This window comes from Streptomyces sp. NPDC096311 (assembly GCF_044763085.1).
Taxonomy (GTDB): domain Bacteria; phylum Actinomycetota; class Actinomycetes; order Streptomycetales; family Streptomycetaceae; genus Streptomyces.
Map to the genome: position 1 here is coordinate 1 of NZ_JBIWFN010000018.1, position 114,076 is coordinate 114,076.

A 114,076-nucleotide genomic window follows, 5' to 3' on the forward strand; every position below is an offset into this window, starting at 1 on the left:
CCGGACAGATCAACGCAAGGACAGTCCAGCAGGACGTCAGTCAGTGATCGGGTCACGGCCACCGGAGACCCGCGTATCACTATGACTGTCAGTGGCGGTCAGGAACTTCTTGAACTCGACCGCCCGATGGCAGCGGTGGGGTTCACCGATGAGTGTCCTCGCCCGATGCGGATTCCAGGGTCGCGAGGATGACGCCTTCGACCTGGTCGAGCAGGATCGAGGGTGGGCGACCTGACCGGTTCGCGGTTCGTCGTCCAGGCCGTCCAGACGATCGGCTACAAGACGGGCCCGCCAACGGTCCACCATCGACTGGTCTACACCCAGATCGGCTGCAACTCGCTCGTGCGTCACGCCCTCGGCGCACGGCAGCACCATCTTCGCCCGCAGCGCGAGGTACTCGGCGGTCTTCGCCCTCCTCGACCGGCACGCCAACTGGCCCGCTCGCCCTCGGTCAGGGCCGGCTCGGACTTCGGCCGGCCGATGGGGCCCTCGTCCTCAGGGCCCTGCCAGCCGCTCAGCAGCGAACTTCCCGCGCCACTTGCGGGACCGTGGTCACGTCGGCGCCAACAGCGCACGCGGCACCCGCATGCGACATCCCGTCAGCGCACGTCAGGATGATCCGGGCCCGCTCAGCCGTGCGCCGGTCCGGCAGCCCTGCCTGGCGCACAAGTTCGACCCGCTCGTCGTCGGACGGAACGATCTCCACAGCAGCAGGGCCTCGTGCGCCATGAGAGGGCCGCACAGCAGCGCCCAGAAGCGATCAGGGCCAGCCATCGCCCTGCTGTGACGGGCTCCGGTGCGAGCCGGCGTCGCCCGGGGTGGGGGGCTGGTTCCAGGAGCGTAGCTTGTCGGGATTGAGGACAACCCAGACCTGTGCGACACGGTGGTCGGCGATATCGAGGCTGATGACGGCGGCGACCTGCTCGTCGTAGCGGGTGATGAGGCCGGTGCGGCCGTTTATGGAGTGGGTGGTCAGGGTGGTGCGGGGGTGGCGGGCCAGGAGCGTCAGCAGGCTGTGGGCCACCTGACGGCTGCCGTGTACGGGCCTGCTCAGTGCGCGGACCTTGCCGCCGCCGTCGAAGAACGCCGTGGCGTCCGGACACAGCAGCGACTCGAGCAATGCGGCATCCTCGTTCACGCAGGCCTGGCGGACGGCTAGGGCGAGGAGATCGTGCTCGTCCGGTGGGGTGGCGCGTGAGCGTTGCCTCCGAAGACTGTGGAGGGCCCGGTCGGCGAGCTCGACGCAGTCAGATTCTGGGCGTCCCACGATGTCGACCACCGTATCGGAGGCTATCCCGAAGACGTCATTGAGCACGAACGCCCCCCGCTCGGCGGGCGACAGAGAGTCCAGCGCGTGCAGCAGAACCCGGCTGACCTCCTCCGCCAGGCTCGCCTGCGCCCCCTCGACGTCCCCCGTCTTCGTACGGTGCTCCCCTCTCTGGTCCTTCTGGCCGGTCGCACCCCGGTGGGGGCGAGCGAGCAGGCCCAGACAGATCCGGCCCGCGGTCTTCGCGAGCCAGTATCGGGGAGCTGTGATCCGCTCGCGCTCCGCGTCGGGAAGCCCGTACCACCGACGGTAGGTCTCGCCGACGACACTCTCCGCCTCACGGGAGCTGCCCAGCATCCAGCGGGTGACTTCCAGCAGGTGCTGACGCTCATCAAGCAACTCCGCGACCGGCACCGCGTCAGCATCGTCCATACAGCATCCTCCCTCTCACAAGGCGCAGCACAACACGGGCGCACACGATAATCCCTTCACCCTTCAGAGGGCGTCAGAGATTTCTGCGTGCCGATGGCAAAGTGCCACCATGCAGCCCATGCAGGCAGCCCATGTGCCCGGCAAAGGGACTCCAACAGTCGATGACGAAGTCCTCGCACACGGCGCACCTCCTTCATTCCTGGACTCAATCCTTTGACCGGGTATGCACGCGTCTTGTGACATCAACTGTCCCGCACGCTCCCACATACTGACCGACGCGCACGGCACCCTGCCAGTAGCCTGAAACCAAGCAACTCGACTCGGGACAGTCCGCCGGGCTCCACGAAACGCGGGGCATCTCAGACCACGGTCCCGGCGTGATCGATCACCGCCAATGGCATACCGACACGGGCGGTCAGCTCCCTGCGTTCCAGCCCAGATGAAGAACTGCTACGTCGTCCGCCAGGCCCCCGAAGGGTGCCGCCCTGGACACAGCACCGTGGACCAAGGCGTCGATGAACTCCTGCCCCGGCAGGTGTCCGTGCTGCATCGCCAGCCGCAACAGGCCTTCCTCGCCAAGTCGTGTGGAGGGGCCAGTCCTCCCTTCGAACAGTCCATCGGTGAAGAGAACCACGCTGTCACGCGGGGAAAGCGAGACATCGGTCTGAGTCCAATCCTCGCATCCCGGAAGCAGGCCCAGGGCAATTCCGGCCCGAGGCTCGACCCAACGGATTTTCCCGTCGCTGCGTAGCAGAAACCCCGGGTGCCCTGCGCTCACCACGTTCAAAGACAATCCTCCCGGAGGGAAAACGAGCGACACAACAGTGCTGTAGGCATCGTCGTCCACTCTCTCATCGATCAAAATCTTCTCCAGGATACGCAGTTGCTCGAACTGGGTTTTGCCGCAGAGAAGGGCAGTCCGCCAAGCCACGCGCAGGTGAACCGCTAGAGCAGCCTCAGCCGCTCCATGCCCGGAGACATCCCCCAAGATCACGTGTACGGTCGAATCCTCGGTTTGCACAATGTCGTAGAAGTCACCACACAACAGCGCGTGAGCTTGCCCTGGAATGTAACGCGAAGCGGCCGAGAAATTGTCTTCACTCAGCGCCGGCGCAGGAAGCAGGCCCCGTTGCAGGGATGCATTTTCCTGGGCGATCAGCGCGTTGAAATCTATCGCAGATCTGAGTGTCTCCAGGTGTTCTCGCCACACGGTATGCCGGGACGCGGGGGCGAATCTAACAGTTGCAGCTGTATAAGGCATTAGCACGGTCCCCACCTTCGATTCATGTGTGTTGTCACCTCTCAACATCAGACAGGAGAGGAACTGGATCTGTGACAAGAGAAGAGCAGGCAGGAGTCCTTCAGGTCGTCCTGTCATGCCTGTTCGGGGGCATGTCAGGTGTGTGGACGCCATGAAGTGAACCGCCTACGGGCGACGTCGGACGGCGGCGGGCAGAACTTTCAGCAGTTCGTGAACCAGTTCACGTGGGATCCGATGCCGCCGAACGACCGCACGGCTCGGCCAGGGAAATTCCTTGATTTGTGCCGCGTGGACATAACAGGTGAAGCGGCCCTCCGGTCCGTTCTGGTGCAGACAGAATTTGTGCGGTACCGGTACTTCCGGGCGAAGAAGGCCCAGGAGGATCTCATCAAGGCGTCCGGCATCCCGCACTCCATCGTCCGCCCGACGCCAGGATCCAGCCCGTGGTCTCCGACGACGTAGCCACGGCCGTGGGCCGTACCTCGGTCGGCGCTCCGGTCAACGGCGTGGTGGAGGCCGGAGGCCCCGAGACATTCCAGCTGGAGGAGTTCATCGACAAGGAGTTCGCCGCCACGAACGATCCCCCGCAAGGTCGTCACGGACCCGCAGGCGCGCTACTGGGGTGCGGAGCTGCAGGGGGACACCCTCCTGCCGGATCCGGACGCGCACCACGGCGGGGTCAAGTTCGCCAACTGGCTCGCGCGGCAGCAGTAGGTCTTGAAGGGGCCCCGTCGGACGGACGGGGACCACTTCCCTATAAGGCGAAGAAACTGGTCCGTCGTGTTTCACGGAGTGCACTCGAAGGCCTCAGTGCGTGTGCTCGCCGGCTATTTCCTTGTATTCCTGTGCGGTCGGCTTGGTGATCTGTGTGTCTTCGCCGTAGAAGCCACGGCTGAGCCTGACACGAAGGCGCCGAGCGCGGCGGGTGCCCGCACCGGAGGCGTTGTCGTCGGGGCCAGGGTCGATCGGCCTGTATTGCTCATGCTGGGTCAGAAGGTGGAGTTTCTCCTGGCTGAGTGGCTCATGCACCTCGACGAACTCACCGTGCGGCAAACGCTTGATGACGCCGGTCTCACGGCCGTGCAACGTCTGGTCGCGGTCTCTGCGCTGCAGGCCGAGGGCACACCTTTTCGTCACGACGTAGGCCGTGAAGGGCACGACGAAGAGGCCGACACGGACCGCCCAGGTCACGGATTCGACGGAGACATGGAAGCGGGTGGCGATGATGTCGTTCGCCGCACCGATCACCGCGACCAGATAGAAACTGATCCAGGCGACACCGAGTGCCGTGCGCACGGGGCGGTTGCGCGGTCTGTCGAGAAGGTGCTGCTCTCGGTCGTCGCCGGTCACCCAGGACTCGATGAACGGGTAGGCGCCCAGGGCGAGGAAGAGGCCAACACCCGCCGTCAGGGGAATCAGGTTGTCCAGAGCCAGCGTGTGGCCCCAGAAGGTGATTTCCCAGCCGGGCATGACCCGCAGCAGCCCGTCCGCCACGCCCATGTACCAGTCGGGCTGGGATCCGGCCGACACCTGGTCGGCACGGTGGGGGCCGTACAGCCAGATGGGATTGATCTGCGCGATCGCGGCGACGACGAAGATGACACCGGATACCAGGAAGAAGAATCCAGCGGATTTCACGGCCCGTACCTTCAGCGGCAGGCCCACGACGTTCTTGTTGCTGCGCCCGGACCCCGGATACTGCGTGTGCTTGTGGCGGATCATCAGGATCAGGTGGGCGGTGAGCAGTGCTACCAGGAGGGCCGGGATGATCAGGACGTGGATCGTGTTGAAGCGCGCCACCAGATCGCCCCCGGGGAACTCGCCTCCGAACAGGAACATCGAGAGGTAGGTTCCGACGATCGGGACGGAAAGGATCGTTCCGTTGACGACCGCTAGCCCGGTCCCGGAGAGAAGGTCGTCCGGAAGGTCGTAACCCGTCAGCCCTCCGAACATTCCGAGAATCAGCAGCAGGAATCCGAACAGCCAGTTCAGTTCGCGGGGCTTACGGAAGGCGCCGGTGAAGAAGACGCGCATCATATGGGCGAGTACGGCGCCGACGAAGACCAGCGCCGCCCAGTGATGGGCCTGTCGGATCAGCAGCCCACCGCGGACGTCGAAGGAGATGTGCAGCGTCGAATCGAACGCCTCCGACACCATCTGGCCCTTCAGCGGCGCGTAACTGCCGTTGTAGCGCACTTCGTTCATGGACGGGTGAAAATACAATGTCAAATACACGCCCGTGACGATGAGGACGATGAAGCTGTAGAGGCAGATCTCTCCCAGCAGGAACGACCAGTGGTCGATAAAGGCGGCCCTCTGCGCTTTCGCCCTGATCCGGCCGAAGCCACCGAGGCGTCCGTCGACCCAGTCCGCTACCTTCTCCCCCCTGCCTCCTTGCCGCACTTCGTTTTCCTCGCTCCGGTCACCCATGCCGCTACCACCCATATTCCTCGATCGCCTCAAAGGGCTGATTTCTGACTTCGTGGAATCCGTGCTTCTCGGTCTCGTCGTGAACTCCTTCGGCGACGAGCGGAGATTGAAGTGCGGCGCATTGTGCCGCCGCCTGTCGGTGGCGGATGAGAGACAGGCACGCCTCGGGTCAGCAGGCTCATCGGCTGCTTCCACCCATAGGACCGGGCATGAGGCGTGGATGTGACACCGTCACGCCACCGTTGTGACGTGCTGCTTTGTCCGGCGGGCCTCGTTCTGCCTCAGCGCACGGCGTTCGATCTCGGTCGTACCGCCCGAGACTCCTTCCACCTGCCCCATCCGCAGGGCCCAGTCGAAGCACTGCCGCACGACAGCGCACCGGCCGCAGACGGCCTTGGTTTCGTCGATCTGTGTGAGCGCCGGACCGCCTTGGCTTATGGGGAAGAAAAGATCAGGGTCTACCCGTGAACAAGCCGCCCATTCAAGCCAATGCATCGCGTAGTTGCCTCGTCGTTCTGCAGGCACGGAACGGCAGACCTCCAGGGTCCGTCATTCGGCAGGAGGCCCCGGAATCCGAGCACGGTCTTCCTCACCCCTGCGAAGAGGTGCTGGGGGCCACGACTGAGACCGGTCGCTCGGAGTATTTGTGACACGCAGCCGAGTTCTGCGTGGGTTTGAAAGAGGTCCCCATGTTGCTCTGCGGGCTGGGGCGAGCCCTTCGTATGGTTCACCCACCCGGGAGTGCCGGATGTGGTTGAAAAAGCTCTGCCGCTTGTGGCTCTCAGTGATTGGCCGCCCGGCCCCCCACGACGACTCGGCTACCAATGAGGATTCGCGCATGATCGCTTCGTAGGGAATCGACAGCGAGGTCGTCCATGGGAGGCACCAGCAGCACACCGCACGGAGGCGCCACATGAGTGCGATCTGGTCAGGCACGACGCAGGCAAGACCCCTCACCACTGCGTCGCGATCGACGACAGCGGCCGGCGGCTGCTCTCGCGGCGCGTCGCCCACGACGAACCTGTACTGGTCGCCCACGACGAACCTGTACTGCTCGAGCTCCTCGCGGATGTCCTGGCTCTTGACGATGAGATGACCCGGGGCATCGATCTGGCCGACGGCGGAGCCGCCCTGGCCATCGCGATCCTCCTCAATAACGACCAGCCGGTCGGCGCCGCGGTTGCCGGGTGGGTGGTGCGGGTCTTCCCCATATCCAGGACCGGGCACGGGCGTTGAGCTGTGATGCTGCCAGGTGGGCGGCTTGCTCGATTTCGGATGGTCCGGCGAAGGACCGGCCGGCGAGGGCGGCCCTGCGGAAGATGCGCCACCTGCCTTCCTGGAGATTGAGCCAGCAGGCGCCGACGGGGATGAAGACGTGCCGACTTCTGGGATGGTCCTCAAGCCAGGTCCGGGTGGACAGGCTGTTGTGCGAGGACGGGTTGCCGGTGACGACGTAGATGTCCCCAGCGGGATGGGCTGTCTCGAGCTTCTGAAGAAACTGCTGGTAGAAGGCGCTATTGCGCGAGGAGGCGGTCACGGTGACCTCGTGTCCGTCCCACACCCGCAGCACGCCGCAGACACAGGTCTTCTCCGGCCCGCGACCGTATTCGACCTCGGATGTGATGTGGTGGCCGTCCGGCGACCGGCCCGGCGCCGGCGGAAACGTGCGGGGGATCACCGGCCAGATGGACCAGACGGGCCAGGACGGTGTGACACGGCTGCGGCAATGGAGCGCTGGAGCCAATCCCGTCACAGAAGTTGGGGGCACCCGGTCTTCACTGAAGGCAGCGGTGTGGGCCACGAAGGCACATGAACGCTGTCGTCGCCCAGCGCGATGTTGGCTGAGGTGCAGGTGTGACTCGACATCTACAGAGAGGACCTGGCCGTGCTCGTTGTCCCGGATCCGAAGGTCGTCAGAAGGCTGCTGACCCGGTACGCGTCCCTGCAGATCTCGCTCGCCGAAAGAGAGGGGCGGGAAAGGGCACGCGAGCTTGAGGACGTGAGTTACACGCTGTGCATCACGATGGGAACCCAGAACGTGCACCAGGCCATAGCGGCCGCGGACACGCTGCTCGTGGCTCGGGCCAGGCGGGGCAGAGTCCAGGAGCCGGAGCCGGACGGCGAGGACGGTTTGCCGATGCTCGTCTGAGGCCTTGCCAGGACGGCAACGCCTCGTCGGCGAGGATGAGCCGGCCGACGATCCCATCTGGCTGCGCTGTGCTCTTGGACGGACCCCGCGCTCCCCATAGAGGTCCGTGATCGCCTGTCCCCTCCCCCCACCCGGTCAGGGCACCCATTTCGCTCGTGATAGTCTCATTCACTACCATCTCGAACGCGACTATCATCGAGCACCAATCCTCTCTTAGGAGAAGGCCCATGGCCACGCTGCTGCACATCGACTCGTCCGTGTTCCCCGGCGAGGCGTCCTCGTCCCGTCCCGTCACAGCCGCCTTCCGCAGGACATGGGAGGCGGAGCACCCGGAGGGCACCGTCATCTACCGCGACCTCGCCGCCGACCCTGTCCCGCACATCACCGCCGCCGCCTGGTCCGCCGGATACACCGCCCCCGCCGAGCGCACCCCGCAGCAGTCCGCCGCGTTCGCCGCGCGTGTGAAGCTCATCGAGGAGCTGGAGCGGGCGGACGCCGTCCTGATCGGCGCTCCCATGTACAACTTCTCGATCCCCTCGACCCTCAAGACGTGGCTGGACAGCGTGCTCCTGCTCGGCCGCACCGCCGGCGAGACCCCCTCCGCCCAGGGCACCCCGACCGTCGTCGTCGCCAGCCGCGGCGGCTCCTACGCACCCGGCACCCCACGCGAGGGCTACGACTTCGTGCAGAACTACCTGGAGGCCGTCCTCAAAAACACCCTCGGCCTGGACCTCCACTTCATCGTCCCGGAACTCACCATGGCCCCCCGCAACCCGGCCATGTCCGAACTGGTCCCCCTCTACGAGACCTCCCGCAAGCGCGCCTTGGAGGACGCGGCTGCCAAGGCCAAGGAACTCGCGGAACTCCTCGCCGCGTAGAACACCCCGCGATGACACCGTGTGACGCCTCGACACAGGACGTCACACGGTGTCCGTGTCGCCTGCGCCCTGACCGAGACGATGGCGCTCTGCCCCTGAAGGACCATGGGTGGCCCGACTCCGGGGTGGTCCAGGTGTTCGGCCTGTCGGCGGCGCGCACCTCGGGACGACGGCGACGAGGCCCCGGCCGCAGCCGGGCCGGTGTGGCAACGGCGGCCGCAGCCCTCAAGGCCGGCTTCGCCGTGAAAGTCCTACGGCGCGGAACCCGTCCACGCCTCGGGCAACCGCCGCGCGGGCGCGCTTACGCCTCACCCTCCGCGGGATGGGCGAACCGGGTCAGCAGCCCCGTCAACTGCTCGGGCTCGCCGGGTCCCAGCTCGGCAATCAGGCGCTCGGCCAGCGGCTCCGCCGCCACATGCGCCGCGTCGAAAAGCTCGACGCCCTGAGGCGTGATCTCCACCGCCCGTACCCGCCGGTCCCCTGGAACCGTCTTGCGTACGGCCAGCCCCATGCGTTCCAGATCGTCCACGACGCGCATGATTCCCGCCTTGTCCGACCCCGTCTCCGCCGCCAGGTCGCGCTGCACCGTGGGCCCGCGGTCGACCAGCACGATCAGCACCGCGAAATGCCGCAACTCGATGCCGAGCGGGCGGAGCGCCTCCGTCATCACCGCGGCCGCACGCCAGTGCGCCCGCCGCAGCAGCAGACCGAGAGCGAAAGGCGAGCTGTCCCCGGGACGGTCGGTCGCACGCGAGGCGGCGGTGGGCTGAGGAGCGTCGGCAATCACAGCTCCAGGTTACCAGCTACTCATTCATCCGATACGGTATCGTTTGAAACAAAACACGCTATGACCGCCTCTGCTGCGCCCCCACAAGCCGGTGCGGGATCGCACCGGAGTGCTGGACGCTCGTCGTGACGACCCCACCTGCGCCGGGCCCGGGTCAGCGACGAGGGCGGCCGGGGACTGTTCCTCGTTGCCGAACTCGCTCAGCGCTGGGGCACCCACTACACCTCGGCGGGCAAGACCATCTGGGCCGAACAAGCCCTGGGTCGATCGCCGCGGACGGCGCCCTCTTTCTGACAGGTCGATGGTTCCCGGTGTTCTACCCCGTGATGTCCGGGTTGCCGTCCGCGGGTTCGCTTCACGGCCCAGCGCTTCGCCGGCGGGGCCGGTGTCACAGATCGGGTGGCGGCCCGGTCGTACTTGCGCAACCAATCCCAGCCGGCTGCCGTGGTCAGAAAGGCGGAGGGTCTACTTGTCGCAAGGACGAATTTCATCGAGCCGCCCGCCCGGGGTTCCCCCGTCGACCGGCTTGCGCTCCCTTCCCCGTCCCGTGGCCGTGGTGGTGGGCGCCGGTGGCGTACTCGGAGCGGCGCATGTCGGTATCGGGTACGCGCTGGAGCAGCGCGGATTCGTCCCGGACATGATCATCGGAACGTCGGTGGGCGCTCTCAACGGAGCCATCGCGGCCGCCCACCCCGACAGCGCCGCGCCGTGGCTGGACCACGTGTGGACCCAGTTGCATCGCCGTGAGGTCTATCCGCTCGGCCACCGCCTGTTCTCACGAACCAGCGTCTTCACCGACCGAGGGCTGCGCCGGCTGATCGCCCGGGCCGGACTGCCGTCGCGCATCGAGCAGTTGTCGGTCCCGTTCACCGCCGTGGCCATGGACCTGGTCACCGGCAGTGCGGTGCTGCTCGACCACGGAGACCTGGAGTCCGCGCTGCTGGCCAGTGCAGCCATTCCCGGGATGCTGCCCCCGGTCGACCGGGGAGGGCGGGTGCTCGTCGATGGTGGGGTGATCGCCTACGTCCCGGTGCTGGCGGCCCTGCAGGCCGGGGCGGCGAGCGTGGTGGTGCTGTCGACCGGGCCGGAAAGCGCACCGTTGCGCCCCGTCACCCCACGCCGACGTGCCAGTGCCATCGCCGCCAGGGCCGGGACCCTGCTGTTGCACCATCAGATCGAACGTGACCTGCACGAGGTGTCCAAACGCATCCCGACCGTCGTGCTGCCGACCGGCATCGAGACCTGGCCCGCACCGTGGGACTTCCGCCAGGCCCAGCGCCTGATCAGCACCGCGTCCCGCACGGCGGGGCGCTTTCTCGACGGGCTGGACGTCAACGGTCCGGGCCTGTATCGGGTCGACGGCCCTTCGCTGCCATCCGCCAGTCCTGGCGCGGCGTCCACTTCTTCCACATCAGGGGTTGACCAGTGAGTACCATCGCCTTCCTCAACATCGGCATGCACGGACACATCAACCCGACGCTGCCGGTGGTGGCCGAGCTTGTCCGGCGCGGCCACTCGGTGACCTACCACACCCCACCCGCGTTCCGTGGGGAGATCGAGGCCACCGGCGCGACTGTGTACCCCTACCCCGGGGGCGACCAGCCGCTCCCCGACCCACCGACGCCGGCCACGTTCATAGAGACGCTCGGGCTGGGCACCGTCCGCCTGCTACCCGCTGTACTCAGCGATCTGCGCCGCGTCCGACCCGACTTGATCGTCCACGACAGCGACTGCTTGTGGGGCGCAATCGCCGCTCGCGAACTCAAGGTGCCTGCGGCTTCGTCGTTCACCACGTTCGCCTACAACCGGCATGTACCCAGCATCACCCGCGGCTCGTGGAACCTCTTGACCTCGGCGATGGCCCGGCCTCGCGGCCTCGCGGCCTACCTTCGGGCTCGCTGGAGTCTGCGGCGCCGCTTCGACACGCGCGGGTTGCCACTGGTCGACCTGCTGAACATCCGCCAGCCGCTCAATCTGGTCTACACCTCGCGGTCGTTCCAGCCGGCGGCCGAAGAGTTCGACCGGTCCTACCGGTTCGTCGGCCCAAGCGTGGGGGCCCGCCCCGTGGACCCGTCGTTTCCGGCCGAACAGCTGCAGGATCCAGTCCTGTACGCCTCGCTGGGCACGGTGTTCAACGCCGGCCCGCAGCTGCTCCGCACCTTCGCCACCGCGCTCGCCCCGCTGGGCGGGACCGTGATCATCGCCACCGGGCAGACCGATCCCTCCGCGCTGGAGCCGTTGCCGGCCAATGTGCTCGCCCGTCGCTTCGTGCCACAACCGGAGGTACTGGCCCGCGCGGCGCTGTTCGTCACCCATGGCGGGATGAACAGCGTCAGCGAGGCCCTGTACGCCGGGGTTCCGCTGCTGGTGGTCCCGCAGGGCGCTGACCAGCCGATGGTGGCCCGGCAAGTCGCCGAACGCGGCGCCGGCCTGTCGATCCGTCCCCAGGACGTCACCGAGGCCTCCGTACGTGCCCTCGCCCGGCGCCTTCTGGACGACCCCTCGTTCCGAGCAGCCGCAGCGACTCTGAAAGCCGCCGAGGTCGAGGCAGGGGGATACCGGCGGGCCGCCGACGAACTTGAGCGATACCTGGATGTCAACGGCTCGGCCGGCCGCCCGGCTCCCGCCGATCCCGCACAGCGAGGCTGACCGATGTCACCTGTCGTCGTCCTGCTGCTGTGGTTCGCCGGGCTGTCGGAGGCCGCTGGGCGCATCCTGCCCATGGCGGCGCGCCGATCCGGCATGTCGCGGACTTCTGTGTTCGGGCTGCTGGTGGCCGGCGGCTTGGCGGAGGGTGCCGTGTTCGCGCTGTGGCCGCTGACCGCGGAGACCTTGGCCGAGCTGGTGCAGTCCCCTCCACCGCAAGGCAGCGCGTTGGTGTGGACGCCCGGCCTGGTCGCCCCGCTGGTGTTCGCTGCCGTCCTCGCGTTCCCGTTGCTCGGGCCGCTGTTCCACCTGCTGCTCTTTGTCGGGGTCGGTGCCGGTCTGGCCGGCCCACTCGCCACGGCGACCGGGCTGGGCTGGTGGTCCGCGGCCGGTTGTGTGGCCGTCGCTGGGGTGAGCCTCGGGGCTGCTGTGGAGGCTGTTCGGCGCCTGGTCGTGAGGATCAGTGCGCCCAGGGCTCAGGAGTCGATCGCATGAACGTTTTCGTGCTCTGGGTCTGCTTGCTCGGGCCGGTTCTGCTCGTCGAAGGTCTGCTGGCCCGCTATGAGGTCCTGGCCTACAGCGCCGGCTGGCAGGGCCATGCCATCGACCTCCCGGAGGATGTGCCCTACGCCCGGGGCGCGGCCCCTGACAGTCCCCCGGATGCCTACCTGGTCTACCTGGACGGCATCGGGAAGCGCCGCTTCCGGGACACTCGCGACGGCGGCCAGCTGGTCAAGGCCGTGCTCGCCGGAGCGCCGGAGCTGCGGGTACTGGGTCAGGTGCAGCCCTACTCGCCACTGGCAGAACCGCTTGCTGATCGGCCGGTGTGGTCGCGGGTGGGCCGCCGCGTCGGTCTGCTGCTGTTCCTGCACAATGTCATGCAGACCTTCGTCGCCGCCGACCACCGGTACCGTCCTCTGTACGACCGGGCAGTCGGCTCCCAGATCACCGCTCAACTCCGGCTCGCCGGCTACCAGCCCAACAGCGGGATCCCCGTGGTGCTGCTCAGCTACAGCGGCGGCGCCCAGGTCGCCGCCGGCGCGGTCGGCGCATTGCACGCCCAGCTGCGCTCCCCGCTCCTGTTGATCATGCTCGGCGGATTCCACAACGGTGCCAACGACCTCACCCATGCCGAGCACGTGCATCGCCTCACCAGCGCGTACGACCGGATCGAGCGGGTCGGCACCTGGATATTCCCTCAACGCTGGCGGCTGTTCCGCCATAGCCAATGGAATCGGGCCCTTCGAGCCGGGAAGATCACCGTGCATCGGCTCGACCCGGCCACCCACGTCGGGCCGCGCAGCTACATCAGCCCAGAGGCGCGTCTGCCCGATGGCCGCAGCTACCTGGACCGCACCACCGACACGGTGATCGCCATCATCCGTGCCCGCCACGGCGCGACCGCGGCGACAGATGTCGACGACCGGTCGCCCTGACGACCCTCCGCGGAAAGCGCCCATCGTCAGCCGTGCTTCGTGTCGGAGCAGGTGCGCCTCTCCTCTGGGCACGACCCGCAGCCGGGGCTGTACGACGATGACATGGTCGCTACGACCCACATCACACAGGCCTTGGTGTCACAAGTTGCCGGGCTGTCCGGTCAGTAGTGCGTACCAGCAATTCTGCTAGGAGGACCAATGGACGCACGCCTCAACTACTACGGCAATCCCGTCGCGGGCAAGGTGCTGAAGCATCTCCTGTCGACCAGCAAGGTGCTGTCGGACTCGACGCTGCCGGCCACCATTCAGTACCTGGTGGAGGTCCGCGCCAGCCAGATCAACGGCTGCGGCTTCTGCACCGACATGCACACCAAGGAGGCCGCCAACGCCGGGGAGACCCAGGTGCGGCTCAACCTGATCGCCGCCTGGCGGGAGGCGACGGTCTTCACTGAGGCCGAGCGCGCCGCGCTGGAGCTGGCCGAGCAGGGCACCCGCGTCGCGGACGCGGCCGGTGGTGTCACCGACGAGGCCTGGGCGAACGCCGCCAAGCACTTCGATGAGGACCAGCTCGTCGCGCTGACGACCCTCATTGCCATCATCAACGCCTACAACCGCATCAACATCATCACCCAGCAGCCGGCCGGCAGCTACAAGGTCGGCATGTTCGGCTGAGCCGGGGTCCGGCCCAGCCGACGCGGACGGTCCTTCTCCGCGTCACCACTGCCTTCGACGGGAAGACGACTTCGGGCGCCGGCCGATTGCGCTCAACCACGCGGTCGGCCGGCCGTGTTCTCCCCGGAGGCTGCCGTCGAAGTCGGGTGCGGGCCACCCTTGGTCGGCAGGGCCCCGTATACCAGTCCCGTCTTTGGGCTCACTCATGGTTCGGCGTGACCGCATATTCGCCCTCCACAGTGATGCCGTCAAGGTCAGCAACGTGACAACGTTTGGCCGCGATTGCCACTGTGCGCTGCGCACTCTATGCAGCAGCTAGCCGAATTATGGAGACCGCCGGCAGGGGTCAGGGTGATGCGGGGACTCGCTCTGTGTAGGGCAAGAGGCGCTGCGGCGTGTCACAGATGCGGGCCGCCCTTTGTCTTCACTGTAAAAACAAGTTGTTGTGAGCCCGGAATTTCCGACGCCAGTTCGTCCGTTCCGGGCAGGTCTACGGAGGTGTAGCACAATGCACGAAATGCACTCAAAGGACGGCTTCGGACCCAAGATGCTGGCGGACATCAAGCCGCCTTTCATTCCCGAGGGCGCTTCGGGAATGACTGTCCTTGTCGAGTGGGCTCCCGGTGACCCTGGGACTCCCCCGCACCGCCACTCGGGGCCGTGTTTCGGCTACGTGATCGAGGGAGCTGTCCGGTGGGAACTCGAGGGTGAGCCGGAGCACGTGATCAAGGCCGGTGAGACGTTCTGGGAGCCCGGCGGTGATGTGATCCACTATCAGAACGGCAACGCCTCTTCGGACGTGCCGGCCAAGTACATCGTGTTCATGATGTGCGCGCCGGACCAGCCGATGCTCACACTGGTCGACGACGAGGAACTGGAGAAGCGGGCCCACCTGCGCGCCCCGCGGCCCACCGACTGACCTGCCGGCTGCGCACGGGCCGGTTCCTGACGGAGCCCGTTCGCTCCGTGGGAGGACGCGGTGAGGCATGAGCGCCACTGATGTCGTGTCCTGCATGCTGACAGCACTGTTCGCGGCCGCAGCCGTCCGCGCACTGCAGGGTGCCCTCGCGTCACGGAGTCTTGGACGGCGCAGCCGAGTCGGCCATCTCCTGCACACCGCCATGGCCCTGGTCATGGCGGTGATGCTGTGGAACTGCGGCCCCAGGCTGCCGGTGCTGCCGTAGACGGCCTTCTTTGCAGCCGCTGCTCCGTGGTTTCCGCTGACTGTTGCCGGCAGACGACCGCACCTCGGCAACTCCGCGGACTGTCCGCCTGTGAGGGCGCGAGCTCGTCAGGAGAGCCAGTCGGTGTAGTGGGTGGGGGCGAGGTGAGCATCCTTGTCGGTGAGGACATCGCCCTTGACGACGGCGAACATGCCGGCGGTGGGGTCGGTGACGACGGTGCGGTTGTCGCCCTTGTGGGACAGTGTGATCCGGCCCAGTTCGTCCAGGGTGAAGATGTCGGGGCCGGCGATGTTGCGGATGCCGTTGAGCGGGGCGCCCGCGGCGACCTCAGCCACCGCGGCGGCCACGTCCTTGGCGGCGATGGGCTGAATGGGCGTGGCGGGCAGCCGGACGGTGTCGGCGTCGGAGGTCCAGGACATAGTGGCGTCCATGAACTCCATGAACTGTGTGGCCCGCACGATCGAGTAGGGGACCGGCCCGGCGGCGAGGATCTTCTCCTGGAGCACCTTGGCGCGGTAGTAGTCCATCTCCGGCACCTGGTCCACGCCGACGATCGAGAGAATGACGAAGTGGCCGACGCCGCCCTTGCCGGCCGCGGCCACAAGGTTGTCCATCGAGGTCTGGAAGAAGGCGAGCGAGGCTTCGTCGAAGGTCGGAGAGTTCGTCAGGTTGACAACGACGTCGGCTCCCGCCACGGCCTCGTCCACTCCCTGGCCGCCGATGATGTCGACGCCGGTGGACTTCGAGTGCGGTACCGCCTCGTGCCCGGCGGTGTTCAGGTTCTTGACGACCTGCGACCCAATCATTCCCGTACCGCCGATGACTGCGAACTTCATGACATGTCCTTTCGCCAGCAGTACACACAAAGTGAGACATAAGCCACTATATGTGTGCGGCATGGGTTTGGCCCGGACACATCCTGCTCGACTCCCAGGGTCGGGTTCGTGTACTCGGTCCAGGGCAAGGGTGGCTACCATGCTCACGCGCGAACCCGCCCCGATCGCCGTGGTCGCAGCGGTCGACGGCCGCGGCCGGGCGTTCACCTGCGCGGAGATCCACCCGCGCGGCCCCCTGGCCACCCCCTGCCGAGTCGTGCGCCGCACCGCGCCCGATCGCCCGCGCGATGCCCAGGGCGGACACGACCTGGCGAGAGTCGCTCTCCGCCGCTTCGATCGCCGACCTGGCCTAGGCCCTGCTTTGAAAATGGCTCGATCCCCTTACCTCGCGTCGTAATGATCTAGGTATGGGGCGAGGGGATCTTCCTGACGAGCAGTGGTCGATGGCAGACGGTCTACGGTCCCTATCGCCGCCGGCAACGTGACGGGCACCTGGTCCGTCCTGCTGACCGGGCCGCAAGCCCGGGCGGATGCGGCCGGGCTGATCACCTGGGAGGTCAACGTCGACTCCACAATCCGCCGGGCCCATCAACGCGCCGCAGGCGCTCGCCGCGACGGTCAGGCCCAGAAGGATGACGCCATCCTCTACGTCGACCGCACCGGCATTCCCTGGCGCTACCTGCCACATGACTTTGCGCCGCGGGAGACAGCCTACGGCTACTTCGCCGCCTGGCAGAAAGAGGGCATCTTCGAGTAACTCAACAGCCTTCTGCGGCGCCCGGTGCGGAAGTCCGAAGGCCGCGACGACGAAACCCACCCCCACCGCTCCGAAGCCATAATCCACGTCGCGACGATCAACCTCACAAGTCGACGCCTCACCCGCGAATCCACCCCGAACTGGCGCGACACCTGAACCTCGAACCAAACAACCCCACCAGGACAAAACGCTCTTTAACGAGCGGCGAACCAGGTGACAAGTAACCCGTCACTAGCCTTTGGATCGAAGGGGGCGCATATTCGCCTCGCCGACGAGCAGTTGGAGTCGTTCCGCGTCGGGGCTGCCTTCGGCGGCGGTGCAGACCAGGAGCGCGGGGCCGGGGTTGCCCGGTATCGGGTAGGCGTCCCAGTCCAGGTTCAGTTCGCCGACCTGGGGGTGGTTGAGGTGCATGTGGCCGCGGGTCGGTTCCTCGACGTCGTGGAGGGCCCAAAGCGCCGCGAACTCGTCGCTGCGGACCGCGAGTTCACCCACCAGCTCGACCGCGCGCGGGTGACCCGGATCGGCGGCGACCTGCGTCCGCAGCATCCCGATCAGCTCCGCGACGGTGGCCGCCCGGTTCGGGCACGTCCGGTCGGCCTCGGGGTGCAGGAACAGCGCCAGCAGGTTCCGCTCCCCCTGCGGCTGCCGGGTGAACTCCCCGAGCAGGGCGCCGCCGAGCGGGTTCCAGGCCAGCACGTCCAGGAAGCGGCCGACGACCAGGGCGGGCGAGGTCATGGTGCGCAGCAGTCGTAGCGTGGTGTCCGGTACCTCCTCCGGCTCGTACGAACGCGGCAGTCGGGCCGGGACGCGTGTGGCGGCGGCGAGGCTGTGCAGGTGGCGGGTCTCCTCGGCGGAGAAGTTGAGGGCGCGTGCGAGGGCGTCCAGAACCTGTTCGGAGGGCCGGACGTCGCGTCCCTGCTCCATGCGTTGGTAGTAGTCCGAGCTCACCCCGGCCAGCAGCGCCAGTTCCTCCCGCCGCAGCCCGGCGACGCGCCGCCGCGGGCCAGGCTCCAGGCCGACGTCCTGTGGCCGCAGCCGAGTTCGGCGGGTGCGCAGGAAGTCGGCTAGTTCGCGTCGCGGATCGTCGCTCATGGCTCGGGAGGAGTCGGTCACGGCGCCAGTATGCCGCCGGCGCGTCCCGCGAGGGTGGGTCTGCCAGACCCAGGAATAGGAGAACGACCGAGATGCCGCGTGAAGGGTCCAGCATCGGACACACCACAGCCGGTCACGGAAGGACAGCGACATGAAGGCCGTTCAGCTCACGAGTTTCGGTACGGCGGACGTTCTGCGGATCAATGACGTGGATCGTCCCGCTCCCGGTGCGGGCGAGGTACTGGTGTCGGTCGAGGCGTCCAGTGTGAACGGACACGACGTGATCGTCCGCTCGGGCGAATTGAAGATGGTGTCGGGACGCCGCTTCCCTATCGGTGTGGGACTGGACTTCGCGGGCACCGTCGCCGCGACCGGCGCCGGTGTCGAGGCCTACCGGACCGGGGACCGCGTGTGGGGCCTGGTGCACCCCCGGCAGAAGCACGCCGTCGCCGGGGCGGCCGAGTACGTCGTGGTCGCCGCGGACCGTATCTCGCACGCCCCGGCGGACCTCTCGTCGGTCGAGGCGGCAGCCCTGGTGGTCGCGGGTTCCACGGCGCTGATCGCACTGCGCGACAGCGTGCGCCTCACCGGCGGGGAACGGGTCCTGGTGCGAGGCGCGGCCGGTGGAGTCGGCACGGCCGCCGTGCAGTTGGCGCACGCCATGGGCGGGCACGTCACCGCGCTGGCCCGTGACCGGCACGCCGATCTCCTCACCGCCCTCGGCGCCGACGAGGTTCTGGACTACGGCTCCACCACCTCGGACCAGATCGGACCGTTCGACGTCATCGTCGACACCGTCGGCACCGAACTGCACTGCTACCGAAGCCGGTTGGCCAAGGGCGGCCGGATGGTCACCGTCGGACTGTCCCCGTCGGCCCTGGCCGCGATCGCCGCGTCCAGCGTGCACGGTTCCCGCCGCATCCGTACCTTCAGCGCCAACCCCGAAACCCCCGTGCTGCGCGATGTGGCCGACCGGGTCACGTCAGGTGCGCTGCGCCCGGTGATCGACGGCGTGTACCCGCTCGCGGACATCGCCGCGGCGCATGAGGCGTTCGAGCGCGGCGGCGTCGTGGGCAAGCACGTGATGACGGTGCCGCGCAGCTCCGTCTGACGGAGTCCGGTCAGTGAGGCGTGGTGCGCAGGTCGATGCCGCGGTCATGGGCGTCCGCGGTCACGATCCGGGTCGCCAGCCGTGACAGCCGCTTCCGGTCGGTCTGGGGTTCCCGGCAGTTCTCGCCGAAAGAGCAACGCCATGGGCTGAGCGGCAGGTCAGCGTGCGGGTTCCATCGCAGCTGCGCGTTCGTCGTCTTCGCGCAGCATGCGCATGACGGTGGCGGGTGACGGGTGACGGCTCTTCTTCGCACCCTTGGTGATGACGAGCCGGGCAGCGATGTCGCACAGGCTCATCTCCTGCTCGCGCAGGTGAAGGGCCATGGAGAGCATGGCCTCGTCGGCGACGCCGGCGACGCCGATGGTCTTGCCGCGCTTGCGGGCGGACTCGTGATCTTCGAGGGTGCGGTCGCGGATGTACTCGCGTTCCATGCCCGACATGGCCGCCAGCACGGTGAAGACGATGCCGGAGGGGTCGTGCGAGCCCTGGAGTTCTCCGGTGAGGAACTCCAGCCCGACATCGCCCACCTTGAGGCCCCAGCGGCCTCGCGCAACTACTCAAGGCCCGCCGGGCTGAAGTCGGTGGCCAGCACGGTAAAGCCCTCGCGGGCGAGGTACAGCGCATCACGGCCATGGCCGGCACCCAGCTCAAGCACCTCGTGGGCACCGGCGGACCGGAAGACGGCGGCAGCATGGACGGCCGGCTCGGACGGCTCCTCGCCGTACATGCCGGGATTCTCGCCGTAGGTCTGCTGCCAGTGCTCACGCTGGACCTCGGCCAGTTCGTGCTCGCACTCCGACATGCTGAAGCCCTTCCCACCGCCCGGCCAGCAGGGACCGGCCACTGCGAGGCCGGCCTAGATCCACACCGTGTCGCCGCCGAGCCCGGTCCCGTCACGCCCAGGCCGCCAGTTCTAGTGAACATCAAACGCGGCCCAATGCGGGCGCCTTCCGAAGTGCTGACCCGGCGGCACGTCCGCACGGCGACGGATCGTATACGGACCGCCAGCGCAGGCGCAGCGGAATCCGACTCAACAGTCGAACACCGACCAGCAGATGTCGTTGCGCAACCTCTGATCATCAAGTACGAGCTCGCGGATCGCCTCCGGGAGCTGATCGCGCTGCCACTGGCACTCGAGTCGTCCCGCGGTCTCGCTCTCGTCTTCCGGTGCCGCAGCACGTGCGGCCTTGATCGCGTAGGCGGCCGCGCCGAGCTCGTGCGCGGCGACGTGGGCGACGGCCCCGGCCTGGCCGGCGGCGTATGCCGCATGCCGTGCAGCCCCACGCAGGTCTCTGGCCGCCCCCATCGCATGGCCGCCCGCCGCGCGAGCCTGCATCATCTTGACCTCGCCACGCACCCAGGCCCGTGCATGCTCGATCGCCTGGCGCGGTCGCGGGTCCCCAGGCTGGGCCGACTCGAAGAGGCCAAGGACGTGCTCTGCACACGAGGCAGCCCATAGAGCGAGGAGACGGTGATCCGCGTCAGTGAGAGTCCCACCACGGCGGATCGTCACGAAGCGAGGGTCCCGGACCTCCGGGAGGATCATGACGTGCACTCCCTACCTGCGCGCATCGGCGCGACTCGCCACGGTGCACCCTGGTGGCCGGTCAGCCGCCTGGCGCGGGGAATGATCCAGAGTGCTGGCCAGGCTCCTGGCAAGTACAGCAGAACCCGAGAATCCACTCCAGCTGACCGCTCGGACGATCTTCGCCGTGGACACCGGCCGGCCGACCAGCACGAGTCCCCCCTACCGCTCCTCACGCCACACCGGTGACCTGCAACTTCACGATGCACACTGCACATGGGGACGAGCTTCCTCTCCTAGGCGGTGTGGAGCGGCGAGCCGAGTGTGATGACTTCCCCCTGTCGGGCCTGTACGAGCCATGCCGCAGACAACATCTCGCGCGCCGACTTCCCGGGCATCAACTCAACGCAGTGCCCTGGTGAGTTCGTCTCACCGCCGTGTCCTTACTCACGCTGTTCGGCGGCAGTTGTGATGAAGGGGACTGACGGATCGGCAGAGACCAATGGTTGACGATGGTCGCGAGGTCGTCGACGGGCCGGTCCTACACGACCAAGCTCGGGCATCGGTGCCTCCTTGTGCTTGTGAGGATGCTGTGGGTGACAGGCAATAAGGCTTCCGGCTTCCGGAGCCTCTCCCTACCCTCCAATGTTCATGACAACAGAACACGCGCAGCAGTCTCAGGGGCACGACGGACACAGCCGCAGACGCTTCCTGACGGCGACCGGGGGAACGGTCGCCGGAGTCGTCGGCGGGGGAACGGCCAGCGCCTTAGGGGCTGCCGGAAGCGCGGCCGCGGCCTCCTCCGGCAAGCGCGTCGCCGTCCTGGGCGGCGGAGTCTCCGGCCTCAGCGCCGCTCACGAACTCGCCGAACGCGGTTACGAGGTCACGGTCTACGAGTACTACGACTCCCTCGGCGGCAAGGCCCGCTCCATGGACGTCCCCGGTACCGGAACGGGCGGCCGCAAGCCGCTCCCCGGCGAGCACGGCTTCCGCTTCTTCCCCGGCTTCTACCGGAACCTGCCGGACACCATGCGCCGCATCCCCTTCCCCGGCAGCACCAACGGCGTCCACGGCAACCTCCGCAATGGCACGGAGGAGTTGTTCGCCCGCGACTCGGGCCGTCCCGACCTGCACTTCCCGCTCCGCCGGGCCACCACCCCGCCCGCCCCCGGCGACCTCACCCCGTCCTGGATCCGCGACCAGGTCCTGTCGGTGCTGGACCTCGGCACCCACCTGCCCGCCCACGAGGCCGCCTACTTCGCCGACCGCCTCCTGGTCCACCTCACCAGCTGCGACGCCCGCCGCGAGGACCAGTGGGAGAAGGTCGCGTGGTGGGACTTCATCCGGGCCGGCGAGATGAGCCGCGAGTACCAGGTGCTCCTCGGCATCGGCCAGACCCGCAACCTCGTCGCCACCCGCGCCGAGGTCGCCTCCACCCGCACCGTCGGCCGCGTCATCATCGAGGCCCTCATCCTGTGGGGCCTGCTCGGCCGCGGCATGGACGGTGACGCGGACGTCGACCGGGTGCTGAACGCCCCGACCAGCGAGGCGTGGATCGACCCCTGGGAAGCCCATCTGCGCTCCCTGGGCGTCGAGTTCGTGCTCGGAACCGAGGTCCGGGAGGTGGTGTACGACGGCGGCCGGGTGACCGGCGTACGGGTGGCGGCGCGCGACGGCAGCCGGCGGCGCACCATCACCGCCGACCACTTTGTCTCCGCCCTCCCGGTCGAGCACGCGCGCGTGACCTGGGGCCCCGCCCTGCGCGCCGCCGACCCGCAGCTCGGGCGGTGCGACGCGCTGAAGACGGACTGGATGACCGGCGTGATGTTCTACCTGCGCACGCCCACCCCCGTCGTGCACGGCCACATCAACTGCCTCGACTCACCGTGGGCGGTCACCGGAATCGGCCAGACGCAGTTCTGGGATGTGCGGGACTTTTCGCGCGACTACGGAGACGGGCAGGCCCACGAGTGCCTGTCCACGATCATCTCCGAGTGGGACAAGCCCGGCATCCTGTACGGCAAGACGGCCCGCGAGTGCACCAAGCACGAGATCGTCGCCGAACTGTGGGCCCAGCTGAAGGACGGGCTGAACGACTCGGGCAAGACGATACTCAGGAACGAGGACCGGCTCGGCTGGTTCATGGACCCGGCGGTGACGGGCCTCGGCGGCCCCGACCCGCAGAACCGCGAACAGCTCCTCATCCACCCCACCGGCACCCTCTACCACCGCCCATCGGCGAGGACAGCGGTGCCGAACTTCTTCCTCGCGGGCGACTACGTCCGTACGGCTGTGGACCTGGCGACCATGGAGGGCGCCAACGAGTCCGCGCGACGCGCCGTCAACGCACTCCTGGACGCGGACAATTCAGCCGCCGAGCGGTGTCACATCTGGGAGTTGTTCCGGCCGCCGGAGATGGAGCCCCTGAAGCGGGTCGACGAGGTGCGCTATCGGCTGGGGCTGCCCAACACCTTCGACCTGGGGTAGCACCCGGCACCGAGTTGCGCCGCGAGGGCCGCTGCCCCGAGCGGCTGCGGCCCTTCAGCCGAAACAGCGTGGTGCTGCTGGAGCGTCCGCACCGCGTCGGACGGCGGGTCGTAGGACAGCGGCTTCCGCTCGCACGCATCGTGACCGTGCGCGGTTCGCCTGGTCCGGGCCCGCTGCTGACGTCATCGTCGGCGCCGCTCTGGCCGGCAGGCCATCGAGCGACTCAGTTTGGGCAGCTCAGTGTCCTGTCGCATTGCGTCTGACGTGTGGTGGGCTGCTGACCTGCACGGTTGCCAGGTCGCTTGAGACCGCCGGTGGCCGGCGTTCTCAAACGACCAGGCTTTCGCGGAAGCCCCGTTCACGATAGATGCAGGAGCGCCGCCGAAATCGCCAACCGTATCCGCCGGAGATCGCCGTTCCCCATGGTGCTGCGATGTGGAAAGCCCCGAACCCGCCCTCGCCGCCTCGGATCTGCACGTGGTGATGTGCTGTGCGATGTGCACCGTTACCTGTACGCGGTGCTGAGCTGCACTGTTATCCGGGGAGTCGAACCCCCGCGTTGCTCTTCACGCGCCAGGAGTGGGCTGGAAAACCGCCAGCCCTCGGCGTGTGCACGCCTCCGAAGCTGCTACCTGCTCCACATCGTCCCAGCTTGCTGGACTACTCAGTCCAGCAGATCGACCTCCCAGTTCGTACGCTGAATCCGCACATCGACCTCGCGGATCTCCCGGGCGAGTGCATCCGCCTGACCGCGCAGCTCCGCGACCGGAAGCGCGGAAAGCATCATCAGCTCGGACCGAAGCTGCCGGCCGTATCCCCGCTCGCCCTTACCCGTCGCCGCGTCCGCCGCCGCGGTGACCACAGAGTGACGCAACCGCAGGACATCCCGGCGTGCGAGGGCATCGGTGAGCGTGCCGTCCGGACCCATCTCCACGGTGGCATTGGTTCGGTTGATCCGCCGGATCAACATTTCTAGAGCGTCCAGCACCTCACCGGTCTCAGCCAACAGCTGGGCCGCGTCCTCGGCGGGTGTCTCCCCTTCCTGGTACCGCGCACTGCTGACGACGCGCGCACGCAGCTGTTCTACACGGCGCGTCGCCTCCGCACGTTCTGCCAGTGCCTCAGCAAGCTTCATTGTCTCCTCCTCCCCCCTCCATGAGCCCGCACGAGTATACGAGTGCGAACCAGCTCATACGCACCTGGATTTTGCTCCGCCGGAGCCCTGACCAGCCACTGGAGTGAGAGCGGACAGCCGCTCAGGGCACCACGAAAGAGACATCCTGCCGTAACGCCCCGACAGGAGCGGGAGTGGGCCGCATTGCACATCGTCTCTCGCTCACGTCGATGTCAGTGGACGCCACCCGCGGGACCGCGAAGCGACCTGGGGAAACAGCTTCACCCTCCCGCGCGTGCCAGGCCCTCGATGGCCCAATCCGGGAATTTCACCGATTCTTACGAACCCCTGTCACAAGGAGAGCTGCTGTCCGGTCTCTCCTGGTGCAGATCCAAATTCTTCGGCGCCGACGAGAAACTCGTCGCGAATGCGCGCCGCACCATGAAAACCTACGAAAGGACACCGCTATGAAGGTCGTAGTGATCGGTGGAACCGGGCTCATCGGCTCGAAGCTGGTCGGCAAGCTCAACGAGTACGGGCACGAGGCGATCGCGGCCTCGCCCAACACCGGCGTCAACACTCTGACCGGCGAAGGACTGGCCGAGGCGCTGCAGGGCGCGTCGGTCGTGGTCGACGTGTCCAACTCCCCCTCGTGGGGCGACGAAGACGTCATGAACTTCTTCCGTACCTCGACCACCAATCTCCTGAAGGCCGAGGCAGACGCCGGCGTGCAGCACCACGTGGCACTGTCCGTGGTCGGTACCGACCGACTTCAGGAGAGCGGTTACTTCCGTGCCAAGCAGGCCCAGGAAGAGCTGATCAAGGCCTCCGGCAACCTGTACTCCATCGTCCACGCCACTCAGTTCTTCGAGTTCGTGAACGGGATCGCTGACATCTCGACCGAGGGCGACACCGTGCGCCTGGCCCCCGTCAGGTTCCAGCCCATCTACTCCGACGACGTGGCCGCGGCCGTCGGCCGCACTGCGGTCGGTGCCCCGGTCAACGGCGTGGTGGAGGTCGCCGGCCCCGACGTGTTCCAACTCGACGAACTCATCCGTCAGATGCTCGCCGACAAGGACGACGCCCGCACGGTCGTCACGGACCCGAGCGCCCCGTACTCCGGTGCCGAGTTGGAGGAGACCACGCTCGTACCGGGACCTGACGCGCATATCGCCGAGACCCGGTTCAGCGACTGGCTTGAGCGGCAGCAGTAGGTCCTGCGAGTGGCCCCTGGCGGCAGTCAGGGGCCACCCCGGCCGCAGATTCACCCCACCACTCCATCGGCACCGCGCTGGCCTTCCTCTCCGGGACGAGTCGTTTCCGTACGTCTCTCACAGGTCCAGGATTCGACGTTCTCGACTGACAGCACTTCGCTCGAACACTTGGTGTGCGAATGCAAGGCCGCTGCATCCAGAATGCGTCCCTCGAAGACGGACTCCATGGCCGCGTTGTCGCCTGCAGCTCCGACGCTCCCCATAGATCCGGCGATCCAGTGACCGTCGAGTGCCCGGACGAATCTCCGTGACCGGATCTGCAAACCGCGAACCCTATGCAGAATGCACCCGGCAACGTCCTCGCGCCGGGCAACAGCGTTGTCCAGGACTGCGACGGCAGGGCGGGATTGCATCCGCCTGTCGATGGGGTGGCCGGAGATCCTCTTACCCAAGACGTCCTTGATCGCGCGCAGATACAACTCCCCCTCGCCCGTGGCGTGTTCGGTGATGTCCGCGAGCCACAGCCGGTTCGGGCCGTCGGCGGTGAAGTCACGGCGGACGAGGTCGTCGTGCACCGGTGGGCCGGCCCTCTTGGTGCTGCGCTTCTTCCCGAACACGCTCCACCAGCTGTTGTCCCGGCAGATCCGCCACGCGGTCCGGTCTGCCATGGCAGCCCCGGCACTGCGGGCCTCATCGGCCAGGAAGCGGTAGCCGAACTCCGGGTCGTCACAGTGGGCGTCGAACAATGCGTTCGCGCGATGGGCCTCCGCGATCGCGGCATCGGTCACCAGATGGCTGAGCCAGCGGTAGTAGGGCTGTCCGGCGAGCTTGAGTCCCCGGCACGTGACCGTGACGGGAACCCCGTCCACGGCCAGCTCCTTCACGAGCGGGTAGACCCTCTTCCCGGCAGATTGGCCTGCGCCATGAAGGCCGCGGCCCGGCGCAGGACCTCGTCCGCCTGCTCCTGCGACTTGATGCGCCGACGCGCCTCCCGCAGTTCCGCGTTTGCCTGCGTGGTCGTTCCGAGTTTCACCCCGTCGGCGATGTCTGCACAGCGCATCCACTTCGACAGCGTCATCACGTGGACTCCGAAGTCGGCGGCCACCTGCTCCAGCGTCACACTCGGGCCGCGGCTCCTCGCGACCCGCACGACATCTTCGCGGAACTCTTCCGGATACGGCTTCGGCAGAGCGACATCCTTCCCACCCGCCCTACAGGGCAGGCCAGTTCAGATGTCACTCCGGGGCGCTGGACACGTCGGACGTGGGCTGTTCATCGTGAAGTGCGGCCAGTGCGGCAGCGAGCTTGCCCCGGCCGGTGATGCCAAGGCGTGGATAGATGCGGTACAGGTGTGCTCCGACGGTGCGGTGCGAGATGAACAGGCGCTGGCCGATTTCCCGGTTGCTCAGCCCCTGTGACGCCAGCACGGCTATCTGCATTTCCTGGGCAGACAGTTGCTCGCTGGTGTTCGTGTGCCGTCGGCCGCTCGACTCGCCGGTGGCACGCAGCTGCTCGCGGGCCATCTCGGCCCAGGGCTGCGCGCCGACCCGGTCGAACTCGTCGCGAGCGAGTCGCAGCGGGTGCCGGGCGTCCACGTTGCGGCGTTGGCGGCGCAACCAGCGGCCCTGGTTCAGATGCAGCCGGGCACGCGACAGCGTCCAGTCGGCCGGCAGTGCGGTCAGGGCCGCGGCGTAGCGCTCCTCCGCGGTGTCGTCCGGAGCCAGCACCGCGTCGGTGTAGGAGTGAGCCACCACCATCATTTCCGAAGGCAGCCGTCCGGCCAACTCCGGAAGGTCGGCCAGCAGTTCCCGAGCCTGCTTCACGGTGCCCGCGGCGACTGCGGCGTCCGCCAGGTCCGGCGCGAGCAGCCAGCGACTCACCGAGTGGTAGTGCGGGTCAACGGGATCGAACGCGCGCGCGAGAACGTCGTATGCCTCCCTTGCACGGCCGTCGAAGAGCGCGAGCAGGCCGTCGGTCTGCTGCGCCATCACGGTGACGAACGGCATACTCGGGAACAGGCTGTGCATGCGCAGTTCGCGGACCATCCGGGCTGCTTGCTCGGTTTCTCCGCGCAGCGCCGCCACCAGGCCGGCCGTAGCCTTGAGTCCCAGCCAGACGATCCATTCCTCGGTCTCCTCGGCCAGGGTGAGCCCCTCGGCGGACTCCTCACGAGCTCGCTCGAGCTGACCGAGGTACACCTGCGGCCAGCTGGTGGCCAGGGAACGGGCGAGCAGCCCGAGTCGGCCCTGCGACCGCCACGCCGCAGCCGCCAGCGTGAGGTACTGGGCGGCGCGGCTGATGTCACCCATGACCATTGCACCGCTACCGAGAAAATGCAGGATCCGGCCGTCTTGACGGTCTGCTCTGATTCCGTCGAGCCGCGCGATCACGTCCGCCCCGTGCCGGTACGGCTCGGTGTACGCCCGCACCGCCAGCCGGTGGGGGGCATCCTGATCGGGGTTCCATCGATCCAGTTCTGCTGCGGCCTGAGCACGGACCTGCGCGTCACCGTCCTGGAAGTAGCATCGTGCGGCGGCACGCCACAACAGGTTCTCCGCGACGTCTCGAGCTCCCGCGTCGAAGGCTCCGGCCGCTGCGGTGACCATGTCCTGGATCCGCCGCTGAGGTTCGCCCGCTTCGAAAGCGGAGCTGTCGGACACCACCATGAGGCGAGCCCGCTCCACCCGGCCCAGCTCGCTCATGTCGGTGCGGCCCAGCAGCATCTGGACACCGACGCGGTCATTGATCTCGCTGGACAGCTCGGCCGCCCGGACCAGGATGCCGGTCCGGCGCTGCGCATCGAGGACAAGGTCAGCCGCTTGACGCAGCGCCGGGACGGCAGCCGCCACCTTCCCTCGGGCCTGCGACGCATCGGCGAAACGCTCGAGCCGGGCGGCCAGTTCCTCGTCCGGCCCGATGGTGGCCGCTGCCTCGTGGGCAAGTTGACGCTCGGGGGTATCGCCCATCATCGATGCGAGGGCACGGTGAGTGGCCAGTCGATCGGCGAGCGTAGCGTGGGTGTAGATCGCCGTGCGCATCAGCGGATGGCGGAACTCGGGGGTATAGCCGACCAAGGTGACCAGATCCGCGTCGACCGCCTCCTGCACTGCGTCGACGGAGACCACCGAGTCATTGAGGCGACTCGACACGTCCAGCAGCAGATTCAGGGGCGCGGCCGGCTCGGCGGCAAGGACCAGGAGCAACGTGCGACACTCCCGGCTCACCGAATCGGTGCGCGCGGAGAACGCGTCCTCCAGCCGCTGGGTCAGCGGCAGGTCTTCCATCTGCGCGGTCACGCCCTGCACCGCCTTGGGCAGCTCCACGAGGGCCAGCGGATTTCCCGCGGCACGCTCCAGGATGAGCTCCCGCAACGGCGCCGGCAGGTCGGGCGTGCCGACATCGAGCAATTCGGCGGCGGCCCGTCGGTCGAGCGGTTCCAAAGGGAGGTCCAGGAGCACGTACGACTCGGAGTAGTGGATCCGGGCGGCTGCGATCACCTGTACGGCGAGGTCGCGGGTGCGCCGGGCAACGAACTTGAGCACGTCCCTGCTGGAGGAATCGATCCACTGCACGTCGTCGATCAGCAGCAGGAGCGGCTGCCGGTTGGCCGCGTCGGCGAGCAGTTCAAGCACTGCCATCCCGACCCGGTATATCTCGGGCTCGGTGTCCCTGACGCCGAACGCACCGCTCAGCGCCGACCGGTACGGAGCCGACAGCTCTTCCATGTCATGGGCGACCGGTTGCAGGAGCAGCTGCAGCGCGGCGAATGGCAGCCACTGCTCCGGCTCCACCCCGGACGTGCGCAGTACCTTGAACCCGCTCTCGGTGGCCTCGGCCCCGACCGTGCGCAGCAGAGCCGACTTGCCGACACCAGCGGCGCCGTGGACCAGCAGCGCACTGCCGTGCCCGGCCGCGGCGTCCGCCAGCAGCCCACGCAGGGTGCGCAGCTCCTTGTCCCGCCCGATCATGATACGCGTACAGGTCCCGCCTGCTGCGGGGTTCCTGACAACCCCGTCCCCACACGTGCCGCCGCCGTGAGCGTGGGCATGCGCACCGGAACGGGCCATGCGGATACGACGCCCTCTGACGTCCGGCGCCGCCCTCCTGCGCTGCTTCCGCTGACCGTGGCGACAGAATGCTCACGCAGGGCCGGACGTTCACTCATCGGCACAGCAGGCATCGGGCACGGCACGTGAAGCTTCTCTCCGTCATGGGGTGGTTCTGGCCGCCATGCTACCTGTCAGGTCTGGTGACTCATATCGGTGAGACTTAACCATCAGTCAAACGACTCTCTTACGACGCAGCGAACGGCGCGTATCAGCTGATTCCGGGCGGATCCGCGACTCTGCCGGGCATGATCCCGAGATGAACGACTGCCAACGCGCTCAGGCCCTGCCCTCTGACTGACGACATACGATTCGGGCTGCAGCGGGCCGTGCGGAAGATGCGCCAGGGATTCAGGCGGGCCCGCTCCACGGGCGCACGGGCCGCCGAGAGAGCGCTGTTGACTCTGCGTTGGGTTGGCCACAGATCGCCGCAGCGTGGGCGTCTGACTGGTTGCTGTCACCCAGGGGCCGGAGTCCAGGTGGGCTCGGTCGGCGAGGACCGGGACGCTCTGGCGTTCGCGGATCCGGACGATCCGGTGGGTACGGGCCACGGTCAAGTCGTGGGCACGGCCGGGCAACACGGGTGAGGTCCATAGAGGCCCGGCTGTCATCTACCCGGTCGCACTGCGCGGCCGTGCCGTCCAGCAGCACGTAGTCCAGCTTGGCTTCGCGCAGGACGCGCCGCAGACGAGGTGCGCGGTCGGCGAGCAGGTCGACGACAGTCGTCGTGTGGGCGTAGGCGGTGCCGACGGAGATACCGAAGTCGGCCGCGAGAGGGGCGGGGGCGTGCGGCGTAGGTACACCAGACCGACCAGGGCACGCACGCTGGTGCGGCGGGAGCCTGCAGCGCCGTCACCCTCGCGAGCGACCATACGCATCGTGACCCACCCGACCAGGGCGTGAGGCGGGTCGAGTGCGGCAGGACAGGACACCAACAGGGCTCCTGCGCCGGTGGGTCGAGACTTCGGACAACGGCCCGGGAGCCTTGTGCGTTGCGGGTACCGACGCCGTCACCCGATCGGTGGCCACGCTGAAAGAGCTCAGTCAACCTGCGGGTCGAAAAGACATCGGCGAGCAGCGCTACGCCGGGCCGTCCGTCAGCCGATTTCGCAACGCCGTCGGCCGGCGATCCGGTCGATCCGTTCGAAATGACCATTCGATGCCCAGCCGGCACGGTCCGGCCCGGAGCGCGCGTATGACGCGAGATTCCGCCGTCGATGATCGTCTCGAACCTCAGGGCGAGGCTCTCCAAGGGCGGGCGGGGCACCGTGCTGAAGGTCGTGGCGTTGTTGACATTGCGTGGCGCGAGGACGAATGCAGATGGCCCATGCGCGCCGGTATGTCATCTCAGACAGGCGAGAGCGACGACGAAGTGTCTGAGCACACGCCGCCGGTTTCCCCGCTCTCGAGACGACTCGCGCCTGAAACCACCGTCGCTCCCGTGCCATCCTCAACCGCGTGGGTATACCCATTCCCCGTGGGCACCGCACGCCACTGGACCACCGGTCCCGACCCGTACACGTCCCAGGAATCGCCGGAATTACTCGATCAGGCTCGAAGACACGCCTGATTCGGCTCGTCAGGCTTCATCTGGCAACTGACTGACGAAACTTTCGACACCCAGAAAACGTGTTTCTTCCCCAAGGGACACGACCTCGAAGGTGGATTTCAGGAATTCGTCGATCACCACAGCCGCAGCGGCTACAACAAACTTTTCCCAGCCAGACCGGAATGACATGTACACCAACTCATGACCGCGGATTTCGGCAGGCCAAATTTGGACATCACCGAGACCAGCGAGCCGCCGCCGGCCGGAAGTCAGGAGCTCGCGCCCAAGTTCCCATTCAATGGCCATATCGGTGCCCGCATTAAATACTACGAATATTGAATACGGCTCTGCGCTGTCGTATCGGAGATCTGTCATGACCGACAGAGGCGTCTGCTCTTCGAGAAGAGCCACGACCGTCCGACATGTCACCGGCTCGGGCTGGATGTCCCACCCTGCGGGGCCATTTTGCCGGTGCCCGCGATCTTTGTGAGCACACCCGGGGTCATCATCGGTGTCGAAGACCTTCCCACTCATGATTCGTCCTCTCGCGTCGTCCCGCCAACGACACCTACTGATCGGTGTCTACAGAGCCGTGAACTGGGCAACGGCTGGTCCGGAAGGTCCTCACCTGCTCCGGTAGATCGGGCTACTACGATCCTGGGACCTGCTGAGACCTGATGCATCAGTCAAGTGACTATGAGAGGACGAGCCAGGTCGGATCGCGCCTCTGACGCGGCGCATCAGTCGAGCGACAGCACCGGGTCGCTGCATGGCGTCCCGGTGGATGACCCGCTCGTCGGGAACGGAGGATCGCATCGCCGCTTCGGGGATGGATCGTTCCGGACGGTTTGTGGGACGTGGCAAGGCCGTTGCTGCCGCCGGCGGCGCGGGTACGTCCGCAAGGCTGCGGGGTCGCGAACGTCGATGATGAGGCGGTCTTCGCTGCGATCGTCCCCGTGCTGGTCAGCGGCTGCGCCTGGCGGGCATGGCCACTGCGCCTCGGAGCGTCGAAGGCGACCGTGCACCGTCGGTTTGTCATCTGGTTCCGTGCTGGGGTCTGGGGACCGCTGCATCAGAGGGTTCTCCGCCTCCTGGACAAGGAGGATCTGATCGACCTGCCCCGTGCAACCCTCGGTTCCGCCCACATCCGCGTGGCACAGGGGGCGAACACACAGGTCCGAGCCCCGTGGACCGGGGTAAGCCCAGTTCCAAGAGGCACGTCCTGTCCGACGCGAACGGACTGCCCCTGCGCGTCGGACTCCGCTTGTCGGCGGGGAGGCGCTGAGGCTGGGAATCGGCTGCGTGGGACTCGTGCCCCCCGTGGGTCTGCGATAGCCGGACCGTCACGACATCGTGCGCTCGATGACCCACCCGCGGCGACTCAATCGTTCGCTGGAGTCGGTGCCCTTGCCGGCGATGCGGACGCCGATGGGTTTGCCCCGTAGCCGTAGCCGTCGCCGTCGCCGCAGGTGAGGTACGTCGTAGGCCTCAGCCCTCGTTACGAACGCCGTCCCCTCAACTACCTGGCTCTCCTCGGACTTGCAGCCGCCCTCCGCCGCTACAAACGGCTCATCCGCCCCCGAGCTGACAATTCGCGGTCTGCCCGGCGGTGCCGGAGTACTGCCGCTGTATCCCGGCGGAGACGACGCCCTTCCTGATGGCACCCGGTGTCATCCATGATCCGGACGCCGCCTGGGGCCCCGAGCCGCTCGGCCACGTACTCCTGCGCGTCATCGCGGAGTTGATCGGGATCCCACCAGCTGATCCGCCAGCTGTTGTTACGTCCGACCGGGCCCAGCACGCCCCCGGACGTAGTCCCGCATGCGGCGCCGTACCTCGCTCCGGCCGAACCGCCGGCTCAGTCGCAGGAACAACTCCTCCAGCTCGGGCGTCCAGCGTCCGGTGACGGAGCTTCCATCGTGCCCCGACCATGCTCAGCTTCTCCGGCCGCACGACGCAGCGTCTCTGAACCGGTCGCTGACTTGCCGTCAGCCCGCCAAGCTCGAAACTACAGCTGTGACGAACAGGAATGATGAAATTCCACTCGCGTACTCAGGCCACTTTGACAAAAGCATCAGGAAGCGATGCCGCGCTTGTCCATGGCGTCCTCGACTATGCGTAGCCCGTCCATGCCCGGCAGCTTCGCGATGTGCGAGTCGATGTCGCGGATGAGTTTGCGGCCCTCGGGGCCCGCGAAGAGGTGAGTCATGACGTGCGTGACCTCGTTCTCGGGCATGACGCCCGATCCGACCGGGCCCCAGGCCTTCTCGAGCGCCAGCCGGGCGATCAGGCGGGCCTTCTTGCTTGCCGCGAGCCGGTCACGCGCCTGCGACGCGTAGAACGCGACGTGCTTCGTCTCCTGCTGCGCGATCCGCCTCAGCAGCGGTACCAGCACCGGGTGGCTCTCCAGCGCAGCAAGCCGGTGGTACGCCGCTGTCGCCGACCACTCGTTCGCCGCGCCCCACGCCATGTGCACGGCGACGAAGTCGTTTCCGACCAGCCGACCGATCGCCGTCAGCTTCACCGGCGCCAAGCGGTCTCTCCAGCCGAGCTTCAGACGGGTCGCCTTGAGCTCGTCGAAGTCGACGCGGACGCCGTGGCGTCCCAGCACCGCCGCGAGCGCTTCGCCGTGCCAGAACTCCTCGCGGTTCCACATCGTCATGAAAGCGCCCACCGCGGGCTCGTTGTGAGACGGGGTCGTCAGCAGGTTCCGCATGTAGCAGACCGTGTGGTATTCGATGTCGCACATATAGCGCAGCGTGCGCAACGTCTCCTCGGACAGCGGGTTGCGCTCGAACTCGTCGAAGTCGAGGTCGGCCCACTGCACGCCGGTGGAGTTCGTCGTGTACTTGTCTATGTCGAAAGCCATCAGTCACTCTTCTCCTCGGTGTGCGTCGGAATCGTCGCCCGTGCCGCGATGACGTCGCGGCGCACACCCGAACCGCCGCTCTTCCAGCGGTAGATGTTCCAGTTCCTCTTGTGGGACTCGCGCGCCAGTTCGGCGTCGGGGTTGATCGCCGAGGGCTTGCCCAGCAGCGACAGCCACGGCAGGTCGGAGTGGCTGTCGCCGTAGCCGTAGGAGGCCGCGAGGTCGTAGCCGCCCTCCTCCGCGTACCGCTGAAGCCACGCGGCCCTCGCCTCGTCGACGAGCGGCGGCTTCGCGAGGTACCCGGTGAGCACACCGTCCTTCACGTGCATGGAACTCCCGACGACCTCATCGAACAGGTCGGCGAGCGGAGCGGCGAGAAGGCCAATGGAGCCGGTGACCAGGACGGTGCGGTGGCCTGCCGCACGGTGCTCGCGGATACGCGCCAGGGCGTCCGCGCTGGTGTGCCGCAGCATCGTGTCGGCGTAGCCGCGCCGCACGACCTCCTCAAGACGGGCGATGGGCATGCCGCGGTAGCGGCGCAGGAACGCACGGATGAACTCGCCGCGGTCACGCCGCTCGGCGCGGAGGTAGCCGGGCAGCGACGCGAGCAGGTCCGCCACCTCCTTCGGCCAGGCCGCCTTGCGGAAGCCCGCGGTGCGCACCCAGAGGTACTGCTCGACGATGTTGGAGTCGACGACGGTCCGTTCGAGGTCGAAGACGGCGAGTACGTCGGTACGCTGCGGCAGTTCGCGCTTGGCTCGGGCGGTCGCCGGCCGGGCGGCCGCGGCCTTCCGGCGACGGTACGCCGCTGTCAGCTCGCTGAGGGCGGGGAGGTGCACCTTCTGCAGGTACTCCTCCCAGTCGATCCGCTCCACATCGAAGCCACGGTCCTCGCGTATCTCGGCCGGGAGGGCGTTGTTCAACGCGCGGGCGTTGCGGTCGTCGAAGATGATCTCGGTCTGCGCATACGCGCGGTAGAGGTCGATGAAGTTGCCGAGGGTGGCGATGCCGGCGCGCAGCCTGGCGTTCTCGGTCGCGAGAGCGCGCTTACGCTCGTCGTTCGGCATCAGCCGCAGCGCGACGTCCCACAGGTCGGCCTTCTTCTTCGCCAGCAGAAGGCCTCGGTTGAACCTGCGCTCGCCCGAGAACTTCCAGGTCGGTACTTTGACGAATCCGTCGTCCTTGGGTACCGGGTGCTGCCTGTAGTAGTCGCGTACGTTCTCGTACATGCGATGGAAAGGCAGCGGATTCGACGCGCCCGAGGCGATGTGGAAGTACTTCGGCTCGTCGACAGGGGTCGGGTTGGCCGCCACGGCCAGGATGGCGTTGACGACGAAGTCGACAGGGATGACATCGAGGATCGAGTCGGGCAGCCCCGGGAAGTCCGGCAGCTGGCCGCGGCCGTAGGCGAAGATCAGCGGATCGGCGACCTTGAAGCCGTCGATCCAGCCGGGGAACGGATGCTGGAGGGCGCTCTCGATGATCGCGGGCCGGACCACCGAAAGCCGGTGTCCGGCCTCGCCCCAGAGGTCTTCCGCGGCACGTTCGGCGAGTGCCTTCGTCAGCGTGTAGACGTCCGTCCACCCCAGACTCTGCGCGCGGCGCCGGCCGGCGGCGACGAGCTGGGAACGCACCCACTCGCGCCGCGCGTTCTCGCTCGCGCGGGCCGCCGCGATCGGGCCCTCCTTCCCGTGGTTGCCGCGGGCGTGGGACATGAACCGCTCGAGCGTCGCGGGCTCCCGCGAAGTCAGTTCGGTGCGCTCATGGGTCTGTGTCGCCAAGGTCCACTCGGTGTGCCAGTCGGCGTCGTGCTCGAGCTTGGCCTCGGGCACCACACCGCGACGAAGTCCCCCGACGTAGCAGGTCGACACGTGGACGACATGCGGGTCGGATCCGGAGGCGAGCAGGGCCTCGTAGAGGCTTACGGCGCCATTGACGTTGGTGTCGAACGCCTCGTGGATGGGCGGGTCGAAGGAGACGGTCGACGCCGAATGGATGACGACGTCAAGGTGGGACGGCAGCTCAGGAATGCTGGTCATGCTGCCGTCGAGCACGGTGATCCGCTCCCGGACGATGCGCTCGGCCTCTTCGGCGCCCACAGCGTCCCGCCAGCGCTCGAAGACGGGTTTGCGCAGAAGCTGCCGGAGCCGGTCCTGCCCGGTCTGGCTGCCCTTCCCGCGCACGAGGAGTGAGATGCGCGTAGCGGGGTGATCGGTGAGCAGCCGCTCAAGCACGGCCTGCCCGACGAAGCCGGTCGCGCCGGTCAGCAGGACGTGCGCGTTGCCGAGTTCGGTCTTCGCGTCGTTCGTTGTCACGGAAGGAGCCTCGATTCCACGGTGGATGCGACACCGGGACGGATGCCGGGGAGCGCGGCGACCATCGCGCGGATACGGCCCGCTTCGGCTCGTCCGTTCTGGTCGCCGAAGACATGGCGTTCGAAGAAGGCGCGCTCGTGCTTGGAGCGATCGACCGACCCGAGCGGCCAGGCGGAGTGCCGGAGGGCGCGACGGGTGATGCGCCGGGCGCGGGCCGAACACCGAAGTCGCCGGTCCGCCTCCTCGGCGAGGAAGTGGATGTGGCGATCCTTGATCTCCACCACGGGGTTGATGATCGACGTCATGGCGGAGGACGCGTCGGCCAGCCGCCGGTAGGCGGCCTGCGTGATCCATTCGTCCACGAGGCCCGTCGTCACATGTTCGGCGACAATCTGCGTGCCGGTGATGTTGGCGATGAGGGCGTGCCGGATCGGGCCACGGCGCTCGCGGCGCTCCGCCAGTACCCACCGCGGCGGACCGGCGCTCGAAGGGAGGTCCCGGGTGGCGGGAGAAGCATCCAGGACCGCGTCGAGGGCGTCCGCGATCCAGTACTTCTCGAACATCCACGTGGTGAGGAACGCCGTGACCCGGGCATCCCTGTGAGTCGCCGTGAGGAGCAGGTCGCTGATGCGAGGCAGCATCGAACGTTCCATGTCGCGCAGCGCGCGAACGAGCCGGACGGATTCGGCGTCGAGCGGCGCTTCGGCGAGCGCCCCGAGTTCGAGTGTTCCTCGGTGGCTGCCGTGTGCCGTACGGGCGAACTCACGCACGTCGAAACCCGCTGTCTCGGGCGTCGCGGTCGTCGTCTCGTTGTTTGAGTTCATGCACGGACTTTCTGGGGCGGGAGCGGGGGTGACTCTGCGGAGGCCCCGGAGCGTGCGAGAAGCCGTCGGGGGCCGTCACGTGTGACCGGGCACCCGGTGGATGTGTGACACATGACTTGGTTCCGCGTGGAGGCCGACGGTGCGGCCGAAGGGATGATCCGGAGCCGACCGACCGATCACGACGGCCGGGACGCTGCCGGATACAGCGCAGGCGACATGTGCCCGATGTTGCTGGGCATCGCTCGGCCGCGCGGTCTGAGGGCCTGTGGTCGGAGGGCGATCCCTGAGTCCGCATGAGCAGGTGCGGAAGCTCGTGTCACAAGACGGATGCATGCCCGGTCTAACGGAAGGAGCTCGTCGGACATCGAACACGGAAGTTTTTTTGATCTTCAGTTCCCCTACAGAAGCGGGTTGTTCACCAGGTTGCTCGGAAGGCCGGTGTCGGGATCGACGGCGTGGACCCGCTCATCCCTCCACGTGATCACTACGAGCGGAGAGCTCGGATGTCGAGTAGATGGCATATGAAACTGTGCTGAGCCGGATACGGGTCGCACTTGTCACCGGTGCCACGTCGGGTATCGGAGCATCGTTCGCGCGCGCTCTGGCGGACCGCGGATGGGACCTTGTCCTGGTGGCGCGCGACAGGGAGCGGCTCGGCCGGATGGCGGTCGAGCTCGAATCCCGCGGCCGTGCCGTCGAGGTACTGCCCGCCGACCTGTCCGATCGCGCCGACGTCGAGCGTGTCGTCGCCCGGTTGGAGGACCGGGCCCGTCCGGTGGACATGCTCGTGAACAACGCCGGTTTCGGCGTGCACGCACCCATGACCTCACCCGACACCGCTCCGCACGACCAGGCGATCGAGGTCATGGGGCGTGCGGTGCTGGTGCTCGCCGGCGCCGCTGGCCGGGCCATGCGCGAGCGCGGACACGGCGCGATCGTCAATGTGTCGAGCACGGCTGGGTTCGTCACGATGGGGAGCTATTCGGCCGTCAAGGCCTTCGTGACGTCACTCACGGAGGGACTGGCGAACGAGCTCCATGGAACGGGTGTCACCGTGACAGCCCTTTGTCCGGGCTGGGTCCGCACGGAATTCCACGAGCGGGCCGGAATCCGGTCGTCGAGCATTCCGGACTTCCTCTGGCTCGACGCCGAGCGACTCGTCGAGACGAGTCTGCGCGACGTGCGCCGCGGACGGGTGATCTCCATGCCGAGCTTCCGGTACCGGTTGCTCATCTGGTTCACGCGTCATCTTCCGCGCCGCACGGTGCGGTGGATCTCGCGACGGATCTCGTCCAGCCGCAACGACAGTCTCACTCACTGAAAGAAGTAGTGCGGGCGAGCCCGCACGGGAAGGAAGCGGATGCCTGCGACGATACGCGACCGTTTCACCTCACGCTCTCACGCTGCGGCGCGTTTCATCGCGCAGCGGGGGCTGCTGAAGCCCGTCGTCTGGAGCGTGACCAGCGTCACGGTACTTGGGCGCGAGCGCTTGGCGAACATCAAGGACGCATATGTCGTCGTCGCCAATCACACCTCGCACCTCGACACCCCGCTCATCATGGGCGCGTTGCCCCGCAGACTGGCGCGCTACCTCGCGGTGGGAGCCGCCGCCGACTACTTCTTCGACGTGTGGCGGCGGCGCGGCCTCACGGCTCTCTTCTTCAACGCCTTCCCGGTCGACCGCACCGGAGTGAACCCCCACAGAGTGAGCGCCAAGGCCCTGCTGAACCGAGGAGTGCCGCTCCTGATCTTTCCCGAGGGGACCCGCTCGCGCGACGGATCGCTCGGGGCGTTCAAGCCGGGGGCGGCGGCGCTCGCCTCGTCGGCCGAGGTGCCGGTGCTCCCCGTCGCGGTCATCGGCGCGCATCAGGCGCATCCTCGCGGATCCAACTGGCCCAAAGCGGGCCGCCTGCCGGTCGGAGTCGTCTTCGGCGAACCGCTCATCGCCCATCCCGGAGAGTTGAGGAGCGAGTTCACCGAACGCATCCGCTCGGCGATCCTCACCCTGACCGAGGAGCACTCCGACCGCATCCTCGGCGCACATGCCACCTCACGTCGTGTACTTGAAGGAGACCGTTCGTGACCGAACCCACCTACCGCACCGACGCGATGCTCGCTGGTGAGGTGAAACACATGAAGTGGTGGGGCTGGGGCCTGGAAGGTGTCGGCTTCCATCACGAGGACAAGCCCGGTTTCGCACCGTTCGTACAGAAGGCCGTCGGTCTCGATCTCTGGGCGGACGAGCGCACCGAACGGCCGGACTTCTCGCAGTTGAAGGTGCCGGCCTCGACGGCGCCGGAGGAGTTCGTCACCGCCCTGAGCGGCATCGTCGGAGCGGGGAACACCGTCACCGACGACCTGTCCCGGGTCGTCCACACGTACGGCAAGAGCCTGCGTGACCTGGTCCGCATCCGATCCGGCGAGATCGCGCGCACTCCCGACGTGATCGTCTACCCGGCCGACGAGGCGGAGGTGCAACGCGTCGTCGACGCGGCCGTCGAAGCGGACGCCGTGATCATCCCCTTCGGGGGTGGCAGCAATATCGCGGGCAGTCTGGAGCCGCACCCGAACGAGTCGCGGGTGGTCGTCTCACTCGACCTCGGCCGCCTCAACCAGGTGCTGGAGATCGACGCCGACTCCGGCCTGGCACGCATCCAGGCCGGGGCGCTGGGCCCCGATCTCGAGGCACAACTCAACCGGGACGGCTGGACGATGGGGCACTTCCCCGACTCGTTCACCCACTCGACGCTCGGCGGGTGGGTCGCCACGCGCTCGTCCGGCATGCAGTCGGACAAGTACGGCGACATCGCGGACATGGTCAAAGGGCTGCGTGTCGTGCGGGCCGGCGGGGTCCTCGTGATCCGTGCCGTTCCGAGCGCGTCGACCGGGCCGAGCGTGCGGGAGATGGTGGTCGGCTCGGAGGGGCGGCTCGGCGTCATCACCGAGGTCACGGTGCAGGTGCACCGGCTCCCCGAGAAGCGTGCCATCCACGCCTACTTCTTCAAGAACCTGGACCACGGCCTCGCCGCGATGCAGGAGATCGCCGAGAGCGACGTCTCGCCCTCGGTCACCCGTATCTCGGACGCGCACGAGACGGGCTTCTCCCTGGCGACGAGCAAGGAGTCGAAGGGCATCCAGAAGAAGGCGCAGGCCGGCCTCATGGCGTATCTCAGGAGGCGTGGCTGGAACCTCGACGAGATGTGCCTCTCCTTCATCGGCTTCGAGGGCGACAAGGAGCACGCGAAACGGCAGAAGTCACTCGTCGACCGAATCGTCCGCAAGCATCACGGCATCGGCGTCGGCAAGGGACCCGGTGCGCTCTACGACCAGAAGAAGTTCGACACGCCGTACATCCGCGACTTCCTGCTCGACTGCGGTGCCGCCGGCGACGTGAGCGAGACCGCCGGTCCGTGGTCGAAGCTACGTGGCATCCACGCGGCGGTCTACGAGGCAGCCGACCGCGCCTACGAACAGATCGGCCGCAAGGGCTGGACGATGTCGCACCTGTCGCACTCCTACCACTCCGGAGCCTGCCTCTACTTCACTTTCGCGTTCGTCTTCGGTGACGACCCGCTCGGCGAGTACGACACGGTCAAGCGCGCGATCCAGCAGGCGTTCATCGATGCCGGCGGCACGATCTCGCACCACCACGGGGTGGGCCTGGAGCACGCGCCGTGGCTGGAGGAGGACATCTCGACGCATGGCGTCGCGATCATGTCGGGCCTGTTCGACGCTGCCGACCCGGGCGGTAACTTCAACCCGCGCAAGATCGTGGTCTGAACGCGGCGGTCCATGGGCCCGCGCGCGTGGCCGTTCGCGGGCATGGGCGCGGCCACGCCGCGAACCGGACGGATCACACGCGACGGCGTGTGATCCGTTTCCACGGCTCTGGCCTGGCTGCTCTGTCGTCGGACATTCGGCGAGGGCTCCTGCCACTGGGCGGTGAGAAGGGGAACACAGCGGCGGCGGTCTGACGGGGTGTCGGACACCCGCCGCCGCTTGCCGCGGCCGCGGCAAGCGGCGGCTGTGCGTGCGTCCTGCCGCATCGCCCCGTCGCCTTGTCGAGGGTGGCCGTCGGCTCGTCGGCGAAGGCGACCTGGGCGCCCTCGACCGGCGTACAGGCGGGGGCCGCCTGCTGTGCCTGCCCACCGGACCGTTGGCCGAGGCGGCTGTCCTCCTTGCCCTTCAGACCCAGCGGCCCGAAGCACTGGCATGCGTGCCGCTCCGCCTCGCGGCGAGCCGTACCGTCAAGCATCAACGGGAGCCGACGCTCCGGCGCCGGCGCTCTGCCGGTGCCAGGTGTCCCGGGGCGGTGAGGCGGCCACGGTGGCGGCCTGGACCACCGTGCGGTTCTCGTTGAACCGCAGCTTGGGGGTGCAGGCGGCTGCCAGGACGTAGCCGATTCCGCGTGCATCGAGGGCGGACCGAAGCTGTGGGTCCTGCCGTAGACCTCGTCGCCGGTCACCCAGTTGGAGGAGCACCCGGCGTCGAGGGCCGCTTCGATCATCTGCCAGGCCAGGCGGGGCTTGGTGGCGAACTCGACCTTCTCGGGAATCCCGGAGCCCGAGCGGCGATCGGGATCCTGGCACCAGGTGTGCTCGGGGAGGTAGAGCCGACGGTCAATCAGGGCCTGGCCTCGCGAGGACGCGTAGGCGAGGAACACCCCGACCTGGGCATTTTCGATCCGACCGACGCTGCCGGTGTACTGCTGTTGCACGCCGACCGAACGCAGGCCCTTCTTCAGGAGCCCTGTCTCGTGCACGATCAACACGCCGTCCCCGCCGAGGTGGTCCAGCACGTAGGAGCGGACCTCGTCGCGCACCCCGTCGGCGTCCCAGCGTGCGCTTCGCAGCAGCCTCTGCACCGCGCCGGGGCGGGCATGGCCAGCCTCCTCGGCCAGTTGCCGGCAGTTCTTGCGCTCGACGCCGGACAGCAGTCCGAGGATGAACGCCCGTGCCGTCGCCCGCGGTTCCACGCGGCGAAACCGGCCCGCGATGCGGGCCATGGCCTGGTCGAACATTGCCTGCCGGCGGGCCGCGTCCATGCGGCCGACGGGATGGGGATGGCGCGCTCTCGCTCGAGGCGGCTGATCCACCAGTCAATCCCTTTGCGCGACCGAGCAGGTCACGCCTAGCGTGCAAGCGCATAGGAACCGTGCGCCAGGACGGCGCGCCACACGAATGGGGAGCAACCGCCGTGGGAATCATGGTCTCGGTCAGGGGCTGGCTGGAGTGTGACGACGGACAGCTGGCCCAGATCAAGGAGATCGTGGAAGCAGACGATCCGGAGCGCACCTACAGCGGGGGCTGGGCCTTCCCCGCTCGGCAGTACAACTACGTTAAGTGGGCCTTCTACGGGGGCAACATCCGCGCGGTGTCCCTCGACTGGTTCGAGGAGAGGTTGCGTCAGGTCGCCCAGATCCCGGCCTCCTACCCGGATGACGAGTACGACGAGAGGCCCCGGGGGCTGTTTCTGGTCAGCCACGACGTCGACGGCATGAGCGAATGGAGGGTCCACAACGGCGGCCTAGTGATCGGCGTCCCGGACGGGGACTACCACTACCTCGACGCCTAGCTAGATCACGACGTCGCATGTAGTACTGAACGCCTTCCTGCCCGCCCACCAGCGCCAGCGCATGAAGGCCCGTAGCCGAAAGAACCCCACCAGCACCTACGGCCCGAACGCCGGACAACACCTCCAACAAGCCCAGAGCTACACCGTTTGCATCCGACCTACCACGGATCTTTGACGAGATCGGTGATGCGAGCCGGGTGACGTGGCGTGGGAGGAGCTGTGGGCTTCTCTCTACCACCAAGGGTCGGTGTACGAGGCCAGCTTTGCCGCCCTGCCCGTTCTGACAGAAATCGCCACCGGACGCTCGCCGATGGGCCCTTGCTCCGACCGTCCGCATCCTCGTCGAGGAACAGCAACTGCAGGAGCCCGGCTACGCCATCGAACCCGGCGCTTGCCAATCGTCCACAGGCCGCTGCCCGCACTGCCGGCCGCGATGAGCTTGAAGGCGTCCTCCATCACGGGGCCGTACACGGCGGCCAGGACGGCACCGACAGTGCCCACGGCCGCGCCGCTCACCGCCACGGCCCTGCGCCGTCGAGCCAAGGCCATCCGCGCCTTCATGCTGCGCAGCTGCTGCTCAGTGTCAGCCGCGATCCTCATCAGTGCCTGCTCAGACTGCACTGCGTTGACTGCGTCATCATGAACGGCCCCGGCTACCGCCCCGACAAGCGCCCGAAGGGACCCACCGACAAGCCCCGCGCACCCTCGAACGGCTCGTCAGACCACCGGCGGCCCCGCCTCAATGCGGCGTAGCACCGGGAGCAGACGATCAAGGTCGGGGCCGGTCTGGACCTGCCGTTCGTCCCACCAGGTGGCGCCGGCGTCGTGCAGCGGACCGATCACGTCCTTGGCCTTGGCCGCGTCCGGGGGCGTGGCACCGCCGAGCACGAACTCGAAGGGGCGCTCGGCTCCGGCCGTACGCTGCTGGCGCACGTAGGCGACCAGCTCCCGTACTTCCGCCGCATCCGGCGCATGACCATGCCGGGCCGTCTCGAACAGCGGCACGGCGCCGTCCCACCGCGCTGCCCGCCGCATGGGCGCACGACGCGGCCAGAATCCGCCGATCCACACCGGCGGACCGGGCCGCTGCACGGTGGCGGGCACCAGCGTCACGTCCCGGACCTCGAAGTGCCGGCCGTGGTGGTTCACCGGCTCGCCGGACCAGAAGCGCCCCAACAGCTCCAGTCCCTCGTCCAGCCGTTCGGCGAGGAGACGTGGCTCGGCGGCGTCGCCGAAGCTGCGGTATTCATCCTCGACGGGACCGCCCAGGCCCGCGGCGAAGGTCACCCTGCCACCGCTGAGGTGGTCCAAGGTGGCCACCTGCCGGGCGAGTTGCTGCGGACGGTACCGAGGGACCGGCGTCAGCAGGGTGCCCAGTCGGATCCGGGAGGTCTCCAGCGCGGCCGCGGTCAGCAGCATCCAGGGGTCCCCGAAGGGACGCCCCTGGTGCTGTCGGTGCAGTACGTGGTCCCAGACGAAGAGCCCGTCCCAGCCGGCCTGTTCGGCGGCAGCCGCCACGGTCGCGACGTTACGCGGGTCGGCGAAGTCGCCGAAGTTGGGGATGTTGATGGAGAAGCGCATCCCAGCAGGATGCGCGGCCGGCCATGACGATGCAATCGGATTCGGATCCAGGCGTCACGGCAGGCTGCCGACGGGCGCAGGACTACGCCGCTCCATCGGGACACTTGGACCGCAGCTGGACTGGCAGGACCAACCCGCCAGGCTCCGCATCACGAGCCGGGCCCGCCTGCTGCCCTTGAGGAGTGGCACTCCCCTGCCCAACTTCACGCCCCATCTACGCAGTCGGGCCACGTCGTCCAGCTGAAGCGCACATCGACCGGGCCCGAGCCCGCCCTGATCCACATGGCGACTGCACCATGATCGAGGGCACCTCTCATCCGATCCGGGCCGATGAAGCATGTGCCGCACTCGCGGACCCGAACATCACGGCATGCCAGCAGCGCATCGCCCCGGACACAGACCAGGCGGCCGCCGCGATCCTGCTGGGGTGCGCCCCTGGGGCGGTCGGTCACTGCCCGCGATGCCGGGGGCTCACCCGCCGCTACGGGCCCAAGGCCCAGGTTCTCTCCCTTGCCTGCCCCCAGGCTGCGTCAGCCGGTTGTGAGGATGCGGCAGATGTCGCCCTCGGCGCAGCTGGCGGGGTCGGTGGCGGAGGCGGTGCGGGTCAGTTCTCGCAGCATGGCGCGGGTCGCGTCCAGTTCGGCGATCCTTCGCTCGACGTCGGCCAGGTGCTGGTCGAGCAGTGCGGTGACGTGCGCGCACGGTGCCTGGCCACCGTCGCGGATCGCGAGGACGTCACGGATCTCGGCGAGGCTGAGGCCGGCTGCTTGGGCGGAGCGGACGAAGCCGACCCGGCCTGGGGCGTGGGCCGGGTAGTCGCGGTAGCCGCCCGGGGTGCGGGGCGGCGCCTCCAGGAGTCCGGCCTGCTCGTAGAAACGCAGGGTCTTGGTGGTGGTGCCGGTGGCGGCGGCGAGTGTTCCGATGCGCATACCTTCACCGTAGGCCTTGACCTTCCAGTGTGGTGGAAGGTCTAGCGTGGGCCGCCCGGCCTGGAGGTGCCGCTCATGCGCGTGGAAATGTTGACGGTCGCGGATTGCCCCAATGGCCCGGTACTCAAGGAACGGCTGGCACTCGCCCTGGCCGACCGAGCGGACGTGGAGCTGACCGTGCACGTGGTCGACGACCAGGCGGAGGCCGAACGGCGCGGCATGCGCGGCTCGCCGACGTTGCTGGTCGACGGTCGCGACCCGTTCGCCGCCCCGGGCACTGCGGCCAGCGTGTCCTGCCGTCTCTACCGAGGCCTGGACGGCCGGATCGGCGGGGCGCCATCCGTCGAGGAACTGCGGCAAGCCCTCCGCACGACCGCCACTACCGCCACTACCGCCACTACCGCCACTACCGCCACTACGGGCGCATACCAGGCGGCAGGCCGCGCCGGGCAGGGCCGCCTCGCCCCCGTCGAGGGCGGCCTACGCGCGGTGCAGCAGGCCGTCCTGCGCTCCTTCGCCACCGCCGGCACCCCACCCGGGGCGGGCGAGCTGGACTCGGCAGCCGAGCCCTTCGGCGTGCCGGCCGCCCGGGTGCTCGCCGAGCTGGCCACCGAGGACTTCCTCACCCTGGACGGCACCGGCCGCATCCAGGCCGCGTACCCGTTCTCCGCCACCCCCACCGAGCACGTCGTGCAGATCGCCGGCGGGCGGACGGTGTGGTCGATGTGCGCGATCGACGCGCTCGGCATCCCGGTCATGCTCGACACCGACACCGTCATCACCTCCACCGACCCGGTCACCGGTGAACCCGTCCGCGTGGAGTTCACCGACGGGAGGACCACGTGGCAGCCGGCCACCGCGGTGGTCTACTACGGCGGCCGCCCCGGCACCGGCCCGGCCGCCGCCGTGTGCTGCGGCTACCTTCGCTTCTTCACCACCCGGACCACCGCCGAGCAGTGGATCGGGCAGCAGGCCGACCTCAGCGGCGCCGTCCTGGGCCAGGCCGAGGCCGAACGCCTGGGCGCAGACATCTTCGGCCAGCTGCTGACGGCACCGGCGGACTGTCCGGCGGCCGGAGCGACCTCGCGGACGGGCCCGGATGGAGACCAGGGGACACAGACACCGACGCCCGCACCTCTCTAACGCGTGGCTGAGTCCCCGTAGTCCGTCGCCGCCTGGGTGAGTGCGCGTACCAGCGGGGTCGCGCGGTCCGTGCGCCAGATCAGGGCCCACTGGACGGGCGGGGCATCGTGGAGGGGGAGGTAGACGACGTCGGTCTGCGCGTTGTAACGCCGTCCCTCGTCGGGGACGGTGCAGACCGCGTCGCCTGCCGCGACGAGTGCAAGGATCTCGTAGAAGGTGGTGACGGCCGGGCCGCGGCGGACGGGGCGTCCGGCCGGAGTGCGGGCCGGCAGGACGGCGGCCTCCCAGTAGGCGGGTACGGGGCCATTCAGGCGCGGCACGATGTGATCGCCGAGCACCTCCATGCTCACCGACTCTTGCCGGGCGAGCGGATGCTCCGCGCACACCATCAGGTTGAGAGGTTCCTCGCGCAGCACCACACCGACGGTCAGGTCCGGCTCGCGAACCGGCAGCCACGTGGTCACCGCGTCGACCTCGCCGGCCCGCAAGGCTCCGAACGGATCGCTGAAGAACACTTCCCGGAAACGCAGTTCGACGGACGGGTGCCGGGACCGGAAGCGGGTCAGGAGCGGGGCCATGTCGTGCATCTGTGCGCCCATGACCCCCAGTGTCAGCGTGCCGGCCGCATGGCGGTCGACGGTGGTCACCTCCGCTATGGCGTCCTGGATGGCCTCATATGCCGGCTTCAGCCGCTGGAGCAACACCTCTCCGATGGGGGTGATCCGCACGTGGTGGCTGGTGCGCTCGAAGAGTTGGGCGCCGATGGCGCGTTCCTGTTTCTTGATCGCCTGGCTGACGCGGGCCGGGGAGACATGCAGGCGTTCGGCGCTGCGGCCGAAGTGGAGCTCCTCCGCGAGCGTCAGGAAGATCTCTATGTCCCGCAGTTCCAACCTGTCCCCCGATTCCGTTCTGGTTCCCGGAGTCGTGAACCTCTGGGTTAACGACCATAACAAGATCGGCCGTTGTTCCTGGGCTGCCCGGTATGCATGATGGGGACCAGGCCGGGAGGCTTCCCGCGGGTGAGTGAGACCTCACCGCCCTGCGCTCCGCCCGCCGAGTACGAACCCCCACGGAGAGATTGCCGCGTGACACCTGACCCGAGCACCGTCCATCCCCTGCCCGCCCACGAGCGGGTCGTCTTCCTCAAGCCACTGGTTGCCGGGACCAACGTCGTGGTGGGTGACTTCACCTACTACGACGACCCCGACGGGGCGACCGACTTCGCGCAGCGAAATGTGCTGTACGCCTACGGTCCGGAACGGCTGATCATCGGCAAGTACTGCGCGATCGCGACGGGCACCCGGTTCCTGATGGCGGGCGCGGATCACCCGTCGATCGGGGTGTCCACCTTCCCCTTCACCATGTTCGGCGGCGAGTGGGCCGAGCAGACCCTCGACCTCGTCACCGGCATGCCCAGCCGCGGGGACACGGTGGTCGGCAACGACGTGTGGTTCGGATACGGTGCCACCGTGATGCCGGGGATTCGGATCGGCGACGGCGCGGTGATCGCGGCCGGAGCGGTGGTCACCGCCGACGTGCCGGCGTACACCATCGTGGGCGGAAACCCGGCCCGGACGATCAGACAGCGCTTCGGCGACAGCGACATCGAACGGCTCGCGCGCAGCGCCTGGTGGGATTGGCCCGTTGAACGGGTGACCGCGCACGCCCAGACCATCATGGCCGGATCCCCGCAGGACATCGAGCGCATCGCCGCCGCCGAAGCTCTGGGGCAGCAGCAGTGACGTCCCCGGCCATCGAGGAGTACGCGGTGTCCGGTCGCGACAGCGGCCCGTACGCGATCACCACCGGCCCGGACGGCGCGCTGTGGTTCACCATGGTGCACAGCGGCAGGATCGGCCGGCTGGACCCGGGACAGGAGCCGACGAGTCATCAACTCGCCCCGGACAGCGGTCCGACGGTCATCTGCAACGGGCCGGACGGCGCACTGTGGTTCACGGAGTACCGGGCGCACCGGATCGGGCGGATCACGCCGGCCGGCCGGGTGACCGGGTTCGCGCTGCCCACCGCGCAGTGCGGGCCTTTCGGTATCGCCGCGGGGCCGGACGGCGCGCTGTGGTTCACCGAGACCGCGGCCGACCGCATCGGCCGCCTCACCACCGACGGAACGGTCACGGAGTATCCGCTGCCGCGCACCGGAGCGTTTCCCTCCGCGATCGCCGCGGCCGGGGACGCGATGTGGTTCACGATGAACCAGGCCAACGCCATCGGCCGGATCGGCATGGACGGCCGCATCACGGTGCACGAGCTGCCCACCGGGGCGGCCGCGCCGGTGGGTATCGCCGTGGGGCCGGACGGAAGTATTTGGTTCACCGAGATCGCGGCCGGTCAGATCGGCCGGATGGCACCCGGCGGCCGGATCACCGAGTACCCGCTGCCCGACCGTTCCGCCCGGCCGCACGCCGTCACCACCGACGCCGACGGCACGGCGTGGTTCACCGAGTGGGGCGGCAACCGCGTCGGCTCGGTCACCTCGGACGGCACGGTCGCCGTCCATGACCTGCCCACCCCGGCCTCCGAGCCGCACGGGATCACAGTGGGCCCGGACGGCGCCCTGTGGACGGCCTTGGAGAGGGGTGCACTGGCCCGCATCGAACCGGACACCACCAGAATCACCAAGAACATCGAACAGAGGAACGCCTCATGAAATACGCCCTCGTGATCTTCGAGACGCATGCGTCACGCGCCCGGATCCAGGCCGACCGCGACGGCTATCGGAAGGCTTACCAGACCTGGATCGGCGAACTCGCGGCAGCGGGCAAACTGGTGGGCGGAGACGCCCTCGACACCGAGCAACGGGGCCCCGTCACGGTGCGCAAGACGGTGGACGGGTCCGCAGCGGTGACCGAGGGGCCCGTGCACAGTGGCGAGGAGACCCTCGGCGGCTGGTTCGTACTGGAAGTTGCCGACCACGCCGAGGCCATCGAGCTGGCGCGCGGTTTCCCCACCCCGGAGGCGCTCGAAATCCGCCCGATACTCGAATCGGCCTGAGCGTCATGCGGCCCGCGACGCCCTCTGCCCGGACACCCGGCGTGCCTGACCAGCACGACATACCGGGCCCGGAGCGCTGTATCCCTGCACAGGAGTTGACTTGAAACTGACATCGGTGAGCTACCGACCTCTGACCGGCCCCGAGGAGATCGATCTCTTCTGCCGGCTCTCCTACGTCCTCGACCACGAACTGACCGAGGATTTCGCCGGCGGCTGCCGCCGCCCCGAGTGGTCCTGGGTGGCCCTGGACGGCGACCGTCTCCTCGCACGGCTCGCCTGGTGGACGACCCCGGGCGGTGACGTCCCGCTGCAGTTCGACTTCTTCGACATCGACGACACACTGCCCCGGGCCGACCGCGACGAGATCGGCCTGCGGCTGTTCGAGACGGCGACGGCGACCGTCTTCCCGGCGGGCGCGAAGCTGCCGGAGTACGGTCGCTTCGTCCCGCCCGACTGGCACGAGGACCCCGCGGCGCGCGAGGTGGTCGAATCCCGCACGCGCGTGCTGGAGAGCACGGGCGCACGGCTGCTGGTCGAGCGGCTGCGGCTGCAGTGGACCCCGTCGTCCCTGCTCCCGGAGCCCAGGGGGCGTCTCGTCTTCCGCCCGGTGGCCGACCGTGAGGACCTCCTCGCCCTGATGACCCCGGTCATGGAGGGCACCCTCGACGCCCACGGCCAGGCGGACCTGTCCTCCGGACTGAGCCCGCGCGAAGCGGCGGAACGGCACTACGACGGAGAGTTTGCCGGGTTCAAGAGCCCGCACGAGTGGTGGCGCATCGCCGAACTTCCCGGCGGGGGCGCTCCGGTGGGCTTCGTGGTCCCCGCCCGCAACAGCTACCACCCGATCATCGCGTACGTCGGTGTCCTGCCCGCACACCGCGGCAATGGCTACATCGACGAGATCCTCGCCGAGGGTACCCGCATCCTGGCCGCCGAGGGTGTCGACCGGATCAGGGCATCGACGGACCTCGGCAACGTCCCCATGGCGAAGTCCTTCGCCCGCGCCGGATACGTCAACTTCGAACGCTCCCTCAACCTGGTCTGGGACTGACCCCGCCACACGTCAGGCACGCGATGCGGATCAGCCCTCCCTGACACAAGGACAAGGCGACCGTGCGGGGCAGCGAAAAGGAGAGCCGACCCCGCCGGTCCTGCCCCTCTGGTCGGGCACCGCGGTCTCGGTCAGGTCGCAGTCCTTGGCGACCCGACCGGCCGAACCGAGGTAGCCGATCGTCAGCGGAGGATCACCGTGCGCCTGCCCTGGACGAACACTCGGCCTTCGCAGTGCCACCGGACCGCTCGGGCCAGCGCCGCCGATTCCGCGTCGCGGCCGATGGCGGCCAGGTCGTCGGGGGTGTGGCTGTGGTCGACACCGATGACCTCCTGGGCGATGATCGGGCCTTCGTCGAGGTCGGCGGTGACGTAGTGGGCCGTCGCGCCGACGAGCTTGACGCCCCGGTCGTGTGCCTGGTGGTAGGGCTTGGCGCCCTTGAAGCTCGGCAGAAACGAATGGTGAATGTTGATGGTCCGGCCGGCGAGTCCGGTGCACAGGTCGTCGGAGAGCACCTGCATGTAGCGGGCCAGCACGACGAGTTCGACGGCGAACTCGTCGACCAGCTCCAGAAGTCGGGCTTCGGCCTCGGGCTTGGTCGCGGCGGTGACCGGCACATGGAAGAACGGGATCTCGTGCCACGCGACGAGTGCCTCGTGGTCGCGGTGGTTGGAGACCACGGCGACCACCTCGATGGGCAGGTCCCCACTGCGGGTACGGAAGAGCAGGTCGTTGAGGCAGTGGCCGTAGCGGGACACCATGACCAGCACGCGGCGCCGGGTGCCGACCGGTTCGAGGTGCCATCGCATGGCGAACGGTGCGGCCACCGCGGCGAACCCGCGGCGCAGGACGTCGGTGGTGTTCTCGCCGCCCGAGGTGGCGAAGTGCACTCGCATGAAGAAGTGGCCGTCGCGGCGGTCACCGAACTGCTGGTTGTCGATGATGTCGCTGCCCTGCTCAAGGAGGAACCGTGAGACGGCATGGACGATGCCGGGAGCCTCGGGGCAGTCGACCGTGAGCACGTGCTCGACGGGCGCCGCGGCGGGGTCGACCGGCGCGTGGGCGCGGGACGTGGCGGAAGCCGGGAAGTCAGTCATGGTCTCAGCACTCGATTACGTTGACGGCGAGACCGCCGCGGGCGGTCTCCTTGTACTTGACCTTCATGTCCCGGCCGGTGTCGCGCATGGTCTTGACGGCCTGGTCCAGGCTGACCTTGTGCGTGCCGTCACCGGCCAGGGCGAGCCGTGTCGCGTTGATCACCTTGACACTGGCGACGGCGTTGCGCTCGATGCAGGGGATCTGGACCAGGCCGCCCACCGGATCGCAGGTCAGCCCCAGGTTGTGCTCGATGCCGACCTCGACGGCGTTCTCCTCGTTGACGGCCAGGGCGAACAGATTCACCCGGTCCATGACCTGGAGGGGATCCCCGCCGTCGGTCTTCGCGTTCAGCCTCCGGAACAGGCCCGGTGCGGGGCGTGGCACGCGCAGGCCGCCGGGCAGCACCCCTTCGCGGCGGCATCCGCGCTCCACGGATGCTCGTATGACCGACATGCCGTCGGGGTGCGCGGGCAGGGACTTGCGCCGGTGCAGCACGCGGTCGGCATCGCTGTCGAAACCGATGCGGTGCTTGCCCGCCAGCAGCAGGGTGCTGCCGGCGCGCACCTGCGCCACCCGGCCGCCGGCCCGCTCGGTGTCCACGGTTGCCGGATCCTCGTCCTCCAGACCGAGCACCACCGCCTTGTCCGAGCCGTGCCCGTGGCCCGTCGCACGGAGCGACCCGAACAGTTCGGCCCGCACTCGGCTGACGAAGGTGAGCAAACCGTCGTCGTCCAGGCGCTGGGCGAAGCGCCGCGCCGCGCGCATCGGCCCCACCGTGGGGGATGAGGAGGGGCCGATGCCGACCGAGTACAGGTCGAACGCGCTCAGCGCCATCAGGGCGCCTCCGGGCCGATGTACTCACTCATCGCGTCGATGAGCCAGCGGGCCAGGTAGTCGGCGAACGAGGAGCGCGGCAAGAGCTGGTACGTGGGTGCGTCGTCGACCTGCCGGAGCAGTACCGCGACGGGGCCCACCGTGGTCGACACCGCCTGGCCGGGTGCGAAGGACCGGGGGTGCAGGTCCAAGGGGCAGCCCTTCTCCAGTACCTGCCGGGCAGTGGGGCCGCTCAGCTCCAGGGTGGTGCGGTTCGCCGAGACGTCCACGACCGAGCCCGGGTCGCCGCCGAGTGCCTCCCGCAGCTCTGCGGTCACGGCGGTCGCGTCGGACCGGGACAGCACGAGCCACTCGTCGGGGCCGAGCCAGAGGACTGTGTGGGGGCCGGACGCGGTGGTGTGGCCGCACTGGAGCGGGAGCGGCGCCCCCAAGGTCTTCTCGATGCGGTCGGCCGCTTCGGACGCGGGGTCGACACGCACGTTCACCATGCTGATGAACGGCCGCTCGGCGAGCGTCACGCCCCGGGGGCCGGTGACGGTGGCGGCGCGCATCCGCTCCACCAGATGTGCCAGGGGGCTGGTGCGCTGGGCCACCGGGCCCGCGCCTGCGCCGAACGTCGGCTCAGTCGTCTCGTCAGCCATCTCGCTTGGTCCCTTCGGGGTCGTAGAGGACGAAGTCGGTCACCTCGACGGGCACCAGGTCCTCGCCCACCGGGGCGAGCAGGGTTTCGCCGATCCTTGCCCGCCCGTCGGAGACGAGGGCGAGGGCGAAGGGGCGGCCGAGGGCCGGGCTGTGGTAGCTGGAGGTGACGTGGCCGAGCATCGGCACGGGCACCGTCTCCAGGGCGACATCCGGCGCGACGAGCTGGGTTCCCTCGGGCAGCCGGGTCGTGCGGTCGGTCGGCAGCAGGCCGACCAGCTGCTTGCGGTCGGTGCGGGCGGTGTCGGCGCGGGAGTAGGACCGCTTTCCGACGAAGTCCTTCTGCTTCGAGACCACCCAGGACATGCCCGCGTCCTGCGGGGTGACGGTGCCGTCGGTGTCCTGGCCGACGATGATGTAGCCCTTCTCGGCCCGCAGGACGTGCATGGTCTCGGTGCCGTACGGCGTGATGCCGTACGGCTGCCCGGCCTCGTACACCTGCTCCCAGACGGCGCGGCCGTACCAGGCGCAGACGTTGATCTCGTAGGCGAGTTCGCCGGAGAAGGAGATCCGGCAGATGCGGGCGGGGATGCCGGAGGCCAGGGTGGTCTCGCGGAAGGCCATGAAGGGGAACGCCTCGGCGGACAGGTCGATGTCGGGCGCGAGCCCCGCGACGACCTCGCGCGACTTCGGGCCTACGACGGCGATCGTCGCCCATTGTTCGGTCACCGAGGTGCAGTGGACGTCGAGTTCGGGCCACTCGGTCTGGAGCCACTCCTCCAGCCAGTCCAAGACCCCGGCGGCGCCGCCGGTCGTGGTGGTCATGAAGTAACGGTTGTCGTCGAGGCGCAGGGTCACGCCGTCGTCGAAGATCATGCCGTCGGGCTTGCACATCACGCCGTAGCGGGCGAGGCCGGGCTTGAGCTTCTTGAAGGCGTTGGTGTAGACGCGGTTGAGGAACTCCCCCGCGTCCGCACCCCAGATCTCGATCTTGCCGAGGGTGGAGGCGTCCATGACTCCCACGCCCTCACGGGCCGCGCGGCACTCACGGGCCACGGCCGTGTCCATGTCCTCACCGGGCAGGGGGAAGTACCAGGGGCGCTTCCACTGCCCGACATCCTCGAACACAGCCCCCTGAGCGACATGCCAGCTGTGGATGGACGTCGTGCGCTCTGGATCGAACAACTCGCCGCGCTCACGCCCGGCCAGGGCGGCGAACGCCACCGGCGTGTACGGCGCCCGGTAGGCCGTCGTACCGATCTCCCCCGGTGACGCACCCGCGCCGAGCGCCTCGGCGATCACGCCGATCGCGTTGACACCGGACGTCTTGCCCTGGTCGTTGGCGGTGCCGAGCGAGGTGTAGCGCTTGACGTGCTCGACACCGCGCATGCCGGCGCCGGTGGAGCGCCAGACGTCGGCGACGGTGACATCGCGCTGGAGGTCGACGAAGTGCGTGTCCCAGGTGCCGGGTTCGCCGTCGGGGGCGGGCACCAGCCACAGCGCGCGCACCGGGCCGGAGCCTTGGTCATCGCTGGACGACGGTACGGAAACCGGGAACCCGGCCTCCGTCGCGGCCCGCGCTCCGGCCCGCGCCCCCTGCGCCCGGCAGCCGTCGAGGTCGTACGTCCCCCGGGCCGCACCCACGACCTGCTGGTCCCGTACGGCGCCGTCGGGAACGAAGGCGACCAGGTCCTCGTCCCAGCGCAGCCGACCCTGGCGCTGGCTGTGCAGGTGCACCACCGGGCTCCAACCGCCCGACACGGCGAGCAGGTCGCAGTCGAACGACTGGGAGATGCCGGTGAGTTGGCCGCTCTCGTCGAGGGCCTGGACGGTGACGCCGGTGAGCCGGCCGTCGCCCGCGGTGTCGACCACCGCGCTGCCCGTCAGCACCCGCACCCCGGTCGCCGCGGCGACCTCGGCGGCCCGTGGGGACAGCTCGGCGCGTGCGTCCACGACGGCGGCGATGTCGATCCCGGCGGAGTGGAGGTCGGCGACCGTGTCATAGGCGCTGTCGTTGGTCGTGCTCACCACGGCCCGCGAGCCCGGAGCCACGGCGTACCGGTTGAGGTACGAGCGCACCGCCGCCGCGAGCATCACCCCGGGGCGGTCGTTGCCGGCGAAGACCAGCGGACGTTCGTGAGCGCCGGTCGCCAGGACCACCTGGCGGGCCCGTATGTGCCACAGCCGCTGGCGCGAGATGCCTTCGGACGGGTCGGGGGCGTCGGCTCCGAGATGGTCGGTGCGCCGCTGGAGGGCCAGCACGTAGTTGTCGTCGTACGAGCCGAACGCCGTGGTGCGCTGGAGGACGACGACCTCGGGGACGGCGTCGAGTGTCGCGTGGACCTCTGCGACCCACTTGAGGTCGCTCCGCGCACCGGAGAGCAGCGAACCGCCTGGCTCGGGCTGGTCGTCGAGGAGAATCACGCGGGCGCCGGAGCCGGCGGCAGCGGCGGCGGCCGCGAGGCCGGCCGGTCCGGCGCCGACGACCAGGACGTCGGTGTGGACGTACTTCTTGTCGTAGACGGCGGGGTCGGGGGTCGGGTCGAGCCGGCCCATCCCGGACAGAGTCGTGGCGGACAGACCGTCGTACAGCTCCACGGTCGTCGCCAGGAGCATGCCCTCCGCGCACGAACCGTCAAGCTGCACCAGGGCGTTGGGCTCCTCGACGCCCGCGGCGACGATGCCGCGCGGACGGCTCCGGTAGAGCGATAGGACGACCTCGACGCACCCGTTCGCCAGCATCGCAGAGGCGACGGTGTCTCCGGGGTGCCCGGTCAACTCCCGGCCGTCGACGGTGAACCGCAGCACGCGGTCACGGTCGATTCGGCCCCCCTGCCGCAGCCGGAATCGCTGGTCGGTCATCGGTGGTTACCTCCGGCCTGGGGCAGTTCGGGGCGGGGCTCGTCGAGCCGATAGGCGGCGAGCACCTCGTAGGTGACGGTGTCGCGCAGGACGTTGAACCAGCGGCGGCAGCCGGTGCTGTGCATCCACCGCTCGGCGAAGGGGCCCTTGGGGTTGTCGCGGTAGAAGACGTACTCGGCCCACTGCTCGTCGGTGAGGTCGGCGGGGTTCTCGGGATAGGGGACGTGAGCCTGTCCCCCGTAGTGGTACTCGGTCTCATTCCGCGGACCGCACCAAGGGCAGGTGATCAGCAGCACGGTGTCCTCCTCAGTGGGCCACGGCTGCCGCGCCGTGTTCGTCGATCAAGGCGCCCGTCGCGAAGCGTTCGAGGGCGAAGGGGGCGTTCAGCGGATGTGGTTCGCCCGTGGCGATGGTGTGCGCGAAGGTCCAGCCGGCGGCCGGGGTGGCCTTGAATCCGCCGGTGCCCCAGCCGCAGTTGACGTAGAGGTTCTCCACGGGCGTGCTGCCGACGATCGGGGAGGCGTCCGGGCTGACGTCGACGATGCCGCCCCAGGTCCGCAGCACATGCGCGCGGGCGAAGATCGGGAACAGCTCGACGGCGGCGGCCATCTGCTGCTCGATCACGTGGAAGGAGCCACGCTGCCCATAACCGTTGTACGCGTCGACGCCCGCGCCCATCACCAGCTCGCCCTTGTGGGCCTGGGAGACGTACACGTGCACGTGATTCGACATGACGACCGTCGGATGCACCGGCTCGTGCAGCTCGGAGACCAGCGCCTGGAGTGGGTGTGACTGTACCGGCAGCCGTACGCCCGCCCGCTCGGCCAGCACACTGCTGTGCCCGGCGGACGCGAGGCCGACCCGGCCGGCGTGGATGCGGCCGCGGCTGGTCTCGACGCCCACGACCCGGTCGCCGTCCTTGAGGAAGCCGGTGACCTCGCAGCCCTGGATCAGGTCCACGCCCATCTCGTCGGCCCGGCGGGCCAGCGCCCAGGCGACGTGGTCGTGCTTGGCGATGCCGGCCCGCGGTTGGAAGGTGCCGCCGAGGACCGGATAGCGGGTGCGGGGCGAGACGTTGAGGATGGGGCAGACCTCGGCGACCTCGTCCGGCTCCAGCCACTCGGCGTCGACTCCGTTGAGGCGGTTGGCGTTGACGCGGCGTACGCCCTCGCGGACGTCCTGGAGGGTGTGTGCGAGGTTGAGGACGCCGCGCTGGCTGAACAGGAAATCGTAGTCCAGTTCCTCGGGGAGCTGCTCCCACAGCTTGAGCGCGTATTCGTAGATCGCCGCGCTCTCGTCCCAGAGGTAGTTGGAGCGGATGATCGTGGTGTTGCGGGCCATGTTGCCACCCGCCAGCCAGCCCTTCTCCAGGACGGCGACGTTGGTGATGCCGTGGTTCTTGGCGAGGTAGTAGGCGGTGGCCAGGCCGTGGCCTCCCGCGCCGACGATGACGACGTCGTACGAGGAGCGCGGCTCGGGGTTGCGCCAGAGGAAGTCCGGATGCTCCGGCAGCGGCTCGGTGGTCATGCCGCGTCTCCGTTCACGTGGGGCAGGTGGGGCAGGTGGGGATAGAGGGGGAACGCGTCGGCGAGCTTCTCGACCCGGTCACGCAGCAGGCCCGCCCGCTCGTCGCCGAGCCGCTCGTCCTTCAGGGCCTGGGCGATGATGTCGGCGACCTCCCGGAACTCCGTCTCGCCGAAGCCGCGGGTGGCCAGGGCGGGGGTGCCGATCCGCAGCCCCGAGGAGACCATCGGCGGGCGGGGGTCGAACGGCACCGCGTTGCGGTTGACGGTGATTCCGACGCGGTGCAGCCGGTCCTCGGCCTGCTGCCCGTCGAGCGCGGAGCCCCGCAGGTCGACGAGGACCAGGTGGACTTCGGTGCCGCCGGTCAGCACGGTGATCCCGGCCTCGGCCACGTCGTCGGCCAGCAGCCGTCCGGCGAGGATGCGGGCGCCGTCCAGGGTGCGCTGCTGGCGCTCCTTGAACTCCTCGCTTGCCGCCACCTTGAAGGCGACTGCCTTCGCCGCGATGACGTGCTCCAGCGGGCCGCCCTGCTGGCCCGGGAAGACCGCGGAGTTGATCTTCTTGGCCAGGTCGGCACGGCTGAGGATCACACCGCCGCGCGGGCCGCCGAGGGTCTTGTGCGTAGTGGTGGTCACGACGTCGGCGTACGGCACCGGGCTCGGGTGCAGGCCTGCGGCCACCAGACCGGCGAAGTGCGCCATGTCCACCATCAGATACGCGCCCACCTCGTCGGCGATGCGGCGGAAGGCGGCGAAGTCCAGCCGGCGGGGGTAGGCCGACCAGCCGGCGACGATCATCTTGGGCCGGTGGGCGAGAGCGAGTTGCTCGACCTCGTCCATGTCGATACGCATGTCCGACTCGCGCACGTGGTACGGCACGACGTTGTACAGCTTGCCGGAGTAGTTGAGGCGCATGCCGTGGGTCAGGTGCCCACCGTGCGCCAGGTCGAGGCCGAGGATCGTGTCGCCGGGCTCCAGCAGCGCGAACATCGCGGCGGCGTTGGCCTGGGCGCCCGAGTGCGGCTGCACGTTCGCGGCCTCGGCGCCGAACAGTTCCTTCACCCGGCCGATGGCCAACTGCTCGATGACGTCGACGTGTTCGCAGCCGCCGTAGTAGCGGCGACCCGGGTATCCCTCGGCGTACTTGTTGGTCAGGACCGAGCCCTGGGCCTCCATGACGGCTGCCGGGGCGAAGTTCTCCGAGGCGATCATCTCGAGCGTGGACTGCTGGCGGTGCAGCTCGGCGTCGACGGCGCTGGCGACATCCGGGTCGAGCTCGCTGAGCGGGACGGAGAGAGGGGAGGTGAGCGTGGTGAGCGACAGGTTCGTTGCCATCTGTGCACCATCCTGAGAGCCAGCTAATGAGCGACTAATGAGCAACTGATATATCAGCCTGTGCGGTACGGTATGGGAGCTCGCCGGACAGGTCAAGGGGGCTTTTCATGCAACAGGCGGCGACCGACCCCATGGGCGAGGTCGAGGAACTGTCCCTCGCCGAGCGTGCTTACCGCGCCATCCGCGACCGGCTCGTCATGCTCGAGATCCGCCCCGGCGCGCCGATCAACGAAGAGCAGCTGGGGCAGTCCCTCGGCGTCGGACGGACGCCGGTGCGCGAGGCGCTCAAGCGCCTCCAGTACGAGCGCCTGATCACGACCTACCCCCGCCGCGGCACCTTCGCCACCGACGTCAACATCACCGACCTCGCCCACATCTCCGAGGTCCGCCAGGAGCTGGAGCCCCTGGCCGCAGCGCAGGCCGCGCGGCGCGCCACGGCCACGGACCGCGCGAGCCTGACGGCTCTGGGGCGGGAACTGGAGGGTGCCGGTTCCTCGGGGCAGGACGCCGCCGGGCTCATGCGCCTGGACCTTCAGGTCCACCGCGCCATCTACGCCGCCACGCACAACCCGTATCTGGAGGACACCCTCGTCCGCCACGACAACCTGGCCACCCGCATCTGGTGCCTGTTCGTCGACCGGCTGTCCGACATGGCCGGCCACGTCGGAGAGCACGGACCGCTGATCGAGGCGATCGTCGGCGGTGACCCCGACCGGGCGGCACAGCTCGCCCGCAGCCACGTCGAAGGCTTCGAACGGGCCATTCGCGAGGCCATCTGAGACGCCGGCGGAGCCGGTCTCCGGCTCGTCGAGAGGTCAGTGCGCGACGCCCCGTGGTTCCCCGGGGCGCATGCGGGGCCTGCCCGCCAAGGTGGTCCACAAGTACGGGGCGACGTCGTCCTCGGGGAGCTGGGCGATCATGTAGCGGACACAGCGTTCGATCTTGACCCGCCACAGCCGCGCCGCCTCGTTCCCGTCCGCGTTGCACAACGCGTCGTGGACCGCGGCGTCCTCGTTCCTGATGGTGTCGCAGGCCTGGCTGTAGTCCATGTCCAGGACCGCGACGAACATGCGCAGGCGGGCCGTCAGGCGCTCGAAGGTCTGGGCGGCCTGCGGAAGGTCCGCGATACGGGCGAGAGCGTCCTGGTACCTCAAGTCGTCTTCCCGTATGCGGAGATGATCGTTGTCCCGGGCGGCGGCCCGGACCTCCGCCAGGGCCGCTGAGGCCGGGCCGAGGCGGTGGGGGCCGAGCATCGCGATACGGCGCATGAGCAGGGCACCGAGGCTGGCGCGCAGAGCGTAGAGATCGAGCACGTCCTTCGCCGTGACGGCGGGGACCGCGGTCGCCCCACCGGGGAGCAGCTCGAGCATGCCCTCCTCAGCCAGCGCGCGCAGCCCCGCGCGAACGACCCGGCGGGAGAGGCCGAGACGGACCGCGAGCGGTGCCTCCCGCACGCGGTCGCCGGGCCGGTGGCCACCGGCGAGGACGGCTTCGCGCAGCAGACCCACGACCGGATCGGTGGTGACGGGAGCGCCGGGCGCGGCATCGGGAGAGGTGATGTGCGTCGCCGTCGGCATGGCCGGGTCGCCGACTGCGCTCCCGTCCAGGACCTTCGAGTCATTTTCAGGGCCGCAGATGGCCGGGCGGTCGTACGACGGACGCGGCGCGGCGACCCGCGTGAAGGCCGTTGCGGACGGCGTCCATGTGGTCGACCAGGTCAGCAGCGCGTCCCGAAGCCGGTGCGGGTCGGGTCCCACGTCACGGGGAACGGACGCGTCGACGGCGAGGAGACGCCGGGCCTCGTCGGTCCACGCCTCAGAGTTCGGGGCGCGATGCCAGCGCACGCGGGCGGGCAGGGCCGGTTCGTGCCGCTCGAGGGCGGTGCAGCCGTCCGCCGGTACGCCGTGCTCAAGCAGGTGCACGGTTGCTCCGGTGCCCGCCGCCGAGCTGACCTGCTGCAGAAACGCGCGCAGGGCCGGGTGGTCCGCCCAAGGCGCGGCCTCCGTGCGGTGATTGCCCCGAAGCGCAGCGAAGGCGCCGGCCACGGCGAGGACGTGGGGTGCCTCCCGGTCCTGGCCGAACAGCCGACTGATGTCGGTCGCCGCGGAGTCGCGGACGCGCTTGGGCCCCCCTGCCCGCGCCGTCACCGCAAGCACGCACACCGGTGGGGCCAGGAAAAGGCCGACCACCTCCTCGGCGTGGTCGGGCAGGGACCACGCCCGGCGCGGCCCGGCCGTCGCGCGCATCCCCGGCCGGATGCCATAGGTGCGCCAGATGCGGTTCACCGTGCTCTGGCTCAGGCCGGTCTCGGCCGCCATCGAACGGGTCGACCAGGCCTGCCTGGCACCGGGCGGTGGTGGGGTGAGCGTGCGGACCAGGACATGCGCCACCGTGTCGTCGTCGGCCGTGGGAGGCCTCCCGGGACGGGACCGTTCGTCCAGGCCGTCCAGCCGGTCGGCGAGGAAGCGGGCCCGCCACTTGCCGACCATGTCGCGGGAGATACCGAGGCGCCCGGCCACAGCTGTGTTGGTGGGCTCGTCCTCGCAGGCCAGCACGATCTGCGCACGCCGGGCCCGGGCCTGGGAGCAGGTGCGGCTGCGGGTCCACATCAGCAGTGTGGCCCGCTCGTCCTCGGTGAGGACCACGGAATTGCGGGGACGGCCGACCATGCCGACAACCGTAGTCGAACTTATGACTCAGAGACACCCCCGGTCTCCTGAGAGCGGCGCGGGCATTGTTGGCCGCTCGCGGCCTTCACATACTTCGTTGCCATCTGGTGGCCACGCCACCGGCGTCCCCGAGAAACCGCGAGTTCGCCTCGATCAGCCGTCCCCCGCCGACCCCGTTCGCCGGGCAGTACTCGCGACATCGAACCGCACATCAACCCCGATCTGGCCCGGACCTGCCCTTGTACGGGCAGGTCCGGTCACCGCTCCCGGAGGCTGAGATGACCGATCCCGCAGGAAACAAACTGGATGACGCGCCACTGTCGCGCTTCCACAAGAAACTGGCCCTGTACTCCTCCGGTGGCCCGTTCCTCGACGGCTATGTCCTGAGCATCATCGGCGTCGCCATGGTGCAGATCTCGCCGCAACTGCACCTGTCCGACTCCGCCGAGGGCCTCATCGGCGCGTCCGCGCTGATCGGCATCTTCCTCGGCGCGTTCGTGGGCGGCTGGCTGACCGACAAGTTCGGACGGCAGCTGCTCTACACCATCGACCTGATCGCCATCATCGTCTGCTCGGTCGCGCAGTTCTGGGCCGCCGATCCGGTGTGGCTGTTCATCCTGCGGCTGCTCATCGGCATGGCGGTCGGTGCGGACTACCCCATCGCCACCTCGCTGCTGGCCGAGTTCACACCGCGCCGCTACCGGGGTCCGCTCCTTGGCGGCCTGGTCGTCATGTGGTTCGTCGGCGCCGCCGTGGCGTACATCGTCGGCGAGATACTGCTGCAGACCGGCGCCGACGGCTGGCGGTGGATGCTCGCCAGCGCCGCGCTGCCCGCCACGGTCATCGTGCTGCTGCGCCACGGCACGCCCGAGTCCCCGCGCTGGCTGGCCAACAAGGGCCGCACCGAGGAGGCCAACGCCGTCCTGGACCGGGTCTACGGCCCCGACGTGACGATCGCCGACCTGCCGGACGAGGCAAAGGAGCGCGAGAACGTCGACATCAAGGCGATCCTGCGGTCCGGCTACGGCGGACGGATGCTCTACATCACCGTCTTCTGGACCTGTTCCATCGTCCCGCTCTTCGCCATCTACGCCTTCGGCCCGAAGATCCTGGACGCGCTCCAACTGAAGGGCGGGCTCGCCAACATCGGCGAGGCCATGATCACCGTCATGTTCCTCATCGGCTGTGTGATCGCCCTGTTCGGCGTGAACCGTATGGGTCGGCGTCCGCTGGTCATCCACAGCTTCGTGTGGTCGGGTCTGGCCCTGCTGTTGCTGGGCATCTTCCCCGACGCCCCCTCGGGCGTGATCATGACCCTGTTCGCCCTGTACGCGGTCATCATCGGCGGCACCCAGATCCTGCAGTGGATCTACCCGAACGAGTTGTTCCCGACGGAGGTACGCGGCTCCGCCGTCGGCCTGGCCTCCTCGGCCAGCCGTATCGGCGCCGCCGTCGGCACCTACCTCGTCCCCATGGCCCTGACCGATTGGGGCGTCGGCGGCACCATGATCGCGGCCGCCGTCATCAACGGCGTCGGCGCCGTCGTCTCCGTCTTCTGGGCACCGGAGACACGCGGCATGGCTCTGCACGAGTCCGCCGCTCTGACACCGCGGACCGCCCGGATCGAAGCAACGGGCCGCCCCGCGGGCGTCTGACCGTGCGGCCGGGCCCCCACCACCCGTGGGGGCCCGGGGCGGCGCCGGCAGCGCGGTCCTGGCTGCCGTATCGGCCGGCATGTCCACGGAGCAACGCGCGGCGACCTTGTCCAGCAGCCGAAATCTTCACCCGCAGAACTTGCAGGAGGGTACTGATGAAAGACGTAGTGATCGTGGGAGGCGGCATCGCAGGGCTGGCCGCGGGCTGGCGCCTTCGGCACTGGGACACGCTCCTGCTCGAGTCGGAGGGACGGATCGGCGGCCGCATCCGGTCGGAGCGCCGCGGTCCGTACTGGCTCAACTGGGGCGGGCACGTCTACGCCGGCGGAAACTCCGCGACGTCGTGGCTGCTGAACAGCACCGGCGTCGACGCGGTACCGGTCCCGGGCTCACTGGCCGGACTGTCGATGAACGGCAAGCTGCTGCTCAAGGGCCGCGTGGAGAGCTACCCGTTCCGCATCCCGATGCCTATGTCGGCGCGGGTCGGCATGATCAAGACCGGCGCCAAGGTCGCCGTGCAGGTCGCTCGCTACGCCCGGATCGTGCAACGGCGCAAGGGCGAGACCACTGCCCAACACCAGCAGCGGATCTACGACTTCATGAACGACCGTTCCTTCAAGGACTTCATCGGCGACCTGCCCGAGGACGCCGAAGCCCTGTTCAAGCCCACGGTGACCCGCTCCGCCGCCGACATCGACCAGCTCGCGGCCGGCGCCGGCGTCGGCTACTTCAGCCTGGTCTGGAACATCGGCGGCGGTCTCTCGCAGAGCATCCTCGGCGGCCCGTCCACGCTCACCGAAAGCATCGCCGCGGCCCTGTCGGACCGGGTGCGGCTGAACGCGACCGTCGACGAGATCGTCCAGAAGAACGACTCCGTCGTCGTCCGTTACCGGCAGGACGGCATCGAGCAGGAGGTCGAGGCGCGCTGCGTGGTCCTGGCCACCCCCGCGACCGTCAGCCACCGCATCGCGGTCGATCTCGACCCCTACGTCCGCGAGGCCCTGTCGAAGATCGTCTACGGCCCCTACGTAAGCGCGGCGTTCCTCAGCAACGAGACCGAGCGCCAGGTCTGGGACGACGCCTACGGCATCGCGACGCCGAAGCGGTCCTTCGCCGTCGCGCTGAACATGTCGAACGTCGTGCACGGGTACGAGCAGGAGCGCCGGCCCGGCAGCAGCATCATGACCTTCTCGCCGGGCAGCCTGGCGCGCGAACTGCTGCAGCACGACGACGACAAGATCCGGCAGATCTACCTCGACGACCTGGACCAGGTGCTGCCCGGCTTCGCCGGCGACGTCGTCGAGGGCGAGGTCCAACGCTGGCCCACCGGCGCACCGTACTGCTTCCCCGGCCGCGGGAAGCTCCAGCAGACGCTGACCCGCCGCACCGGCCGCGTCCTCCTGGCCGGTGACTACCTCGGCACCCTCTACACCGAGTCCGCGATCCAGACCGGCCTGTCCGCCGCGCAGGAAGCCCAGAGCCTGCTGGCCACCGAACGGCAGACCGCACGGCGCGACTTGACCCCGGCGGCCCCGTAAGCCCGCCTCCCTACCCGTACTTCGCAGCTTCACCTGAGGAGAATCAAGAATGTCGTCACAGTTGAGCGGTGTCCTGACCGCACTGGCCACACCGTTCGCGTCGGACGGGGAGATCGACGAGAAGGCACTGCGCCGCCTGGTCGACCGCAGCATCGACGGCGGGGTCGACGGCGTCGTCGCCTGTGGATCCACCGGCGAGTTCGCGGCGATGAGCGCGGCGGAACGGCGCCACCTGGTCGAGACCGTCATCGACCAGGCGGCCGGACGTGTGCCGGTCGTCGCTCAGACCGGTGCGCTGAGCACCAAGGAAGCGGTCGAACTGTCCCGCCACGCGCAGGCCGCCGGAGCCTCGGTTCTGATGGTGGTCACCCCGTACTACGAGCCGCTCACACTCGACGAGACGCTGCACTACCTGCGCACCGTCGCCGACGCCGTGGACACTCCGATCATGCTCTACAACCTGCCTGGAGCCACCGGCGTCAACCTTTCGCCCGACATCGTCGGCCGGCTCGCTCGCGAGGTCGACAACATCCAGTACATCAAGGACACCAGCGCCGACATGGCCCAGGCCGGGCAGCTGATCCACCGCCACGGTGACGTCATCTCCACCTTCATAGGCTGGGACAGCCTTCTGCTGCAGGCGATCACCGAAGGCGCCGCCGGTGTCATGGCGGGGACCGCGAACGTGATGCCGGCCGAACTCGTCTCGATCCACCGCGCGTTGCGCGCCGGCGACCTCGCACGCGCGCGAGTCGAATGGGCACGGATCTACCCGCTGATGGACGCGATCATGTCCGCTCCGTTCATCCCGGCCATCAAGGCCGCCCTGGACGCGGCCGGATTCCCCGTCGGCGGCCTCCGTGAGCCGCTGCTCGGCCTCGACGCCGACACGACCGCCCGGATCTCCTCCCTGGTCCAGGCCCTTCCCCAGCTGTCGGCCGCACGCTGACGAAGGGGGCGGCGGCAGCCGTGAGGTTCTGCGGCGATCACGGCGTCTGTTGCGAACGCGGAAGTGCGATCGGATCCGAACGCGGGAGCGCGATCGGCCCAGCGGCACCGCTGCGGGCCGATCGCCGTGGCTGAGGCGCAGACCGATGCGCCGACCCCGCCGGAAACGCTCGAACTCCGCTTTTCCCTGGCCGGCCATCTCACCCGACCACCTTCAAGGAGTCACTGATCATGACCAGCACCGCCGACCTCACGGCCTCCACCGTCCGCCGCGCGGCCGACGCGCCGCCCCTGATCACCGAGGCCGACCTTCCTCAGGCCCGGCACTTCGTCGACGGGACCTTCGTCGAGGCATCGACCGAGCGCGTCATCGATGTGGTCGATCCAAGCACTGAGAGCGTCATCGCCCGGATTCCCGAGGGAACCGCCGAGGACATCGACCGAGCGGTCGCCGCCGCCGTAGCAGCCAAGGATCAGTGGGCACGGCTGGTCCCCAAGGACCGCTCGGAGGTGCTGCACGCCATCGCCGACCGGCTGGCCTCGGCCGAGCACACCGACCTCCTGAGCAGGCTGGAGTCCGCCAACACCGGGAAGCCGCTCGCTGTGTCCCGGGACGACGTCGGCATGACCGTCGACACCTTCCGCTTCATGGCCGGTGCGCTGCGCGCGACCACCTCCATGGCCGCCGGCGACTACGCCGAGAACCACCTGTCGGTCATCCTGCGCGAACCGCTCGGCGTGATCGGCGTGATCACGCCGTGGAACTACCCGCTGCTCATGGCGGCCTGGAAGATCGCACCGATCCTCGCCGCAGGCAACACCCTGGTCATCAAGCCGTCCGAGCAGACCCCGCTGACCACCCTGAAGTTCGCCGAACTCGTCGCCGACCTCCTGCCGTCCGGCGTGCTGAACGTGGTCAACGGCTACGGCGCGGACGCCGGTGCCCGGCTCGCCGAGCACCCGGACGTGAACATGATCGCCCTGACCGGTTCGGTCGCCAGCGGCCGAGCCGTCGCGAGGGCCGCCGCCGACACCCTCAAGCGCGTCCACCTCGAACTCGGCGGCAAGGCCCCAGTGGTGATCTTCGAGGACGCCGACCTCGCGGCCACCGCCTCGTCGCTACGCGTCGCGAGTTTCTGGAACTCGGGCCAGGAATGCGGGGCCGCCTGCCGCGTCCTCGTCCACGAATCGGTGGCCGAGCAGTTCGTCGAGCAACTCGTCGGCGAGGTCCGGGCCTTGGTCGTCGGTGAGCCGACCTCCGGCGAGGAAGTCGAAGTGGGGCCCATGGTCTCGAAGGCTCACTTCGACCGCGTCATCGGGTACTTGGAGCGTGCGACGAAGGAAGGCGTGCGTGTGGCGACGGGCGGCGGAGCCCTCGACGGACCCGGTTACTTCGTGGCCCCGACCGTATTGGTCGACGTACCCGAAGGAGCCGAAGTCGCCCGCGAGGAGATCTTCGGCCCCGTGGTCACGGTCGAGACCTTCGCCGACGAGGAGGAGGCGGTGAGGCGAGCCAACGATGTCCCCCTGGGCCTGTCGGCGTCCGTGTGGACCGAGAACGCCCGCCGCAGCCACGACATCGCCGCCCGCCTCGACTTCGGCACCGTCTGGGTCAACTCCCATCTCGTGCTGGCCGGCGAAGTCCCCTGGGGCGGGTTCAAGGGATCCGGCTACGGACGGGATCTGTCGATCTACGCGCTGGACGACTACTCGCGCACCAAGCACGTCATGCACCACCACGGGCGCTGACCCGTCCTTCCGTCCGAATCCTTGGAGGTGCGGGGTGACCGTCAACGACCCCCTGATGAGTCCGTTCGTCCTGAAGAACCTGACTCTGCGCAACCGCATCGTCAGCACGTCTCACGAACCTGCCTACAGCGAGGACGGCCTGCCCAAGGATCGCTACCGCGCCTACCACGTCGAAAAGGCCCGTGGCGGCGTCGGGTTGACCATGATCGGCGGCAGCGCTCTCGTCAGCCGCGACAGCGCACCGGCCTTCGGCAACCTGCAACTGTGGAAGGACGAGGCGGAGCCATGGCTGCGCCGGCTCGCCGACGAGGTGCACGAGCAGGGCGCAGCTGTGATGACTCAGCTCACGCATCTCGGTCACCGCACCAGCAGCTACACCGACAACTGGCTCCCGGCGATCTCTGCGAGCAGTGTCCGAGAGCCCGCACACCGCGCCTTCACCAAGGCCGCTGAACAGTGGGACCTCGACCGGGTGCGGCAGGACTTCGTCGACGTCGCACAGCGTTGTCAGGCCGCGGGTCTCGACGGCATCGAACTCATGGCCTGGGGCCACTTCCTGGACTCGTTCTGGACCCCGTTCTGGAACCACCGCGACGACGAGTACGGCGGCTCCTACGAAAACCGCATGCGCTACCCGCTCCAGGTCATCCGCGCCATCCGCGCGGCGGTCGGCCCGGAGTTCGTCATCGGCGCGCGCATGACCTTCGACGAAGAGCGTGCGGGCGGCCTCGAGACGGACGAGGCACTGCGCATCGCCCAGGACATCACCACGGCCGGTATCGACTTCATCAGCCTGATCAAGGGCTCGATCGGCACCGACGCCGACCTGGCCCGCACCATCCCGCCGATGTCCACGCCCGCCTCTCCGCACCTTGAGTTCGCCGGGCGCATCAAACAGAAGCTCGCCGTCCCGGTCATGCACGCCGCCCGCATCAGCGACGTCGCCACCGCGCGGTACGCCGTCGCCGAAGGCCTGCTCGACCTGGTCGGCATGACCCGGGCGCTGATGGCCGACCCCGAACTGCCCCACAAGGTCCGCGACGGGCACACGGACCGGATCCGCCCGTGCGTCGGAGCCAACATGTGCATCGACGGCATCTACGCCTCCGGCGCGGCGTTCTGCATGCACAATCCGTCCACCGGCCGAGAGCTCGACGTTCCCCAGCGCATCGACCGCGTCGGCACGCCGCGACGCGTGGCGGTGGTGGGAGCCGGGCCCGCCGGTCTCGAAGCCTCCCGCGTACTCGCCGAGCGCGGTCACGACGTGCACCTCTTCGAGGCCGCCGACCAGGTGGGCGGACAACTGCTGCTGGCCTCGAAGGCCCCGCGCCGTCGCGATCTGCGCGGGATCATCGACTGGCGAACCGACGAGCTCGCCCGCCTGGGCGTTCCGGTCTCGTTGAACACCTACGTCGACGCCCGGACGTTGCGTGAGCAGCCATGGGATGTCGTGATCGTCGCGACCGGCGGCACACCCGCGGCACCCCGCGTCCCCGGAGCGGGCCTGGTCCATGACACCTGGGACGTACTGGCCGGGGCACGACGGCTGCACGGGCATATGATGGTCTACGACGACCACGGCGGCAACCAGGCACTCGACGCGGTGGAAGCCCTCGTCCGGGGCGGCGCCACCGTCGAGATCGTCACGCCGGAGCGCACGCTCTCACCCGACGTCGGCTCGCTCACAGCGTCCGGGTACTTCAACTCCCTTGCGGAGAACGGCGTCACGGTCACGGTTCTTCGACGGCTGCACGGAGTCACCAGGACTCCGGCGGGTCTGGCCGCGGAACTCGGTGTGGACGGCTTCGAGTTCCGTGAGCACCGCACTTTCCATGCCGTCGTGGCCGAGATGGGCACCGATCCGGTACAGGAGCTCTACGACGAGTTGCTCGACTCCTCGACCAACCTGGGGGCCGTCGACCTGGCCGAACTGCTGGCCCGTAAGCCCCAGTCGGTGGTGCGCAACGAAGAAGGCACCTTCCAGCTGTTCCGCATGGGGGACGCCGTGGCAAGCAGGAATGTCCATGCCGCGATGCTTGATGCGGCCCGCATCTGCCGCGCGATCTGAAACTGCTGGTGGAGAACGCACCGGAGACCACATGACCATCACCATCCCTCAGGACGAGCTCAGCAGGCTGTGCACCCGGGCGTCGCAGAGGGCAGGGGAAGCGCTCCGGGCCGCCCAGATCCTGGCCCGTGCCATCGTGGATGCCGAGCGCGCGGGAAACCGAGCTGTCGACATCGCGCATCTCTTCGATTACCTCGACGCCTACCGCGACGGCCGGATCAAACCCGGAGCAGCCCCGGAGGTCCTCTACGCGACGCCGTCCTGCGTGGTCGCCGACGCGTGCGACGGGCTCGCCCACGTCGCGTTCGAGGAGGCCGCCCCGGCACTGTGCGCCGCCACCGAGCAAGCAGGCCTCGCCGCCCTTTGGATCCGAGGGTCCTACACGTGCGGCGAACTCGGCTACTACGCCCGCCGGGCCGCCGAGCGGGAACTGATCGCCGTGACCTGCGCGAACAGCCCGGCTCTCGTGTCTCTCGGTGGCTCCAGCACGGCGGTGCTCGGAACGAACCCGATGGCCTACGCCTTCCCGCGACCCGACGATCTCTCGATGGTCATCGACCAGGCCTCGTCACAGACCGCCTACGTCAACGTGCGGCAGGCCGCCACCATCGACGCATCGATCCCCGCCGGCTGGGCCGTAGGGCCCGACGGAGCCGAGACCACCGACGCATCAGCCGCTCTGAAGGGGGCGCTGCTCCCCTTCGGCGGGTACCGAGGCGGGAACATCGCCCTCCTGGTGGAGCTGCTCGCGACGCTGGCCGGTGGGTCCTTCTCGGTGAACGCCCCGCCGTTCGATCGTGGCTCGCGACCACCGGGCATCGGGGTCTTCGTGCTGTGCCTGAGCCCCCGGGCCTTCCCCGGCTCACTCGACCGCATCACCGCACATCTGCGCAGGCTGCGTGCGGACTACGGGGTGGACCTGCCCGCACTCGAACGGCCCGCCCCGGGCGACGGGATCGCCATCGACCCCGAGCTGGCCGACCGGCTCCATGCCGCGGCCGAAGCCCGGTGAGAGGAGCCCACACCATGTACGACGTACTCATCGTCGGTGCCGGAGCCGCCGGCATCGCCACCGCCTATCGGCTCCGGGAATCCGGCCTCGACGTCGGTGTCTTCGACGCCGCGGACGAGGTCGGTGGACGCACCCGCAGCGTCGAGGTGGGCGGCCTCGCCGTCAACACCGGCGCCATGTTCGTCTACCGTGACACCCCTGCCGAGGAGCTGGCAGCGGAACTCGGCATCCGGACCGAACCCTTCGAGCCCGACACGTACGGCATCCACGTGAACGGCCGGACCGTGATCGATGCCGACAACACGGAACTCATCGCCCGCCTTCCGCTGGACGACGAAGCAAAGAAACAACTCAGCGCCTTCGTCGGGGAAGCGCTGGACGAGTACCGGCGCTACACCAGCAGGGGGACGCTCGGGTCCCGCTCCGACGAACTCGGCGACCTCTCGGTCGAGGACCGGCTCGCCGGTCTGCATCCGGACGTCGCACGGATCATCCGGACCGCGGTCCAGGGCGGCGCGGTCGGCAAGGCCTCGCAGACCACCGCCCAGTACGGCCTGCGCTACTTCGCCTCCTACCTCGCCCACGAGAAACGCAACCGGCTGTTCCCGGTGGACGGCATGCAGCAGTTGCCGCTGCGCATGGCCGAACGACTGCCGAAAGGCACCGTCCGCCTCGGGACAACCGTCGAATCGGTCGCACCGCTCGACGACGGGACCTACCGAGTCCGCATCCGCATCCGCGCCAGGGACCGCTCCACGAGTGTGGCTGCTCGCCACGTGGTCGTCGCGGTGCCGGCGCCCCAGGTGCCGAATGTCGTGCCGGACCTGCCCGGCTGGAAGCGGGACGCCCTGGACAAGGCCCTGACGCCGGGCAGCCGTACGCTCGCCGTCGTCGCCGATGTCCGGGAAACCCCACACCTGGCCGACTGGGCGTTCGTCACCACCGTCGGCACCCGGTTCGACGCCATCATCAATCCCACCCCCGGACGGCCCCGCCAGGATCCACACACGGGCGCCTCCCTGATCCAGTACGTCTGCTACGGGAACGGCGCGGGCCACCTGGAGGGCTTCGGCACCGCCGAGTCGGCCGTGAACACCTGGGTCGAGGATTTCCTCACTGTCGCCCCCGAACTGCGTGGGCACATCGTCGGCGTGCACGGTCAGACCTGGCCGCACTGCTTCTCCCTGCTCTCCCCGATCCGGCTGTCCGTCCTCGACGAACTGCGCCGGCCGGTGCACGGGATCGAGTTCGCAGGTGACTACACCTCGGCCACCGCCGGCACACACGGCTGCTACGCCGAGGCGTACCGCGTCGCCGAGCGCCGGTCGTGGACGGTTCGATCGTGGACTTGGGCCGGCTCCAGCTGTTGAAGGTGCAGACGGTCTTGTTGCCGCGTCCGTCGGTTGCCCGGGTGCGGTTGCCCGCCGCCTCGTAGCCGAACGTCGTCGTGATCGACGCCGTCGTGGAGACCGGTTCGACCCGCGTGGTCTGCCGGCCCAGCGCGTCGTACGCCGCCGCCGTCCTGAACGGCAATACCCGGTCGGCGGTCCGCAGTACGGAGCCAAGCACCAACGCGCCGCGTCCGGGCAACTCCTGACTTCGTCGGTGCCTCCCGTGATGGCGGCGTCCACCGTGGCTGGGATACCAGGACTCGAACCTGAACTAACGGAACCAGAAACCGTCGGGCTGCCAATTACCCCATATCCCATTTGCCCCGAAGGCCGCGGGAGCTCGGCCGGCCAGGGCGCGTCCTACTCGCGTGATCACAACGCGGTAGGGCCGTGTGCCTAATCTATGCATTGTCTCCGTGATGCTCGGTGATGTGCCGGGAGTGTCGATCAGGATTTTGGGGTTTGTTGCGGGTGGGGCTGATCGATGACCCCAGAGCGACCGCATGGCTCCAGCCGGCCTTGTTGCAGCCCACGTCTCTGCTGGGAAGGCTTCGGAGGGCACCTGCGCCCCCGCCGGCCTGAAGCCCCTGCCGTCCACGCCGTCGTCCGTCGCCTCCAGCAGCCCATTCTGCCGCGCCGACGACGGCTCGCCACTCGACGGATCCGATCGGGGGGATTCTTCCCTCCGAGCGGCTCGCCCGATTGCGGTCAGGGCGACGCCATCTTAGCTTCAGCCCGTCGGAATCATTCCGAAAACCTACATAACCTCTTATGTAGGTATCCCGTGGCGTTGAATGGAGCATTCATGTCGGTGATGACCGGTGCCCAGCCCATGCAGCAGTTCGGCCAGCAGACCGCCGGGCCGCAGCAGCTCGCACAGGTGGTCCAGCAGTCCATCCAGCAGGCCTGCCAGCAGGCGAGCCAGCAGATCGCGCAGCGCATGCAGCAGACGCTGCAGCAGATCCAGCAGGTCCAGCAGCAGCTGGAGCAGCAGGGCATTCCCCAGCAGCACGCGCACCCGTACCTGGCTGTCGCGCTGCACACGACGCTGCTTCAGGGTGTGCGCGGCGCGGTGGAGCAGTCCGTGCAGCAGGCGCTGCCGACCGCGATCCTGACGCTGCTGCAGCAGAGCCAGCAGGGCCAGCACGGCCAGCACGGCCAGCAGCAGTGGGGCGGCGGGTACGGCCAGCAACAGTTCGGCCAGCAGTTCCCGCAGTTCCAGCAGCCCGGCTTCGGTTACGGCCAGATGACTCAGCCCTTCGGTATCGGCTGATCCTGGCAGCGCGCGATGCGGTGTGCCCGGGAGTCGTTCCCGGGCACACCGCATCACCATGGACGCGAACCGCCCGTGATCCGGATCAGAAGCACAAAGACCGACGTAGGCATGGTGAAGGTGGACGTGATGGTCAAGGACAGGCCCGGAAACAAGCCCCGAAACAACCGCCAGAGCGAATCCGAGGGCGCGGGTTCCGGCGGCAAGCTGGGCCCCGAGGACAAAGAAGCGGCGCCACGCAAGAAGAGCGCACCGTCACCGGTCGCGGTGCAGCCGCGCCGGCAGCGGTACATGGTGACACCGCTGCCCCAGCAACTGCTCCCACCAGGAGTGCCCGAACTCGGCATGGACGCGGTGTGCGACCGGCTGGAGGGCATGCCCGACATCACGGTGATCCGCAGACTCCAGCCGTCCGAGAAGCTGCAGTCGGCCGGGGTCTTTCCCTCCTGCCCGGAGATCGCGGTCGTCGAGGCAGCCGAGACCCAGCTGCCGGCGATGCGGACACTGCACGTGCACATCGAGCCGGACCTGCCGCTGTCCGGCGCCGGGCCTGCCGCCATGCAGGCCCCAGGGGTGCTGCCGTTGTACGACCCGGGGCTGGTCCTGCCGCTGGACAAGCCCGTGGAGATCTCGCTGCGCGTCTGCGGCCCGGACGACGAACCGCTGGCCGGCGCAGGGGTGTTCCTGATCGGGACGACCTGGCCGAGCCAGGGCATCACCGCCGCCGACGGGACGGTCACCGTCACCCTGGCCACCGAGACCGAACAGTCCGTCCAGTGCCTGTACGTCCGCCCCAGGGCCAACTACACGGACCGCTGGATCCACCGTCCCGACCTGTCGGCGGCCCGGGAGAACGTCGTCACCCTCACCCCGCTGTCCAAGGTGTACCCGGAACTGGACGAACGCCAGCAGTACGGCTGGGGCCAGCAGGCCATGCGGCTGGACCGGCTGCCCCCCACATTCCGCGCCTTCGGCATCAAGATCGCTGTCATCGGTACCGGCGTCAGCACCGAGCACCCCGACCTGAAGCAACGAGTGCGCTCGGGCGCCGATCTCGTGCACGGCACGGAGGAGGGCTGGACGCACGACCTGGTCGGCAGCGGTACCCACGCGGCCGGCATCATCGCCGGCACGGACACCGGCACGGGCATCATCGGCATCGCCGTCGACGCCGAGCTCGACGTCTGCCAGGTGCTGCCCGACGGCCACTTCAGCGACCTGATCGCAGCCCTCGACCACTGCATCGAACGCGAGGCCGACCTCGCCCACATCGCCGTGGCCACCCCCTACCCGTCGGCGCTGGTCTCCCGCAAACTTGCCGACGCCAGCGCGGCAGGCATCGCCTGCATCGCCCCGGCAGGCGACACCGGCGGGCCGATCGCCTTCCCCGCCTCGCTGCCCACCGTCTTCGCCGTAGGCGCCCTGGGAGCCTTCGGCACCTACCCGCCCGACACCTCCCAAGCCACCCACACAGGGCCGCAGCTGACACCGGAAGGACTGTTCGCCGCCCCGTTCAGCAGCTACGGCCCTGGCATCGACGCAGCCGCCCCCGGTGTGGCCGTCCTGTCGTGCGCCCCGGAAGGCGGGTACACGGCCCTCGACGGCACCGGCACGGCCTCGGCCCACGTCGCGGGCCTGGCCGCCCTCATTCTCGCCCACCACGAGGACTTCCACGGCCAGTTGCTGCCCCGCGGTCCCGGCCGGGTACAGCACCTCTTCGACATCATTGCCGCCAGCTGCCGCCCACTGGCCACCCCGGGAACGGCGGAGGCCGCCCGCACCGGGCGCGGCCTGCCCGACGCCCTCGTCGCCCTCGGCCTGGCCTCCGGCATGCAACTGGCTCCGGCCCTGTTGCCCTACGCCCCCTCCATGGCCGGGTAGGCCTCTACCCGCGGCCTGATCTTGTGGTCGTCGGGGTCGGGGACCGAGGCCCAGTCGGGAGTGGGGCCGCCCGGACCAGGGAAGGATGCTGGGGCCCAGGTCCGGGCGCCAGGCCACGACGCCACCCAGGCCCAGGTCGAGGCGCAGATCGGCATCTGCGAGGCCTAGGCTGGCGCGGGCTGCTGCAGACCGAGGAGGCGCCCGCGCGGTCCTCACCGTCGAGCAGCGTCGCCGTACCCGCGAGACATCGAGCGGCACGCCGGCACCTCAACCCTGCGGGAACGCGGGCTACCGCTTCCCGACGGTGTAGGTCAGGTGAGTCACCCGGGATGATGCTTCCGTGCGGACCTGGTCGAGGGCGAGGCGGGCCGGGTCCACGCGGTCGAACAGGCGGATGCCGGTGCCGAACAGCACGGGCGCGAGCGTGAACGAGAACTCGTCGATCAGGCCGCTGTCCAGATACTCCTGGATCGTCTCGGCGCCGCCGGCGATGCGGACGTCGCGGTCGCCGGCGGCCTCGCGGGCCTGATCGAGGGCGCTGGAGATGCCGTCGTTGACGAAGTGGAAGGTCGTGCCGCCCGGCCGCTCCCACGGCCCGCGCCGGGTGTGGGTGACGACGAACACCGGGGTGTGGAACGGCGCCTCCTCCGGCCATGCCAGCTCGCCGGCGTCGAACATCCGCTTACCCATGACGCTCACGCCGGTGCGCTCGTACGTCGCCCGAGCGATGTCGTTGTCGAGTCCTTCCTCGCCGCCCTCGCCGAGCTTGAGGTTCTCGCGGAACCACCGCTGCGGAAACAGCCACGCCTGCAGCTCCGACCACTTCGTCATCCAGCGCTGGACCCTCGGGTCGTTCTGGCCTTCGGGCGAGAAGACGTCCTCGACGGGCACGGCCTCCGGCGCCATGAAGCCGTCGAGCGACATCGTCACACTGAAGAACACCTTCCCGGCCATCAGCCCTCCGCTTCCTTCGGTGTGGTCTCGTTCCGGGCGGTCTCGTTCCAGGTGAATTCGGCGACGTAGGCCGCCAGGCTGCGCAGGGTCTGCTCGCCGCCCTCGATCGCGTGGTACTTCTCCACCGCGTCGTCACGGAGTTCCTTGGTGGGGAACACCGCGCGCATCACGATCCGGGTCCCCTCACCGGCCGGCTCGAAGGTCATGACCGACTCGAAGGAGTTGGGGTCGTCGCGGGACTCGCCGTGCACCAGCGCGATCCGCTCCGGCGGGACGATCTCGCTCCAGGTGATCCACTCCTGGTAGTCGGTCCCGTCCGGCCCGTGCATCACGAAGTCCCAGGCCCCGCCGACGCGGAACTCGAAGGACCGCGTCGTGGTCGTGAACCCTTCCGGTCCCCACCACCGCGACAGGTGCCGGACCTGCGTGAACGCCTCGAACACCAGCTCCCGTGGGGCGCCGATGACCCGGGACACCACGATCTCGCGGGCCGCGGTCGTGTGGCCGGGCCCGCCGCCGCTACTGGCCGTCGTCATCCGGTGGTTCCTCCTGCCTTGCCTGTTTCAGATCTCGCACGTACTCGTCCAGCCGGTCGAAGGTCTCGTTCCAGAACTGTTCGAAGCCGCCCACCCACTCGTGGACCGGCCGCAGCCCGCCGGCGTCCAGGCCGTACAGCCGCTGCTTGCCCGCCCCGCGGACCCGCACCAGCCCGACCTCGCGGAGCACCCGCAGGTGCTTGGACGCCTGCGGCTGGCTCATCCCCAGGTCCCGCGCCAGTTCGGTCACGGGCCGCTCGCCACCCCGCAGCAGCGTCAGGATCGCCCGCCGCTGCGGCTCGGCAATCGCGTTGAACGCGTCCGAGGTCGTCGCCGCTCGTGCCATGGCGCCATCATATGCCTATATCGGAATGCGTCAACGCCTGTGTGGCCAACGACTGGCTCGAACTGTGCGGCACGGGGAAGACCCACGTGGAAGACCGCAAGAAGGTCCGTCGCCCATGCCGCGTGAGCAGCCGGAAGCCGGGCTGTTGAGCCCACGTACTGAGAACCTCCGCCGAACCGTACGGGAATCAAACGCGGCCGCCGGATGCTTTGACCTCAAGTGAAGAAGATAGGTTTCCTCTCGTTCGGCCACTGGTCACCGAGTGCGCACTCCAAGACCCGGTCCGCGGCCGACTTCCTCCACCAGTCCATTGACCTGGCGGTCGCTGCGGAGGAGCTCGGCGTAGACGGTGCGTACTTCCGGGTGCACCACTTTGCGCGGCAGGCGGCCAGCCCGTTCCCGCTGCTCTCGGCCATCGGTGCACGGACCTCGAAGATCGAGATCGGCACCGGCGTGATCGACATGCGCTATGAGAACCCGCTGTACATGGCCGAGGATGCCGGCGCTGCCGACCTCATCTCCGGCGGCCGGCTGCAACTCGGCATCAGCCGCGGATCACCGGAACAGGTGATCGACGGCTGGCGCTACTTCGGGTACGCCCCCGCGGAGGGTGAGACCGGCACGGACATGGCCCGCCGACACACCGAGGCCTTCCTCAAGGTGCTCGAGGGCGAGGGCTTCGCGAAGCCGAGCCCGCGGCCGATGTTCCCCAACCCGCCGGGGCTGTTGCGCATCGAGCCGTACTCCGAGGGGCTGCGCGAGCGGATCTGGTGGGGCTCCGGTTCGAACGCGACCGCCGTCTGGGCCGCGAAGCTGGGGACGAACCTGCAAAGTTCCACACTGAAGGACGACGAGACGGGCGAGCCGTTGCACGTCCAGCAGCGCAAGCAGATCGAGGCGTACCGCGAGGCGTACAAGGAGGCAGGCCACACGCGAGAACCACGTGTGTCGGTCAGCCGCAGCGTCTTTGCCCTGACCAACGACCTGGACCGGGCCTACTTCGGCCACGACCGAAACTCGCGGGACCAGCTCGGCATGATCGACGACACGACCAGGGCGATCTTCGGACGCTCGTACGCCGCCGAGCCGGACGTACTGGTGAAGCAACTCCAGGAAGACGAGGCCATCCAAGCCGCGGACACCCTGTTGCTGACCATCCCGAACCAGCTCGGTGTCGACTACAACGCCCATGTACTGGAGAGCATCCTCACCCACGTGGCACCGGAGCTCGGCTGGCGCTGAGTGTTCTGCCGCCCTGCGTGGGGGCCGACTCGGCACCGTGGTGGTCGGGCTCACGGCTGGGCCGGGACCTGGGCCCGGACTCGGCCCAGGTCGGGCACACCGACCGTCCGGACAGCAGTCGCGGTGCCGGCTTCACGGCAACGCTGGACACGGGCCACCTCGATCGGGGCTGGCTGGTCGTCCGAGGCCGCCTCCAATGCACCATGTGCGAAAGGGCTCTGGACAAGGGAAGATTGACCCTCTTGTTGGCGTTGGTCGGCTTCGTCACGCCCGGTGCGGTGTAGGCCCTTTTGATGTGCGCGGCCACTCCGCGCTCCGGCGCGGTCGCCTTCGTGCTGTAGACGAGAGTGGCCAGGTAACTGAAGGATCCGGCGCCCTTGTTCGCCGGACTGCCGCCCTCGGTGGGGGTTACCCAGATACGTCCCCGCGTCCCAGCGAGGCGCGATCATCGCGGGCTTGCCCACCGCGGGACTGTCGCCGCCACAGCCGGGCGGCGGGGTAGAGATGACGACGGGCTGGTAGACGGCGAAGACCACGTCTGCGGACCCCGCACGGCTGCCCTGGCCAGGCGCGTAGCGCACGGTGTGCGTGAAGTGCGCCGAGGGCATCTGCCGCAGCGAGTCGAAGGGCAGCACCGCCACCCTCATCGAACAAATGATCACTCGAGGAGGCGACACACCGGTACTGGCGCGATCGCACCCCCGCACCGGCCGAGATCACCATGACGTTGCGTCGCAGGCGCCCCAAGGGACCGCATGATGCGTGGGCCCTGTCGCGCGTTCGCACGCCGGGCCTCGTGTTGGGCCAGGCCTCGGGCCACCGCCCGGGCTCGGTCGCGCGCCGCGCGAGAACCCTACCCGTCCACGTCTACCGACTTGTGGACAAGGTCTAGTGGGACCTGCTCCTGGCCGACATCCTCGCCCTCCGGCCCCGACGCAGGTGCGACGGGCACCGGACACGGGGGGCCGCACCACCGGGGCCGGCCTCGCGCACGGTTCACCGGCAGCGGTCTGGGCGGCTGCGGTCGTCTCGCTTCCGCGTCACAGGGGACTTCGCTCGTGAGACAGGGACACGGGCGACGAGAACCCGCAAGGAATGCAGGTTCCCGTGAGCCATGTCGCTCTGAAGCGCGTTGAAGTGCGGTTTCGTGTTGTCATCCCGGGGCTGTGTCGTCGGAGTCGTCCCGTCATCGTGTCGTTTACCTCGGGACAGATACTTGTCCGGTCGCTGGCCGGAAGAGGCTCTGACATCGCACTGACAGCACAGATTCACAGCCCATAGTGTTGGCCGGCGATCACGAGAATTTCTCACAGAGGTGGAGATGTGATGCCACGTCGGACGTTCCGAAGAACGCCGCTCCAGGCGTTGGGGACAGCCCTGCTCGCCTTGCTGACGCTGATGGGCCTGGCGACAGCGACGGGCCGAGCCCAGGCGGCGAGTGCCACCGATTCCGGTTCGTTCTCCGAATCCGAGTTGTGGGACTCGACCGACAACGACGCGTACGCGAGCTTCCACGTGCAGGGCCTCGGGGTGGTCCCCGCGGGCATCGTGCCGCCCGCCGGAGGCGAGGCGCTGCCCGCCGATGTGGTGCTCACGTTCACCGAGGGCCGGTTCAGCGTGCAGGACGGGGGACCGAAGGACCTGCTCCTTCGCCGCAGCGTGGACGCGGGGCTCACCTGGTCCGCCAGCACCATCGTGGTCCCGCAGGACGCGACCCAGAGCTGGGGCGACCCGACGCCGGTGGTGGATCAGCAGACCGGCCGGGTGTCCCTGTTCTGGAAGGGGGACGGCTCGAACATCTACGTCAAGCGGAGCGACGACGCCGGCGCCACCTGGTCGGCCGCCGAGGATCTGACCCCGTTGTTCGCCTCGAATCCCTACGGCTGGACGCGCGACGCCCCGATTCCGGGCCATGGAATACAGCTGACCAGCGGTCGGCTGCTGATGCCCGTCATGCACCGCGCCGCCAGTGACGCCACGGACGCCAACTACGGCATCGACATGTTGTACAGCGACGACCACGGCGGTTCGTGGCATCGAGGCTCCCCGTTCATGGATGCCACCTATCCGATCAACGAGAGCCGCATCTACGAACGCTCCGACGGATCGGTCGTCATCAACGGCCGCTGGGGCTCGGGCGGTACCCGCTACCGCATCACCTCGACCAGTACAGACGGCGGGGAGACCTGGTCCGCACCGGCGATCGACGGCTCGACCGGAACGTTCAGTTCGGTCGACGCGGGCATGCTCCAGTACAGCAGCGGCTCGATCGACCGGCTGCTGTTCAGCCGACCGGACTCGTCCGCCCGGGAGAACATGACCGTCTCGATCTCCTACGACGAGGGAGCGAGCTTCCGGTACAGCCGAGTGGTCAACCCGGGCCCGTCCTACTACTCCGACCTCGCGCGGCTGTCCGACGGGACGATCCTGCTGGTCTACGGCCGTGACGGCACCGTGGCCAACTACCCCGAGCGCATCAGCGTCGCCCGGTTCGACCTCGCATGGCTGACCAAGGGCAGGGACAACCTTGCCTCCGGCCCCGGGTTCACCCAGCACACGTACGAAATGGCCACCTCGGACGCCCGTACCGACACCGGTGCCACTGTGCCGATCCTGACGGATGCCAACGCCGGAGGCGGCAAGGCCCTGCGCTATGGGGCTTCCGATGTGGGCGACTACATCGACGTCCCGTTCGATGTCGCGCAGGCGGGCGCCTACGAAGTCTCCGCGCGCTTCCATCGCAGCTTCGGCCAGGGGCAGATACGCGCGAGCATCGACGGCACGGCACTGAGTCAGGGCCTGTTCGACCCGACGCTGACATCCGGCTCCGACAGCTATGACATCGACGGCTATCAGGTCTACCAGCTGGGATCGATGACACTGGCCGCCGGGCAGCACACCGTCCGGTTCACCCTGGCCGCCGTCGGGCGTGCCGGCGGCAAAGCCATCGCCCCCGACCAGTTGACCCTCATTTCGGGCGCACAGCCCGCGGATGTGCCGAAGACCGTGGCGGACAACGACTTCATACCGGGCTTCGACACCCTCTCCGGCACCTGGACCGACGTGAACTCGGTCACCGGCGCCTACGGGAACAGTCATGACACGCACGCCGCCGGAACCGGCACCGCCAGTGTGGAGTTCCGGCCCGATGTGCCGATGAACGGCGTGTACGAGGTCTCCGCCTGGTTCAAGGCGGCGTCGGGCCAGGCCTCCAATGCCTCCTACGTCATCAACCACGCCGACGGCCAGACGGCGGTGACGGTGAACGAGACATCAGGCGGCGGTCGCTGGGTACGACTCGGCGAGTTTCCGTTCCCCGGCGGCGGCGACGGCACAGTGACACTGTCGGACGACGCCAACGGCACGGTCGTCGCCGACGCCGTCCGGCTGTCCTACCGGGGTGCCGTCACCGACAACGGGTCGTCCGGCTTCACCACGGTCTCCGGCACCTGGAACGCCGGGACCAGCGTCGCCGGGTACCAGGGGGCGAACTACCTCACCCACGCCGCCGGTACGGGCACGTCGGTCGTGCGCTGGCAGACCGACGTGCCGACGACCGGGACCTACGACGTGGCCGTCTGGTACACCGAGCACACCAACCGCGCGTCCAACGCGCCCTACACCGTCACGGACGTCAAGGGCTCCACGCTGGTGCACGTCAACCAGCAGCAGAACGGAGGCCGTTGGGTCTCCCTGGGCAAGTACTCGTTCACCGCCGGAACCCGGGCCGTCGTCGAACTCTCGGACAACGCCAACGGATACGTCGTGGCCGACGCCGTACGGATCACGGCCCAGGGTCTGGTCGCCGACAACGACGACGCCACCACGTACAGCGTGGTCTCCGGCACGTGGAGCGGCCCGGCAACCATGGTCGCCGGGTACTACGGGGCGAGTTACCGCACCCACGCGGCGGGTACCGGAACCTCGGTCGTGCGCTGGCAGTCGGACGTGCCGGCGAGCGGTATGTACGACGTGGCCGTCTGGTACACCCAGGACAGCAACCGGGCGTCCAACGCCGCCTACACCGTCAGACACGCGGGCGGCTCCACCGTCGTCCGCATCGACCAGACCGAACGCGGCGGCCGGTGGGTGTCGTTGGGTAGCTTCTCGTTCACCGCCGGAACCCCGGCCGTCGTCGAGCTCTCCGACGATGCCGACGGATACGTCGTGGCCGACGCGGTTCGCTTCATCGCGTAGGCCGGGACCAGGAGCAGTACGGCGCGGGCCCGCCGGATCACCTCCCGATCCGGCGGGTCCGTTTCGCTTACGCCGACGTGCAGGCCGTGCTGTTGGTGCCAGGAGCTTGTCGACTTCGTGGCCCCTTCGCTCGCCGACATGTCCGCGGTGGGAATCGTCGAAGAGGAGTTCACCAGTGCTCCCCCGCCTCCTCCCGGTTTCCTGCGGCTGCGCAAGGTGAGGGGCTCAGCGCCCCCTGGGATGGAACGGGTGCTGCACCAGCTGGTGCGGACCAGGACCGTACGTCGACGTTCCCCGTGGAGTCGCAACACGGCATTGCTTGGACAGCGGGCGGCCGTGGCTCGGCAACCTGGCCTCGGACGAGCTGTTCCAGGAAGGGACCGTGGATCCCGAACGGACCAAGATCTTCCGCGCGGTGGGCATCCACTCGCCTCTCATCACCCCGCTGATCACGGCAGGTCGCCCGATCTGCGTCGTCCTTCGGGCCGAGCCGGCGCATCACCGCCCTTTGACGGCAACGACCTCGTGACGCTCCAGGCGCTGGCCGGCCGGGCCGCCGCCTCCATCGACACCGCGCGCCGCTACAGGTACGAACACACCATTGCGCTGGAACTCCAGCGGGCTCCGCTGTCCGGACCCCGCACCCCTCACCCCGCTGTGGAAGTGGCCGCCCGCTACCTCCCCTCCGGCCGCAGCGTCCTCGTCGGTGGGGACTGGTACGACTCGATTCCTCTGCCGGACTCCCGCACCCTGCTGGTCATGGGCGATGTGATGGGTCACGGCTTCCGGGCCGCTGTCGCGATAAGCCAGTACCGCTCCCTGTTGGCTGACATCCGAGCAGGGTTTCCGGGGCCCGGCGCCAGCTCACGGACCGCGGCGGCCAGCCTGCGGCTGGAGGGCGTTGACGGGCTGCTGGAGCTGCGCAATCTACACCTGGCCCCGTCCGACCCGCGCAACTGGGCGTGGGCGTCCAGCCCGTTGAAGTTCCTCGCTACTCCGAGGCGGCGGTCGCTGATCGTCGGAGACATGAACTCCATCGGGCTCGGCTTTCCCGAGCCGGACTGGACGCGGTTGTCGCCGCACCTGCACGACTGCCACTTGGGCGCGCCCGGCCACGACCCCGAGCGGGTGTCCGACCGTGAGGCGGTGGAGCTGCTCGCCCGCGCCGGGTTCGTCGACGCCGCCAGCCGCATGGGACGATCCCGCTGATCGCGGGCGGACGTTGAGAGCGAGAACCGCTGGCACAACATGAAGTCGGAAGACCGGCAACTCAATCCCGTGATCCGTCACGTCTCGAGCCTACCGACGGGGGGTGGGACAACGCGCACTTGCCAATGCACCTGATCACGAAAACGCGGGCCGAGCCAAATTCACGAAGCCTCATCACCCATGGGCCTCGGCGGCACGCACAGCCACGCCAGGCCCGCGGCGGTCAGGTAGGCGAGCGCCCCGACGACCATGCTGGTACGCAGTCCCGCGTCGTAGTCGGGGGCTGTGGCGAGCAGGGTGCCACCGAGTGCCACGCCGGAGGCGCTGCCGATCTGGCGGGTGGTGTTGAACAAGGCCGAGGCGGTTCCTGTGTACCCCGCCGGCGCAGCCCCCATCACGGTCGTGGTGGAACCGGTGAGGGCGAAGGAGGTGCCGAACCCCGCGGCCATCATCGGGGCCACGAGCAGCGGGTAAGCCGGGTCGTTGCCCGCCGCGGCCCAGCCGGCCAGCCCCAGAGAAGCCAGGAGCATACCGGTGATGACCAGCGGGCGATCGCCGGTTCTGTGGGCCAACCGCCCCGACAGCACGGAGGCGAACATGGTCATCGCCACAGCAGGGAGCAGCGCCGCCCCGGCGCCGAGGGCGCTGAAGCCGCGTTGGTGCTGAAAATCCAGGCTGGCGGTGAACACCATGCCGTAGAAGCCGAAGTTGAACAGCAGGCCGATAGCGGCTCCGCCGCTCATCGCGCGCGAGCGCAGCAGGCTCGGCGGAAGGGCGGGAGACCGGGTCAGCCGCTCGCGGACCGCGAACGCCGCAGCAGCCAGCACCGCCAGGCCTGCCCCCGCGAGGACCGCGGGATCGGACCAGCCACGCCGGCCTGCCTCGTTGAGCGCGGCGGTCAGCAGGGCCACCGCCGCCACGATCGCGCACTGCGCCGGCCAGTCCACGGCCCGGGTTTCCTGCCGTGGTGAGGGTGCCACCCGTCGCAGTGTCAGCACCAGGCAGGCGATACCCACGGGCACGTTGATGAGGAACACCCATCGCCAGCCCACGGTGGAGACGAGTAGCCCGCCGAGCAGGGGCCCGGCGGAAGCCGCGATGCCCGCCATCGAACCCCACAGCCCGATGGCCCGGGAGCGCATGGCCGGAGCCGGGTAGGCCTGCTGCAACAAGGCCAGGGAACCGGGCACGATCAACGCCGCGCCCACCCCCTCCAGCAGCCGGGCGGCCACCAGCATCGAGGAGTCCTGCGCGAGCGCGCACCCGACCGAGGACATGGTGAACACGGCCACCCCGGTGCAGAAGATCCGGCGGTTTCCCAGCCGGTCGCCCAGCGCGCCACCGGTCAGCAGCAGTCCGGCGAAGGCCAGGGTGTAGCCGTCGGTGATCCACTGGATTCCGGTGAGCGAGGCCGACAACTCCCGGCCCACGACAGGCACGGCGACGTTGATGACGGTCACGTCCAGGATCACCATGAAATACCCGGCGCACACCGCCAGCAGCGGCGCCCGGGACCACCGCCCTGAGCCCGGCGCCGTCTCAGGAGGGGGTGTCGGCTCGGCACCGCCGACCGCCTCCGCGAACGGCACGCTCCCCACTCCAATCGCTTGTACGAAGGTCGACAATAAATCGCACAGTAAGGGAAGGATGCCCCACATAATCTCCTTCCGAGGCGTTCGCCACCCCGGGAGAACTCACGTGACAACCGACGGGCCGGCCCATCCCAACAGGAAGGTCGAGGTGTCAGCCGAGCCAAGGGCGGACCCTGCGGCAGTGGTCGCGCACAGCCCACCGGCCAGCGCTCGCCCTCTCCGGCGGCTGCGGCTGCCCGCTGTGCAATCCCTTCCACTCAACCGGCGAACGCGCGGCACTCGAACTCGCTCTTCACGCGCTTCCGCCGCGACCGGCCCGTGAACTACGACGCGCAGTCGAACCACTCGATGATCTGCACCTCTCACGAAGCCGGCCCGACCCCTGTGCTCCGTCCGACGAGGGATGGTGGGCACAGCGAAGCGGGGGTTGACCAACTGCCCGAGGCTCACGCACGAGATCGAGTGGCCGGGTGGACGTTGAACGAGAAGTTGAACCTGAAGGGCGCCGCGCACGTAATTCTCTTCGTCCGCCCCAGCCAGGCGATGACGGATCGACGGATTTCTTGACAGCAGGAGGAATGGTGCAGCGTTCGCTGAACATGGTGGGCGGTATCTTCGTAGGGGGCGCGCTGGCCCTGACACTTGGCGCGCTGGTCTACCCGTCGATGCTCGGAGTCGACACCGTGTCGACTTCGAACGACCGGATCATCGCCAACACCCAGTGGGGGCCGTTGACCGAGGGTGACCGGGCCTTCGTGGTGGCGGTGCGCGCTGCCGGTTTGTGGGAGCACCCGGTGGGACAGATCGGGCTCCAGAAGGGGCAGAGCAAGGGGGTCCTCACCGCCAGTCAGCACCTGGTCGACGGGCACGCGGCGCTGGACGAGACCTGCCGCAAGATCGCGCCGATGCTGAACGTGACGCTGCCCAACGTGGCCAGTCCGCAGCAGGAAGGGTTCGTCACCACCCTCAAGGCGGACAGCGGCAAGCAGTTCGACATCGACTTCGCCAACATTCTTCGCCAGACGCACGGTTCGATCTTCAACACCGTGGCAAAGATCCGCTCGACGACGAAGAACACGCTGGTGCGCGCCCTGGCCGACCAGGCCAATGACACCGTCCTGGATCACATCGCGGTGATGGAGCAGACCGGCCTGGTCGACTTCGACACCACGCTGTTCAAGCAGACCACCCCGCCGAAGCTGCCCAAGTCGGACATGACCCCGCCGGTCCCGCCCGCTGGCCAGCCCCCGATCGTCCTCCCTCCGCCGCCGAACGCCACGTCCACCCCGGTGGACCTGGCCCGGCTGTGAATGGCCAGTCCGCCAACGGCAGATGGGCGCGTTTCTCGGAGCTCCCGACGTGGGTGGGGTGTGGGGTAAGGCCGGCTGTATGGGGCGTGGGGACCTGGCGAACGCGGAGTGGGATCGACTGATGTCCTTCTTGCCTCGTAGAGATGCGCGTGGAGCGGTGGAGTGATCACCGCCGGGTGATCAACGGGGTGCTGTACCGGGTACGGACGGGTGTGCAGTGGCGGGAGCTGCCGAAGCTGTTCGGGCCGCGGGAGACGGTCTATGAACGTCATCGCCGCTGGTCAGCTGAGGGCGATGCTCCCGTCTTGCGTCCAGGCTGCCGAGGACGCTGCGGGCGGCGTCGACTGGGACGTGTCGGTGGACTCGAGAACGGTGCGGGCTCACCACAGGGTTTCGACCAGTACCTGGATGAGCCATACGCGATCCTCGGTGTGGGCGGCAGCGACTTCCTGCTGGTGAACCTGTCCCGTGAGCAGCTGGGGCGCCGATCCCGCGGGACGCGAGGGGTGAGCTGTTCGAGCGGCTGGGCCGGCGGGCGCAGCTGTCACGGAAGGTGCCTCCGCACATGGCCCGGCGCGCGTTCGGCAGCAATGTCGCGGACGCGGGCGGGTCGTGGGACGAGGTGCAGATGCTGCTGGGCCAGTCCCGTCCGCCGCCTGTTCGTCGATGTGCCTCGACACATCAACTGGGCCTGGAGCGGAGGCAGTTGGTCGCCATGTCACACCGTCAGAACCTCTCTGTCATCGCGGGTACCCATCCTTGACAGGAACATCACAAACCATGGTGCACCACCGGTTCTCCGTCGCCTCACGGCCACCCCCCAGGGGCCCCCTTGAAGAGACCAGTGACCCCAGACACGCCCGCTCCGCGTCCATGCGGGCCCAGTGAGCCGGGAGCGGGGTGCACGGGGTGCCGACAGCGCGTCCCGGGCGACGCGACACTCGCCCATGGCACGGCTGGCGCCGATGGCTGACGCTCCTGGTGGTCGGCACCCTGCTCAGCCTCGGACAGATCGCCCTGGCCCCGCACGCGAGCGCCGCCGACATCCCCACGCAGGACCAGGTGCGGGCCGCGCTGAAGAGCGCCCCGGTCAGCAACCTGTTCTGGACCGGACGGGAAGGCTCCTGCGAGAGCGAGAAGGACGGCGTCAAACCGCTCGCCGAGAAGTTCGCGCGCGAGCGCGGGCAGGAGACGCTGGAGATACGTCTCGCAGACGCGGGCCTCAAGATGCCGCCGTTCGCCACCCCGGACAACAACGCCAAGGAGATCTGGCGGTTCACCTCGGCCGCATTCGCCCGGCAGACCTCCGACCAGGCGTGGGTGATCAAGGGCAAGTGCGTACGCGACGGCAACACGCCCTGCTCCGCCGGAAATACGTGATAGCCCGGCTCGGCGACTGGTACTCCGCGCTCACCCGCCGCCACGTCAGGCATCCCGTCATCGGCCAGGAGATCACTTTCTGATTCCGGCGCCCCCCGACCGCCCTGCGACCCGAGGTGTCGAGATGTTCCTTGCACGCCGGGAACAGCCGGTCCGGTCGGCACTGTTGCATCGACCGAGGGACCGGCGCCGCACGGTCGGGGAACACGGAGACCACAAGGTCGTCGCCCGACAGGATCCGGGCCCTCGGGATCGCGGTACGCCCGCCGCGCACTCGGACCGAGACGTATTTCTGCAGGAGGACTGTTTCGTGACTAACCGGCCCTTGACGCTCATGGCAGTGCACGCCCACCCCGACGACGAGGCCACCGGAACCGGAGGGGTCCTCGCGCGGTACGCGGCGGAGGGCATCCGTACGGTTCTCGTGACGTGTACCGACGGTGGTTGCGGTGATGGACCGGGAGGTGTCAAGCCGGGCGATCCCGGGCACGATCCGGCGGCCGTTGCCTTGATGCGCCGTCAAGAACTCGAAGCGAGCTGTGACGTCCTGAAGGTCAGCGATCTGGAGATGCTGGACTATGCCGACTCCGGGATGACGGGCTGGCCGAGCAACGACGCCCCCGGATCTTTCTGGCAGACCCCCGTGGAGGAAGGCGCCGCCCGACTCGCGGAACTGATGCGGCACTACCGGCCCGATGTGGTCGTCACCTACGACGAGAACGGCTTCTACGGCCACCCCGACCACATCCAGGCCCACCGCATCACGATGGCTGCACTGAAGATGACCGCGCTGACACCGAAGGTGTACTGGACGACGATGCCCCGCTCGGGGATGCAGCGGTTCGGCGAGATCATGCGCGAGTTCCATCCGGACATGCCGGAACCGGATCCTGCCGAGGCCGCCGCGATGGGCGAGATCGGCCTCCCCGACGATGAGATCACCACGTGGGTGGACACCACCGCGTTCAGCGGTCAGAAGTTCGACGCGCTGGCCGCGCACGCCAGTCAGGGCGAGAACATCTTCTTCCTCAAAATGGGCAAGGAGAGGTTCGCCGAGTTGATGGGCATGGAGACCTTCGTACGTGTCCAGGACGCCACCGGCGCGGCCCTGCCCGAGAACGATCTCTTCGCCGGACTGCGCTGATCCGTCTGTCCGACCGGGGCCCGGGAAAGCTCATCGGCCGCACGGCCTGATCGAGCGCGCCCACACACCCGGAAGCCTGTCCACGCGCGTTTCGCTCCACCAGCCCGCGACCAGGCCGGCAGGCACTGGTCGGCGGCGTCGGCGCGTGCCCGCACGCCGACCCGGCACCGGCGCGCTCGTCCCCTCTCCCACCAGGCAACCGCACAGGTGGGAGACCTGCCGTCCGCCGACTCGGAACGTGCGCGACAGCCCAGGTCACAAGCCTGGCTGTCAGTTATCCACACGGGACATGGGCTGAGGGTGCCGAGGTTTCCCCTCGGCACCCTCGTGCAGCCTGCTCGGCGATCAGGCTGCGCGCCGGCGGCCTGTCGTCTCCGTCGGACAGCTCGAACTGAATCTCGACCTCGACGGGAGCGTTGAGCGGCAGGACCGCTACACCGACCACGCTGCGGGCGTGGATGTCCCTGCCCCCGAGGACTTCGCCGAGCAGTTCGCTGGCGCCGTTGATGACGCCGGGCCGGCCGGTGAAGTCCGGCGCGGAGGCGACGTAGCCGACGGCCTTGACGACCCGGGCGATGCGATCGAGGTCACCGGCGATCTGCTGCACGGCGGCCAGAGCGTTCAAGACACAGGCCCGGGCGAGTTCCTTGGCCTGCTCAGCGGTGACCTCGGTGTGCCTCAGCCGACTTCCATCGGTCCAGCGAGGATTTCTGGCAATAGCCATCGGAGACTCCGAACGATTCGTTCTGTCTCCCGTGTATGCGGGCAGGCCGAGCCGGGGAGCGCCTGGTGGCTCTCCTCCGGCTCGGCCGCGGGTTCCGTCTCGGGCGTCTGTACGTGTGTGGTGTCCGTTGTGGGCCGTGGGCGTGGGCGGTCAGTCCTGGTTTGCCAGGCGCAGGCAGGTGGTTGCCAGGACGTCGACACCGTGGGTGCATGCCTGGGGGGTGGAGTACTCGCGCGGGTTGTGGCTGATGCCGTCGTACTCGCCGCGTACGAAGATCATGGCGGTGGGGCAGAGCGCGGCGATCTCCTGGGCGTCGTGTCCGGCGACGGAGAGCAGGGAGATGTGGTCCAGGGCGTGGTCGTCGGCGGCCTGTGCGATGACTTTCTGCACGCCCGTGTCGAAGGGGACGTACGCGGTTTTGGCCATCCGCCGGGTGGTCAGCGACAGGCCCGGCTGGCTGCCCTCCAGGTCTTCAAGCAACGCGGCGAGGGCGCGCTCGGCGCGGGCCATCTGGGCATCGTCGGGGTTGCGCAAGTCGACGGTCAGCTCGGCGCGGGCGGGGACGATGTTGGTCAGGTCCGGGTGGACGATCAGGTGGCCGACGGTGGCGCGCAGGCCCTCGTACTCACCGGAGTCGACCATGGCCCGCAGGTGGACGATGATCTGCGCGGCAGCGAGGCCGGCGTCGGCACGCAGGTGGGTGGGAGTGGTGCCGGCGTGGGCGGCGCGGCCGTGGATGGTGATCTCCTGCCAGGAGATGCCCTGCACGCCGGTGACGACGCCGATCTCGACGTTGTGCTCAGCCAGGACGGGGCCCTGTTCGATGTGGCACTCGACGTAGGCATGGGGCGGGGTGAGGCGTACGTCGGTGGGGCCGTTTGAGCCGGTGCGAGCGAGTTCGTCGCCGAGGGTGAGGCCGTCGCGGTCGGTCAGGGCGTGGGCGTAGTCCAGGGTGAGGCGTCCGGCGGCCACGGCGCTGCCGAGCATGTCGGTGCCGAAGCGGACGCCTTCCTCCTCGGTGAAGACGCCGACCTCGATGGGGCGGCGGGTGGTGATGCCGCGCTCGTCGAGGGTGCGGATGACTTCGATGCCGCCGAGCACGCCGAGGCAGCCGTCGAAGGCGCCGGCGGTGGCGACGCTGTCGATGTGCGAACCGGTCAGGACCGGGGTCGCATGGGGGTCGGTGCCCTCGCGGCGGCCGTAGATGTTGCCCATCCGGTCGATGCGGACGGTCAGGCACGCCTGTTCCATCCACGTGATGACCTGGCGGCGCCCGGCCGCGTCGGCGTCGGTCAGTGCCAGACGGTTGACGCCGCGCAGGCCGGTGCGCTCGTCGTCGTACGCGCCGATCTCGGCGAGGTCCATCAGCGACTGCCACAGGCGGTCGCCGTTGACGGTGATCTTTTCGGGCGTGGGGCTCGTCATGATCTGTTCTCCCAGCAGTCGTCGGATTCGGGGGCGGACGGCGATGGCAGGGTTGGGGGGCTTGTCGGGTCAGCCGGAGACGGTCGCGACCGCGAAGCCGAAGCCGAAGCCGATCAGCATGACGCCCGTGGTCCGCCCGAGCACACGGCGTATCCACGGCTTTCGCAGGACCGGACCGGCCTTGGACAGGAGGAACACATAGCTGCCCAGCCAGGCGAGGGTGAGGGTGGTGGGGAGGAAGACGAGGAGCGTCATGGCCCAGGTGGCGGGCAGTTGGGGCGGGGCCAGTGTGGGAAGCAGCCCGGTGTAGAAGACGGCGATCTTCGGGTTGAGGACGTTGCTGACCAGGCCGGTCCGCCACGGGCTGCCTACGGCGGCAGGACTGGTATCCGCGCGGGCGGCGGGTTCGGCGTGGCGGTTCTGCCACAGTGCCTGCGCACCCAGGAACACCAGGTAGCCGGCGCCGAGGAGCCTGACCGCCAGGTAGGCCGTGGGCACGGCGGCGAGGACGGCGGCGAGTCCGACCACGGTCAACGCGCCCCAGACCAGTAGCCCGGTCGCGATCCCGCCCACGGTCCGCAGCGCGTCCCGCGAACCGGCCACGAGGGCTCGCCGGGTCACCACCGCCATGTCCGGGCCGGGCACGATGGTCAGCAGGCCGAGGACACCGATCGCGGCGACGAAGTGGGTCAGCATGCTGCCGACCTCCGCCTGCTCGAACTGATCGGACCAGTCGAAGCGGTCGCAGCGGTCGCAGCGGTCGCAGCGGTCGGCGGCAGGGTGATGAAGAGAGGGTGGTTCAACGCAGGGGTCTTTCAGGTGTCGCGTGTTCAGTGACCGGTGGTGCAGTGGGGGTTGGCAGCGGGGCCTTCGGTGCTCAGCAGCACGACCACCGAGGACGGCCCGAGCCCCAATGCCGTACGGCGTTCCTCGGCGCCCACGCCAGTGAGCGCCACGCGCACACCGGCGAGCGCCGCCGCCCCGCAAGGCCCCGAGGAGACACCGAGAACGGCGAGGTCCCCCGCCGCGCGGGCGCTGTCGGAGTCGGCGACAGCAACAGCGGCGTCCAGCCCGGCTCGCAGATAGGGCCACGCGATGCTGGACGGGGTGCCGCAGTTCAGGCCGGCCATGATGGTGTCGCCTGTGTCGACGCTGACGGGTTCGCCGCGGGTGAGGCTTTCCAGGACGCAGGCCGCGGCCTCCGGCTCCACCGACAACAGCGCCGCAGCACGCTCGGACGGGCGGCTGCGGTAGTGAGTGACTACGGCCTGGGCCAACGACCCCACGCCCACCGGTACGGAGACGAGGTCGGGCCCCTCGGCCACCCCTTCGGCCGCCAGCTGCTCGTCGATCTCTGCGCAGAGGGTGGAGTAACCCTCGACGATCCATCCAGGGATCTGCTCATAGCCCGGCCAGGCGGTGTCCTGGACCAGGACCGCGTCCGGGACGGCAGCCTCCTCGGCCGCCCGGCGCACGGCCTCGTCGTACGGCCCTGGGACCTCAGTGACCTTCGCCTGTTCCGCGACGATGGCCGCCACGGCCTGCGGATGCACGCCCTGGGGAACGAAGACGTGAGCGTTCTGCCCGAGGCGGCGTGCCATGCGGGCCAACGCGCGGCCGTGGTTGCCGTCGGTGGCGGTGACCAGGGTGACCTGCCCCTGTTCCACGCCGTTCGCGGCCCGCTCGACGAGGGTGCGGTGGACCGCCCAGGAAGGGCCCAGAGCCTTGAACGCGGGCAGCCCCAGACGGCACGACTCGTCCTTGACGAAGACCCGGCCCACACCCAACTCCGCTGCAAGTGACGGGAGCTCGGTCAATCGCGTGGGTGAGTAGTCGGGCAGCGCAGCGTGAAAGGCCCGCACCTCGGCGGGTGCGGGATCACACCGCCAGGTACGGGCACCGGGCCGCACACACCACGGCAGGACATGGAGGGAGGAAGCATTCTCAGACACACGAACAGGGTGCGGCCCCCTCTACGATCGGTCCAGCGAAAGTTTTCGACCTATACCCATCGAAGAAACCGACTATTTAGTCATGGGCTTCGCAGGGCGAGAAGAGAGCGGTCCCTCGATGTTCGACCTGCACCGACTGCGCCTCCTGCGCGAACTCAAGCACCGCGGCACCCTCGCAGCCGTCGCCGCCGCCCTGTCCTACGCCCCCTCCTCCGTCTCCCAGCAGCTGTCGCAGTTGGAAGCCGAAGTCGGCGTCCCGTTGCTGGAACCCGTCGGACGGCGGGTGCGGCTCACCGAGCAGGCTGAGATCCTCGTCGCCCACACCGAAGCGGTCCTCGAACGCTTGGAGCGGGCGGAGGCGGACATCGCCGCCTCTCTGACCGATCTGACCGGCACCCTGCGCATAGCCTCGTTCCAGACAGCCGCCCTGGCCCTGCTTCCGACCGCGCTCGGCCTCCTGCGCGACGCGCACCCGCACCTGCGCGTCCACGTCACACACATGGAACCGGAAAAGGCCCTGCCCGCACTGCAAGCGCGCGACTTCGACCTCGTCCTCGCCGAGGAATACCCCGGCAACCCCAACCCGCGACCCGCCGAACTCGAACAGGAACACCTGCTCGACGATGCACTCCACCTCGCCATGCCCGAAGTGGCCGACGAATCGGGCGAGGAGAGCCCGATCACGGCGCTGCGCTCGCTGGCCGACCACCCATGGGTGATGGAACCCGAAGGCACAACCGCACGGCACTGGGCCATGGCTCTGTGCCGCAACGCCGGCTTCGAACCCGACGTACGGTTCGAGACCACCGACCTCCTGCTTCACCTCCGCCTCGTCGAGCAGAATCACGCAGCCGCCTTCCTTCCCGACCTCGTCTGGCTCGGACAGCCCCCCGCCGTCGCCCTACGGCAACTCCCCCGCGGCCAGCGCGCACGTCGCGTCTCCACCGTCGTACGCCGCGGCCGCAGCCGGCATCCCGCCGTCCTGGCGTGCCGCGCCGCCCTCCTCCGCGCGGTCGCCCTCCGCGCTACCCGGGCGTAGGACAGCACAGCGCACCGTCGGGGAGGTCGTCGCAACGACCCGAGTCAGCGTGTTGCGGGGGAGGCCCGGGGACGGGTGGGTAGGGGAAGCACGGTGGTTGCCTCACGCAGGGCGTCGCCCTCTACGGTGAGCTGACGGATGACCTCCCCGTAGAGGGCGAGGGTCCGACGCAGGTCAGTGTTCTCTTGGCGGCGCCGCGCACGTTTGCCTCCTTCCGTTCATCGGAGGCGGAAGCTCCCTCAAGGACGATGTCCATCATGGCCTTGACGGTGTCGGTGTCGGGTGGGGCACGTTTCACGCGACGGGCTCCGAGGTACGGCGGGCGAGGAACGCTGTCGCCTCGCGGTGCTGTTCCTGAAGGCGGTGGCGAACGTAGGGGCCAGGCGGTCGCCGTCGGCCAGGTTTTCCTCCAGCTGGGCGACGTGGCTGGCCAGGGCCTGGCGGTTGGTGGGCATGAGGGCCCTGTTACGGCAGGCCAGGGGCTGGCAGTCGGCCATGACCGGCTGGTCGGCGGGTCCGGCCGGACCCCGACACAGGGCGCGGTCGGGGCCAGCCCCGAGACCGCGGAAATCGTGGCAGACGAGGCGATGCGTGCCTTCGATGTGCTGGAAACCCAGCCTCGCGGACCGGGCGGTGCGGCCGGGCGGCTGCTCCCGTGAGCGAGCGGAGCGGGATGAGGAGGACAGGCGATCGGTTGTGGCCCGGCGGGTTACGGGTCTGTCCCAACGGGCGGCGGCTGCGAACAGGTGCGCGACGGTGGCGGGACCCGCCGTCCCGGCTGGCCGGCGGCGCGTCCCGGCACGGTCTGCCCGGTGATGGCACGCGTGGTGCCTGGCTGTACGTGTAACAGAAATGTCTTATGAGGTGACTGTACGGAACGGTCCACCGGGCCGAGTCGGTCCTGTTGGTCGGAAACGCTCGCTCGTACCGCCCCGTATCGAGCGGCCGACACTGCCAACCGATTCTGAGGAAGAAACGATGCGCGTTCACAAGATCACCTTCGCCGCCCTGGCCGTCGCCGCCGGTCTCTCGCTCACGGCCTGCCAGAGCGACGATGCCGGCACGGGACAGAGCGACCCGTCGTCCGCGTCCACCGGGTCGTCCGGGGCCACCGCGTCGTCCTCGGGCGGCGGTTCGAACTCGGGCAGTTCGGACCAGGGCGGCGCGAAGGACTCCGCCGGAACGAGCTCCGCAACGAGCTCCGGCGGAACGGGTACGGCTGCCGGGACCGGCTCCAACGCGAACGCCAAGGTCGGCAAGTGCCGCACCGACGAGTTGGAGATCACGGCGAAGGACAACACCATCGACGGCGACCCCGACGGCACCGTCGTGATCGAGCTGACGAACCACAGCGGCCGGGACTGCACGATCTCCGGGTACGCGGGCGTCGACCTGAAGACCAGCGCGGGATCGCTGTCCGCGAAGCGCACCGGCCAGCGGGCCGGCTCGGCCATACTCAAGAACGGGAAGTCGACGGCCTTCCCCATCAACTACCCGTTCAACAAGTCGGGTGGCTCCGGCGTCCGCGTCACCGGGCTGGTGGTGACCCCGCCGGACGAGACGAAGTCGGTCACCCTCAACTGGCCGGGCGCCGCCACGCTGCCCGTCACGGACGGCTCCGGCTCCCCGGTGAAGGTCGGCCCGGTCGGAAGCGCCGGTCAGGGCGGCTGACCCGCACGTCCAGGGCCTCCTAGGCCGTGTCTAATAGATCGATCACGGTTCACGGAGTCAGAGGATGAGCGATGCGAGTCGGAAGCCCGCGACGTAGCGGGCGGCCAACTTGTCGAAGCGGGTGACCACGGCCCGGAACTGCTTGAGCCTGCTGAACCAGCGTTCGCCCACGTTGCGGGCCTTGTACTGCTCTGTTGAAGGCAGGCAGCGGCCCGCCTGCTGATCCTCGGCGTTGTCGGTTGGCGATCTGGTCGGCATCAACTGTCGCAAGCCCAACAGGGCGGTGGCCACCCGGTTCGACAAGCTCACCGTCCACTTCGATGCCACCGTCCACCACATCGCCGCGATCAATGAATGCCTGTGAACGAGGGCGTTGTCCCTTCCCCCGTGCCATCCTGGCGGCGGCAACCGGGCCACCACCGCAACCAGCCAGACCGCCGAAGGCGTGAAATCCTGCCGCGCCATCCTCGACCTCGCGCACCGAAACAACGTCGAGATGCCCATCACCGAAGTCGTCACAGCAGTCATCGCCGGAAGAACCACCATCCAGGAGGCCACCAGCCTCCTGCTGACACGCACCCCCGAACCCGAGCACTACGGCATCCGGCAGTGAAGGCGTAGACGCCATCCGATTTCCGAACGTGATCCCTTGGTTCGGGGTGGGCGGGCATGAACTCCGTTCAGCGGCGGGAGAGATGAGCCTGGTTCGTCCGCTCGTCCTACTCGTGGAGGTCGCTGGTGCCATCGCCATCGGTCCTCGGTCCGTTGGAGGCCCGGGAGGCTGGGGCCGGGGCTCGCCTGCGGCCCCAGCCTCCACCGAACAACCTCACCTGACCGCCCTGTTCACCAGGACCTCTTCGGTTTCGAGGACCTGGGCGGCCGCCACGCCGACTACTCGCCAGGCCCCCTGGAACTGGAACTGGTCCTGCGCGCCATACAGAGTCTGAACTCCCTCTCGGTCCCCTCGGTCCCCTCGGGCATCGAGACGAAGACCATGCCCGAGCGGATGAGCGCATACGTCAACGAGCCGAAAGACGTGCAGAAGTTCGCGGGCCCCATCTCCTCTACACCGACTGGAAGCCCGACAACATGCTCATCGTGGACGGCCGGGCCCAGCTCGTCGAATGGGCATGGGCCTCCCGCGGCGCCGCCTGGATCGACCCCGCCCTGTGATCTGGCTGATCACCTCCGGCCACAACGCTGAGGACGCCAAGGAGCCGGCCCAGCACCACCCCGCCTGGCAAGCCGCACCCGAGCCAGCCATTGACGCCTTCAGCCACGCCCAACTACGGCTCTGGGACTCGATCGCCCGGGCCGATGACCCCGACGAGTGGGCGTACGTAGTGCTCGCTGCCGCCACGGCGTGGGCCACCCAGCGGCAGTGATACCTCGCTGGCGCGCAACGGAGCAGCGCGCCCGCTCCCCTGGCGAGGAACGGCCCGGCCGGTCTCCCCCGCCAAGCCCGGGCATTGTTGTACCCACACCGCACCGACGCCCATCCGGTGCTGTCAGATCTTCTGCCGGGTCAGGACGTCAGGGCAACGCCTGAGACTCTCGAACAGTGCCGCATCCTCTGCCGGGTCGATGGCGAGGCGGTACCTCGTCTTGTCCGTATGTTGTCCGCGCTCCAGTCGGTGACGTACGTGCAGCGATAGGCCACGTACGAAGGCAGCCAGGCATCCGAGGCCTGGGCGGACTCCGAGCGCCGGGCGAGTGGGAGTGCTGGTCATGCGACGCGGTCAACAGCAGCCCTGACGACTGACTGCGTGTGTGCAACGTGGGCACCGGCATGCCGTCGCTGCCCCTGCCCGGCTGGAACCCGTCTCCCTGACCCGTCAGTGACTCGTGGCGAGGCTGGTTCGATCGTGCTCGTATGCGGATACCCGCATCGCCCGTTCCTGCCAACGTTGCGGCGGGGGTGGCCACGTACGGACCCCGGGGGGGGGTGAGGGGGCTTTCTCCTGTACTACGGTCAACTCCAAGACAGGCATCCGCTCGACGCGTCAGATGGACCTAGTGGTGGCAACACTTTCAGAGATCACAGCCCTGTTGGGCGAACCCCGGTTCAACTGGTCGGATCCGGCTCCATGGATCGAACTGGAGCAAGACCTCGGTATCGAATTTCCGGCAGACTTCCGTGAAATCGTGGACGCCTACGGTTCGATCGAGATCAACAGGCAGTTGTACCTGAAGCACCCCGCCGGCCATCTCCTGCACAGTCTGGGAGAAGACATCAGGGGGGATCTCGAGCTCTGGCGCGAGGAAGACATGGCGGAGTTCCTGCCGAGTCCGGTGGGGGCGAACCCCGGGGAACTGATGCCGGTGGCGTCGGCCACGACGGGCGAGGCAGTTTTCCTTTGCATTCCCGACACCCCTTCGTCGTCCTGGCGCGTCGTGGTCCAGGAGTTCGACAGCCCGGCCTGGACTCTCTACGAGATGACGTTCAGCGAGTGGTTGCTGGCTTATCTCAAGGGCAGGGACGTGACGTTGTGTTCTCGCAACTTCGCGCTTGACGGTCCGGTTTACGAATTTCTGCCCTGAAAATGAACGCGGTGGTATGCCTCACTGGATGTCGGCCCTGTCAGCCAACGTGACAGCCCCATGTGCATGATCCTGCCCGAACTCGCCTGTTTGTGCGCTGATGGCATCGGGGGCGTTCAGTGCCGGTCGGCGGCCCGTGGCCGAGCCAGACGTCGACTCATCTGTGTGACCAACGGCCACCGGATCATCACCTCACTGCTCTTGGGCAGCCTCTCGTCGTCCCTGGCCAGACAGCGGGAGTTCATCAACCACGCGAACGTGCGCTCTGCTACCCACCCCCTCGGCAGCACCACGAATCCCCCCATGTCGTCAGTGCGCTTGACCACTTCCAAGGTCAGCAGGCTCTGGAGGAGGTCGCGCGCAACGACGTCCTGCAGATCGCCGACGAGGCATGTAGCGCCTTGCGCGAGGTCCGCCTCCAGCCCTCCCCGGCCCGCCTGGACTTCGGCCTGGTACCCCAAGGTTCGACACCGCAGCGCAAGTCCGTGATCCTGACCGGCCCATCCCTGGCTCGCTGTCGCGTGGCCCAGTCCACGCTCGGCTGGCTGCGGGTCGAGGAATCGCTGGAGGGTCTGGACGTCACCGTGGACCCGTCCACCAAGGGCCATCTAAGCGGAGACATCGTACTGAAGGGGGTCACCTCAAATGCCATGATCCGCGTGGAGGCGGTAGTACGGCCGGAGGAGGAGACGCTCCCCAAGCCCCCCTCCACCTCCTCCCCCGCACAAGTCCCTCCTCTCCCCCCCCGCCCTCGCAACCGCCGCACTGGTCGTCGCCGTCACCTCGGTCATCACGCTCATCAGGGCCGCGGTGCTGGCCGAGGAAGCCGTTCAGAAACGGTGAGCCGAAGGGCCCGGAGGCAAGCTCCAGGCCCAGGTCGAGGCCGTCGGTATGCTCTCGCCGCTCACCATCTGCCTGGTCTCCGCGGTGGCGGCACTCACCCTCAGAGGGCTGTGGTGACCTGCTTCAGCAATGTCAACAGCCGCTGGTCCGCCAGCCGCCTCCCTCCCGTGTCAGAGTGGAGAAACGGGGCGCACTGACCACATCTCCATCCGGCGCTTCGCCGGCCGTACGACGAGCACCGGCGTCGTACGCGTCCTGCACCTACGTACGCGTGAACGAGATGCCGAAGGCCAAGAGGACCACCTCCTCCGTCGCAGCCCGCCGTAACCCCGGACTGCGCCACTCCCATCGTCTGCCCTCTCGGTCCGGCCTGTCCACCGCAGTCGTCGGCGACCGCCGGGGACATGGCCGCGGCACGCCAAGTGGCGGACACATGGCGCAACTTCCGCAGACGCAAGAGCCGTCCGTCGGCTGGCCTGCCCCCAGCTCCGGGCGCACGATGGAGACATAGGCACGGGCGTCGCGGGTCCGGCGCGAGTCCGCGTCACGGCGCGAGGAGGCCGACCATGACGCACACCGCTTCCCCTTCAGCAACCAAGTCCCGTACGGCAACCGGCGCGAAGTCCCGGACGTCCGCCGCCAGGCCCAAAACCCCGGCGGCCCTCACGCCCGGCGGCACGGAATCGGAGAACCACCCCTGGAAAATACAGCTGGTCGACCACCCCCCGCGTTTCGAGTCGACGTACTTCCAGGCCGCGAAGAAGGCGGCGCACAAGATCCTCGCCGAGATGAGCGACGACAATGACCTTCCCTACGGGCCCCGGCCTCCTGGCGCTGAGCACTGGGAGATGCACCACGGCGGCAGTCTGTGGGTCAAGGGGGCCAGCGGCTGGCGGATGTACCGCGCGCGGGTGGGCATCGAGTGGAGCATGCAGTTCTGTTCCGACCCGGCGAAGGTGGACCGGCTGCGGCAGGAGGCCGCCGAGCTCATCGACGCCTTCCCGGACACCCTGCCCGCCCTGGGGAAACTGGGTTACAAAGGCGCCGAGGAACTGCTGCGCACGCCGATCACCGACGCCGACGGCGTCGAGCGGTGGACCGATTCGCTGTTCAACGCGTGCGTGCCGATGAGCCACGGCAACCACCAGGGCATCCTGCCCAAAGTGCCCGGTGAACACCACTACCCGTGGCCTGTCAAGGGCGCTGACTTCGTCCGGTACGAAGACTTCCAGCTGTGGGTGAACCTGCCCGACGGCACCCACGGCGCCGTGGCCCCGGTGGACCGACGCGGATCGGGCGACGGACACGTACGCCTGGTGCACGCGCCCGAGGGGACCACGGCGGGCGACACCCTCGCCACGGCCCAGAGCCTCGGGAAGATGGCGGTCTTCCCCGCCAACAGTACCGTCGCCCTACAGGCGTTCAGGCAACAGATCGAACCGGGGCGGCGCACCGCGGCCGGCTCCCTGGTCACCGCCACGACGCCGCGGCGGGGCGGAGCGACCCGGCGCACCACCAGCCGCACCGGTTAGCGGCGGGCATGCCACGCCGGATCGTCATCTGCCTCGACGAAACGAGCAACCAGGTCGGCGCCGGCCACCCGACCAACGTGGTCAGGCCGTTCGAGATGCTGGAAGCGGACGCCCTCGACCGGCAGCTCCTCTACTGCGACCCTGGCGTGGGCACCATGTCGGCGGCCACCGCCCACGGACCTGTCGGCCGATGGCTCTCCCGCCTGACCGGTCTCGCATTCGGCACCGGGCCGAAGGCCAACCTCGCCGAGGCCTGCACCTACTTGATGAAGCACTGGCAGCCCTGAGACCGGGTGTACGTCTTCGGCTTCAGCTGTGGCGCCTACACCGGGCGCCCTCAATCGGGATGCTGAATAGACCCGGCCTCATGCGCCCCGGCCGAACAACTGAACCTCCCCGGCCAGGTCACGCAGGCTCGGCCATGGCTCGACCAGCCCCCTCACCTGCAGAGGTCCAAGAGATCGACAGCGGGCGAGGATCGTTCACAGGTGAGTTGACTCAGGTCGTGCCGTTCGAGCTGGTAGACGAGGTACTTTCCCGCTGGCGATGTGCCGACTTGGATCAAGCGCACCACCTCGCGGCAAACCGAAGGCCCGCCCGGCACCTCTCAGGCACCCGGCGGGCCCGGCTCCGGGAACCTCAGCCAGGCACCGCCTCCCGCAGAGAGGCGAGTAGTTCCGTACCGTCGGGGACACCAAGACCCGTACAGGCATCCCACCCGGGGGCAGCACGGAATTCACCGTTCGTGCCCACAGTGATGTCACGGAATCCGCGTGCGGTGTGTCCTGGCGTGGCGTTGGCGTACAGCAGGGGCTGGAGCATGCCGAGTGGCCGGCCAAGCGCCTCAACCAGACGGCAGGTCAGGGCCGCCCACAGGGGGGCGACGGCGCTGGTACCGCCGATGACCAGACGTCGGCCGTCCACCAGCACTTCGTAGCCGGTGGCCGGATCGGCGACGCCTGATACATCCGGTACACCGCGGCCCGGAGCACCTCCGTTGTGCGGGACACCGGCAGTCGTCTGCCAGGCAGGGAGAGGGAATGCCTCGCTCACCCCGCCGCCGGTGGCGCCGCCTCCGTCGCCACCCCACACCCTTTCGCTGCGCACGGCCCCGGTGTCAGGGTCGGCGTCCAGGCGGGTGCCTCCGCAGGCCAGCGCATGCGGGCTGGACGCCGGGAAGTCGGTGTGCGGCAGGCCGTCGCCCACCTTGTCCTCACTGCCGTCGTCACCGGCCGCGACGCACACCGTCACACCGAGCGCCGCGGCATCAGCGAGCGCATCGTCGAACACGGCGCGGGCCTGGTCGGTCCAGAAAATCTCCGGCGCGCCCCAGCTGATGCTCAGCGCGGCCGGTGTCGGGGTGGCGTGGACAGCGGCACTCACCGCGTCGACAAAGCCCTGGTCGTCGTTGTGCGCGAAGTACACCTGCTGGTGGGCGCCCGGTGCCGTCGCGCCCGCGACCTGAATGTCCAGCAGTACCTCCCCGTCGGCGCCGTCGGGGTCGGCGCCCGGCACATTGCGGCCAATTCCGACGTTCACCATGGTCACCCGAGGGGCCGGCATGCCGAGGGACGTGAAATACGTCTCCAGTTCGGCCGGGTCGGCGCCACCGCCCAGTTCAATGATCGCTAGCGTCTGGCCGCTGCCGTCGGTGCCGGGAGGGAACCGATACACCTTGGCAAGCTGATTCGGTTTGTAGGAGGTCTGGCGGCCCCTGGCCCGTGCGCGCCGCACATGGGGACGGGCCTGCGGCCGGTTGTCCAATCCGAGCACTGCCACGACCACGCCGGCCAGCTCGTCGGGCACATGCAGCGGGCCCTCACGATGGCGGTGCTGGATAGGCGCACCACCGGTCGGATCCGGGCTGGACACCTCGGACAACCGGGTCCCGAACGCCGCGGCCATCGCGTCCGCAGTGCCGGTCACCTTGAGGCGCCGGGATCCCAGGTCGACATCGGTCACTCGAAGGCCGTGGCCGCCCAGCACATCGCGCACCAGGTCGGCGTCGGCCGGGGTGGCACCGTACTGCTGTGCGAGCTCGGCTTGCGAGATCGTTTCGGTCCCCACGATCAGGTCGCGCGGAACCTCCGCTCGGCGGCGCAGCATGACCGTGGCCTCGATGGGCGTCGAGCCGTCGACGGGACCTATGTGGCGTGTCTTGGGCGCGGCCGAGCGTTCGCTGCCAGGAATAGCGACAAATCGTTCAGTCATGGCACAGAGTATCGACCTTATCACCGTGAGTCCGCACTTCGAGCGGCGTCGCCTCCAGCCCGTCCCCGTACTCAGCACCGACCGGCCGGGCGCCGACCACCGCAGAGAACGAACCGCCACGTTCCGCGTGGACACGACGGTCTGGAAGAGGGGCCCTTCGCCACGCTGAATACCGTCACCGGCAGAGCGATCAGCAAAGCAGTATTGCGTCGCTTGTGGGGCGCAGAGCAAACGACCTCCTTCGTACGGCCCCCTCCAGGCCGCGGCATGCACCGGATTCGAAGGTGATCACGACAGGTCGTGCCGGAGCCTGCGCGGCCACGGCTCTTCTGCCGTGGCACTGTCGCCGACCGCAACCGCATCTGTGCGAAGCCTCGCTGCCGCCCGCGAGCGCCTTGATGGCATGGGTGGCATCCACCACGGCGGCGTCCTGACCGTTGACCGAGGCGGAACCCACTGCGACAGCGGAGTCGGCATCGGCGCGAGCGGCACCTGCTCGTGAGCATCCATCGGTGAGCACGATGGACGCAGGAGGAGCCTTGACATATCTGGCCCGGGAACTGTTCCAGCGGGTGGTGCCGGAGGCGCCGTCGTGACCTCAGGGCGGTGGGCAAGGGTGCCGTCCAGCAGGGCGTAGTTGGGATCGGGATCGGCTTCGCGCAGAGCGCGCAGCAGGCCGGGCGCGCGATCGGCGTGAGGGTGTCATGCCGGCGCAGGTACACCAGCCCGACCAGCGCGCGCTGGTGCGGCGGAAGCTTGCAGCGACGGACACGCTCCCGGGTGACGATGCGCATCTTCACCCACTCGACCATGCGTGAAGCAGGTCGAGTGCGGCAGGTTAGGAAACCAACAAGGCTCCTGCGCTGGTGAGTTGGGACTTCGAATACCTCCCTCAACGGCACGGGAGCCTTGTCCGTAGCGGACACCGATCCCTCACTCGATCAGTGGCCTCGCTGAAAAGGCTCAATGACACGGACGGCACCACAGTTACTCAAGTCGAACAGCGTCTGAACGTGCGACGACGATGAGACCCCGGCCGGTCCCACGATCCCGACACTGAGCGGCGGCGCAGCCACACGTTGGGCGCTGTGAATGACACGGTGTGTCTAGGGCGGGCCTACCTGTCCGCATCGTCAACTCAGCTCCGCGTTGCCGGTCCAGGCCCGGAACCAGTTGGTGGCTCCTCAGCGGACATGGAGGCCGGGAAGGGCTCGAAGTCGATCCGCATGCCGTCGTCGTAGCCGAACGCAAGCGCCAACGCCGCGGCGGGTGCCGGAGGGAGCTGACGATCGCCAGTGGGGATCACGCGGACAGACTGACGACCGCCGATGTCACCATCCCGGTGCCGCCTGGTTCAAGGCACCCTGGCTGTGCTTCCCAGCCCAGCTCGGAGCTGCGCTCCTGACTTTGGCACACCTAAGGTGACGAGCAAGGTCTCTTGCCCTATGCTGCGGCTTGCACATCCGGGGGGCGGCTGGCCGTCATGATGACTGGCACCGTGCCAAGTGCACATCACCCAAACCATCTCAACTCGTGCTGCAGCATGCCTTCAGGCGTCCCCGCCTGCGCGCGACTGCTGCCAGCAAGGGTCCGGATCGGCGTGTTTCCCCGGATTCCCACGGTCATCGGAAGGCAGAGAACGTCATGGCAGAACGGCAGTACCTCGGTCAGGGCACCAACACATCCTGGGAGAAGTTCTGGTACGTCCTGGGTTGCATCTACTTCGGTGCCGCCTACTTCCAGAAGGTCCCGGTGAAGAAGGCGCTGAGCGAGTACGGGCTGGTCGAGATGACCGGTGCGGAGAAGTTCTGGTACGTCGTCCAGTGCATATTCTTCGGCGCCGGCTACTTCGCGAAGGTCACCGTCAAGAGGGCGCTGTCCGAGGTGCAGAACGCCGGCGGACTCCCCACAGTCTGACGACGCCAGGGTGGCACACGGGCCGCGGGCTCGGATCGCGAGGAGCGGTCCGGGCCCGCGGCCCGTCGTCCGTGACGTGCACGTCGCCTGCGTCCCGCACAACGCCTGCCGGTCCGGCATGCATGCACGACCCGCGACCAGCACCATCGCTTCGTGGCGAACCGCAGGTTTCTCGTATCTCGTGGCCACGGCCCGGTGGCGCTTGAGCCGGTTGATGCCACATTCCACCGCGTGGCGCTCCGTGTAGTCGTCCTTGTCGAACTTGGGCGGGCGACCGCCGCGCGTCCCGAATTCCTTGCGGTTGCGGACCTGGTCGGCCTTCTTCGGGATCGTGCATCCGGTCCCGAGTCTGCGCAGGTAGGTCCAGTTCGCGCGGGAGCCGTACGCCTTGTCCGCGCGGACTCTGTCCGGCTTGGTCCGTGGCCGGCCCGGGCCCATGCGGGGCACCGGATGCCCTCCAGGGCCGGCTGGAACCGCGGGCTGTCATGCCGCTGTCCGGAGTGATCAGCAGCGACAGAGGCCTTTGGCTCTGCTCCACGCCCATGTGCAGCTCGGCGGTCAGCCCGCCGCGCGACCGCCCGAGGCCGTGGTCGTCGGGCTTGGTGAAGACGCCGCCGGGAGACTCCTTCCGCAGTGCCCCCTTTGACGCGCGCCGGCAGCGTGTTGGTGAGCCCGAGCGACCGTGGAGTCCACGCTCACATCCCATGTGATCAGACCCTTCGCATCGGCCTCGGCTTGCAGCTGCACGAAGATCCGCTTCCAGGTACCGTCCCGTTGCCGGCGTCGGAACAGGTCGTAGACACGGTCCCAGGGCCCGTACCGCTCGGGCACGTCCCGCCAGGGTCCGCCACCTCATGCCATCGATCAGCCACCTACGCGACCACGTCGGTGGCCGGCCCGGCTTCTTGCCATGCGGCAGCAACGGCTTCAACTCGGCCAACTGACCGTCCGTCAGATCACCACACCTCACGACCAGTGAGCATCCACGACCTTGATCCACTTTCACAACACGCCCTGGTTGGCCAGCTGAGCGTTCGGCTTCCGGCAGTCCCTTTCGTACGAGGTGCGGTCGACGCCAGTGCAGGCCAGCACCGTATTGGCGGCGGCGTTGAGAAGGAGCGTGAACGTCCGTGTCTGCTCTGCCGTCCCGATCGAGCCGATGCGAAGAAGCTCGTCTCCTGTGGCTTCTGGGATGCCGACCGTCTCAGCGAGGCCTGACATCGAGGCCTGACATCGAAGGCACCTCCGGAGAGCAGGGCCTCTCGTGCGGCGCCACATGCCGGTGTCTGCTCGGTGAACATCGTGCAGAGGTCATCGCGTGTCATGCGCCAACTCTCAGGTTTCGTGGCCGGGTGGGGGTCGGCGAGGGCTCGCGAGCGGACGTCCCTCACACCTACACCACCGTCCACACTGCACTCGGCGGCAAGCCACCCACCGGTCGCGTCAACAGCGCTGCGGGTCACCACACCTAGCCGATGCGGGCCAGTGCCGTCCGGACGATCCGGCACAGTTCCTCGTCCACGAGGATGCTTCCGCCGTAGCGGCGGGGCGAGGCTGTCACCGCGTGCAGGGTGGGGAGAGCGGCGGCCGCAGGGGTGCCGATCGAGCCGAGTACCCGCACCGTCCGCAGGACCGGGCCGGGTGCACGGTGGGCGGCCAGCGGTGCCAGCTCCGGCAGCAGGGCCGCCACGGCGGGGGCCGGGTCACCGGTGATCCGCCACCAGGCCTCAGCCGCCCCGATCCGGCTCCACTCCCCGGGGCCGTCGAGCAGCGGGCGGACGGCGTCGGCGTAGGCCGTGGCCAGGGGGCCCAGGTCGGCCAGGTAGCGCAGGACCGGGCGACCGAGCCCTGCCCGTACGGCCGCGCCGGACACCCGCAGAGCCAGTTCCGGGTCACCGGTGATCCGCCAGTGGGCCCAGGCGGCGGTCTGCTCGCCGTGCCAGCGGTTCGGCGGGCGATCGGAGTCGAAGGCGAAGCGCTGCGGACGTGCTTCGCCCGTGGCGAGGCGGGCGAGCAGACCGGCCGCCGCCGCGGCGGCCGGGCCGATCTGGCCCAGCGCCTCGGCGGCCGGGCGAGCGGACGGCGTGTCCAGCAGGGCCGCCAGTTCGCGCACGGCCGGGGCGGCGGCCGCACCCCACTGGGCGAGGACGTGCAGCACCTCGGGGACGCCGCCGGCCTCGGGGCCCCGGGCGAGCCGCGCGCGGAAGGGCGGGAGCAGCTCCGTCGCCCAACGCCCGGGAAGCCTGTCGACGTTCAGCTGGTAGTTCCCGAGGCGCTGCCGGTACAGGAACGGCGCCCGGTCGTCCTCCATGGCGATCAGCGCCGTCACTGCGGTGTCGTTGTCCTGCGTCTGGGCGCCGACTCCAGAGCGCTCGACGAAGCGGAAGACCCGGTCCGCGTACGGGGCCACGGCCCGGCCGCCCCGGGCGAGGACTTCCAGGGCGGCGGAGGCCACGCGCGTCTCATCCTCCAGGCCCATGGCCACCGTCTCCCACAGGTCCGGCGCCGGACTCCGCCAGTGGCCAAGCTGGATGCCCGCCGCCAGCAGAGCCTTCGCCCGCAGGTCCGCGCTATGGTGGCGGGCCAGTCCGTGCACCAGGGCCGCCGCCTCTTGCGGGTACGGGGCCATCAAGTCCGCGAACTGGGCCACCGAGACGTGGCGGACGGGTTTCCACGGTGCGTCCGCCGGCGGGTCCTCCCCGGCCACGGACACAGTCCGGGCCACGGTGCGGCCGGTCCCCGTCACCGCTGCGGGGACGCCCGCCGTCAGCACCGCCTTCGCAGCCGCCAGCCGGACGTGGGCATTCCTGTGGTGCAGCCACGGCCGTAGCCACGCCGCGACCTCCGCCGGATCCCAGGTGCCGGTGCCGGATCCCGCATACCTTCCCACCGCGAGCAGTTCGGAGACGAGGGCCGTCGGGTCGCTTTCCACGGCGGCCTGGCGCCTCAGGGCGTCGAGGGCCGCGGGGTCGTCATCGGGAAGCTCGCGCAGGACCCAGGCCGCGCGGGTCCGTACCGCAGCCGCCCGGTCGGCCACGAAGGGCACCACGTGGTGCCCACTGGACGCGAACACCGTGTGGGACATGAAGTGCACGCCGACGGGACGCCGGCAGGTCCAGGCGCGCCGGGCCAGGAGTTCGAGCACCTCGCAGCGTAGCCGGCGGTCGAATTCCGGGAGCAGGGCGAACAGGCGGGCTGCCACGTGGGCGAAGACCGGGTCAGCGGTGCTCCAGCCCAGCCTCTTTTCCAGCCGCCGCCATGCGCCACGACGACGCCCGGGGATCGTCAAACCGCGCAACAGGCCGGGTATCTCCTCCCGCCCGGTCGGGACGCCTTCGAGTACGTGCCAGGGCACGCCGACCTCTCGTTCGTCCATGGCCGCGATCTTAAGGGTGTCAGCCGACCGGGCCCGGGTCTGGTGCCGTATCAGGCAACGTTGGCTCTGTTGCTGCCCGGCGGTGTCAGCTCGTGCTGAGTGGCGGGGTTTGCTCTGCGTCGAGTTGGTGGTCGGCCCAGACGTAGCTTTCGGGAAGCAGGTCGGTGACAGAGACGGTTCGGAGATGGTCGCCTGCGCCGACGATGACCTTCAGGGCTGGGAAATAGTCGAGAAGGACTTGGCGGCACCGGCCACATGGGGGAACGACCCCCCGGTCGCGGTCGCCCACGGCGACGATCGTGTCCAGCTCGTAGGCGCCCTGGGCAGCCGCCGTGCCGATGAGGACCAACTCGGCGCACGGGCCTCCGGTGAAGTGGTAGGCGTTTACCGCGGTGATGATCCGGCCGTCCCGGGCGCGGGCCGCGGCCGCCATGGTGTGGTTGTCGCCCTGGCAACGAGTGCGCGCGACATGGGCCGCGGCCTCGATGAGTTCGTGGTCGACGGGGTGGGGATGTGTAGTCATCTTCTCTGCCTTCGTGCGGTGTCAGGCGACGTTGGCGCGAGTGGCGATGGTGCGCAAGCGAATATCGGTGGTGTGCTTGTTCCGCCAGATGATGTAGCGGCGGATCATGCTGCTCTGGGCCTGTGGATGGGGTGGTCGGTGCCGTCGAGGGTGAAGTGACGCAGGCCGGTGAACCTGGCCTCGATGCGGTTGAGCCATGAGGAGTTGGTCGGGGAGCGCAGCCCCAACGGGCCTCCCACTGCGAGGTCGTGCGTGGGTCCCCAAGCGCACGAGTAGAGCGCCGATTCGGCTCGTGTGAGGGCCGCAAGGCTGCGTGTCGTGGTGTTCCAGATCCGCAGCGTTCCGTCGCGCCGTCGCCGTACTTGCTGCCGCCGGTGGTGGCGAGCCAGGCGCTGTCCGGGCTGATCGTGAGCGCCCCCATTCGGCCGCGGTGTCCGGTGAGGGTGGCCGTGCAGGTGCCGGAAGTCCGGTCCCGCATTCGCACGATCCCTTCGCCGTTACTCTCATGCAGGCCGCCAGCGGTGGCGAGCCAAGTTCCGTCCGGGCTGACCGCCAGCGCCTCCACCTTCGCCCGCCTGGAGATCTTCAGCGCCAAGTTCGGCACGGCCGCCAACACCGGCTCTGTCGAGACCGTTTCCCACGGCGTAGCGAAAGCAGGACAGCCGACCGTCCTGAACCGCGCCGACTGCTCCACCGCAAACTTCACCCACCCGTAGGCCATGACCTGAATTCGGGCGGCCTACACCGCGACACCCTGGGCGCCAGTCGAATAAGATTCGAGTAAATATGTCCCTCATTGCGGATATTTGAGAGGTTATGCCATGGATGGTATTGCCGATATGGGAGGAACCCCAGGATGGGGCTCCATGTATCCGCCGAGACAGGATGAACCTGTTTTCAAGGAGTCCTGGGAGGGTCGAGCATTCGCTCTCGCAATCCTCGCGAACCGGGTATCGGGGGGAAACCTGGACTCCTTCCGACACGCGCTGGAACGCCTGGACCGAGCGCACTACATCGACGACGGTTACTACGGGCGCTGGCTCAACGCCGGAGAGCTGAGGCTCATCGACAGTGCCATCCTGGCGCGGGGCGCGATCGACGCCCGCGCGCGCAACCTCCGCGGCGAGCACGTGGCGGAACCCCCGATCCCGGAACCGGCCAAGCCCGACTACGCGCCCACCGCCGAGGGCAGCCTGCGCTCCATCGACGCCGCACCCGTGTTCGCCGTCGGCGAGCGCGTACGCGCCAAGGACATGTCGCCCGCCGGGCACACCAGGCTGCCGCACTATGTGCGCGGGCATGGTGGCGTTGTTGACATCATTCAGCCCGCCGGCGTGCTGCCGGACACCAACGCGCACTTCCTGGGCGAGAACCCGCAGTACGTCTACTCGGTTCGGTTCGACTCGCGCGACCTGTGGGGCGCCGACGCCGAACCCTTCGAGCTCACCATCGAGCTGTTCGAGAGCTACCTGGAGACCGCCTCATGACGACCACCAGCGGATCGGCCGAGCATCTTTCCGTGGCCCTGCGTACCGAGGCGCTCCAGCAACTGCTCACCGAGCGGGGCCTGATCGACCCGAAGATGATGAACGGGCTCATCGCCACTTATGAGACCCACGTGGGTCCGCTCAACGGCGCGAAGGTCGTCGCCAGGGCCTGGACGGACCCCGACTACCGTCGCCGGCTGCTCGAGGACGGCACGGCCGCCATCAAGGAGCTGGGCTTCGGAGGGTTCCAGGGCGAGCACATCGTCGTTGTGGAGAACACCGCGACCACGCACAACGTGGTGGTCTGCACGCTGTGCTCGTGCTACCCCTGGCCGGTGCTCGGCCTGCCGCCGAGCTGGTACAAGGATCCCGCCTATCGCGCTCGGGTGGTGAAGGAACCGCGTGCGGTGCTGTCCGAGATGGGACTGGAGCTGGCCGACGATGTACAAATCACCGTCCGCGACTCCACCAGTGAGGTGCGCTGGCTGGTGCTGCCCGAGCGTCCCGCCGGCACCGAGCACCTGTCCGAGGAGGAACTCGTGCCGCTGGTGACTCGGGACGCGATGGTCGGCGTAGCCAAGGTGGAGGCATCATGAGCGTGCCACTGGACATCGAGGGCCCCGCCGCACCGCCTCGCTCCAACGGCGAGCTGGTCTTCGCCGAGCCGTGGGAGAGCCGCGCTTTCGGTATGGCCGTCAGCCTCTACGAGGCAGGTACGTTCACCTGGCCGGAATTCCAGGGCGCACTGATCGCCCGGATCAAAGCCTGGGAGGACACGGCGGCGCAGCACGAGCCGTACAACTACTACCAGCTGTGGCTGGCTGCTCTCGAGGACGTGCTCGCCAGCCTGTGCGCCGTGTCCACGGACGAGGTCACCGCACGCGCCCGAGCCCTGGCGCAACGCCCCCCGGGCCACGACCACCGTGACCACGACGACCACCACGACCACCCGCACTGACCCCAACGCTCGCCTGGCACCCTCCCCTGCCGACTTGTCGGCGCCCTCCTGGGGAGTCTCCCGGGCGAGTGAACGCAAGGGCTGGTCGACGCTCTGATCACCGATGCGCTGCGACTGTCGGGCCACCTGCCCGACCAGCAGCTGGACAGCGCGGATCGCGGCCAGGGCACGCTTCCCGCCCGCGGCGAGGGTGTCGATCGGCCGGAAGACCGTCGAGTCGGAGGCCACCGCCGAACACAGCCGGCTCGGCCCGCAGCATCCCGACATCAGCCGGACAGTGCCCGCCGAGGGCGACCATGAGCGCGACATCCCACAGGATCTTGCCCCGATCGTGCACCGCCCGGATTTTGCGCCATGGCGCCGGCCCCGCCGATATCGGCGTCCAGGCCCGTCTTGCGGACCGTCTCCACCAGAAGCACAGCCCCAGCTTGTGAGACCACTGCGCGACCGCCGCCCTCGACACGGACACGCGGATACGACTCGCTACGCTGTTTTACCTGAGCAGTGCTTCTTTCCGTGCCGCGATCTAGTAGGGCTTGGTCAGGTCCGTATGGGTGTGGGTATGTCGCGGTGACAGGTGGGGCGGGCACCGGTCCAGACCGCTGGGAGGGTCTGGAGCTCGCGGACGACTTGGTAGAGGCTCAGGCCGGTGCCGCGCCGTTGGGGGGCCGGGCCAGTCGTTGCAGGGTGCAGAAGGCTTGCGCGACCGAGACGAGGGTGACGTGGTGGTGCCGGCCTCCCCAGGTCCGGCCCTCGAAGTGGGCGAGTCCCAGGGCCTGTTTCATCTCCCGGTAGTCGTGCTCGATGCGCCGGCGGAGTTTGGCGAGCCGGACCTGCGTGGTCAGGGGCATGCCGGAGGGCAGGTCGGACAGCCAGAACTGCACCGGCTCGCTCTCACCAGCAGGCCATTCGGCCAGCAGCCGGCACACGGGCATCTCCGGGCCGTCACTGGCCCGCCGGATCTCGCGTCCGGCAGGCCGGATCCGCAGGGTCACGAAGCGGGAGTACATCCGCTTGCGGCCCGGGCGGCCGGTGGAGGGCCGGGAGCCTTCACGCCACTGCATCGGCCTGGCCGCCTTCCGCCCCGCCGCGATGACCAGCTCCTTCACCGGCCGCGGCTTGTCGGGATACTTCGCCACCGGCGGGCGGCGGGTTCCGGAGTACGGCTCGGCCACCGGCACCGCGCCGGTGGGCTGGGCCGACAGCGTGGTGGAGATCCCCACCACGTAATTCAGGCCGCGGGCCTGCAGTCCGTGCCGGAACGCGGCAGCGTCGCCGTATCCGGCGTCCGGGATGGCCAGCGGCACCTCGATGCCCCAGGAGCGGGTCTCATCGAGCATGTCCAGGGCCAGCTGCCGCTTCTCCACATGCCCGACGTCGTCGGGGATGCCGCAGGCGGTGCGGCGGGCGTCCTTGTCCGCATCGGCCTTCGGCGAGGCGGGATCCCTGTCCGGGGCAGGAACAGTCGCCAGTTGACCGCCGCCGAGGCGTGGTCGGACGCGAGGTGGAGCGAGACACCGACCTGGGAGTTGGTGACCTTGCCCGCGGTGCCGGTGTACTGCCGCGACACACACGCCGAGGCGATCCCGTCCTTGAGGAACCCGGTGTCGTCGAAGACCAGCGCCTTGGGTCCGATCGTCTCCTCCATCCGCCAGGCGAGCTGGGCACGGATGTGCGCCGGGTCCCAGGGACTGGTGGTGATGAAGTTGGCCAGTGCCTGACGATTGCCGTCCTCCCCGAGCCGGGCGGCCATCGGCTCGACCGACTTGCGCTGCCCGTCGGTCAGCAGTCCTCGCAGATAAACCTGCCCCCACCGGCGCTGATCCTTGCGCGCAAAAGGCTCGAACACCTCCGCCGCGAACGCCTCCAACTCACCACGCACCACAGCAATCTCGTCCGGAGTCACACACTCCCAACACCACACCAGGCCCCAAGGGCACGCACCACCACAACCGACCCGACCAAGCCCTACTAGGATGCCGACTTCACGGTCAAGTCACCGCTCGTTGTCGACAGATCCAGGCGGTACGTGCCTGACGGGTCGTTCTTGAACGCCACGTTCTTGTCACCGTGGGAGTCGTTCGCTGAGATCTGGTACTTGGCAGGCGGTGCGGTGACCGTGAGGTTGCCGCTGGTCGTGCGAGCCTTGATGTCCTGCGGGGTGGCCGTCTGGATCGTCACCTCGCCGTTCGACGTCTGCGTGTCGATGCCGCCGCCCTTGACGTCCTCGACGTCGACGTCACCGTTGGACGTGCGTAGCTTCACGGGGCCCGTGGCGTTGGTCACCGCGATCCCACCGTTGCTTGTGTGCACATCGACCGCGCCCACATCGGTCAGTGCGAGGCCACCGTTGGACGTGCCTCCCGTCACCGGAAGACCGGCAGGCACTTTGACGATGTAGTCGACGCCGCAGTTCTTGCCGCAGCCGGACAGCACCAAGACGCCGTCCGCGACACGGAAGGACGTGCCACTCGGCTTGTCACCACGGTAGTTGACCTTGCGATGCACGGAGATCGTGGAAGTGTCGGCCGAAGCGTCTACCTTCACATCTCCGTTCCCGCTGTCAAGACGGATCGAGGTGATTCTCTGAGGCACCTTGGCGTCGTCCTCGAAGGTCTTCTGGCTGAGGGACGAGCACGAGGACAGCCCGCTGATGGTGAGAGCAGCCAGAGCCGCCGCTGTAAGAGTGCGCGCTTGTGGACGTTGCATGAAAGTCCCCCCGTGTAAAGCGAGTTGAATCGGTGAATCAGTCACCACGATCCTACGCAGCCGCTTTCCCGCCGCCACTGGGAAACCTCCAGGGCCAGGACTAGGCCGTCCTTCATGGCCGCCGTGGAGGGATACTCCCAGGCCTCCACCAGAAGACGACTGCTGCGACCGACTACGCGAACTCACCCGGAGACGCGCAGTACGATCCGCTGCATGCTCGATCCCGAGCTGCTGGAACGGATCACCGCGCGGCGCGCGCAACTGGACGAACTCGAAGAGCAGCTGGCCAAGCAATTGGCGGAGGTACGGGCAGAGCGGGACGAACTCACCGTCACCGAACGGGTCGTTGGACGGATGAGCGAGCAGCTCACCGACGAACGCGCCTCGGCCGCGCCGACGCCCGGGCAGGTGGACGGACGAGCGGTGATGCTGATCCCGCGCCGTACGTCAGGCGTGAACGAGACCACGCTTCCGCCGGACTACGCTCTTTCACTCGCCTGAAACTGGAGGGTGCCGCACCTGAGTGCGGCACCCTCCATCGCTTTGGATGCGCGA

Annotated in this window: 98 protein-coding genes, 1 tRNA gene and 13 pseudogenes; 56 read left to right on the forward strand and 56 right to left on the reverse strand. The window is 68.7% G+C overall.

What is annotated here, in order from left to right:
* Positions 1-36: 36 nt before the first annotated feature.
* From ACIRA5_RS36965 to ACIRA5_RS36975, 3 genes are all read right to left on the reverse strand, one after another.
* On the reverse strand, positions 37-375 hold the full coding sequence (locus ACIRA5_RS36965; RefSeq protein WP_403698503.1) for a helix-turn-helix domain-containing protein: 339 nt from the start codon (positions 373-375) through the stop codon (positions 37-39).
* Positions 376-760: 385 nt separating this feature from the next.
* Positions 761-1,699 (reverse strand): RNA polymerase subunit sigma, encoded by a 939-nt coding sequence (locus ACIRA5_RS36970; protein WP_403698504.1) that lies wholly within the window; start codon positions 1,697-1,699, stop codon positions 761-763.
* 415 nt (positions 1,700-2,114) lie between these two features.
* Complete coding sequence (locus tag ACIRA5_RS36975) at positions 2,115-2,909, reverse strand: PP2C family protein-serine/threonine phosphatase (RefSeq protein ID WP_403698506.1); 795 nt, start codon at positions 2,907-2,909, stop codon at positions 2,115-2,117.
* Positions 2,910-3,287: 378 nt separating this feature from the next.
* Here ACIRA5_RS36975 and ACIRA5_RS36980 point away from each other — a divergent pair, with 378 nt between their 5' ends.
* Positions 3,288-3,422, forward strand: a complete 135-nt coding sequence (locus ACIRA5_RS36980; protein WP_403698508.1) for a hypothetical protein — start codon at positions 3,288-3,290, stop codon at positions 3,420-3,422.
* 345 nt (positions 3,423-3,767) lie between these two features.
* Here ACIRA5_RS36980 and ACIRA5_RS36985 read toward each other — a convergent pair whose 3' ends face one another.
* Complete coding sequence (locus ACIRA5_RS36985; RefSeq protein WP_403698510.1) at positions 3,768-5,390, reverse strand: cytochrome bc complex cytochrome b subunit; 1,623 nt, start codon at positions 5,388-5,390, stop codon at positions 3,768-3,770.
* 231 nt (positions 5,391-5,621) lie between these two features.
* A complete protein-coding gene (locus ACIRA5_RS36990) occupies positions 5,622-5,885 on the reverse strand; it encodes a WhiB family transcriptional regulator (RefSeq protein WP_403698845.1) in 264 nt (87 codons plus the stop codon).
* Positions 5,886-6,380: 495 nt separating this feature from the next.
* Here ACIRA5_RS36990 and ACIRA5_RS36995 point away from each other — a divergent pair, with 495 nt between their 5' ends.
* Positions 6,381-6,626 carry a hypothetical protein gene (locus tag ACIRA5_RS36995; RefSeq protein ID WP_403698847.1) on the forward strand — a complete coding sequence of 82 codons (246 nt, stop codon included), beginning with the start codon at positions 6,381-6,383 and terminating at the stop codon, positions 6,624-6,626.
* On the opposite strand, the gene ACIRA5_RS37000 is transcribed toward ACIRA5_RS36995, so the two are convergent.
* Positions 6,541-7,191, reverse strand: coding sequence for a transposase (locus ACIRA5_RS37000; RefSeq protein ID WP_403698512.1), 651 nt, complete (start codon positions 7,189-7,191; stop codon positions 6,541-6,543). The two genes, ACIRA5_RS36995 and ACIRA5_RS37000, sit on opposite strands and share 86 nt — an antisense overlap.
* Positions 7,192-7,275: 84 nt before the next feature.
* On the opposite strand from ACIRA5_RS37000, the gene ACIRA5_RS37005 reads away from it, so the two are divergent.
* Together ACIRA5_RS37005 and ACIRA5_RS37010 are read left to right on the forward strand one after the other, a co-directional pair.
* Positions 7,276-7,539, forward strand: a complete 264-nt coding sequence (locus tag ACIRA5_RS37005; RefSeq protein WP_403698514.1) for a DUF5133 domain-containing protein — start codon at positions 7,276-7,278, stop codon at positions 7,537-7,539.
* A gap of 227 nt (positions 7,540-7,766) precedes the next feature.
* The gene (locus tag ACIRA5_RS37010) at positions 7,767-8,417 is read left to right on the forward strand and encodes an FMN-dependent NADH-azoreductase (protein WP_403698516.1); all 651 of its coding nucleotides are present in this window, start codon (positions 7,767-7,769) and stop codon (positions 8,415-8,417) included.
* 301 nt (positions 8,418-8,718) lie between these two features.
* Here ACIRA5_RS37010 and ACIRA5_RS37015 read toward each other — a convergent pair whose 3' ends face one another.
* The gene (locus ACIRA5_RS37015) at positions 8,719-9,204 is read right to left on the reverse strand and encodes a MarR family winged helix-turn-helix transcriptional regulator (protein WP_403698517.1); all 486 of its coding nucleotides are present in this window, start codon (positions 9,202-9,204) and stop codon (positions 8,719-8,721) included.
* A 132-nt stretch (positions 9,205-9,336) separates the two neighbouring features.
* Here ACIRA5_RS37015 and ACIRA5_RS37020 point away from each other — a divergent pair.
* The 8 genes and pseudogenes from ACIRA5_RS37020 to ACIRA5_RS37055 form a co-directional block, all read left to right on the forward strand.
* A pseudogene (locus ACIRA5_RS37020) lies at positions 9,337-9,498 on the forward strand (ATP-binding protein); the annotation flags it as partial.
* A gap of 232 nt (positions 9,499-9,730) precedes the next feature.
* Positions 9,731-10,633, forward strand: coding sequence for a patatin-like phospholipase family protein (locus ACIRA5_RS37025; RefSeq protein ID WP_403698519.1), 903 nt, complete (start codon positions 9,731-9,733; stop codon positions 10,631-10,633).
* Positions 10,630-11,853 carry a macrolide family glycosyltransferase gene (locus ACIRA5_RS37030; protein ID WP_403698521.1) on the forward strand — a complete coding sequence of 408 codons (1,224 nt, stop codon included), beginning with the start codon at positions 10,630-10,632 and terminating at the stop codon, positions 11,851-11,853. Before ACIRA5_RS37025 ends, ACIRA5_RS37030 begins: the two co-directional genes overlap by 4 nt.
* 3 nt (positions 11,854-11,856) lie before the next feature.
* Positions 11,857-12,345 (forward strand): hypothetical protein, encoded by a 489-nt coding sequence (locus ACIRA5_RS37035; protein ID WP_403698523.1) that lies wholly within the window; start codon positions 11,857-11,859, stop codon positions 12,343-12,345.
* Positions 12,342-13,286: a hypothetical protein gene (locus ACIRA5_RS37040; protein WP_403698525.1), complete on the forward strand. Its 945-nt coding sequence runs from the start codon at positions 12,342-12,344 to the stop codon at positions 13,284-13,286. The genes ACIRA5_RS37035 and ACIRA5_RS37040 overlap by 4 nt, the downstream gene beginning before the upstream one ends.
* A gap of 198 nt (positions 13,287-13,484) precedes the next feature.
* The gene (locus ACIRA5_RS37045; RefSeq protein ID WP_403698527.1) at positions 13,485-13,958 is read left to right on the forward strand and encodes a carboxymuconolactone decarboxylase family protein; all 474 of its coding nucleotides are present in this window, start codon (positions 13,485-13,487) and stop codon (positions 13,956-13,958) included.
* A 517-nt stretch (positions 13,959-14,475) separates the two neighbouring features.
* Positions 14,476-14,877 (forward strand): cupin domain-containing protein, encoded by a 402-nt coding sequence (locus ACIRA5_RS37050; protein WP_403698529.1) that lies wholly within the window; start codon positions 14,476-14,478, stop codon positions 14,875-14,877.
* Positions 14,878-14,944: 67 nt separating this feature from the next.
* Entirely contained in the window at positions 14,945-15,142 is a 198-nt protein-coding gene (locus ACIRA5_RS37055; RefSeq protein ID WP_403698531.1) for a hypothetical protein, read from the forward strand.
* 107 nt (positions 15,143-15,249) lie between these two features.
* Here ACIRA5_RS37055 and ACIRA5_RS37060 read toward each other — a convergent pair whose 3' ends face one another.
* On the reverse strand, positions 15,250-15,978 hold the full coding sequence (locus ACIRA5_RS37060) for an SDR family oxidoreductase (RefSeq protein ID WP_403698533.1): 729 nt from the start codon (positions 15,976-15,978) through the stop codon (positions 15,250-15,252).
* Positions 15,979-16,612: 634 nt separating this feature from the next.
* On the opposite strand from ACIRA5_RS37060, the pseudogene ACIRA5_RS37065 reads away from it, so the two are divergent.
* A pseudogene (locus ACIRA5_RS37065) lies at positions 16,613-16,729 on the forward strand (transposase); the annotation flags it as partial.
* Between the two features lie 237 nt (positions 16,730-16,966).
* On the opposite strand, the gene ACIRA5_RS37070 reads toward ACIRA5_RS37065, so the two are convergent.
* On the reverse strand, positions 16,967-17,827 hold the full coding sequence (locus ACIRA5_RS37070; protein WP_403698849.1) for a helix-turn-helix transcriptional regulator: 861 nt from the start codon (positions 17,825-17,827) through the stop codon (positions 16,967-16,969).
* A 151-nt stretch (positions 17,828-17,978) separates the two neighbouring features.
* On the opposite strand from ACIRA5_RS37070, the gene ACIRA5_RS37075 reads away from it, so the two are divergent.
* The gene (locus ACIRA5_RS37075; RefSeq protein ID WP_403698535.1) at positions 17,979-18,938 is read left to right on the forward strand and encodes a zinc-binding alcohol dehydrogenase family protein; all 960 of its coding nucleotides are present in this window, start codon (positions 17,979-17,981) and stop codon (positions 18,936-18,938) included.
* Positions 18,939-19,096: 158 nt separating this feature from the next.
* Here the strand turns inward: ACIRA5_RS37075 and ACIRA5_RS37080 are convergent, their stop codons facing one another.
* From ACIRA5_RS37080 to ACIRA5_RS37090, 3 genes are all read right to left on the reverse strand, one after another.
* Entirely contained in the window at positions 19,097-19,465 is a 369-nt protein-coding gene (locus tag ACIRA5_RS37080; protein WP_403698536.1) for a hypothetical protein, read from the reverse strand.
* A gap of 26 nt (positions 19,466-19,491) precedes the next feature.
* The gene (locus ACIRA5_RS37085) at positions 19,492-19,740 is read right to left on the reverse strand and encodes a hypothetical protein (protein WP_403698538.1); all 249 of its coding nucleotides are present in this window, start codon (positions 19,738-19,740) and stop codon (positions 19,492-19,494) included.
* A gap of 228 nt (positions 19,741-19,968) precedes the next feature.
* Positions 19,969-20,484 (reverse strand): putative immunity protein, encoded by a 516-nt coding sequence (locus ACIRA5_RS37090; RefSeq protein ID WP_403698539.1) that lies wholly within the window; start codon positions 20,482-20,484, stop codon positions 19,969-19,971.
* Between the two features lie 630 nt (positions 20,485-21,114).
* Here ACIRA5_RS37090 and ACIRA5_RS37095 point away from each other — a divergent pair.
* Positions 21,115-22,950, forward strand: a complete 1,836-nt coding sequence (locus ACIRA5_RS37095) for an FAD-dependent oxidoreductase (protein ID WP_403698541.1) — start codon at positions 21,115-21,117, stop codon at positions 22,948-22,950.
* Positions 22,951-23,614: 664 nt separating this feature from the next.
* Here ACIRA5_RS37095 and ACIRA5_RS37100 read toward each other — a convergent pair.
* Positions 23,615-24,085 (reverse strand): DIP1984 family protein, encoded by a 471-nt coding sequence (locus ACIRA5_RS37100; protein WP_403698543.1) that lies wholly within the window; start codon positions 24,083-24,085, stop codon positions 23,615-23,617.
* A gap of 446 nt (positions 24,086-24,531) precedes the next feature.
* Here ACIRA5_RS37100 and ACIRA5_RS37105 point away from each other — a divergent pair, with 446 nt between their 5' ends.
* The gene (locus ACIRA5_RS37105) at positions 24,532-25,278 is read left to right on the forward strand and encodes an SDR family oxidoreductase (protein ID WP_403698545.1); all 747 of its coding nucleotides are present in this window, start codon (positions 24,532-24,534) and stop codon (positions 25,276-25,278) included.
* A 50-nt stretch (positions 25,279-25,328) separates the two neighbouring features.
* Here ACIRA5_RS37105 and ACIRA5_RS37110 read toward each other — a convergent pair whose 3' ends face one another.
* The 5 genes and pseudogenes from ACIRA5_RS37110 to ACIRA5_RS37130 form a co-directional block, all read right to left on the reverse strand.
* Entirely contained in the window at positions 25,329-26,162 is an 834-nt protein-coding gene (locus tag ACIRA5_RS37110) for a DDE-type integrase/transposase/recombinase (RefSeq protein ID WP_403698546.1), read from the reverse strand.
* Positions 26,159-26,398, reverse strand: a complete 240-nt coding sequence (locus ACIRA5_RS37115) for a transposase (protein ID WP_403698548.1) — start codon at positions 26,396-26,398, stop codon at positions 26,159-26,161. The genes ACIRA5_RS37110 and ACIRA5_RS37115 overlap by 4 nt, the downstream gene beginning before the upstream one ends.
* Positions 26,399-26,513: 115 nt before the next feature.
* Entirely contained in the window at positions 26,514-29,246 is a 2,733-nt protein-coding gene (locus ACIRA5_RS37120) for an ATP-binding protein (protein ID WP_403698549.1), read from the reverse strand.
* Positions 29,247-29,595: 349 nt separating this feature from the next.
* Positions 29,596-30,319 (reverse strand): annotated as a pseudogene (locus ACIRA5_RS37125) (transposase family protein).
* A 644-nt stretch (positions 30,320-30,963) separates the two neighbouring features.
* Positions 30,964-31,467, reverse strand: coding sequence for an SsgA family sporulation/cell division regulator (locus ACIRA5_RS37130; RefSeq protein ID WP_403698551.1), 504 nt, complete (start codon positions 31,465-31,467; stop codon positions 30,964-30,966).
* Positions 31,468-31,742: 275 nt separating this feature from the next.
* Here ACIRA5_RS37130 and ACIRA5_RS37135 point away from each other — a divergent pair.
* Positions 31,743-32,519: pseudogene (locus ACIRA5_RS37135) on the forward strand (transposase); the annotation flags it as partial.
* Between the two features lie 488 nt (positions 32,520-33,007).
* Here the strand turns inward: ACIRA5_RS37135 and ACIRA5_RS37140 are convergent.
* The 3 genes from ACIRA5_RS37140 to ACIRA5_RS37150 are packed head-to-tail and all read right to left on the reverse strand — an operon-like array spanning position 33,008 to position 36,941.
* The gene (locus ACIRA5_RS37140; RefSeq protein WP_403698552.1) at positions 33,008-33,802 is read right to left on the reverse strand and encodes a ferritin-like domain-containing protein; all 795 of its coding nucleotides are present in this window, start codon (positions 33,800-33,802) and stop codon (positions 33,008-33,010) included.
* Positions 33,802-36,117 carry an HAD-IB family hydrolase gene (locus ACIRA5_RS37145; protein ID WP_403698554.1) on the reverse strand — a complete coding sequence of 772 codons (2,316 nt, stop codon included), beginning with the start codon at positions 36,115-36,117 and terminating at the stop codon, positions 33,802-33,804. Before ACIRA5_RS37145 ends, ACIRA5_RS37140 begins: the two co-directional genes overlap by 1 nt.
* Positions 36,114-36,941: a hypothetical protein gene (locus ACIRA5_RS37150; RefSeq protein ID WP_403698555.1), complete on the reverse strand. Its 828-nt coding sequence runs from the start codon at positions 36,939-36,941 to the stop codon at positions 36,114-36,116. The genes ACIRA5_RS37145 and ACIRA5_RS37150 overlap by 4 nt, the downstream gene beginning before the upstream one ends.
* Before the next feature lie 541 nt (positions 36,942-37,482).
* Here ACIRA5_RS37150 and ACIRA5_RS37155 point away from each other — a divergent pair.
* From ACIRA5_RS37155 to ACIRA5_RS37165, 3 genes are read left to right on the forward strand one after another with little or no spacing between them, the layout of a single operon-like run.
* Positions 37,483-38,262 (forward strand): SDR family NAD(P)-dependent oxidoreductase, encoded by a 780-nt coding sequence (locus tag ACIRA5_RS37155; protein WP_403698851.1) that lies wholly within the window; start codon positions 37,483-37,485, stop codon positions 38,260-38,262.
* A 39-nt stretch (positions 38,263-38,301) separates the two neighbouring features.
* Positions 38,302-39,024 (forward strand): lysophospholipid acyltransferase family protein, encoded by a 723-nt coding sequence (locus ACIRA5_RS37160; RefSeq protein WP_403698557.1) that lies wholly within the window; start codon positions 38,302-38,304, stop codon positions 39,022-39,024.
* Positions 39,021-40,721 (forward strand): FAD-binding oxidoreductase, encoded by a 1,701-nt coding sequence (locus tag ACIRA5_RS37165; RefSeq protein ID WP_403698559.1) that lies wholly within the window; start codon positions 39,021-39,023, stop codon positions 40,719-40,721. The genes ACIRA5_RS37160 and ACIRA5_RS37165 overlap by 4 nt, the downstream gene beginning before the upstream one ends.
* A 73-nt stretch (positions 40,722-40,794) precedes the next feature.
* On the opposite strand, the gene ACIRA5_RS37170 is transcribed toward ACIRA5_RS37165, so the two are convergent.
* Complete coding sequence (locus ACIRA5_RS37170; protein WP_403698560.1) at positions 40,795-41,985, reverse strand: IS701 family transposase; 1,191 nt, start codon at positions 41,983-41,985, stop codon at positions 40,795-40,797.
* Between the two features lie 161 nt (positions 41,986-42,146).
* Here ACIRA5_RS37170 and ACIRA5_RS37175 point away from each other — a divergent pair, with 161 nt between their 5' ends.
* A complete protein-coding gene (locus ACIRA5_RS37175) occupies positions 42,147-42,515 on the forward strand; it encodes a hypothetical protein (RefSeq protein ID WP_403698853.1) in 369 nt (122 codons plus the stop codon).
* Positions 42,516-43,232: 717 nt separating this feature from the next.
* Here the strand turns inward: ACIRA5_RS37175 and ACIRA5_RS37180 are convergent.
* Together ACIRA5_RS37180 and ACIRA5_RS37185 are read right to left on the reverse strand one after the other, a co-directional pair.
* Positions 43,233-44,096, reverse strand: a complete 864-nt coding sequence (locus ACIRA5_RS37180; protein WP_403698562.1) for an LLM class flavin-dependent oxidoreductase — start codon at positions 44,094-44,096, stop codon at positions 43,233-43,235.
* 530 nt (positions 44,097-44,626) lie between these two features.
* Complete coding sequence (locus ACIRA5_RS37185; protein ID WP_403698564.1) at positions 44,627-45,025, reverse strand: MerR family DNA-binding protein; 399 nt, start codon at positions 45,023-45,025, stop codon at positions 44,627-44,629.
* 75 nt (positions 45,026-45,100) lie between these two features.
* Here ACIRA5_RS37185 and merB point away from each other — a divergent pair, with 75 nt between their 5' ends.
* Positions 45,101-46,168 (forward strand): organomercurial lyase, encoded by a 1,068-nt coding sequence (gene merB, locus ACIRA5_RS37190; protein ID WP_403698565.1) that lies wholly within the window; start codon positions 45,101-45,103, stop codon positions 46,166-46,168.
* Here merB and ACIRA5_RS37195 read toward each other — a convergent pair.
* Positions 46,165-47,058: a LysR family transcriptional regulator gene (locus ACIRA5_RS37195; RefSeq protein WP_403698567.1), complete on the reverse strand. Its 894-nt coding sequence runs from the start codon at positions 47,056-47,058 to the stop codon at positions 46,165-46,167. The two genes, merB and ACIRA5_RS37195, sit on opposite strands and share 4 nt — an antisense overlap.
* 195 nt (positions 47,059-47,253) lie before the next feature.
* Here ACIRA5_RS37195 and ACIRA5_RS37200 point away from each other — a divergent pair, with 195 nt between their 5' ends.
* From ACIRA5_RS37200 to ACIRA5_RS37215, 4 genes are all read left to right on the forward strand, one after another.
* Positions 47,254-47,910 carry a CatB-related O-acetyltransferase gene (locus ACIRA5_RS37200; protein ID WP_403698569.1) on the forward strand — a complete coding sequence of 219 codons (657 nt, stop codon included), beginning with the start codon at positions 47,254-47,256 and terminating at the stop codon, positions 47,908-47,910.
* Positions 47,907-48,833 (forward strand): virginiamycin B lyase, encoded by a 927-nt coding sequence (locus ACIRA5_RS37205; protein WP_403698571.1) that lies wholly within the window; start codon positions 47,907-47,909, stop codon positions 48,831-48,833. The genes ACIRA5_RS37200 and ACIRA5_RS37205 overlap by 4 nt, the downstream gene beginning before the upstream one ends.
* Positions 48,830-49,177 (forward strand): YciI family protein, encoded by a 348-nt coding sequence (locus ACIRA5_RS37210; RefSeq protein WP_403698572.1) that lies wholly within the window; start codon positions 48,830-48,832, stop codon positions 49,175-49,177. The genes ACIRA5_RS37205 and ACIRA5_RS37210 overlap by 4 nt, the downstream gene beginning before the upstream one ends.
* Positions 49,178-49,292: 115 nt before the next feature.
* Positions 49,293-50,228, forward strand: coding sequence for a GNAT family N-acetyltransferase (locus ACIRA5_RS37215; protein ID WP_403698574.1), 936 nt, complete (start codon positions 49,293-49,295; stop codon positions 50,226-50,228).
* A gap of 182 nt (positions 50,229-50,410) precedes the next feature.
* Here the strand turns inward: ACIRA5_RS37215 and purU are convergent, their stop codons facing one another.
* The 7 genes from purU to glyA form a co-directional block, all read right to left on the reverse strand.
* Positions 50,411-51,325, reverse strand: a complete 915-nt coding sequence (gene purU / locus ACIRA5_RS37220) for a formyltetrahydrofolate deformylase (protein WP_403698576.1) — start codon at positions 51,323-51,325, stop codon at positions 50,411-50,413.
* A gap of 4 nt (positions 51,326-51,329) precedes the next feature.
* Positions 51,330-52,160, reverse strand: a complete 831-nt coding sequence (locus ACIRA5_RS37225) for a serine dehydratase beta chain (RefSeq protein ID WP_403698578.1) — start codon at positions 52,158-52,160, stop codon at positions 51,330-51,332.
* On the reverse strand, positions 52,160-52,711 hold the full coding sequence (locus ACIRA5_RS37230; RefSeq protein ID WP_403698855.1) for a sarcosine oxidase subunit gamma: 552 nt from the start codon (positions 52,709-52,711) through the stop codon (positions 52,160-52,162). Before ACIRA5_RS37230 ends, ACIRA5_RS37225 begins: the two co-directional genes overlap by 1 nt.
* A gap of 82 nt (positions 52,712-52,793) precedes the next feature.
* Positions 52,794-55,661 (reverse strand): sarcosine oxidase subunit alpha family protein, encoded by a 2,868-nt coding sequence (locus ACIRA5_RS37235; protein ID WP_403698580.1) that lies wholly within the window; start codon positions 55,659-55,661, stop codon positions 52,794-52,796.
* Positions 55,658-55,957, reverse strand: coding sequence for a sarcosine oxidase subunit delta (locus ACIRA5_RS37240; RefSeq protein WP_403698582.1), 300 nt, complete (start codon positions 55,955-55,957; stop codon positions 55,658-55,660). The genes ACIRA5_RS37235 and ACIRA5_RS37240 overlap by 4 nt, the downstream gene beginning before the upstream one ends.
* 10 nt (positions 55,958-55,967) lie before the next feature.
* Positions 55,968-57,188 (reverse strand): sarcosine oxidase subunit beta family protein, encoded by a 1,221-nt coding sequence (locus tag ACIRA5_RS37245; RefSeq protein ID WP_403698584.1) that lies wholly within the window; start codon positions 57,186-57,188, stop codon positions 55,968-55,970.
* The gene (glyA, locus tag ACIRA5_RS37250; protein WP_403698586.1) at positions 57,185-58,519 is read right to left on the reverse strand and encodes a serine hydroxymethyltransferase; all 1,335 of its coding nucleotides are present in this window, start codon (positions 58,517-58,519) and stop codon (positions 57,185-57,187) included. Before glyA ends, ACIRA5_RS37245 begins: the two co-directional genes overlap by 4 nt.
* A 107-nt stretch (positions 58,520-58,626) precedes the next feature.
* Between glyA and ACIRA5_RS37255 the strand changes: the two genes are divergently transcribed.
* Positions 58,627-59,298, forward strand: coding sequence for a GntR family transcriptional regulator (locus ACIRA5_RS37255; protein WP_403698588.1), 672 nt, complete (start codon positions 58,627-58,629; stop codon positions 59,296-59,298).
* A gap of 36 nt (positions 59,299-59,334) precedes the next feature.
* On the opposite strand, the gene ACIRA5_RS37260 is transcribed toward ACIRA5_RS37255, so the two are convergent.
* Positions 59,335-61,188, reverse strand: coding sequence for a helix-turn-helix domain-containing protein (locus ACIRA5_RS37260; RefSeq protein ID WP_403698590.1), 1,854 nt, complete (start codon positions 61,186-61,188; stop codon positions 59,335-59,337).
* Positions 61,189-61,466: 278 nt separating this feature from the next.
* Here ACIRA5_RS37260 and ACIRA5_RS37265 point away from each other — a divergent pair, with 278 nt between their 5' ends.
* The 7 genes from ACIRA5_RS37265 to ACIRA5_RS37295 all read left to right on the forward strand — a co-directional run bounded on the left by ACIRA5_RS37265 (position 61,467) and on the right by ACIRA5_RS37295 (position 71,528).
* Complete coding sequence (locus ACIRA5_RS37265) at positions 61,467-62,843, forward strand: MFS transporter (protein WP_403698592.1); 1,377 nt, start codon at positions 61,467-61,469, stop codon at positions 62,841-62,843.
* Between the two features lie 155 nt (positions 62,844-62,998).
* Entirely contained in the window at positions 62,999-64,381 is a 1,383-nt protein-coding gene (locus ACIRA5_RS37270) for an NAD(P)/FAD-dependent oxidoreductase (protein ID WP_403698594.1), read from the forward strand.
* A 49-nt stretch (positions 64,382-64,430) separates the two neighbouring features.
* Positions 64,431-65,330, forward strand: a complete 900-nt coding sequence (gene dapA, locus ACIRA5_RS37275) for a 4-hydroxy-tetrahydrodipicolinate synthase (RefSeq protein WP_403698596.1) — start codon at positions 64,431-64,433, stop codon at positions 65,328-65,330.
* A gap of 230 nt (positions 65,331-65,560) precedes the next feature.
* On the forward strand, positions 65,561-67,078 hold the full coding sequence (locus ACIRA5_RS37280) for an aldehyde dehydrogenase family protein (RefSeq protein WP_403698598.1): 1,518 nt from the start codon (positions 65,561-65,563) through the stop codon (positions 67,076-67,078).
* A gap of 34 nt (positions 67,079-67,112) precedes the next feature.
* Complete coding sequence (locus ACIRA5_RS37285; RefSeq protein WP_403698600.1) at positions 67,113-69,146, forward strand: FAD-dependent oxidoreductase; 2,034 nt, start codon at positions 67,113-67,115, stop codon at positions 69,144-69,146.
* 31 nt (positions 69,147-69,177) lie between these two features.
* Complete coding sequence (locus tag ACIRA5_RS37290; RefSeq protein ID WP_403698602.1) at positions 69,178-70,158, forward strand: Ldh family oxidoreductase; 981 nt, start codon at positions 69,178-69,180, stop codon at positions 70,156-70,158.
* Positions 70,159-70,172: 14 nt separating this feature from the next.
* Positions 70,173-71,528, forward strand: a complete 1,356-nt coding sequence (locus ACIRA5_RS37295) for a flavin monoamine oxidase family protein (RefSeq protein ID WP_403698604.1) — start codon at positions 70,173-70,175, stop codon at positions 71,526-71,528.
* 67 nt (positions 71,529-71,595) lie between these two features.
* On the opposite strand, the pseudogene ACIRA5_RS37300 reads toward ACIRA5_RS37295, so the two are convergent.
* Both ACIRA5_RS37300 and ACIRA5_RS37305 read right to left on the reverse strand, forming a co-directional pair.
* A pseudogene (locus ACIRA5_RS37300) lies at positions 71,596-71,727 on the reverse strand (hypothetical protein); the annotation flags it as partial.
* Between the two features lie 64 nt (positions 71,728-71,791).
* Positions 71,792-71,866, reverse strand: a tRNA-Gln gene (locus tag ACIRA5_RS37305).
* A 488-nt stretch (positions 71,867-72,354) separates the two neighbouring features.
* On the opposite strand from ACIRA5_RS37305, the gene ACIRA5_RS37310 reads away from it, so the two are divergent.
* Positions 72,355-72,822, forward strand: coding sequence for a hypothetical protein (locus ACIRA5_RS37310; RefSeq protein WP_403698606.1), 468 nt, complete (start codon positions 72,355-72,357; stop codon positions 72,820-72,822).
* 111 nt (positions 72,823-72,933) lie between these two features.
* Positions 72,934-74,703 (forward strand): S8 family serine peptidase, encoded by a 1,770-nt coding sequence (locus ACIRA5_RS37315; protein WP_403698607.1) that lies wholly within the window; start codon positions 72,934-72,936, stop codon positions 74,701-74,703.
* 288 nt (positions 74,704-74,991) lie between these two features.
* On the opposite strand, the gene ACIRA5_RS37320 is transcribed toward ACIRA5_RS37315, so the two are convergent.
* Genes ACIRA5_RS37320 through ACIRA5_RS37330 form a run of 3 tightly spaced genes read right to left on the reverse strand, consistent with a single transcriptional unit; the run spans position 74,992 to position 76,539 of the window.
* The gene (locus ACIRA5_RS37320; RefSeq protein WP_403698609.1) at positions 74,992-75,657 is read right to left on the reverse strand and encodes a dihydrofolate reductase family protein; all 666 of its coding nucleotides are present in this window, start codon (positions 75,655-75,657) and stop codon (positions 74,992-74,994) included.
* Entirely contained in the window at positions 75,657-76,193 is a 537-nt protein-coding gene (locus tag ACIRA5_RS37325) for an SRPBCC family protein (RefSeq protein ID WP_403698611.1), read from the reverse strand. Before ACIRA5_RS37325 ends, ACIRA5_RS37320 begins: the two co-directional genes overlap by 1 nt.
* Positions 76,177-76,539, reverse strand: coding sequence for an ArsR/SmtB family transcription factor (locus ACIRA5_RS37330; RefSeq protein ID WP_403698613.1), 363 nt, complete (start codon positions 76,537-76,539; stop codon positions 76,177-76,179). The genes ACIRA5_RS37325 and ACIRA5_RS37330 overlap by 17 nt, the downstream gene beginning before the upstream one ends.
* A 219-nt stretch (positions 76,540-76,758) precedes the next feature.
* On the opposite strand from ACIRA5_RS37330, the gene ACIRA5_RS37335 reads away from it, so the two are divergent.
* From ACIRA5_RS37335 to ACIRA5_RS37345, 3 genes are all read left to right on the forward strand, one after another.
* Entirely contained in the window at positions 76,759-77,781 is a 1,023-nt protein-coding gene (locus ACIRA5_RS37335; protein WP_403698615.1) for an LLM class flavin-dependent oxidoreductase, read from the forward strand.
* Between the two features lie 1,326 nt (positions 77,782-79,107).
* The gene (locus ACIRA5_RS37340; RefSeq protein ID WP_403698617.1) at positions 79,108-81,978 is read left to right on the forward strand and encodes an exo-alpha-sialidase; all 2,871 of its coding nucleotides are present in this window, start codon (positions 79,108-79,110) and stop codon (positions 81,976-81,978) included.
* Between the two features lie 525 nt (positions 81,979-82,503).
* On the forward strand, positions 82,504-83,187 hold the full coding sequence (locus ACIRA5_RS37345) for a PP2C family protein-serine/threonine phosphatase (RefSeq protein WP_403698618.1): 684 nt from the start codon (positions 82,504-82,506) through the stop codon (positions 83,185-83,187).
* Positions 83,188-83,348: 161 nt separating this feature from the next.
* Here the strand turns inward: ACIRA5_RS37345 and ACIRA5_RS37350 are convergent, their stop codons facing one another.
* Positions 83,349-84,776, reverse strand: coding sequence for an MFS transporter (locus ACIRA5_RS37350; protein ID WP_403698620.1), 1,428 nt, complete (start codon positions 84,774-84,776; stop codon positions 83,349-83,351).
* A gap of 581 nt (positions 84,777-85,357) precedes the next feature.
* Here ACIRA5_RS37350 and ACIRA5_RS37355 point away from each other — a divergent pair.
* The 4 genes from ACIRA5_RS37355 (at position 85,358) to ACIRA5_RS37370 (ending at position 88,613) form a co-directional block, all read left to right on the forward strand.
* Complete coding sequence (locus ACIRA5_RS37355) at positions 85,358-86,089, forward strand: DUF4142 domain-containing protein (RefSeq protein ID WP_403698622.1); 732 nt, start codon at positions 85,358-85,360, stop codon at positions 86,087-86,089.
* Between the two features lie 143 nt (positions 86,090-86,232).
* Entirely contained in the window at positions 86,233-86,925 is a 693-nt protein-coding gene (locus ACIRA5_RS37360) for a transposase (RefSeq protein WP_403698624.1), read from the forward strand.
* A 73-nt stretch (positions 86,926-86,998) separates the two neighbouring features.
* Positions 86,999-87,469: a hypothetical protein gene (locus ACIRA5_RS37365; RefSeq protein WP_403698625.1), complete on the forward strand. Its 471-nt coding sequence runs from the start codon at positions 86,999-87,001 to the stop codon at positions 87,467-87,469.
* 310 nt (positions 87,470-87,779) lie between these two features.
* Complete coding sequence (locus ACIRA5_RS37370) at positions 87,780-88,613, forward strand: PIG-L family deacetylase (protein ID WP_403698627.1); 834 nt, start codon at positions 87,780-87,782, stop codon at positions 88,611-88,613.
* A gap of 379 nt (positions 88,614-88,992) precedes the next feature.
* On the opposite strand, the pseudogene ACIRA5_RS37375 reads toward ACIRA5_RS37370, so the two are convergent.
* From ACIRA5_RS37375 to ACIRA5_RS37390, 4 genes and pseudogenes are all read right to left on the reverse strand, one after another.
* Positions 88,993-89,283: pseudogene (locus ACIRA5_RS37375) on the reverse strand (RidA family protein); the annotation flags it as partial.
* 204 nt (positions 89,284-89,487) lie between these two features.
* A complete protein-coding gene (locus ACIRA5_RS37380) occupies positions 89,488-90,762 on the reverse strand; it encodes a M20 family metallo-hydrolase (RefSeq protein WP_403698629.1) in 1,275 nt (424 codons plus the stop codon).
* Positions 90,763-90,831: 69 nt separating this feature from the next.
* Positions 90,832-91,458 (reverse strand): LysE family translocator, encoded by a 627-nt coding sequence (locus ACIRA5_RS37385; RefSeq protein WP_403698631.1) that lies wholly within the window; start codon positions 91,456-91,458, stop codon positions 90,832-90,834.
* A gap of 134 nt (positions 91,459-91,592) precedes the next feature.
* A complete protein-coding gene (locus ACIRA5_RS37390; protein ID WP_403698632.1) occupies positions 91,593-92,714 on the reverse strand; it encodes a diaminopropionate ammonia-lyase in 1,122 nt (373 codons plus the stop codon).
* A gap of 118 nt (positions 92,715-92,832) precedes the next feature.
* Here ACIRA5_RS37390 and ACIRA5_RS37395 point away from each other — a divergent pair, with 118 nt between their 5' ends.
* Both ACIRA5_RS37395 and ACIRA5_RS37400 read left to right on the forward strand, forming a co-directional pair.
* Positions 92,833-93,753 (forward strand): LysR family transcriptional regulator, encoded by a 921-nt coding sequence (locus ACIRA5_RS37395; protein WP_403698857.1) that lies wholly within the window; start codon positions 92,833-92,835, stop codon positions 93,751-93,753.
* Between the two features lie 978 nt (positions 93,754-94,731).
* Positions 94,732-95,424, forward strand: a complete 693-nt coding sequence (locus ACIRA5_RS37400) for a DUF4232 domain-containing protein (RefSeq protein ID WP_403698633.1) — start codon at positions 94,732-94,734, stop codon at positions 95,422-95,424.
* A gap of 57 nt (positions 95,425-95,481) precedes the next feature.
* On the opposite strand, the pseudogene ACIRA5_RS37405 reads toward ACIRA5_RS37400, so the two are convergent.
* Positions 95,482-95,680: pseudogene (locus ACIRA5_RS37405) on the reverse strand (IS5/IS1182 family transposase); the annotation flags it as partial.
* A gap of 189 nt (positions 95,681-95,869) precedes the next feature.
* Between ACIRA5_RS37405 and ACIRA5_RS37410 the strand changes: the two are divergent.
* The 3 genes from ACIRA5_RS37410 (at position 95,870) to ACIRA5_RS37420 (ending at position 97,965) form a co-directional block, all read left to right on the forward strand.
* On the forward strand, positions 95,870-96,037 hold the full coding sequence (locus ACIRA5_RS37410) for an oxidoreductase subunit (protein WP_403698634.1): 168 nt from the start codon (positions 95,870-95,872) through the stop codon (positions 96,035-96,037).
* A 556-nt stretch (positions 96,038-96,593) separates the two neighbouring features.
* On the forward strand, positions 96,594-96,809 hold the full coding sequence (locus tag ACIRA5_RS37415) for a hypothetical protein (RefSeq protein ID WP_403698635.1): 216 nt from the start codon (positions 96,594-96,596) through the stop codon (positions 96,807-96,809).
* A gap of 634 nt (positions 96,810-97,443) precedes the next feature.
* Complete coding sequence (locus ACIRA5_RS37420) at positions 97,444-97,965, forward strand: SMI1/KNR4 family protein (protein WP_403698636.1); 522 nt, start codon at positions 97,444-97,446, stop codon at positions 97,963-97,965.
* A 116-nt stretch (positions 97,966-98,081) separates the two neighbouring features.
* Here ACIRA5_RS37420 and ACIRA5_RS37425 read toward each other — a convergent pair whose 3' ends face one another.
* On the reverse strand, positions 98,082-98,426 hold the full coding sequence (locus tag ACIRA5_RS37425; protein WP_403698638.1) for a hypothetical protein: 345 nt from the start codon (positions 98,424-98,426) through the stop codon (positions 98,082-98,084).
* Positions 98,427-99,374: 948 nt separating this feature from the next.
* Here ACIRA5_RS37425 and ACIRA5_RS37430 point away from each other — a divergent pair.
* Both ACIRA5_RS37430 and ACIRA5_RS37435 read left to right on the forward strand, forming a co-directional pair.
* The gene (locus ACIRA5_RS37430) at positions 99,375-100,340 is read left to right on the forward strand and encodes a DUF6424 family protein (protein ID WP_403698640.1); all 966 of its coding nucleotides are present in this window, start codon (positions 99,375-99,377) and stop codon (positions 100,338-100,340) included.
* A gap of 8 nt (positions 100,341-100,348) precedes the next feature.
* Positions 100,349-100,627, forward strand: a complete 279-nt coding sequence (locus ACIRA5_RS37435; protein WP_403698642.1) for a T6SS phospholipase effector Tle1-like catalytic domain-containing protein — start codon at positions 100,349-100,351, stop codon at positions 100,625-100,627.
* Between the two features lie 352 nt (positions 100,628-100,979).
* Here the strand turns inward: ACIRA5_RS37435 and ACIRA5_RS37440 are convergent, their stop codons facing one another.
* Together ACIRA5_RS37440 and ACIRA5_RS37445 are read right to left on the reverse strand one after the other, a co-directional pair.
* Positions 100,980-102,551, reverse strand: coding sequence for a protease pro-enzyme activation domain-containing protein (locus tag ACIRA5_RS37440; protein ID WP_403698644.1), 1,572 nt, complete (start codon positions 102,549-102,551; stop codon positions 100,980-100,982).
* A 609-nt stretch (positions 102,552-103,160) separates the two neighbouring features.
* Positions 103,161-103,374 (reverse strand): annotated as a pseudogene (locus tag ACIRA5_RS37445) (IS5/IS1182 family transposase); the annotation flags it as partial.
* A gap of 821 nt (positions 103,375-104,195) precedes the next feature.
* Here ACIRA5_RS37445 and ACIRA5_RS37450 point away from each other — a divergent pair.
* Positions 104,196-104,468 carry a hypothetical protein gene (locus tag ACIRA5_RS37450; protein ID WP_352053710.1) on the forward strand — a complete coding sequence of 91 codons (273 nt, stop codon included), beginning with the start codon at positions 104,196-104,198 and terminating at the stop codon, positions 104,466-104,468.
* Positions 104,469-104,600: 132 nt separating this feature from the next.
* Here ACIRA5_RS37450 and ACIRA5_RS37455 read toward each other — a convergent pair.
* From ACIRA5_RS37455 to ACIRA5_RS37480, 6 genes and pseudogenes are all read right to left on the reverse strand, one after another.
* Positions 104,601-105,438, reverse strand: a pseudogene (locus ACIRA5_RS37455) (IS5 family transposase); the annotation flags it as partial.
* A 32-nt stretch (positions 105,439-105,470) separates the two neighbouring features.
* Complete coding sequence (locus ACIRA5_RS37460; RefSeq protein ID WP_403698646.1) at positions 105,471-105,689, reverse strand: hypothetical protein; 219 nt, start codon at positions 105,687-105,689, stop codon at positions 105,471-105,473.
* 247 nt (positions 105,690-105,936) lie between these two features.
* Complete coding sequence (locus ACIRA5_RS37465; RefSeq protein ID WP_403698648.1) at positions 105,937-107,844, reverse strand: hypothetical protein; 1,908 nt, start codon at positions 107,842-107,844, stop codon at positions 105,937-105,939.
* Positions 107,845-107,929: 85 nt separating this feature from the next.
* Complete coding sequence (locus ACIRA5_RS37470; protein WP_403698649.1) at positions 107,930-108,367, reverse strand: cytidine deaminase; 438 nt, start codon at positions 108,365-108,367, stop codon at positions 107,930-107,932.
* A 21-nt stretch (positions 108,368-108,388) separates the two neighbouring features.
* Positions 108,389-108,582, reverse strand: a pseudogene (locus ACIRA5_RS37475) (transposase); the annotation flags it as partial.
* A gap of 167 nt (positions 108,583-108,749) precedes the next feature.
* A pseudogene (locus ACIRA5_RS37480) lies at positions 108,750-108,845 on the reverse strand (hypothetical protein); the annotation flags it as partial.
* Between the two features lie 43 nt (positions 108,846-108,888).
* Here ACIRA5_RS37480 and ACIRA5_RS37485 point away from each other — a divergent pair.
* From ACIRA5_RS37485 to ACIRA5_RS37500, 4 genes are all read left to right on the forward strand, one after another.
* The gene (locus tag ACIRA5_RS37485) at positions 108,889-109,083 is read left to right on the forward strand and encodes a hypothetical protein (protein WP_403698871.1); all 195 of its coding nucleotides are present in this window, start codon (positions 108,889-108,891) and stop codon (positions 109,081-109,083) included.
* A gap of 105 nt (positions 109,084-109,188) precedes the next feature.
* Positions 109,189-109,854, forward strand: coding sequence for a nitrile hydratase subunit beta (nthB, locus tag ACIRA5_RS37490; protein WP_403698651.1), 666 nt, complete (start codon positions 109,189-109,191; stop codon positions 109,852-109,854).
* A complete protein-coding gene (gene nthA / locus ACIRA5_RS37495) occupies positions 109,851-110,450 on the forward strand; it encodes a nitrile hydratase subunit alpha (RefSeq protein WP_403698653.1) in 600 nt (199 codons plus the stop codon). Before nthB ends, nthA begins: the two co-directional genes overlap by 4 nt.
* Positions 110,447-110,812 (forward strand): nitrile hydratase accessory protein, encoded by a 366-nt coding sequence (locus ACIRA5_RS37500; protein ID WP_403698655.1) that lies wholly within the window; start codon positions 110,447-110,449, stop codon positions 110,810-110,812. Before nthA ends, ACIRA5_RS37500 begins: the two co-directional genes overlap by 4 nt.
* Positions 110,813-110,953: 141 nt before the next feature.
* Here the strand turns inward: ACIRA5_RS37500 and ACIRA5_RS37505 are convergent.
* The 3 genes and pseudogenes from ACIRA5_RS37505 to ACIRA5_RS37515 form a co-directional block, all read right to left on the reverse strand.
* Positions 110,954-111,252 (reverse strand): annotated as a pseudogene (locus ACIRA5_RS37505) (transposase); the annotation flags it as partial.
* Positions 111,253-111,453: 201 nt separating this feature from the next.
* A pseudogene (locus tag ACIRA5_RS37510) lies at positions 111,454-112,718 on the reverse strand (IS701 family transposase).
* Between the two features lie 65 nt (positions 112,719-112,783).
* On the reverse strand, positions 112,784-113,566 hold the full coding sequence (locus ACIRA5_RS37515) for a DUF4097 family beta strand repeat-containing protein (protein WP_403698656.1): 783 nt from the start codon (positions 113,564-113,566) through the stop codon (positions 112,784-112,786).
* 168 nt (positions 113,567-113,734) lie between these two features.
* On the opposite strand from ACIRA5_RS37515, the gene ACIRA5_RS37520 reads away from it, so the two are divergent.
* Positions 113,735-114,022 carry a hypothetical protein gene (locus ACIRA5_RS37520; protein WP_403698658.1) on the forward strand — a complete coding sequence of 96 codons (288 nt, stop codon included), beginning with the start codon at positions 113,735-113,737 and terminating at the stop codon, positions 114,020-114,022.
* Positions 114,023-114,076 lie beyond the last annotated feature (54 nt).

Bases quoted from the DNA above. Each gene is read 5' to 3' on its own strand.
- ACIRA5_RS36965 (WP_403698503.1), bottom strand. From the start codon at position 375: ATGGTGCTGCCGTGCGCCGAGGGCGTGACGCACGAGCGAGTTGCAGCC.
- ACIRA5_RS36970 (WP_403698504.1), bottom strand. From the start codon at position 1,699: ATGGACGATGCTGACGCGGTGCCGGTCGCGGAGTTGCTTGATGAGCGT.
- ACIRA5_RS36985 (WP_403698510.1), bottom strand. From the start codon at position 5,390: ATGGGTGACCGGAGCGAGGAAAACGAAGTGCGGCAAGGAGGCAGGGGG.
- ACIRA5_RS36990 (WP_403698845.1), bottom strand. From the start codon at position 5,885: ATGCATTGGCTTGAATGGGCGGCTTGTTCACGGGTAGACCCTGATCTT.
- ACIRA5_RS37010 (WP_403698516.1), top strand. From the start codon at position 7,767: ATGGCCACGCTGCTGCACATCGACTCGTCCGTGTTCCCCGGCGAGGCG.
- ACIRA5_RS37035 (WP_403698523.1), top strand. From the start codon at position 11,857: ATGTCACCTGTCGTCGTCCTGCTGCTGTGGTTCGCCGGGCTGTCGGAG.
- ACIRA5_RS37040 (WP_403698525.1), top strand. From the start codon at position 12,342: ATGAACGTTTTCGTGCTCTGGGTCTGCTTGCTCGGGCCGGTTCTGCTC.
- ACIRA5_RS37045 (WP_403698527.1), top strand. From the start codon at position 13,485: ATGGACGCACGCCTCAACTACTACGGCAATCCCGTCGCGGGCAAGGTG.
- ACIRA5_RS37050 (WP_403698529.1), top strand. From the start codon at position 14,476: ATGCACTCAAAGGACGGCTTCGGACCCAAGATGCTGGCGGACATCAAG.
- ACIRA5_RS37055 (WP_403698531.1), top strand. From the start codon at position 14,945: ATGAGCGCCACTGATGTCGTGTCCTGCATGCTGACAGCACTGTTCGCG.
- ACIRA5_RS37060 (WP_403698533.1), bottom strand. From the start codon at position 15,978: ATGAAGTTCGCAGTCATCGGCGGTACGGGAATGATTGGGTCGCAGGTC.
- ACIRA5_RS37070 (WP_403698849.1), bottom strand. From the start codon at position 17,827: ATGAGCGACGATCCGCGACGCGAACTAGCCGACTTCCTGCGCACCCGC.
- ACIRA5_RS37075 (WP_403698535.1), top strand. From the start codon at position 17,979: ATGAAGGCCGTTCAGCTCACGAGTTTCGGTACGGCGGACGTTCTGCGG.
- ACIRA5_RS37085 (WP_403698538.1), bottom strand. From the start codon at position 19,740: ATGTCGGAGTGCGAGCACGAACTGGCCGAGGTCCAGCGTGAGCACTGG.
- ACIRA5_RS37090 (WP_403698539.1), bottom strand. From the start codon at position 20,484: ATGATCCTCCCGGAGGTCCGGGACCCTCGCTTCGTGACGATCCGCCGT.
- ACIRA5_RS37095 (WP_403698541.1), top strand. From the start codon at position 21,115: ATGACAACAGAACACGCGCAGCAGTCTCAGGGGCACGACGGACACAGC.
- ACIRA5_RS37100 (WP_403698543.1), bottom strand. From the start codon at position 24,085: ATGAAGCTTGCTGAGGCACTGGCAGAACGTGCGGAGGCGACGCGCCGT.
- ACIRA5_RS37105 (WP_403698545.1), top strand. From the start codon at position 24,532: ATGAAGGTCGTAGTGATCGGTGGAACCGGGCTCATCGGCTCGAAGCTG.
- ACIRA5_RS37120 (WP_403698549.1), bottom strand. From the start codon at position 29,246: ATGATCGGGCGGGACAAGGAGCTGCGCACCCTGCGTGGGCTGCTGGCG.
- ACIRA5_RS37130 (WP_403698551.1), bottom strand. From the start codon at position 31,467: ATGAGTGGGAAGGTCTTCGACACCGATGATGACCCCGGGTGTGCTCAC.
- ACIRA5_RS37140 (WP_403698552.1), bottom strand. From the start codon at position 33,802: ATGGCTTTCGACATAGACAAGTACACGACGAACTCCACCGGCGTGCAG.
- ACIRA5_RS37150 (WP_403698555.1), bottom strand. From the start codon at position 36,941: ATGAACTCAAACAACGAGACGACGACCGCGACGCCCGAGACAGCGGGT.
- ACIRA5_RS37160 (WP_403698557.1), top strand. From the start codon at position 38,302: ATGCCTGCGACGATACGCGACCGTTTCACCTCACGCTCTCACGCTGCG.
- ACIRA5_RS37170 (WP_403698560.1), bottom strand. From the start codon at position 41,985: ATGGACGCGGCCCGCCGGCAGGCAATGTTCGACCAGGCCATGGCCCGC.
- ACIRA5_RS37175 (WP_403698853.1), top strand. From the start codon at position 42,147: ATGGTCTCGGTCAGGGGCTGGCTGGAGTGTGACGACGGACAGCTGGCC.
- ACIRA5_RS37180 (WP_403698562.1), bottom strand. From the start codon at position 44,096: ATGCGCTTCTCCATCAACATCCCCAACTTCGGCGACTTCGCCGACCCG.
- ACIRA5_RS37185 (WP_403698564.1), bottom strand. From the start codon at position 45,025: ATGCGCATCGGAACACTCGCCGCCGCCACCGGCACCACCACCAAGACC.
- merB (WP_403698565.1), top strand. From the start codon at position 45,101: ATGCGCGTGGAAATGTTGACGGTCGCGGATTGCCCCAATGGCCCGGTA.
- ACIRA5_RS37210 (WP_403698572.1), top strand. From the start codon at position 48,830: ATGAAATACGCCCTCGTGATCTTCGAGACGCATGCGTCACGCGCCCGG.
- purU (WP_403698576.1), bottom strand. From the start codon at position 51,325: ATGACTGACTTCCCGGCTTCCGCCACGTCCCGCGCCCACGCGCCGGTC.
- ACIRA5_RS37225 (WP_403698578.1), bottom strand. From the start codon at position 52,160: ATGGCGCTGAGCGCGTTCGACCTGTACTCGGTCGGCATCGGCCCCTCC.
- ACIRA5_RS37230 (WP_403698855.1), bottom strand. From the start codon at position 52,711: ATGCGCGCCGCCACCGTCACCGGCCCCCGGGGCGTGACGCTCGCCGAG.
- ACIRA5_RS37235 (WP_403698580.1), bottom strand. From the start codon at position 55,661: ATGACCGACCAGCGATTCCGGCTGCGGCAGGGGGGCCGAATCGACCGT.
- ACIRA5_RS37245 (WP_403698584.1), bottom strand. From the start codon at position 57,188: ATGACCACCGAGCCGCTGCCGGAGCATCCGGACTTCCTCTGGCGCAAC.
- glyA (WP_403698586.1), bottom strand. From the start codon at position 58,519: ATGGCAACGAACCTGTCGCTCACCACGCTCACCTCCCCTCTCTCCGTC.
- ACIRA5_RS37255 (WP_403698588.1), top strand. From the start codon at position 58,627: ATGCAACAGGCGGCGACCGACCCCATGGGCGAGGTCGAGGAACTGTCC.
- ACIRA5_RS37260 (WP_403698590.1), bottom strand. From the start codon at position 61,188: ATGGTCGGCCGTCCCCGCAATTCCGTGGTCCTCACCGAGGACGAGCGG.
- ACIRA5_RS37265 (WP_403698592.1), top strand. From the start codon at position 61,467: ATGACCGATCCCGCAGGAAACAAACTGGATGACGCGCCACTGTCGCGC.
- ACIRA5_RS37270 (WP_403698594.1), top strand. From the start codon at position 62,999: ATGAAAGACGTAGTGATCGTGGGAGGCGGCATCGCAGGGCTGGCCGCG.
- dapA (WP_403698596.1), top strand. From the start codon at position 64,431: ATGTCGTCACAGTTGAGCGGTGTCCTGACCGCACTGGCCACACCGTTC.
- ACIRA5_RS37280 (WP_403698598.1), top strand. From the start codon at position 65,561: ATGACCAGCACCGCCGACCTCACGGCCTCCACCGTCCGCCGCGCGGCC.
- ACIRA5_RS37290 (WP_403698602.1), top strand. From the start codon at position 69,178: ATGACCATCACCATCCCTCAGGACGAGCTCAGCAGGCTGTGCACCCGG.
- ACIRA5_RS37295 (WP_403698604.1), top strand. From the start codon at position 70,173: ATGTACGACGTACTCATCGTCGGTGCCGGAGCCGCCGGCATCGCCACC.
- ACIRA5_RS37310 (WP_403698606.1), top strand. From the start codon at position 72,355: ATGTCGGTGATGACCGGTGCCCAGCCCATGCAGCAGTTCGGCCAGCAG.
- ACIRA5_RS37315 (WP_403698607.1), top strand. From the start codon at position 72,934: ATGGTGAAGGTGGACGTGATGGTCAAGGACAGGCCCGGAAACAAGCCC.
- ACIRA5_RS37320 (WP_403698609.1), bottom strand. From the start codon at position 75,657: ATGGCCGGGAAGGTGTTCTTCAGTGTGACGATGTCGCTCGACGGCTTC.
- ACIRA5_RS37325 (WP_403698611.1), bottom strand. From the start codon at position 76,193: ATGACGACGGCCAGTAGCGGCGGCGGGCCCGGCCACACGACCGCGGCC.
- ACIRA5_RS37330 (WP_403698613.1), bottom strand. From the start codon at position 76,539: ATGGCACGAGCGGCGACGACCTCGGACGCGTTCAACGCGATTGCCGAG.
- ACIRA5_RS37340 (WP_403698617.1), top strand. From the start codon at position 79,108: ATGCCACGTCGGACGTTCCGAAGAACGCCGCTCCAGGCGTTGGGGACA.
- ACIRA5_RS37355 (WP_403698622.1), top strand. From the start codon at position 85,358: ATGGTGCAGCGTTCGCTGAACATGGTGGGCGGTATCTTCGTAGGGGGC.
- ACIRA5_RS37360 (WP_403698624.1), top strand. From the start codon at position 86,233: ATGCGCGTGGAGCGGTGGAGTGATCACCGCCGGGTGATCAACGGGGTG.
- ACIRA5_RS37380 (WP_403698629.1), bottom strand. From the start codon at position 90,762: ATGACGAGCCCCACGCCCGAAAAGATCACCGTCAACGGCGACCGCCTG.
- ACIRA5_RS37385 (WP_403698631.1), bottom strand. From the start codon at position 91,458: ATGCTGACCCACTTCGTCGCCGCGATCGGTGTCCTCGGCCTGCTGACC.
- ACIRA5_RS37395 (WP_403698857.1), top strand. From the start codon at position 92,833: ATGTTCGACCTGCACCGACTGCGCCTCCTGCGCGAACTCAAGCACCGC.
- ACIRA5_RS37400 (WP_403698633.1), top strand. From the start codon at position 94,732: ATGCGCGTTCACAAGATCACCTTCGCCGCCCTGGCCGTCGCCGCCGGT.
- ACIRA5_RS37430 (WP_403698640.1), top strand. From the start codon at position 99,375: ATGACGCACACCGCTTCCCCTTCAGCAACCAAGTCCCGTACGGCAACC.
- ACIRA5_RS37435 (WP_403698642.1), top strand. From the start codon at position 100,349: ATGCCACGCCGGATCGTCATCTGCCTCGACGAAACGAGCAACCAGGTC.
- ACIRA5_RS37440 (WP_403698644.1), bottom strand. From the start codon at position 102,551: ATGACTGAACGATTTGTCGCTATTCCTGGCAGCGAACGCTCGGCCGCG.
- ACIRA5_RS37450 (WP_352053710.1), top strand. From the start codon at position 104,196: ATGGCAGAACGGCAGTACCTCGGTCAGGGCACCAACACATCCTGGGAG.
- ACIRA5_RS37460 (WP_403698646.1), bottom strand. From the start codon at position 105,689: ATGTCAGGCCTCGCTGAGACGGTCGGCATCCCAGAAGCCACAGGAGAC.
- ACIRA5_RS37465 (WP_403698648.1), bottom strand. From the start codon at position 107,844: ATGGACGAACGAGAGGTCGGCGTGCCCTGGCACGTACTCGAAGGCGTC.
- ACIRA5_RS37470 (WP_403698649.1), bottom strand. From the start codon at position 108,367: ATGACTACACATCCCCACCCCGTCGACCACGAACTCATCGAGGCCGCG.
- nthB (WP_403698651.1), top strand. From the start codon at position 109,189: ATGGATGGTATTGCCGATATGGGAGGAACCCCAGGATGGGGCTCCATG.
- nthA (WP_403698653.1), top strand. From the start codon at position 109,851: ATGACGACCACCAGCGGATCGGCCGAGCATCTTTCCGTGGCCCTGCGT.
- ACIRA5_RS37500 (WP_403698655.1), top strand. From the start codon at position 110,447: ATGAGCGTGCCACTGGACATCGAGGGCCCCGCCGCACCGCCTCGCTCC.
- ACIRA5_RS37520 (WP_403698658.1), top strand. From the start codon at position 113,735: ATGCTCGATCCCGAGCTGCTGGAACGGATCACCGCGCGGCGCGCGCAA.